This window comes from Sorangium sp. So ce834 (assembly GCF_051521425.1).
In the GTDB taxonomy this organism is placed as follows: Bacteria; Myxococcota_A; Polyangia; order Polyangiales; family Polyangiaceae; genus Sorangium; species Sorangium cellulosum_D.
Genome location: NZ_CP150351.1, coordinates 9954928 through 10070270, shown reverse-complemented (window position 1 = coordinate 10070270; position 115343 = coordinate 9954928). Strand labels below are relative to the sequence as shown.

The following is a 115343-nucleotide window of genomic DNA, read 5'->3' as shown; positions in this document are numbered from 1 at the left end:
TCGGCGCGCTCGAGCGCCGCGAGGCCGCGGCGGATCAGGAGGTGATCCCAGAGGGCGCGGTTCTGATCCAGGAGCAGGATGGGCTCGCCCGACGGGCCGACCCGCGCCCTCGCGCGCGACGCCTGGATCTCCAGGAGCGCGACAAGGCCGTGGACCTCCGGCTCCTTCGGGACGAGCTCGGCCAGGATGCGGCCGAGGCGGAGCGCGTCCTCGCAGAGGGCAGGGCGCATCCAGTCGTCGCCCGCGGTCGCCGCGTAGCCCTCGTTGAAGATGAGGTAGACGACCTGGAGCACCGAGGAGAGCCGGGGGGCGAGCTCGGCCCCGCGGGGGACCTCGAAGGGGACGCGCGCCTCGGCGAGGGTCCGCTTGGCCCGGACGATGCGCTGGGCGACGGTCGGCTCCGGGACCAGGAACGTGCGGGCGATCTCCTCGGTGGTCAGGCCTCCGAGCAGGCGGAGCGTGAGCGCCACCTGCGCCTCGGTGGAGAGGACCGGGTGGCAGGCGGTGAACACGAGGCGCAGGAGGTCGTCGCCCACGTCGTCGTCGAGCGCGGCGTCCGGATCGGGCGCGGCCATCGCGCGCTGGGCCTCGATCTCGTGGCCGAGCTCCTCGTGCTTCCTCTCGAGCAGCTTGCTCCGGCGGAGCTCGTCGATCGCGCGGCGCTTCGCGGTGGCCATGAGCCACGCGCCCGGGTTGTCGGGGACACCCGCCTCCGGCCACCGCTCGAGCGCGGCGACGAGCGCGTCCTGCGCGAGCTCCTCGGCGAGGCCGACGTCGCGCACCATCCGCGTGAGGCCGGCGATGAGCCTGGCCGACTCGATCCGGAAGACCGCGTGGATCGCGCGATGCGCGTCGGGAGCCGTCACGGCGGCCGATCAGAGCACCTTCCTCCGCCGGCGCAAGCCCCCTCGGCCGCCGCGATCCCCCGGGGCGCGCCGTGGCTACTTCTTCGCCTCGACCTGCGCCCGCAGGCGCTCCTCCTGCTCCCGGAGCTCGGGCGTGAGCGCGGGGCCGAAGTCGTCCGCCGTGAACACCTGGCGGATCTCGACCTCGGAGTCCTCGTACATGGGGTTGGGACAGCGCTTCACCCACTCGATGGCCTCTTCCTTCGACTTCACCTCCCAGATCCAGAAGCCCGCGATCAGCTCCTTGGTCTCGGCGAAGGGCCCGTCGATCACGGTCCGCTTGTCGCCCGAGAACCTGACGCGCGCGCCCTTCGAGCTCGGGTGGAGCCCGTCGCCCGCGACCATCACGCCGGCCTTCACCAGCTCCTCGTTGAACTTCCCCATCTCGGTGAAGAGCTGCTCGCTCGGCATGACGCCCGCTTCGCTGTCCTTGGTGGCCTTGATCAGGATCATGAATCGCATGGTCGTTCTCCTTGCTTCCGTGTGGAGCCGGGCTTCCGGGCTCCGGCAGGGGTACGTCCCTGGCTCTACCGACGCGACGAACCGGGCGGGGCAAGATCGACACGCCGGGCGATCTTTTTTGCGGATGATGATAAGTCGGCGAACTTATTGAGGTTTACGTGTTCCGGCCGCCGGCTCCTGACCGGGATCTCGACGGCCGCCTCCGGCGGCCCTTTCTCTGGGGGGCCGTGGCAGGCGCGGCCGGGGGCTCGCTAGAAGCGGCTGTGCAGCAGCGCGCCGCCGCCGCCCGGCAAGATCGCGGGCGTGAGGGCGACCGAGGTGCCGTGCTCCGGCGTCGTCAGGAAGAGCACCAGACCCGCGCCGAGCCCGGCGAGGCCGATGGCGCCGAGCACGGTGCTCGTGGTGGTGAGCGTCTGGCCTCGGGACTTCAGCGACATGCCCTCGTCGCTGCACTGCGAAGGATCCGGGCACTCCTTCTCGAGATCTCCCTTGGCGCCGATCGCGAGCCCGCCCGTGATGAGGCTCCCGCCCAGGGCCGCGACGCCGACGCCGCCGACCACGAAGGCGAGCGTCCGCCGCGCGCTGGAGGCGGCCGGCGGCGGGGCGTCCGGGGGAGACGAGGGGGCCTGCGGCGCGTCGGACACGCGGACCGGGGTCGGCGCGGCGGCGACCGGCGGCGGCTCGAGGCGCACGTCCTTGCGTACCCCCTCGTCGACCGACACGCGCGCCTCGGCCTGCCGGCCGTCCGCCCACCTCGCGATGAGCACGTGGTCGCCGGGATCGACCGGGAGATCGCTGCCGAGGCTGGCCTGCGGCACCGCGGCCCGGTCGAGGACCACCTCCGAGGGCGCCGGCGCGCCGTCCGCGAGCGTGACGACGAGCCTGGGCAGGCGCGGCTCGAGCTCCGTGAGCTGCTGCTGGGTGCTGGACAGGCGGGGGTCGCTGGCCTCGAGCTGCGGCAACAGCTCCTTGAAGTGGCGCCACGCGCTCGCCACCTGCCCGATCTCCCGCTCGCACAGCGCGAGGTTGTACAGCGTGCCGCGCGACGCATACAGCGCCTGGCTCTTGCGGAAGAGCGGGAGCGCGCGCGGGCAGTCGTGCGCCTCGGCCAGCACGAGGCCCTGCTGGAAGAGGCCGTACGCCTCGTCCTTCGGCGCCTTCGGCTGCGCCGACGCGGCGTGGCCGGCGCAGACGATGGCGAGCGACAGCGCGCCGCGGATCGCCGAAAGGCCTCTCGTTCGCCTCAATCGAACCTCCTCCGGTGGTCTTGCAGCGCCTTGGATGTGCTCGCCGCTGGCGGCGGTTTGGTCGCAGCGGCGGGCGGGGCGCTTGCGGGCGACGTCCCCTTCGCCGCCGTCGGCTTCGGCGCCGTCGTCGCCTTCGGATTCGGCGGCGGCGCGGGCGTCGCCGCCGGCGACCCCGTGGTCTCGGTGGAGATGCTCGCCGCCGGCGTCGGGCTGGGCGCCGGCGCCGGGGCCGCGGCCTCCGTGGGATCCGCGGCGGGCGCCACCGTCGCCGCGGCCGCGCCGGGGGACGCCGACGGGGGCTCGGGCGCTGCGAGCGAGGTCACGGGCGCGCCGCTGTCCGCGGGCCCGCTCGGCGAAAGCCGCCACGCGAGGGCGAACCCGGCCAGCAAGCACACGCCGGCGGCGCCAGCGAGCAGCGCCACGCGGCTCCGCGGCGCGCGGGCCCGCGTGGTGTTGCCCCAGGAGGCGTGGGGCAGCGTCGCGTGCGCCGTCCCCGCCGCCTCGCTGCCGGGCGACGACGGGGTGCCCGGAGGAGGCGCCGGCATCGGGGCCGTCGTCGCGGCCTCGGGCGATCCGATCCACGAGGGCGACGACGCGCCGAACGCGCCGGCCGCCACGGTGGGCGCGACCACGGCCGGCGAGGAGCCGGCGCGGGGCGCGGGCTCCGGCAGGAGGCGGTCGATGCTCTCGAACGCGAGCCTCGCGCGCTGCGTCCCGAAAGGCGCGAGCACGCGGGCGATCTCGGTCACGCTCTGGACGCGGGCGTTCGGGTCCTTCACGAGGCACCGGCTCACGAGCGCCGCGACGGCCGGGGGCACGTCCGGCCGCAGCGCCGTGACGGAGACGGGCGCGTCCATCATGATGGCCGCCGTGACCGCGGTGACGCTGTCGCCCTCGAACGGGTGCCGCCCCGTGAGCATGCGATACAGGATCACGCCGAGGGCCCAGAGGTCCGTGCGCACATCCGCGAACTTCAGGCTGCGGATCTGCTCGGGCGACATGTAATGGATGGAGCCCATGATGAGGCCGGTCGCGGTCAGGCTCGCCTCCTTGACGGAATCGCCGGTGGCGATGAACTTCGATAGACCGAAGTCGAGGACCTTGAGGAGGGGAGTCCCGTCGGGGCGGCGGGTGAGGAAGAGGTTCTTCGGCTTGAGGTCGCGGTGGATGATGCCGCGCGCGTGGGCCTCGGCGATGGCCTCGCAGGCCTGAAGGAGGTAGTCGGCGGCCTCGGCGAGCGGGAGGGGGCCGCGGGTCTGGAGCACCTGGCCGAGATCGTCGCCGGTCAGGTACTCCAGCACCATGTAGGCCGCGCCAGAGTCCAGCCGGCCGACGTCGAGGACGCGCGCGATGTGCTGTCCGTCGAGGGCGGCGGCGGCGCGGGCCTCGCGGAGGAAGCGGGCGCCGGCGTCGGGGAGCGCGGCGGCCTCGGGGAGGAGGAACTTGACCGCGACGCGGCGCTCCAGGACGAGGTGCCACGCCGCGAGGACCACGCCCATGCCGCCCGCGCCGAGGACGCGCTCGATGCGGTACTTGCCCGCGAGGACGTCGCCGGGCACGGGGACGCCGGAAGGGACGGCGGGCTGCTGCGGCATGGTAGGTGGAGAGCGTAGCGGGGAGGTGGCGCGCAGTACAAGAGGCGGGCGGCCTTCGGAGCACGAGCGGCGGTGTCGCCGGCCCAGCGCGCATGACGGCGCAGGCTACGGCTCGGTCCCGAGCCGCTCGGCAGCCTTCTTCTGCTGGAGCCGGTGCTTGATGGCCCCGAAGATGACCGGCGCCACCGAGACGAAGATGATCAGGTAGACCACCCGCTCGATCTGCTTCGCGTCGAAGACCTTGCCCAGGAAGTACCCGAGGAAGGTCATCGAGAAGACCCAGAGCACGCCGCCCACCACATTGAACATCACGAAGCGCCGGTACGCCATCTGCCCCACGCCCGCCACCACCGGGGCGAACGTCCGGGCGAACGGCATGAAGCGCGCGAGGATGATCGTCTTGCCGCCGTGCTTCTCGTAGAACTTCTGCGTCGCGATCAGGTGATCTTTGCGGAACAGGAGCGACTGCTCGCGCGTGAAGATCTTCGGCCCGGCGCGCCGCCCGATCGAGAAGCCCACCGCGTCGCCGACGATCGCCATCGTCATCAGCGTGACGTTCATCAGGAGCAGGTTCTGGAAGTTCGTCAGATTGAGAGGGTTGATGAGCCCCGCATTGACGAGCACCCCGGCCGTGACGAGCAGCGAGTCCCCCGGAAGGAAGAACCCGATGAGCAGCCCCGTCTCGGCAAAGACGATCATCATCAGGACGGGGTAGCCGCCCCACTCGAGGAGCGACTCGAGCTCCCGCAGCCTGCTGAAAAATTCACGGAGGAGTTCCACGCCCGCTCGATAGCTCACCTCGGCGGCGGCGTCGAACCCCGCGTGCACCCCCGCCCGCGCCCCCGCCGCCGGCACCCGCCGGCGTCCAGCGCGGCCGTTCCCGCGCGCGCCGCCTCGCCCCGTCCTCCTCCGCGCCCCGGAGGCGGGCGGCGCCCCGGGAGACGAGCTGCCCAGCGGCGCCTTCCGGATGCCCGGGGCGAGCGCGCGGCCGCGCCGGCCGCCCGCGCCGGCGTGGGCGCGCGCGCTACCGCGCGTAGCGCGCCAGGTACTCCTTGAGGTGCAGCTTCCGGGCGGCGCTCTCGGACGACATGTAACGGATCGTGCCGAAGATCTCCCGCTCCGGACCCCAGGCCCGATCGTAGCGGCCGAGCACCCAGAAGATGCCCGACGTGGAGTTCGGGTCACGGCCGTCGAGCGCATATCTGTCGTTGAGCTCGATCATCACCTCGAGCGCCTCGCGCGGCGTCCGCGACCACTCCAGGATCTTCTTGCCCCAGAGCATGCGCAGGTAATTGTGGATTCGACCCTCGCGGAGGAGCTCGACCTGCGAGGCGTTCCAGATCCGATCGGCCGTCGCCGCGGCCGCGAGCGCCTCGATCGGGTAGAGGCGGGGGCGCCGGTCGCGCTCGTGCTTCGCCAGCGTCGCGAGCGCCCAGTCCGGGAGAGACTCGTAATCGGTCGGATCGCGCTTCCACGAGGGGCGAGGCCCGTCTCCCTCGCTCGCCCCGAGCCCGAACGCGTTGAACCCGAGCTCCCGCCACGTGACGAGCTGCTCGAGGAACGCCTCGGCCGAGGCGCTCATCCCCCAGAACCCCTCGCGGCTGCCGCTCGGCCTGGGGACGCCGCCCTCGGGGCGGCCGAGCCGCTCGGCGCGGAAGCCCTCGCGCCGGGCGACGGCGGCGAAGGCCTCGTGCGCCGCGAGGTGGCCGAAGTGCAGGTACGGCGACAGGCCGCTGGCCGCGCCGGCGTCGGGGTGATCGCGCCCCTCCAGGTAGCGCGGGAGCCGCTCCGCGACGAAGCGCGCGAGCTCCTCGCCGGCCGCCTCCGGGCCGCCCCGGCGCGGCGCCGGCGCGACGGTGTGATCGATGGGGAGCGCGGCGAGCGCGGCAGGGTCGCCCCCGAGCAGCGCCGGAGAGGCCGCCGGCCAGCGCCGCGCGATCGCGCGGGGGAGCGGCGCCGCCGGCCGGAGCCTCGCCTTCCTCAGCGGATCGACCGCCGGCTGCGCGCCGAGGTGCTCGCCGATCACCCGCTGCCAGAAGATGCGGAACGAGCGCGCGGTCGTGAACACCCGATCGGCGGCGCGGATCGGCAAGAGTCCGTTCGAGTCCACCTGCTCCAGACGGACGGGCACCTGCCGCGCGGCCGAGGCGACCATCCGGGGGAGGAAGAAGCACGGGTAGTCGTCCGTCACGACCACGCACGCCCGCGCCGCGAGCGCGCCGAGCAGCCCCTTGCCGGCCCCCGCGGCGGGCTCGACGTACGGGTGCGCGAGGACGCCCGCCGCCGCGAGGCGGCGCGCGTTGTCGGCCATGCCGTCGATCACGAAGCGATGGTGCCTGTCGCTCGCCCAGCGGTAGCCGCACCGGAGCGCCTCCAGCACCACGAGCGGCCGATCGAGCGCCTGCGACCAGGCGACCGCGCGCTCCAGACCGAAATTGTACCGGGTCCGGCGACTCGCGATCATCCAGTAAAGCACGTAATCGCCGTCCTCGCGGACGGGCATCGCGTTGCGGGTGCGGAGCCGGAGCTCGGGGACGCTGCTCGAGATCACGAGAGCTCCTAGCACGGCGCGGGCGGGGCGCGCGGATCCGCCGGGCAGGATCGCCCGGAGGGGCCCGGCCCCTCGGGATCCGCCCTTACTTGCGCCGCGGTGGGGGCGGCCTCAGGTACCGCCGCAGCGGTCGCTCATCGGCGCACGAGCGCGACGCGCGAGGAGGGGAAAGATGGCTCTCGACATCCTGAAGGAGCGGGGGACTCCGCTCGACCGCCAGTCGTTCAACTGGCGCGATCTCGTGCAGGTGCCGTTCAGCAAGCTCGACGACGACGCGTTCACCCGGGTGCGCGTCATCCTGATGAACGGCATCGAGCTCGAGAGCGTGCGGTTCCTGCACAGCTTCGCGCGCATGAACCGGGATCTCCGCCGCGTGCTCGCCCAGGTGCGGCGCGTCGACCACCACCAGGTCACGCTGGTGAACTGGCTCAACCCGCCGGACCAGTCGCCGCTCGAGACCACCATCGGTTACGAGCAGGTCGCCATCGAGATCACCGCGCACGCCGCCCTGTCCGAGCCCGACCCGTACCTCGCGCAGGTCTACCGCTTCGGCATGCTCGAGGACTACGACCACCTCTACCGCTACTCGGCGCTCCTCGATCGCCTGGAAGGCAAGGACGCGAACAACCTCCTGCAATCGTACACCGACGTGACCGTGGGTCGCCCCACCGCGGTGGAGCACCGCGCCCCCGAGGACGACGTGCGCGCGCCGTACGACCGCGAGACCGCGAGCCCGATCACGAAGCTCAACGCGCTCACGATCATGGCCGCCGAGCAGCAGACCCACAACTACTACGTCAACGTCGGGCCGTTCTTCGCCGACCCGGTGGCGCGGCTGCTCTACGCCGAGATCGCCTCGATCGAGGAGCAGCACGTCACCCAGTACGAGTCGATGATCAGCCCCGAGGAGACCTGGCTCGAGAAGTGGGTCCTGCACGAGGCCAACGAGGTCTACAACTACTGGAGCTGCCTCCAGCAGGAGCAGAACGCCCACCTCAAGCGGATCTGGGAGCGGTTCCTCGATTACGAGCTCGGGCAGCTCCACGTGGCCATCGACCATCTCAACCGGATCGAGGGGCGCGACGCGGCCGAGATCCTGCCCGCCTCGCTCCCGGACCCGGTCTCCCACAAGAGCCATCGCCAGTTCGTGCGCGACGTGCTCTCCCGGGAGGTTCACCTGCGCGCCGTCGGCGAGCGGATCGTCGACCCGAACGTCATCCCGGAGAGCGCGGCGACGCTCGCTTATCGGCGGCAGATGAACTCCGCCGGCTCGCCCTCCGAGATCGCGGCCGCGGGCTACCAGTTCACGCCGGGCACCGAGCTCTCGCGGCGCGCCGAGAAGATCGACGGACAGAAGGAGGCGACGCCATGAAGCAGATCACGATCGGGACCAACACCACGGGCATCGCGACCTCGCCCATCGACAGCAAGGAGCTCATCGAGTTCGCGCAGGCGGTCCCGCCGAGCTCCTCCGGGAGCGAGGCCGACGCCGCGGCGGTCAGGAGCGAGTACGCGCGGGAGTCGGGCACGGTCGGGAGCGTGCCGCCGCCGGTGAGCCTCAAGGGCGTGGTCAAGGCGGCCGGGGAGCTCATCCAGGGCAGGCCGCCGGCGCTCCTCATCGACAAGCTCGGCGAGCGCCTCCAGTTCGAGCGCTCGGGCACGCGCCTCTACGAGGCGGTCATCGCCAAGTACGACGCCGAGGGGGGCTTCGAGGGAGGCCCCACGCGCGCGGACCTCGAGGCGATCCGCGACGAGGAGCTCCGGCACTTCGCGCTGCTGAAGCGCGCGATCGAGCGGCTCGGGGCCGATCCGACCGCGATGACGCCCAGCGCCGACGTGATCGGCCTGGCGTCGGCCGGCGTGCTCTCGGTCGCCGTCGAGCCGAGGATCAACTTCGGACAGAGCCTGCAGGCGCTGCTCGTCGCCGAGCTCACGGACAACGACAGCTGGCGGATGCTCATCGATCTGGCGACCGCTTACGGCCAGGACGACATGGCCGCCGAGTTCCGCGTGGCCGAGCAGCGCGAGGTGCGCCACCTCGAGCTCGTGCGCGGGTGGCTGTCCTGCAAGCTCGCGCTCGACGCGCGCGGCGCGCCCACCACCTCGACGCCGCAACAAGCCGCCTGACGCGCCCACCACCACGACACCGCAGCGAGCCGCCCGGCGCGCCCCGCGGGCCGGGAGATCGGGCGCCGCGACGAGGCGCGCGGCCCGCGCGGCGGCCGTAGACCTGCCTCGGCGATCTCGGTATGACCCTCGGGGCGCGGGCGCGGCGCATGCGGAATGCCGCCGCTGACTCCGCGCCTCGGGTGAATCCATGGACCTGCCCCAGAAGCTCCGATCGCTGTTCCTGCTGCCCCTCCTCGCGCCGCTCGCGTGCGGCGGCGCTCCCGCGCCCGCGCCCGCGCCGCCCCAGCAGGCCGCCGCGCCGGCCCCGGCAGCCCCGGCCGCCGCGGCGCCCGCCGCGCCGGCGAAGCCCGCGCCGCGCGCCGACGCGACGCTCCTCCCGCGGCGCGTCCTCTTCGGCAACCCCGATCGCGCGTCTCCCAAGATCAGCCCGGATGGCCAGCGGCTCGGGTTCCTCGCCCCCTCCGAGGGCGTGCTCAACCTGTGGGTCGGCCCCGCCTCGGATCCATCGGCGGCCAAGCCGGTCACGAAGGAAAAGACCCGCGGCGTGCGCGCCTTCCTGTTCCCGTACGCGAGCGATTACGTCCTCTACCGCCAGGACAAGGGCGGCGACGAGAACTGGCATGTCTACGCCGTCGAGCTCAAGACCGGGCAGATCAAGGACCTCACGCCGTTCGAGGGCATCTCCGCGACGTTCGAGGGGGTGAGCAAGAAGATCCCGGACGAGATCCTGATCGGCATGAACGATCGGGACAAGAAGCACCACGACCTCTACCGCGTCTCCGTCCGCACCGGCGAGCGCAAGCTCGTGCGACAGAACGACGGGTTCGCGGGGTTCGTCGCCGACGACGACTTCAAGGCGCGGCTCGCGGTGCGGATGACGGGCGATGGAGGCCAGGAGCTCCTCGACATCACCGGCAAGGAGCCGAAGCCCTTCGTCGCGTTCGGGCACGAGGACGCCGCGACGAGCGGGGCGATCGGCTTCGACGCGACCGGCAAGACGCTCTATTTCCGGGACAGCCGCGGCCGCGACACCGCCGCGCTCGTCACCCTCGACCCGAGGACCGCGAAGCCCGCGGTGCTCGCCGAGGACGCGAAGGCCGATGTCAGCGGGGTGATCGTCCACCCGGCGACCGGAAAGGTGCAGGCGGCCGCCTCCGAGCACGAGCGCAAGCGCTGGCACGTGATCGACAAGAGCCTCCAGCCGGACCTCGACGCCCTCCGCGCGGTCGCCGACGGCGACCTCGAGGTGCTGAGCCGCTCGCTCGACGACAAGCGGTGGACCGTCGGTTACACCGTCTCCGACGGCCCGGTCCGGTACTACCTCTACGATCGCCCCTCGAAGAAGGCGACGTTCCTCTTCACGAACCGGACGGCGCTCGAGTCGCAGCCGCTCGTGAAGATGCGGCCCGTCGTCATCAAGGCGCGCGACGGCCTCGAGCTCGTGAGCTACCTGTCGCTGCCGCGCGCCGCCGACCCCGACGGGGACGGCAAGCCGGACAAGCCGCTCTCGACGGTGCTCCTCGTCCACGGCGGCCCCTGGTCGCGCAGCTCGTTCCGCCTCGATCCGATGCACCAGTGGCTCGCGAACCGCGGCTACGCCGTGCTGAGCCCCAACTTCCGCGGCTCGACGGGCTTCGGCAAGAAGTTCATCAACGCGGGCGACCTCGAGTGGGCGGGCAAGATGCACGACGACCTGCTCGACGCGGTGGCCTGGTCGGTCGCGCAGGGCATCGCCGACAAGGATCGCGTGGCGATCATGGGCGGCAGCTACGGCGGCTACGCGACGCTCGTCGGCCTCACCTTCACGCCCGAGACCTTCGCCTGCGGCGTCGACATCGTCGGCCCGTCGAACCTCGTGACCCTGCTCGAGTCGATCCCGCCCTACTGGGCGCCGATGCTCGAGCTCTTCGCCAAGCGGGTCGGCGACCTCCGCACCGAGGCGGGCCGCGAGCTCCTGCGCGTGCGCTCGCCGCTCTACCGCGCCGACCAGATCAAGCGGCCGCTCCTCATCGGCCAGGGCGCCAACGATCCGCGCGTGAAGCAGGCCGAGAGCGATCAGATCGTCAAGGCGATGACCAGCAAGGGGATCCCGGTGACCTACGCGCTGTACCCCGACGAGGGCCACGGCTTCGCCCGCCCGGAGAACTCCATGTCGTTCAACGCGATCGCGGAGACCTTCCTGGCCCAGTGCCTCGGCGGCTCCTACGAGCCGATCGGCGGCGACTTCCAGGGGGCGAGCCTCACCGTCCCCGTCGGCGCCGAGGTCGTCCACGACCTCGCCGCGGCGCTCCCCCAGCCCTGATCCCGCGCCTGCCGAGGCCCGCCGGCGCCGCGCGCCGCGGGCCTCGCCGCCGCGCGTCGCTACGTCTGCTGCGTCGACGAGGCCCGCGCGCGCCGCCGCGACCCGGGCCCGCTCACCGGGGGCGCGCTCGAGAGGTCGTCGAGCGTCTCCAGCAGCTGCTCCAGGTCGAACGGCTTGTTGATGATCCTCGTCGCGTCCGGGTGGTCCGGGTCGATGCAGAAGCCGGGATCGCTGAGCGCGGTCACGAGCACGACCGGCACCGCTCTCCCCTCGGCCGCGAGCGTCTCCAGGAGGCGCGGCCCGTCCAGGAACGGCATCACGCAGTCGAGGATGATGACGTCCGGCGGCGCCTGGGAGCGCAGCCGCTCCAGGGCCTCCAGCGGATCGGTGTACCCCTCGACGTCATAGCCTTCCGCCAGCAGCACCTCTTCCAGCGTCTCGACGATCGCGTCGTCGTCGTCGACGACGACGACGCGCCGCCTCCCCCGTCCTGCGTCTCCCTGCTCGTCGCTCACGCTCACCTCGTGGAGAACTCCGGTGTCACTTCTGGGACCGGCCGCTCTCGCCGTCTACCCTCGGACACCGCATCTGTGCGAATTGTTTACAGGCTCTCCCGGAGCTCGCTCCAGCGGCCCCGGTCTCCGCCCTCGCCGCGGCGCCCCCGCGCGGCCTCAGCTCCCCCGAGGAGCCTGCCCGGGCGCCTGCAAGAGCTCCGGAGAGCTCCCGATCCGCGTGTGCAGCTGGACCGGCTTCTGGCGCAGCCGGAGGCGCATGTTGATGAGCTCGACGCCGAGCGAGAACGCCATGGCGAAGTAGATGTAGCCCTTGCTGATGTGCTGACCCATGCCGTCGGCCACCAGCACGACGCCGATGAGGAGCAGGAAGCTCAGCGCGAGGATCTTCATGCTCGGGTGGCGGTGGATGAACGCGCCGATCTTGCCGGCGAAGACGAGCATCACGCCCACCGCGACGAACATGGCCACCATCATGATCGAGATGTGCTGCGCCATGCCGACGGCGGTGATGACCGAGTCGAGCGAAAAGACGATGTCGAGCAGCACGATCTGCGCGATGACCGAGGGGAACGACGCCCCGCCCCTCGACGGCGCGCCCTTGGGATCTTCGACCTCGAGCTTGTCGAACATCTCGTGGGTCGCCTTGCCGATCAGGAATACACCGCCGCCGAGCAGGATCAGGTCACGACCGCTGAAGCCGTGTCCGAACAGGGTGAACAGGGTCGCCTTGAGCCCCATGACCCATGAGATCGCGAGCAGGAGGAGCAGCCGCATCCCGAGGGCGAGCAAGAGGCCGATGCGGCGCGCGAGCGGCTGCTGCTCAGGCGGCAGCTTCGCCGTCATGATGGAAAGGAAGACGATGTTGTCGATTCCAAGCACGATTTCCAGCGCGCTGAGCGTCGCGAGCGTGAGCCAGCCGTCGGCGTGCAGAAAGGCGCTCATGTCGGGCATCGGGGTGGCCCTTTGTAGCATGACGCGGCGCGGACGCCCGCGACGTCGTCCCGCGATGGCCCGCTCTCCGGCTGGATCCAGGGCGATCTTGCTCCCGCGTTCAGGGCGCGGGGCCGCGGCCAGCGTCGGTGTGGGCGCTCGCGTGAGCGCGCGGGCTTGAAAGGGAAAGGCCCGGCGCTTGACGCAGGATGTCGCGATCCGGTACAGATGATATGGAAGTACGATCAAGTGGATCTGCCTCCTTCCTGGCTTCCAGGTGAGCTCCTGAGGGGTGTTGGCGAGCTCGCCGCGGGGCGCTGTGTCTTTTCGCCACACCGGCGAAGCGGCGTGGTCGTCTGTTCTCCACCTGCAACAGGTAGTCTCATGGAGGGGGGGGAGACCTCGTGACGCTGGTTCCGAAGATCGGATTCGGGCAGGAGGGGAGCTGGGCTGCCCGCGGCGGCGCTGACGGGTTATCGCTCGGGCGAGCGCTCTTGCAGGGCGATCTGCCGGTCGAGGAGCCGGAGGCGTGCTGGCTGGACGGCGACGAGCTCTGGCTGCGCATCGAGGGGCTCGATCCGAGCTACCCGGTCGTCCTGCTCGGCGCGATGGGCGCCTGGATCGAGCCCGATTACCAGACGTCGTTCCCCTTCGGCAGCGTGGTCCTCGTGCGCCTCGGCTTCCGCGGCGACGAGATCGGCCCGATCCCCGCCCTCCTCGTGCTGCAGTCGATGGGCCTCCGGGGCCCGCTCATCGGCCTCTCGTTCCAGGAGGTCTCCGCGCGCGCGAGCGGCCAGATCCGCGAGGCGCTGCGCGCCCTCGTCGACGCCGGCGCGGCCAAGGCCGCGGCCTCGAGCCTCTTCCGGTCCTCGGCCGCCGAGGCCGGGCAGGTGCGCGAGGTGATCGACGACCCGCGGCGGGTGCGCGACATCCTGAGCGTCCTCCTGCGCAAGAAGGGCATCGTCCGCCGCGCCGCCGAGAGCGCGCCATCCCTGTGCGTGATGCTCAGCGAGGTGGGGATCGGGACGGTCCGCTGGTTCGGCATCGAGGGCTGGAGCGAGGCGTCCGCGGTCGAGATCGCCGGGCACAGCTCCGTCTTCCGGTTCAACATCCGGGCGGAGCAGGTGCGCCCGGGCGAGATCGTGTCCGCGCTGCCGGCGCGCGTGGAGCGCCTCCGGCAGAGCCTCCACGAGCGGGGCGTCGAGGTCGAGCTCACCGCGCGCTTCCTGCACCCGGACTGGCTCCACCTGCCGCCGGTGGTGGCCGAGGTGGTCGACGTGTCGTTCTCGAGCCTGCGGCTCGCGGTGCGCGAGGGGCAGCCGCCGCTCGATCCGCGGCTCAAGCTCGCGCTGGAGCTCCCGGACGGCGACGACGGGGTGATCCACCTGAAGGGCGAGGTGCGGTCGGTGTCCGCGGCCGAGGGCGGCGCCGGGCAGCTCTCCAGCGTGCGCGTCGTCGCCGCGAAGCGCGACGACGAGCGGCGCTGGCTGCGGCTCGTGTCCCGCATCCTGCACGCGACCACCTACGGGGGGACGGCCTGGCAGGCGGAGTTCTGGGACCTCTTCGCCTCGTCCGGCTACTTCAACCTCTCCGGGCGGCGGCCGGAGAACTTCGAGGCCATGCGGCCGAGCTTCATGCGGATGGCGCAGCGGGCCGCGGCGGTGCCGCACCTCCTGCACAACGTCACCTGCCTCTCCGAGCACGGCATCGAGGGCAATTTCTCGGTGATGAAGCCTTACCACGGCACGTGGATGTTTCATCAGCTCGCGAAGCGGCCCAAGAGCGCCTCCAACCTGAGCTCCCGCCAGGTGCTCCGCGACATCTTCACGCGCTGCTGCGAGTACGCGCTGGCCGACCCGGAGTGCCGGTGGGTCATCGTCTACGCCGAGGCGCACGTCTCGTGGAACGAGCGGTCGTTCTTCGACTTCGCCCGCAGGCACGAGGCGACGGGGCTCGTGCTCTCACTCCCGTTCCGCCTGATGGGCGTCGACGTCCCGGCGCTGCCCCGAGGGCCCTCCGGGGCGGACGGCGCGCCGCTCGAGATCGGCGAGGCGACCCCGTCGGAGCAGGCGGCGCTGCTCGGCCAGCTGTGCGCGACGTCGCCGCGCCCGTACGCGGAGGCGCTCGATCTCGTGCCGGGCAGGCTCGCGATGGGCCCCTGCGTCGAGCGCTGGCGCAGCGCCGGCCTCGAGCGGGAGCGCGCGATCCTCGTCGCGCGCCAGCGCGGCGAGGCCGTCGCGGCCGCCGTCCTCGAGCTCGGCGAGCTCGGCACGAACCTCTTCCGGCTGCTCGACTCGGTCCGCCTCGTCCCCATGCGCCCCGGCGGGGACGCCGCCTTCGCCCCGCTGGTCGACGCCGCGTGCGCGTGGTTCCGGGGCCACGATCGGCCGTCGTTCATCTACTTCGGCGAGAGCGGCAGGCTCAGCTACGACGGTCCCGCCGGCCTGAACGACCTCGGCGAAGGGCGGCTGTGGATCGTCGCCCGGGAGCTCGTCCCGGCGTTCGTCGAGCATGTCTACCAGCTCACCGAGCCAAAGCCGCCGCAACGCTAGCCGCGGCCGGACTCAGGGCCAGGCTGGCGCGAGGCCAGGGCCAGGCTGGCGCGAGGCTGGCGCGAGGCTCGCGTCGCGCCGGCGAGCTGGCTCCGCCGCGACGGCGCGCTACGGTCTTAGCTCCCCCACGAGGCGGCATGTACCGTATCAAGATCGACAGGATCAACGCCCTCATCGAGGTCACGTTGCAAGGCGTCGTGCGCGCGGAGGAGGCGCACGCGTACGCCGCCGAGTACAGGAGGGCGCTCGGCTCGCTCTGCGGCCGGAGGATCCGCGTCCTCGTGGATTTCCGGGGGTTCTCCATCGCCTCCGAGGAGGCGACGGAGCTCCTCCGCGACATCGGCGCGACCTCGGCCGCGCTGGGGGTGATCCGGACCGCCGAGCTCGTCCAGAGCGACCTCGCCGCCCTGCAGGCGGCCCGCATCGCCCGGGAGGCGGGCACCGCGGGCCTCGTGCGGGTCTTCAAGGACGAGGGCGCCGCGCGCGCCTGGCTCCTCGGCGACCGCGCCGCGCCGTGAGGCGGGCGGCCGCCGGGGCGGCCCGGGTCAGCGCACGACGAGCACGTCCTCGAGGGGGCGGCGGAGCGCGCGCGTCGACGGCGGGCCCGCGAGCGAGAGGCGAAACAGCAGGATCTCCGCCATCGCGTCGGTGACGTCGAACAGCCGGACGTACCGCTCCCGGAGCCCCCGCGCGACCGCGACGGTCTCCGGATCCAGCCCCTCGCCGCCGCCGCGGATGAGGCGCGCGAACAGGTACGGCAGCGTCGCCATCGGGTAGACGGCGATCCCCCGCTGCGCGGCGGTGAGCCACGCCCGCTCGACCGCCCGGCCGCCCTGGAAGTAGTCCGCGAGCCCGGCGCGCGGCATCGTGATCAGCGCGACGGCCATCGCGCCGGCGATCGCCTTGCGCGCCGTCTTCTCCAGCGCCCGGCCGCCGCCCCAGCGCCGCACGAGCTCCATCTTGCGGAAGTCCCGGCACATCGTGAACCCCGCGAGATCGGCCGGCGAAAACTCGAACGAGCCGACGAAGATGCCGTCCCGGCGCGCCGCCGCCTCCGCCTCGGTCCAGCGGATCTCCTTCATCAGGTCGGCGTGCGTGCCCGGCGCGAGCAGCCGGACGCGATCGCCCGCGCCGATGAGCGCGGCGATCTCCTCGAGCGCCGCCGGCGACTCGAGCAGCTGGAGGTCCGCCCCCGGAACGGACCGGACCGCCGCGGCGAGGGCGGCCCGGTGCTCGTCGGCGAGCGCCGCCCGCTCGCCGGGTCGTCGGTTCGTGTGCCGGAGCCCGATGGCGTCCGCGAGGGGATCCATCGCGTGGTCCTCGGCGCCGCTCACCGGCGCGTCGAAGAAGTCGAACGTCGCCGCGAGGTCCTCGCCGCCCAGCGGGAAGGGCGAGAGGCGGACCGAGAGCCCCTCGCGGTGGGCGGCGAGGACGACGTTCTCGGCGGCCGCGCCGAGCGCGACCACGCCGCCCGCCCCCTGGAAGTCGGCGAGCGACTCGGAGCGCGCCCGGTCGTGGAACAGGCCGAGGCGGCGCGCCTCGTAGACCCAGAGCCAGGGCTGACAGTTGCCGCCCGAGGGCGCCGCGATCCCCGCCCCGACGAGCCGCCGGAGCCGCTCCGGGTCGAGCGGGGCGGCGGCGTCGTCCCCGCCGCGCGGGAGCGCGAGCGCCGCGGGGCCCTGCGCCGGGCGGCGCGGCGCGGGCGCGGGCGGCGCGGCCGGGTCGCCCTCGGGGCCGCCGATGATCTGCTCCAGGTCGACGTAGTACCGGCCCGACCGCACCGGCTCCCCCAGGGCGATCCGGCGCGCCGTGTCGGCGGCCGCGGCCCCGCCGTGGACGACCGCCGAGCCGAGCTGCGGCCACGTGCTCACCGTCTGCTGCACCTCGATGAGCGTGGCGCCGAACCGCGCAGAGAGCGTGTCCTGCCCGATGATCTGCATCACATAAGGCACCTTGTCCTCGGTCGACAGGCCGCGGATGCGCTCGGGCCTGAGGTCGCCGACGAGCCCGTGGAGGATCGGCCGGTCCGGCTCCAGGTCGAAGCGCTCGACGTCGATGAGCCCCCGGTCGCTCGTGTCCATCACGACCGGTATGCGGTGGGCGCGCGCCCGGTAGCGGATCTCCAGCTTGATATCGAGGCTGTCGCACTCCTCCACGACGATATCGAGCTTGCCCCCCTCCAGGAGGAAGCGATCGATGTTGTCCGGAGTGACCCCTTCGGAAAGGCACGTTACTTTGAAGAACGGGTCGAGCTCGGCGATGTCGCGCGCGGTGGCGACCGCCTTGGGCACGTCGAGGTTGTGCACGCCGGTCCGGATCCGGTTCATGTTCGAGAGCTCGAGGTGGTCGAAGTCGGCGATGCGCAGCTCGCCGGCGCTCCGCTCGAGCGCGATGGTGAGCGCCACGGACTGGCCGACGGAGAGCCCGACGACGCCGATCCGCCGGCGCGCGAGCGTCTCCTGCTCTTCGGCGCTGATCTTGTACTTGTTGCGGTTGGTCCGGAGCTCGACGAACTCGGCCTCATCGAGCAGGTGCACGAGGCGGTGCGACCACGGGTAGTGGACCCAGACGCCGTACGCCTCCCGCGGGGCGCCGCGGAGGTGCTCCTCGACGAGCCGCGCGATCTCGCGCTCAGCGAGGGTGCGGCTCGGGTGCCGCGTCTTGACCAGATCCGCGAGCTGCCGGTCGATCGCGTCGAAGACCTGGACGCGCGCGTCGTCGCGGAGCAGGCGCCCGAGCGCCTCGGCGTCCGCGTCGCGCGCCGGCCGGAAGAGGCGCGGCCGCCACTCGGTCGATTCCGCGTCTCGTCGCTGAGGGGAGGAGAGGAGCGCTTGCCAGCTGGTCATGACCACCGTGGTACCAGGTCTCTCCCGGCGCGTCGCGGCGCCGGCCGGCGCCGCCGCCGCGGCCCGCGGTGGCCCCCCGATCAGCGCGGCGTGCGGGGCGCCCGGCCCTCGATCTCGAGCCTCATCCTGGCGACCTTGTGGTGCACCGTGGCGGCCTCGGGCCCGCTGACCTCGAGGTAGCGCAGGGCGCCCGCGATGTCGTTGCCCCGGAACGACCTCACCCGCGGGTTGAACCAGCTGAGCGCTATCGTGATCTGCCGAACGAGCAGCGCATCGGTGCAGATCGCCACAGTGAGTGTGTGGTTGCTTACGAAATCGTTGACCGACGCGCGCTGCTTCGCGTTGGGGCCGCCCCCGGCGGTCACCACCAGCGTTTTGGAGCAGGTGGGCGGGAGCGCCAGCACCGTCTGCATGTAGAGCTCCCAGTCCTCGTCGCTCGGCGGTTCCCTGCCGTGGACGGCGATGAGCACGTGCTCCGTCGTGTCGAACAGCATGGTGGGTAGGGTCATCGTCTCACCGAGCGCTCGCAGAGCTTACGTCGTCGCGTCGCCGAGCCGCCAGATCGCGGCGCCGTCTGCTGGGGCCGCCGCGTGGACGGCGACGGGGCAAGGGGTCGCGAGATCCATGGCGTTGCACCTAGGACGGTTCGATCGACGCAGCAACGCTCGGCGGCGACTTTCGACGCGGTGGCGGCGCCATGCGGCGCGCGCGGCCGGGCCGCGCGCCGCGCCCGCGGCGTCGGGCCGGCTCGGCCTCGGAGGCGCGGTCGATGACGCCGCCCGAGCGGGGCGACCGCCCGCGATCGTGCGGCGTGACGCGGCATGACCAGGGCGTACCCGAGTTGTTTCCAAAGGATTTCATGACGTGCTGCTGGGCAGTTGCACCGGGGCCTGTCAGCCACGCTGTGGTCTATACTACGGAATGTGCGTGGACGGTCTTTCTCACCGCGGCTCCGGCGCATGCGGCGTCGCAGCGAGGCTTGACGAATGACCCCCACCGCATGTAGCGCTCGATCGGTGGGTTGTATTGTCCAGCGGACAGGGCCGGCGCCCGGCCTGCTGCGGATGTCAATGTGACCACCTCGCCGGGGGAAAGGTGTTTCGCGATGCGCGTGCTGGAAAACTTCGTCGGCGGCGCCTGGTCTCGCTCTTCGGGGACGACGCACCTCGAGGTGAAGAACCCGGCCACCGGGGAATCTCTTGCAAAGGTCCCGCTCGGGACCGCGGCGGACGTCGACGCGGCGGTGAAGGCGGCGCAGGCGGCGTTCCCCGGCTGGAGCGCGACGCCGCCGGTGCAGCGGGCGCGCTACCTCTTCAAGCTGCGCGAGGTCTTCGACGCCCACCGCGACGAGATCGCGGCGATCTGCACCTCGGAGCACGGCAAGACGCTGGCCGAGGCCAGGAACGATTTCGGCCGCGGCATCGAGAACGTCGAGCACGCGGCCGGCATCCCGTCGCTGATGATGGGGCAGGGCCTCGGGGACGTGGCGTCCGGGATCGACTGCCACACGGTCCGCCAGCCGCTCGGCGTGTTCGCGGCGATCACGCCGTTCAACTTCCCTCCGATGGTCCCGCTCTGGTTTCTGCCCTACGCGATCGCCACGGGGAACACCTTCGTCCTCAAGCCGTCGGAGCAGGTCCCGCTCTCGCAGCAGCGCATCTTCGAGCTCATCCACCAGGTCGGGTTGCCGCCCGGGGTCGTGAACCTGGTCCACGGCGGCCGCGACGTCGTGAACGCCCTCTGCGCGCACAGGGACATCGCGGGCGTGTCGTTCGTCGGCTCGTCGTCGGTCGCGCGCCACGTGTACAAGAGCGCGGCGGAGGCGGGCAAGCGGGCCCAGGCGCTCGGCGGGGCGAAGAACTTCCTCGTGGTGATGCCGGACGCCGAGCGGCCGAAGACGATCAGCAACGTGGCCGAGTCGATCTACGGCTGCTCGGGCCAGCGGTGCCTGGCCGGCAGCGTGGTCGTGTGCGTCGGCGACGCGGTCGAGGCCGTGCGCGAGGGGCTCGTCCGCCACGCGAGGTCGATCGTGCTGGGCGACGGATCGAAGCCGGGCGTGACCATGGGCCCGGTGATCTCGGCGGCGCACCGCGACCGGGTGATCTCGTACATCGACAAGGGGGTGTCGGAGGGGGCGACGCTCCTCGTGGACGGCCGGGACGCCAGGGTCGAGGGGTATCCGAACGGCAACTGGGTCGGGCCCACGGTCTTCGACGACGTGAAGCCGGGGATGGTGATCGCGACCGAGGAGATCTTCGGCCCGGTCGCCTGCCTGATGCGCGCGAGCGACCTCGACGAGGCGATCGCGATCGCGAACCGGAGCGAGTACGGCAATGCGGCGTCGATCTTCACGTCGAGCGGCGGCGCCGCGCGCGAGTTCCAGCACCGCGTCACGGCCGGGATGGTCGGCGTGAACATCGGCGTCGCGGCGCCGATGGCCTTCTTCCCGTTCGGCGGCCAGAAGGGCAGCTTCTTCGGCGACCTGAAGGCGCACGGCCCGACGGCCATCGACTTCTACACGGAGCGCAAGATCGTCATCACGAGGTGGTTCTGATGGCACGAAACGTACTTGGCGGGCTGATCCAGTGCTCGACCCCGGCCCTCGACGAGGGCGCCTCGGTCCTCGCGATCCGGGACGCGATGTTCGAGAAGCACCTCCCGTTCATCGACGAGGCGGGGAAGAAGGGGGTGCAGATCCTCTGTTTGCAGGAGGTCTTCAACACGCCTTATTTCTGCCCCTCGCAGGACGCGAAATGGTGCGACGTGGCCGAGCCCGTCCCGGGCCCGACGGTCGAGCGGCTCACCGCCTACGCCAAGAAGTACAAGATGGTGATGATCATCCCCATCTACGAGCGGGAGATGGCGGGCGTCTACTACAACACCGCGGCCGTGGTCGACGCCGACGGGACGTACCTCGGCAAGTACCGGAAGACGCATATCCCGCACACGAACGGGTTCTGGGAGAAGTTCTTCTTCAAGCCGGGGAACCTCGGCTATCCCACGTTCCAGACGCGGTATGCGCGGATCGGCGTGTACATCTGCTACGATCGCCACTTCCCGGAGGGGGCGCGGCTGCTCGGCCTGAACGGGGCCGAGATCGTGTGGAACCCGTCGGCGACGGTCGCCGGGCTCTCCCAGTACCTCTGGAAGCTGGAGCAGCCCGCGCACGCCGTGGCCAACGGCTACTTCATCGCCGCCTCGAACCGCGTCGGCACCGAGGCGCCGTGGAACATCGGCAAGTTCTACGGCACGAGCTACTTCTGCGACCCGAGGGGCACCTTCCTCGCGACCGGGAGCGAGGACCAGGACGAGCTCGTGGTCACCGAGATGAACCTCGACCTGATCGAGGAGGTCCGGAGGACATGGCAGTTCTACCGGGATCGCCGGCCCGAGAGCTACGGTGAGCTCACGAAGCAGCTGCCTTGAGGGCCACCGGCCGCGGCGAGGCGACGGAGGTCGCTAGCCGGTCCATGCGAAGTCCACCGCGAAGCCAGGAGCAGCGCCGGGGCGCTGGTCGCGGACGGCACGCTCCCCCGGCGTTTCCCTCGCCACGGCGGCGCCGCCCCCCGGAGGGGGCCCGCCGCCCGGCGCGCACCCGCGGAGAAGCAACATGGGCATCCTGATCAAGAACGGCGAGATCATCACAGCGAGCGACCGGTTCGTCGGCGACGTCTACTGCGAGGACGGGAAGATCGCCGCGGTCGGCGCGGGGCTCGCGAAGGAGCGCGCGGGAGATACGGTGATCGACGCCTCGGGGCAGCTCGTCTTCCCGGGCGGGGTCGACGCCCACGTGCACATGGAGCTGCCGTTCATGGGGACGGAGAGCTCGGACGACTTCGAGACCGGCACCGCGGCAGGCGTCGCCGGGGGCACGACGTCGATCATCGATTTCGTGATCCCGAGCCGCGGGCAATCGCTGCTCGACGGGCTCGCGATGTGGCACGAGAAGGCGAAGAAGGCGGTGGCCGATTACGCCTTTCACATGGCCGTCACCTGGTTCGGCGACGAGACGCTCAAGGAGATGGCGGTCTGCGCGCGCGAGCGCGGCATCCCGTCGTTCAAGACCTTCATGGCCTACCGCGGCGCCATCGGCGTCGACGACCCGGAGCTCATCCAGGTGATGGAGGCGGCCAAGGGCCTCGGCGCGCTCGTCACCGTCCACGCCGAGCACGGCGACGCGGTCGTCGCGCTCCAGAAGAAGCTGCTGAAGGAGGGCAAGACCCACCCGCGGTACCACGCGGAGAGCCGCCCCTCGCCGATCGAGGGGGAGGCGACGGGGCGCGCGATCATGCTCGCCCGGGTGCTCGGCGAGCCGATCTACATCGTCCACCTCACCTGCAAGGAGGCGCTCGCCGCGGTCGCCGAGGCGCGCAGCCGGGGCCAGGTGGTCATGGCCGAGACGTGCCCCCAGTACCTTTTGCTCGACGACTCGGTCTACGACAAGCCGAGCTTCGAGGGCGCGGCGTACGTGATGAGCCCGCCGATCCGGCCGAAGGGGCACCAGGACGCGCTCTGGGCCGCGCTCTCGACGGGGCTCATCCAGACCGTGGCGACCGACCACTGCCCCTTCAACCAGGTCGGCCAGAAGGACATGGGCAAGGACGACTTCTCGAAGATCCCGAACGGCGCCGCCGGCATCGAGAACCGGCTCGCCCTCCTCTGGACCTACGGGGTGCTCGAGGGGCGGATCGACGTCCACCGCTTCGTCGATCTCGTCTCCACGCAGCCGGCCAAGATCTTCGGGCTGTACCCGCGCAAGGGCTCGATCGTGCCCGGCGGCGACGCGGATCTCGTGGTCTTCGACCCGAAGGGGACGAGCACGATCTCCGCGAAGACCCACCACCACCGGTGCGACCGGAGCATCTTCGAGGGGTTCGAGGTGAAGGGGAGGCCGACGCATGTCATCGTGAACGGCCGGGTCCAGTTCGCGGACGGCAAGCTCGACGTGGAGCGCGGCGCCGGGCGCTACCTGCCGCGGCGGCTCGGCCCGATCCAGGGCTCACGGGCCGCGTGATCCGAGGCCGCCGGAGCGCGCGAGCACGAGCATGACCCGAGACCCAAGCCGCCCCTCACCCCTCCCGTCCGGCCGGATCGAAGAGCGATTCGAGGACAAGAGCCCGCGCTACACCGAGGCCGAGGCGATCGCCGAGGCGAACCGGTGCCTCTACTGCGTCGACGCGCCCTGCGTAAGGGCGTGCCCGACCTCCATCGACATCCCGAGCTTCATCCGGAAGATCGCGACAGGCCAGGTGAAGGGCGCCGCCCGCACCATCCTCACGGCCAACCTGCTCGGCCAGTCGTGCGGGCAGGCGTGCCCCGTGGAGGTGCTCTGCGCGGGCGACTGCGTCTACAACGCGTGGGGGCGCGCGCCGATCGCGATCGGCCGACTCCAGCGCTACGCGGTCGAGTCGGCGCTCGCGCGCGATCCGCGGCTCTTCCGGGCGAAGCCGCCCACGGGCAAGCGCGTCGCGCTCGTGGGCGCGGGGCCCGCGTCGGTCGCGGCGGCGGGCTACCTCGCCCTCGAGGGGCACCGCGCCGTGATCTTCGAGCGGAAGTCGATCCCCGGCGGCCTGAACACGCTCGGGATCGCGCCCTACAAGATGAAGGGCCACGAGGCGCTCCGTGAGCTCGAGTGGGTGCTGTCGCTCGGGGACGTCGAGCTCCGCACGGGCGTCTCGGTCGTCGAGCGGGCGGCCGCGCCGGGCGAGGTGTCGGCAGGCGACCTGATCGCGGGCTACGACGCGGTCTTCCTGGGGCTCGGCCTCGGCGCCGACGCGCGCCTCGGCATCCCCGGGGAGGACGGCGAGGGCGTGGTGGGCGCGACCGCGTTCATCGAGCGGCTCAAGGCCGATCCGCGCCTCGATCTCGCGGGCGTGCGGCGCGCGGCCGTGGTCGGCGGCGGCAACACGGCGCTCGACGTCGCGCACGAGCTCGCGCTGCTCGGGGTCGACGTGGCGATCGTGTACCGCCGCTCGGAGGCCGAGATGTCGGGCTACGCGCACGAGCTGGAGGGCGCGCGCGTGGCCGGGGCGCGGCTCGTCGAGAACCGGGTGCCGGTCGAGGTGGTGCGCGAGGGCGGGCGGGTCGTCGCGCTGCGGGTCGCGCCCGCGGACGCGCGGCGGGGGGCGCAGGGCCCGGCGCCGGTCGCGGAGGAGCTCGTGCCGGCCGACCTCGTCGCGGTCGCGATCGGGCAGAGCCGGGCGACGCGGGTGGCGCTCGCGTTCGAGGGCGTCTCGCTCGACGCGCGGGGGCGCGTGGTGGTCGACCCGGCGACGCACCGCACGGGCAACCCGAAGGTCTACAGCGGCGGCGACTGCGTGAACGGCGGCAAGGAGGTCGTCAACGCGGTCGCCGAGGCCAAGATCGCCGCGCGCGCGATGCACGAAGCTTTGATGACGCGGGCGGGCGGCGCGGCGCCCGGGCCCGCACCGCAAGGGAGCTGAGCGATGGCCGACCTCTCTATCGACTTCGCCGGGATCAAGAGCCCGAACCCGTTCTGGCTCGCCTCGGCGCCGCCGACGAACACCGGCGATCAGGTCCGGCGCGCCTTCGACGCCGGCTGGGGCGGCGCCGTCTGGAAAACGCTCGGAAACCCGATCGTCAACGTGTCGAGCCGCTTCGGAGGCATCGATTACGGCACGATGCGGCTCATGGGGCTCAACAACGTCGAGCTCATCACCGACCGCCCGCTCGACGTGAACCTCAAGGAGATGCGCGAGGTCAAGCGGCGCTACCCGGGCCATGCGCTCATCGCCTCGCTCATGGTCGAGACGAAGGACGAGTGGCGCGAGATCATCCGCAAGGCCGAGGACACGGGCGCCGACGGGCTCGAGCTCAACTTCGGCTGCCCGCACGGGATGTGCGAGCGCGGCATGGGCTCGGCCGTCGGCAACGAGCCGGCGGTCCTCCAGGAGATCGCGCGGTGGGCCGTCGAGTTCGCGACGACGCCGGTCATCGTGAAGCTCACGCCCAACGTCGGCGACATCCTCGAGCCGGGCGAGGCGGTGCTCCGGTCCGGGGCGCACGGGATCTCGCTGATCAACACGATCAAGTCGCTGATGGGCGTCGATCTGGAGCGGATGGTCCCGCTGCCGCGGGTCGGCGGCGCGTCGACGAACGGCGGCTACTGCGGGCCCGCGGTCAAGCCGATCGCGCTCCACCTCCTGAGCCAGCTCGCGCGCCACCCCCAGATCGGCCGGCTGCCCATCTCGGGCATCGGCGGCATCTCGAGCTCCCGCGACGCCGCGGAGTTCATCGCGCTCGGCGCGACGAGCGTGCAGGTGTGCACCGCGGTGATGCACTACGGCTACCGCATCGTCGAGGAGATGATCGAGGGGCTCGGCGACTGGCTCGACGATCACGGGATGCGCTCGGTGAGCGAGCTCCGGGGCAGGGCGATCCCGCAGGTGCAGGAGTGGGGCGAGCTCGATCTCTCGTACCGGGTGGTCGCGGAGATCAGCGCTGAGAAGTGCATCGGCTGCCAGCTCTGTTACGTCGCCTGCATGGACGGGGCGCACCAGTGCATCCACCTGCCGGGCAGGACGGAGGCGGAGGCGCGCGCGGCGGGCCACACGCACATCCCGAAGGTCATCCCGGATCGCCCGGTGACGGCGGACCCGAGCGGCGCCGCCGTGCCGTCGCGCGTCCCGTTCGTGGACGAGGAGGAGTGCATCGGCTGCAACCTGTGCGCGCTGGTGTGCCCTGTGTCGGGGTGCATCACGATGAGGGAGGTGCCGTCAGGCAGGCCGCCTGAGACGTGGAACGACCGTGTCCAGAAGGGGACGGACTTCGTGCCTGGCGGGCTGGAAGCGACCGCCCGCGCGCGGAGCTCCTGATCCCGGGCTCCTGATCCGCCGGCCCGGAGCCCGCGACGATCGCGAACGCGCACGCGCCGGCGGAGCTCGCAGGGAGGAGCCTCGATGTCGCTGACGAACGAAGATCTCGCGCCCACGCCGGAGGCGGCGCGCACCTGGAAGCTCGGGCATTTCGCGGCGCTGTGGATCGGGATGGCGGTCTGCATCCCGACGTACACGATGGCCTCCGGGCTCATCGATCAGGGGATGAGCTGGCAGCAGGCGCTCGCGTGCGTGGCGCTCGGCAACGTCATCGTGCTCCTGCCGATGATCCTGAACGCCCACGCGGGCACCCGGTACGGCATCCCGTTTCCGGTGTTCGCCCGCGCGTCGTTCGGCGTGACGGGCGCGAACGTGCCCGCGGTGCTGCGCGCGCTGGTCGCCTGCGGGTGGTTCGGCATCCAGACGTGGCTCGGCGGGCAGGCGCTGTGGCAGCTCCTCGTCGCGCTCCTGCCCTCGGCGGAGGCGCCGCTCACCTCGGCGGCGTTCAAGGGGGCGATCGGCATCCACCCCGGCGAGCTCCTCGGGTTCGCCGTCTTCTGGGCGATCAACCTCTATTTCATCCTGAAGGGGACGGAGTCGATCAAGTTCCTCGAGACGTGGGCGGCGCCGTTCCTCATCGTGATGGGGCTCGTGATGCTCGGCTGGGCGTACGTCCGCGCGGGCGGGTTCGGCCCGATGCTGTCGCAGCCGTCGAAGATCCCCGAGGGGCAGCTCCTCAGCGTGTTCGCGCCGGGCCTCACCGCGATGGTCGGGTTCTGGGCCACGCTCTCGCTGAACATCCCGGACTTCACGCGGTACGCGCGCAGCCAGCGCGATCAGGCGATCGGCCAGGCGCTCGGGCTGCCGGCGACCATGGTGCTGTTCTCGTTCATCGGGGTCGCGGTCACCTCGGCCACGCCGGTGATCTTCGGGGAGCTCATCTGGGACCCGGTGAAGCTGCTCGCCCGGATCGGCGGCGCGTTCATCATGGTCCTCGCGATGGTGGGCGTGTCGGTCGCCACGCTCTCGACGAACCTCGCCGCCAACGTCGTCTCGCCGGCCAACGACTTCTCCAACCTCGCGCCCCACCGCATCTCGGCCCGGGCGGGCGGCGTGATCACCGCCGTCCTCGGCGCGGTGATCCTGCCGTGGAAGCTCATCGAGTCGTCGCAGGGGTACATCTTCACGTGGCTCGTCGGCTACTCGGCGCTCCTCGGGCCGATCGGCGGGATCATGATCGCCGATTACTTCCTCCTCCGGAGGACGCAGCTCGAGGTGGGCGACCTGTACCGGCGCGGCGGGGCTTACGAGTACCAGGGCGGGGTGAACTGGCGGGCGATGGCCGCCCTCGCGGTCGGCGTGCTCATCAACCTGCCCGGCTTCCTTGCCGAGGCGATCCCGTCGATGAAGGACGGCGTCCCGGAGGTGATGCGCGCGATCTACACGTACGCGTGGTTCGTGGGGTTCTTCGTCTCGGGAGGGCTGTACATGCTGTTCTCGCTGGCCGGCCGCGCGGAGCCCGCCGCGGCGCGCGGGGCGTCGCCGGCGCGCTGACGCGGGCGGGGGGATTTCGCGGCGCCGCGTCCGATTCCATGACACGCGCGGCGGGGTGACCGGAACAAACAACAGCGAGGGCACGAGCCCTCGCTGGAGGCACACGGTCATGAAACTCGCAGCGACGGAAATCCGGTTGAATCGCGATCTCCCCACGACCGCCCTTGAGAAGAAAGGGCAGGTGGCGCATGTCTTCTGATCACGACGAGCGCGCCGAGCTGCTCGACGATCACCGCCCTGAGCTCGGGCGCCTGCTGCGGAGCATGCCCCCGCGCAGCGCCGTCTCGTCGCTCTCGGGCTATCTCCTCTCCTTGCGCGAGCCGACAGGCTATCTCATCGCGATCGGCCTGCAGGAGCGCGACCCGGATCTCGAGCCCGAGCGTACGCTCCGCTCGGCCCTGGCCTCCGGCGTGCGCGCGCCGGTCCTGGCCGGCGTGATGTCGCGCGCGGCGCTGGCCGAGATCATCGCCCCGCTCTCGCCCGTCACGCAGGCGGTCGCCGCGGACATGAAGAGGGCGGTCCCCTCCGGCACGCTGCGGGTCGTCGTCGCGGCGGCCGGCGGGGCGGAGCTCTTCACCGTGAAGGCGAAGGAGCTGCCGGCCGACTGAGCCGCCCCGGCCGCCCCCGCCCGGCGCGCTGGGGGCAGCGCGCCGGGCGGCGGCCGGCCCCAGCGCGCCGGCCGCCGGCCGGCCCCAGCGCGCCGGCCGCCGCCCGGCGTCCGCGTCCGGCGCTCACTCGTTCGCGTAGACGCGCCGCTCGCTCGAATCGAGCCCCAGGTACACGACCCGGCGGTCCAGGCTCGCGCCCCCGCGCTCCGCGTCCTCCGGCGCCGGCCGCCGGTCGGCGGCCTCGTCGCTCCGGCGCAGCGCCTCGTACTCGGCGATCGAGGCGTGGCGGCACCCGTCGAGCGGGGCGTCGATCGCGAGGTCGGCCACGAGCGCGGCGGCCTCCGGCCGGACCCTGCCTGCGAAGAACTCGGCGCAGCAGCCCGACCCGTAGCTGAACAGCCCGACGCGCCGCCCCTCCAGGACGCGCGCCTCCGCGTTGAGCAGCGACGCGAGCGCGAGGTACAGCGAGCCCGTGTAGATATTGCCGATGCGCGCCGGCAAATCGAGCGACGGCTCCACCTCGACGGCGAAGCTCTCGTCGGCGGCCTGCTCGGTCAGGCCGTCCATCAGCCGCCGGTGGCGGTGGGCCTTGCGGGCCATCTTGCCGTAGGGGACGTGGTAGCAGGTGCGCGCGAGCGGCTCGCCGTCGCCCGCGACGCGGCGCCACTCGGCGTAAGCCCCGGCGAGGGCGTCGAGGTAGCACTGCACCGAGAAGTGGCCGTCGACGAGCGCCTCCTTGTGGTGGAGCGGCCGCCAGAAATCGTAGACGTCGCGCGCGTAGGTGCCGGTCTTGCCGACCTCGATCTCGACGAGGCGCGGGCGCTCGCGCACGAGCAGCGCCACGGCGCCGGCGCCCTGGGTCGGCTCGCCCGCCGAGCCGAGCGCGTAGCGCGCCACGTCCGAGCAGACGACGAGGGCGGCGCGGCCGCGGGCCGAGCCGGACGCGATCCAGTCCACCGCGTTCAGCAGGCCGGCGGTGCCCCCGAAGCAGGCGTGCTTGGCCTCGAAGACCCGGCACGCGCTGGGCAGCCCGAGCAGGCCGTGGAGGAAGGAGGCCGCCGGCTTCGAGTGGTCCACGGCGGTCTCGGTGCCCACGACGCAGAGGCCGATGTCCGCGGGGCTCGCGCCCGAGCGCTGGAACAGGCGGCGGGCCGCGTTGGCCCCGAGGGTGATCGGATCCTCGTCGGGCGCAGCGATCGCCATCCGGCGGGTGCCCAGGCCGGTCAGGTACTTGGACGGCGCGACGCCCCGGGCCTCGGCGAGCTCGCTGAGCTCGACGTAGCGACGAGGGACGGCGAGGGCGATCGCATCGATGCCGATCGGGGGAAAGTCATGACGTAGGCTCATCCCTGCATCCTAGGGGCACATTGTGCAGAGACCATCGAGCCCGCGCGGAAGCTCGGAGGAGCGGCACAGGTGATGATGCGGCGCGTCGTGGCGCCGTCGGGGTGCCGCGGGGGCGCCCCGATCCGGCGCCGCGGCGGATGTGACCTGCTGCGGTCCGTGGACCGATGTGCGCTCGCGCGCCCGGACGTGCGTGCTTTGCGCGAACGCGCATGAAGCGGAGCCTCGACCCGGACCGCAGCACATCGGGTCTGGAAGAGCGCGCGGCGCGCCGCGCACAGCACACAACGACCCTCACACGACCCAGCGAGCGAGCAACCAGCGAGAAAAAATCGCGTTCAGGTCAAATTCACCACCACATCTCGTTGCAATTGTGCAATCTGATATGGCGCGTTCTTGCGCCCTAGCGGTCGAGGTTCATGTGAAGCTCTCCCGGTCTACCATGTTGGTTCCGCTTCTTGGGTTGGGTGTTCTGATGATCACCGGCGCCGCGGGGTGCTCCTGCAGCTCCGGAGCGGAAGGCGAGGGCGGCGCGGCGGCTGGAGCGAACGTCGGTGGCGACGGCGGCGCGGGCGGCGGCGCCGGGGGCGCGGGGGGGACCGCTGGCGGCGGCGGCGACGGCGGCGACGACCAGATCGGCGCGGGCTCCGGCCACAACACGGGAGGCGCGCCGCCGGTCACGCCGGACACGGCGTGTGCCGCCACGGTCGCCGAGGCCACGCTCACGAAGCGGCCGGTCGATATCGTGTTCGTCATCGACAACTCGCCCAGCATGGCGAACGAGATCATCAGCGTGCAGAACAACATCAACGAGAGCTTCGCCGCGATCATCGGCGCGAGCGGCATCGACTACCGCGTCATCATGATCTCCGCGCACGGCACCGCGCAGGTCGACGATTCGATCTGCGTCGGCGCCCCGCTCAGCGCGGTGAGCTGCGACCCGGTCCCGGCGGCGCCCGGGAACAACCCGCCCGTCTTCTACCAATACAGCCACGAGATCAGGAGCAACGACGCGCTCTGCGTCCTGCTCGGCAGCTACAACGGCGGCCTGCCCGATCAGCACGGCGTCGCGCCGTCCGGCTGGTCCGAGTGGGTGCGCGAGGACTCGCTCAAGGTGATCACGGTGATCACCGACGATCACGTGGGTTGCCAGTCGACGCACCTCCCGCGCAACATCTATATCGACGACACGAGGCAGCCCCTGAACAATGTCGCCGACGACTTCGAAAAGCTGCTGTTCGGCCTGGAACCGGCGGTCTTCGGCGACGTCACCGCGCGGAACTACGTCTTCCACAGCATCGTCGGGCTCCGCGAGAACACGCCCGCCACGGACGCTTACGGGCCCGACGGCGACGTGGTCGAGGAGATGTGCGGCACCGCCGTGGCGCCGGGCACGGGCTACCAGACGCTCAGCAAGAGGACCGGCGGCCTCAGGTTCCCGCTCTGCCAGACGAGCTCCTATGACATGGTGTTCCAGGCGATCGCCGAGGGCGTCATCACCGGCGCGGTGGTCGAGTGCGAGTTCGCGGTGCCGGACTCGCCGCCGGGGGAGGTCATCGACCTCAAGACCGTGGTCGTCCAGTACACGCCGGGCGAGGGGGGCGACCCGCGGTCGTTCCGTCAGGTGCCGAACGCAGCGGCGTGCGCCGCGGGCTCGTTCTTCATCGAGGACGACATGATCAAGCTCTGCCCCGACGCGTGCCAGGCGGTCCAGGCCGACGCCGGGGCGGCGATCGACGTCCTTTACGGCTGCGATCCCGAAGCGGCGGATTGAGCATGCGCGAGCGGCGGCGGCGCTCGCCAGCGCCGCCGCCCGGTCGGGCGCGCTGCCCTGTGCGCCGTCAGGCGCGAACCCTCACATACAGCAGCGGAAGCCGATGTCCGGGTTTGTGTCGTCGCGCCGGGGCGCGTACGAGCGCGCATCGCACCTGGCCGCCTTGAGCGAGCCCTTCGCGACATCGTCCGCGTCCGGCTCGGACGCCCTCGAGCCGCCGCGGATGAGGCAGTTGCCCTCCGCGTCGCAGGAGTTCTCCCACTCGGCCACGTTGCCGCTCATATGATAGAGGTCCGTCACGCTGCCCTCGCACATCGTCACCGGCGGAATCGGGGTGGGACCCACGGACTTCAGGGCGAACTCGCCGTCGGGATCGTTGACCTTGCACCTCGGCGCGTACGCGTGGCCATAGGGATATTCGTTCACGCCCTGGCCGGAGCACGCGTTGTACCACTCGTTTTGCGCGGCGTTCGCGAGATCGGCGGGCGAGCTCGCTCCACCGCCGATCTTGCCGCAGAGGTGCTTGCCCCGCCACATGCAGTACGCGTAAGCGTCGCACCAGTCGATATAGTTGACGGGCGCTCTCTCCTCGCTGTAGGGCCACCCGTCCGAGGGCTGGTAGATGTTCCCGGAGCACTCGGCCGGCAGGCCGGCGAGCATCGGGCTCGCCCCCAGGAAGGCGTTGTACTCCTTCTTGGTCACCTCGTACTGATCGATGCAGTAGTTCCCTCCGCCCGCCACCGGCGCGATCAACATCCCGTCGGGGCAGGCGCAGAGATGGGTCGTGGTGTTGCAGACGTCCGTCACGCAGTCTTCGCGGCGCGTGCACTGCTGCCCCGCAGGGCACTTGGTGCCGCACACCGTCCCGCCGCAGTCGACGTCGGTCTCCTTGCCGTTCTTCACCCCGTCGCTGCAGCTCTCCGTCTGGCAGATCTGACTGGCGCAGACGCGCTCGCGGCAGTCGGTCGACAGGCGGCATGCCTCGCCGGCCGCGCAGCCGGCGCAGCGCCCGCCGCAATCGACGGCGGTCTCGTCGCCGTTCTTCACCTTGTCGCTGCAGCTCGCCGTCAGGCACTTGCCGCCAACGCAGCTCAGCGACTCGCAATCCGAGCCCACCGCGCAGTCCAGGAGGTCCGCGCAGGGAGGGCACGCCGGGTTGCCGTCGCGCGGCGCCGCGCCGCCGCCGCAGTCGATGCTGGTCTCGTCGCCGTCCTTCACGCCGTTGTCGCACCGCGCCTCCGCGCACGTGGGCCCGCCGCCGGCCGCGCTCTCCTCGCAACGCCGTGAGATGCAGTCCGTCGGCGCAGCGCACGCCTCGCCCGCGGGGCAGGGATCGCAGTCGCCGCCGCCGCAGTCGATGCTGGTCTCGCCGCCGTCCTTCACGCCGTTGGTACAGCCCGGCGAGGGCTCAGCGCCGCCCGCGCCCTGTCCGCCGGTGCCGCCGCCCTGTCCGCCGGCGCCGCCGCCGTCTCCGCCGGTGCCGCTGCCCTGCCCGGCGGTGCCGCCGGTGCCCGTCGTGACGCTGCCCGTGGGGAGGTTTCCTTGGGTCGGAGGCCGGCCCCCATCATTGCTGCTGCTGCACGAGACGGCCACGGCGAGGGCCGCGAGAGGAATCAGAACGACAGACGACCGGATCATGGAGCTGCCTCCCTGCATTCAATCACGAGGTCAGAGGAAGACGCCCAGCTTACTTGCGATATCGGCTGTCCAGCGCGACAAAACACCGGTCGGCGGGCCGAAGTCACCGCCGGATACGTGCTTCCCCGTGCGCCGCGGACGCCTTTCTCCACGAGACCGCAGGCGCTCCACGGCCGCAGGCGCCTCAGCGAGCGGCCTCGTCCAGCCACTCGTGCGCGAGCGCGAGGATCCGCGCGTGATCCGGCACGTCGCTCAGGAAGCGCTCGCGCCAGACCGGATCGCCGATCCTCCCGGCCCGCACGAGCAGCCCATTGCGGGCCAGCGCGATGGCGCCCTTGGCCTCGGCCGCCTGGCCGGTCGCCGAGAGCGCCTCGGCGTGGACCAGGCGCACCAGGAAGCCCTCCTCCTCGCGGCGGTCCGACTCGAGCAGCGACAGCGCCTCGGTCGTGGCCGCGAGCGCCTCCCCGGCGCGCCCGAGCTCGAGCAGGGCGCGCGCGCGGGTCGCGATCGCCGCAGGGAGCCGCTCGGGCACGTCCCGCGCGAGCGCCTCGGCCGCCCGCGACTCCACCTCGGCGAGCGCGGGCTCGCCCGCGAGGAGCAGCACGCGCGCGAGCTGGAGCCGGCTCTCGCACTCCCGGCGCCGGTCGCCGCGGCGCTCCAGCGCCTCGATCGAGCTCCGCAGGGCCGCCTTGGCGGCGTCGACCTGGCCCGAGTGGGCCAGCGCGAGGCCGAGGTTCTGCAGCGCGTTCGGCACCCGATCGTCGAGCGCCATCCGCTCCGCCTCCTCGAGCCCGGCGCGGAGGACCTCCGCCGCCGCCTCGAAGTACCCGAACTGCACGTAGCACAGGCCCATGTTGAGCCGCGCCCGGCACGCCTCGCGGCGATCGCCGATGCCCTCGAAGGCGGCGAGCGCCGCGCTCATGCTCGCGATGCAGGCGCTCGGATCGCCGTTGTGCTGCCGGAGCAGCCCGTGCAGGTAGAGGAGCTTCGCCTCGATCAGCAGATCCGCGGCCGACGCGTCCTCCGTCGCCTGCTCGACCGCGTCGATCAGCGCGTCGACGCGCGCGTAGCGGCCGCCGAGCAGGAGCACGATCGCCCCCTCGAGCAGGCAGGCGTTCTTCGCGACGCGCGCGCCCTCGAGGGGCTCGGCGTCGAGGACGACCATCATCCAGCGCTCGACGCGCTCGTACTGGCCCTGCTTGTGCCCCGCGCCGGCGAGCTGCGTGAACGCCGAGAACCAGGCCACGGAGCCGGGCGCGAGGTGCTGCGTCGCCTCGAGCCCGCGCTGCTCGGCGAGGGCGGGCTCCCCGCGCCAGAGCTGCGCCTCGGCCTCGACCAGGCGGAGCGCGCCCACCGCGGCCTCCCCGGGCCCGCAGGCGATGCCGCGCTCGGCGCACGCGATCGCCGCGGCGAGGTCGTTGCCCCGCAGCGCCTTGTCGGCCGCGCGCAGGTACCACTCGGCGGCCTTCTCGGGCTCCTCGCCGCGCTCGAAGTGCTCGGCGAGGACCCGCGGATCGCCCTCGCCGGCCGCCTCGAGGAAGCCGCCCGCGAGCGCGTGGCCGATGCGGAGGTCGCGCGCGGTCAGCATGCCGTAGGCGGCCTCGCGCACGAGCGCGTGGCGGAAGCAGTACTCCGCGTCGTCGCGCTGCCGCCCCTCGCCCCGCCGCACGATCACCTCGCGACGGAGCAGCTCCGAGAGGAGCGGCGCGATGTCGACGCTCCCGAGCAGCGCGGCGACCGCGCTCGCCCGGAACGTCTCGCCGAAGATGCTCGCCGCCCTGAGGAGCCGCCGCGCCTCGGCGTCGAGCGTCTCCAGCCGCGCCTGCACCATGGCCACCACCGTCTCCGGCTGGCCCTCGCTCTTGCCCTCCGCGGCGGCGCGGATCTGCTCCTCGAGGAAGAACGCGTTGCCGTCCGCGCGCTCGACGAGGCGCGCCACGAGGTCGTGCCGCGCGTGCGCGCCGAGCGCCTCGCGCACGAGCCGCTCGCTCGCCCGGCGCGGGAGCGGCAAGAGGTGCAGCTCGTGCGCGAGCCGGCCCTCCCAGAGCCCCGGGAAGAGCCGGCGCACGTCGGGCCGCCCGAGCGCCAGCACGAGCAGCGGCGCGTCCTTGAGCTTCCGCAGCGCCCCTTCCACCATCGTGACGGTGGGGAGATCGCCCCACTGCAGGTCCTCGAGCACGAGGAGCACGGGCCCCGCGCGGCACGCCGCCCCGAGGAAGGCCTCCCAGGCGAGGCGGAGCTGGTCGCCCATCAGCACGGCGTCGCGCCGCGCGAGCCTGAGCTGCACGTCGTGCTCGTCGGGGAACGGCGCGCCGACGAGCTCGCCGAGGAACGGCGCGACGCGGGCGGCGTCGAGGCCGTCGTGCTGCTCCGCGCGGCTCCGGATCTTGCGCTGCCGCGCCTCGAGCGGCTCGCCGTCGGCGATGCCGAGGGCGTGGCGGAGGGCGCTCGCGAGCAGGCCGAAGGCCGAGCCCGCGCCCATGGGGTCGCCCTGGCCGATCCAGATCTCGATCCGGTCGCCGCGCTCGCGGAGCTTGCGGATGAGCTCCTGGCGCAGGCGCGACTTGCCCATGCCCGCCTCGGCGGTCACGAGCACGGCGCCGGCGGCGCCCTCGTCGATGCAGCGATCGACCTCCGCGAGGAGCATCGCGAGCTCGCGCTCGCGGCCGACGTACGTGGTCGGCCTGCCGAGCAGCTGCGCGGTGCGCTCGTCGCGCGCGCCGTGGAGGACGCGGCCGGCGGCGTCCTCGGCGACGTCGAAGCGGGCGCCGATGAGGGCCGCGGTCACCTCGTCGATGCGGACGCCCGCGAGGGGGAAGCGGCCGTCGTCGGCCGCGAGCATCTGGAAGGCGCGGTCGATGAGCTCGCCGACGGGCACGCGCGCCGAGAGCTCCGCCCGGCCGGTGGCGAGCGCGACGGGCGCGCCGCCGAGCAGCTCCTTCAGCGCGAGGGCGCACCGGGCGGCGCGCGCCGCGAGGTCGGTCGGCGTGCCCGCGCCCGACAGCACGATGAGCGGCGAGCGGCCCTCGACGAGCTCGAGCTCGCCGCGGTACTGCTCGGCCACGTCGTGCAGCTGCCAGAGCTGCGCGCGGCGCGGCTCCTCGGCGCCGTCGCCCTCGGCGGGGGGCTCGCGGGTGACCACGAGGCACATCACGCGCCGCTCGCCGGCCGTGAGCTCCACGGCCCGCGGCGGGAAGGAGCGCGGCCCCCCGAGGTTGCCCTCGGGCGCGTCGATCCTGGCGAGCTCGGCCGCGACGCCGTCGCCGTCGGCGGGCCGATCCTGCGGCGATTTCGCGAGCATGCGGGCGACGAGGTCGTCGAGCGCGGCCGGGGTGCCGGGCCGGAGCTCGCGCACGCGGGGCGGGTCCTCGAGGAGGACCTTCATCAGCACGGCGAGGCCGGCGTTCCCCTGGAAGGCGGGGCGGCCGGTGAGGCAGCGGTAGAGGATGCACCCGAGCGCGAACACGTCGACGCGGGCGTCGGCGCTGAGCTCGCCGCGGGCCTGCTCGGGGGCCATGTACCCGGGCGTGCCGAGGACGAGGCCGGCGGCCGTGAGCGGCTCGTCGGTGGCGGCGCGCGCGAGGCCGAAGTCGATGAGGCTCGCGCGGTCGAGCGCGCCGTCCTGGAGCAGCAGGTTGCTCGGCTTCAGGTCGCGGTGGACGAGGCCGAGCCTGTGGATCTCGCCGAGGGTCGTCGCGACGCGCAGGCCGAGCTCCAGGGTCTCCTCGAGGGTGAGGCCCTGGCGCGTGAGGCGGTCGGAGAGCGTCTCGCCGTCGAGCCACTCCATGGCGAGGTACGGCTGCCCCCACGCGGTCGTGCCGTGCGCGACGTAGCGCACGACGCCGGGCACGCGCGCCGCCGCGAGCGCCTGCGCCTCGCGCGCGAAGCGGCCGAGGTGCGGGGCGCCCTCGGTGGTCAGGAGCTTGATGGCGACGGCCTCGCCGGTCTCTCGATCGCGGGCGCGGTAGACGGCGCCCATGCCGCCGGAGGCCGCCAGGTGCTCGATGCAGAAGCGGCCGTCGATGATGTCTCCTGCCTGCATCGCTCACCGAGCGCCCCGGGAGGGTGCTCACCGGCGGCCAGACTGCCAGCGAGGCAAGCTCTGCGTCCAGTGCTCATTCCGCGCCGCGCGGGCCCGCGCCCGGGCCGGCGTACGTCTCGGGGGGGAAAGCCGACCGGGGCGGCCGAGCGCGCATGTGCGGGCGCGCGCTGGAAATGTCATCGAAACAGAGCGCAGGGCAGGGGAGCCGCGGGGCAGGTGGGGTGAGCGCGGCAGGCGGGTGAGCGCGGCAGGCGGGGTGAGCGCGGCACGCGCGCACAGGCGGCCTCGCGGCGCTGGTGGAGGGGTTGCCACGCGGCGCCTCGAACGCGAAGAAGGTGGGGTGGCGAGAGGAGCGATCATGGCGACCATGACTCAGTTGCGTGAGCAGACGACCAGGGACGGCAGGCCAGGGCCCGAGGCGCAACCCATCCTGCGCCAGCGCGGGGAGGAGATTCAGCCGTACGGGGCGCTGGCGCGCTATCCGCTCGGGCTCGGCGACGACGTGCGCGCGGCGAGCGTCAAGGCGCTCAATCAGATCCTGAGCGACACGATGGTGCTGCGCGACATGTACAAGAAGCACCACTGGCAGGTATCCGGGGCGACGTTCTATTCGCTGCACCTCCTGCTCGACAAGCACTACGAGGAGCAGGCCAAGCTCGTCGACGACCTGGCCGAGCGGGTGCAGACGCTCGGGGGGATCGCGATCGCGATGGCGCACGACGTCGCGGAGATGTCGAAGATCGAGCGGCCGCCGCGGGGGCGCGAGGAGGTGCCGGTGCAGATCTCGCGGCTGCTCGAGGCGCACGAGCAGATCTTGATCGAGGCGCGCGAGGCGGCGGGCAAGGCGGCGGAGGGCGGCGACGACGGGACGAACGACCTGCTCGTGAGCCAGATTGTCCGCGTCAACGAGATGCAGGTGTGGTTCCTGTCCGAGCACCTCGTGGACACGCCGCTCGTCCGGGCGCGGTAGGCGGCGGGGCGATACCGCCCTGAGCGCGGCCGGGGGTGGCCGGGGTAACCGGGGTGGATGAGGCCGTCGGATCGCCGCCGGGCGCGCGGTCTTGCGCCGTGATCGGCGGTGCGCGATGCTCTCCCGATGCAATTCATCGAGGTGCTCGAGAGCGGCGGTGTCGCCGAGGTCGTGCTCGACCGACCCAAGGTCAACGCGATGAGCCAGGCGGTGCTCCGCGAGATGGCCGACGTCTTCCGGCGGCTCGCGGAGGACGACGCCGTGCGCGGCGTCCTCGTCCGCGGCGCCGGCAAGTGCCTGTCCGCGGGGCTCGATTTGCGCGAGGTCGCGTCGCTCGATCGAGCGCGGCTCGCGGGCTTCCTCGACGATTTCGACGCCGCCTTCGGCGCCGCGTTCCGCTTCCCGAAGCCCTTCGCCGCCGCCGTGCACGGCCACGCGCTCGCGGGCGGCGCGGTGCTCGCGATGTGCGCCGACTACATCGCGCTCGGCGACGGCGATTCCAAGTTCGGGCTCCCCGAGCTCGTCGTGGGGATCCCGTTCCCGCGCGTCGCCTTCGAGATCGTGCGCGCCGCCTGCCCCACCCGCGCGTTTCGGCGGCTCGTCTTCGGGGCGGACAGCCATTCTCCGGCGGAGGTGTTCGAGATGGGCGTCGGCGACTCGCTCTCCAAGGAGCCGCTCGAGGACGCGCGCCGCTGGCTCGCCACGGCGTGCAGCCGCCCCGCGGCGGCGTTCCGGTTCGTCAAGGCGAGCCACCGCAAGGAGGCGTGGGAGCGGATCGCGGCGCCGCTGCCCGAGGAGCGGGAGGCCTTCGTCGAGGCGCTGCTCTCCGCGAAGCAGGCGTTTTCGGCGCCGCTCGCGGGGTGAGGTAGGCAGGGGCCGGGGGCTTCGCCGGCGTGTCCGGTCGCGCGGCCACGGTCGGCAGGTGCGGGGACCAGCAGGATCGACCTTGCGGACGCCACGTTCCTGGGATGCTTAGCCCCATGGGCCGCAATCAGGTAAACCGAGCGGCGTTGGTGGGCGCCGTCGCGACGGCGCTGATGCACCTGCCGTTCTTGCGCGGATATGGCTACTTCCGCGATGAGCTCTATTATTTGGCCTGCGCCCGGGAGCTCGACTTCGGCTACGTCGACCATCCGCCGCTCTCGATCGCGCTGTTGTGGCTCGTGAGCCGCACGCTGGGCGAATCGGTGACAGCCTTGCGATGGGTGCCCGCGCTGGCGCATGCGCTCACCGTGGCGATCGCGGCGTGTACGGCGCGCGCTCTGGGGGGCGGGCGCGCGGCGCAGGCGCTCGCCATGCTGACGACCGCGCTCGCGCCCGTGTACCTGGGGCTCAGCTCATTTTACTCCATGAACGCGCTGGATCTGGCGCTCTGGGGCGCCAGCGCCTGGTTCTTCGTGCGCGTGCTTCAAGAGGGCGACTCCAGATCTTGGGTGGCGCTCGGCGCGACGCTCGGGCTCGCGCTGCTCAACAAGCTCGGCGCGCTCTGGCTGATCGCGGGCATGGGCGGCGGCCTCCTGCTGACGCGCCGAGATCTGCTGCGAACACGCGCGCCTTGGCTGACGCTCCTCGGCGCGCTGGCGTGCGGCGTGCCGTACCTGCTCTGGCAAATGAAGCATGGCTGGCCCACGGCCGCGTTCTTGCGAGGGGCCACCCAGTCAAAAATGGCGGAGGTGTCCTGGGCTGGCTTCTCGTTCGAGCAGATCGAAATGATGCATCCGCTGTATGCGCCGATCTGGCTGGCCGGTCTCGGCTATTTCTGGATTGCTTCGAGGGGTCGGCTGCGTCCGGTGTCCATCGCGTATCTGGCAATCTTTGCGCTGCTCGCCCTGAGCGGAAAGAGCCGTGCGAGCTACCTGGCTCCGTATTACACGGTGCTGCTCGCGGCGGGCTCGGTCGCGGTGGACGGCCTCCGTCAACGCTGGGCGAAGCCGCTGGTCATCGTCGCGGTCGCGCTCGGCGGAATCGCGACGGCGCCCCTGGCGTTGCCGATCCTGTCGGTGCACCGCTACCTCGCGTACGCGAGAGCTCTTGGCGTCGCCCCGGCCACCGAAGAGAAGAAACAAGTGGGAGCGCTCCCGCAGCTGTACGCGGACATGCACGGCTGGGACGCGGTGGTCGCGGCGGTCGCCCGCGCTTACGCCACGCTCGAGCCCGAAGAGCGCTCGCGGGCCGGCATCTTCACGGCCAACTACGGCGAGGCCGGTGCCGTCGATCTTCTGGGGCCGAGCCGAGGTTTGCCGCGGGCCATCAGCGGTCACAACAATTACGGGCTCTGGGGCCCGCGCGGTGCGAGCGGAGATGTGCTTTTGGTCGTCGTCTCTCCGCGTCATCGAGGGCGGCTCGAGGTGCTCTTCGAAGAGGTCACGCCGGTCACTCCATTGGACTGCGGATGGTGCATGCCTTACGAGGCGGAGTCCTGGGTGTACCGCTGCCGGAGACCCCGCGTGTCCTTGGCGGCAGCTTGGCCGCGCCTGATCCATTACGAGTGAGCGGCGCTCGCCGAGCGCTTCGTCCAGGATGCGCCTGGTCGTGCGGCGATCCGGGCGGGCGCGGCTACCCCTCGTCCCTGAGCCCACGGGCGCGCCGTTCGCGGGCACGACCCTCGTCTAGCCAGCACCGGGCGTACACATACAGGGCGAGCGGGAGCCCGATGTGCACCCACGAGTATGTGTGCGGCTCCGACGGCGCGGAGAGGGCGGCGGCGATCAGAGCGCCACCGGAGGCGAAGATTCCCAGGGTTCGCGGGATCGGGTGCATGCCGTCCTCCGGTCAGAAGAAGGCGCACATGAGCGTGAGTGTACCGAAGCCTACATCCGACCAGCGGTTGCAATGCCTCTCGGCGCGCGGGTTCGTTGCCCTGGGGCAGATCTTGCGGGTGGCGATGAGGGTCGAGCCCAGGATGAAGGCTGCACACCCAAGCGAAAACGGACTCCACCGCTGCTGAGTCGCTTCGATCGGCTCGTCGCCCGCAGAGGCTGGCACGGCGTTGCCCGCGGCGGCCTCGGCGCCGCCGAGAGACGCGGCGCAGGGCATGTCCGTGAAGGCGCCCGGATCCAGTGGGTTGTAGATGCGGATCAGCGCCTCGGGACGGTCCGCGCAGGCTGCCGCGAGTTCAGGCCGCCCGGCATCGAGGATTTGCGGAATGACGCTCTCGGTCGTCGTCTCTTCGTCGAGGCTTACCTCGAAGCTTCGCAGCGCTGGGGGAACGTCCTCCGCGCCGCCGCTCTCGGCTCCCACGTCGCTCGGTTCGTCTGGTGCTCCGCAGGCCGACGCCCCCATGAGCGCGGCCAGGGTCAGGCCGAGCCTGGTGTGCATGGTCCACCTCCACGCGACGCATTCCGTCGCGCGCGGGACTTTGTTGCCAGCGGCATGCCAGGGCCGCATAAACCAGCGCGCGCGTGAGCTCAGGGCAGGGTGAAGTCGTCGAGCTCGTCCCGTTGGCCGAGGTCATCGTGACCATCGCCAAGAACGAAGGGCGCGCCCCGAGCGCCGTCCTACGGGAGTCGCCGCCATGGCGAAGGCTGAGGGCGGCGGGCCTGGTCGGAACCGTTCCCGGTTCCCGAGAGGCAGCTGGGAGCCTGGTCGGAACCGTTCCCGGTTCCCGAGGGGCAAGCTGGGAGCCTGGTCGGAACCGTTCCCGGTTCCCGAGGGGCAGCTGGGAGCCTGGTCGGAACCGTTTCCGGTTCCCGAGGGGCAAGCTGGGAGCCTGGCCCGAACCGTTCCCGGTTCCCGAGGGGCAGCTGGGAGCCTGGTCGGAACCGTTTCCGGTTCCCGAGGGGCAAGCTGGGAGTCTGGCCCGAACCGTTCCCGGTTCCCGAGGGGCAGCTGGGAGCCTGGCCCGAACCGTTCCCGGTGCCCAGGGCGAGCTGAGCTGCCCAGTCCTGGCCGCCTGCACGGCCAGCAGAGCAGCCAGGGCTCGCTGTGCGCGCCCGCATCCCAGGCCGCCGGCTCACCCGCAGGGCGCGCAGCCTCCGCCGCAATCCACGCCGGTCTCGCCGGCGTTCATCACCCCGTCGGCGCACGAGGCCTGCTGGCACTCGCCCGCCCAGCAGACGCCGCTCTCGCAGCTCGCGCCCGTCCTGCAGCCTTGACCCGCCGCGCAGGGCTGGCAGGGGAACACCCCGCAGTCGACCCCCGTTTCATCCCCGTTCTGCGCGCCGTCCTCGCACGTCGGCGCAGCACAGCGACCTCCGTCGCACACCTTGTCCTCGCAATCTGCGCTGTTCCCGCAGGCTTCACCGGCAGCGCAGGGGCGGCACGGACCGCCGCAGTCCCTCGCGGTCTCCCCGAGCGCGACATCGACGACGTTGTTCATGCAATGGGAGGGCACACATAGCACGCCGTCGCACGCCAGGTTGTTGCGGCAGTCGTTCATGGTCACGTCGCCGCTGTAGCAAGCCACGCACGTGCCCACATGGCACATCCTCTGTTGCTCGTCCGGACACTCCGCGCCTTCGGTCAGGGGCTTGTTGACCGGCCCGCCCTCGCCGCAGCTATCATACGTACACTGCTCGCCGTCGTCGTAGACGTCGGACGGGTCCTCGAGCTCGATGAGCTCGCCAGTGACCGTGCACTCCACCCGCCGGCAATCTCCCTTTCGCTGCGAGGCGACCGGCCCGGGGCGGATCTCCACGGTGCACGCGCCCTCGACGCACCGCCCGGCCCCGCACGCGCGGCTCGGCGGCCCAGGGCACTCCGCGTCGCTCTTGCAGCCAGCGTCGACGCCGCCGTCGGGCGTGCACCCCTCGGTGCCTGGAGCGCACTCCTGGCAGGGCCTGCACGCGACGGGGCAATCCGGATCGCTCGCCTCGCTGGGAAGGCAACAGATATGCTTGTCCGGATCGACGCACTGGCAACGATCACCGACGCAAGTCGCTCCGGGGATGTCCTGGTACTCTGTGTGACAGTCGGCGTCGTCCTCGCAGTAGCCTCCCAGAGAAGGAGAATCCCCGGCACAAGAGCCCACGAACCACGCGGCGCCAGCGAGCACCGGCGCGGCAAGCACCACGCGGCGAAATAGCATATTCATGCGAACAGAGCCTCCGGGCACGACCCTTCGCTCGCCGGCACAGCGGCCAGCGAGGGTCGCGGACTGCCCTCTACACGGCTCCTCCTATACAGCACCGGAGTCGTAGAAGCGCGTAAGAAATCGACAGAAAGCCCTGCTAAAGGCTGGAAATGTCGAGGGCGTCAACGGAACGTGCTGGAACGCGCGTCGGGCCAGCTTGCCCCGCACTCGTACCAGTCCGCGTTGCACGGCGGCACCGGCTCCTTCGGCTCCGGTGGAGCCGGCACCGGCGCCGCCGCCGTCGCGGGGGCCGTCGGCTCCGGACTCGCCCGGAGCGCGGGCCTCGGGCGGAGGGGGCGTTTCCTCGGGACAGCGTCCTGCTCCCCGGGACCCGGCGCAGCGCGCGCAGCCAGCACGAGGACGCGCGGAAGCCGCGCGACGGTCGGCGGGCGCGCCGCAGGCGGCGAGCCGAGATGGAGCCACACGACGAGCGCTGCCGCCGTCGCCGCGAGGACCAGGCCGCCTGCTCCCACCGTGAGCGCAATCCGAGTCCGCCTCCCGGGAGGCGAAGGTGGGCTGTTCACCTGCGCGCCGGGCGCCGGCGCAGTGTCGGTCGAGGTCGAGATCGAGATCGAGGAGGAAACGTCACCCGGCCGCTCCGTCACCTCCTCGCTCGCCGGCTCGGGCCGCCGGTCGTGCGGCGTCGCGCCCCCAGACCGCGGGCCAGGCTCGCCCGAGGGCCGCGCCAACCCGTCGGACAGCGACGCCGGACGCTGCGATCTCCCGCCGCGCGACGCCATCGACGCGCGGCGCACCCCGGGGCCGGCCCCCTGGTCGACCTCGCCTTGCCAGCGACACCAGCCCTCGAGCGCGCCGTGCAGCGCCGCGATGAGCTCCGCCATGTCGCGGTACCGGGCCTCCGGGGGCCTCTCGGTCGCGCGCCTCACGACAGCCGCGACAAGCGGCGGCAAGGGGACGAAGGTCTCGAGCGGCAGCGGCGTGGTGTTCAGGATGCAGCGGACGAGCTCCTCCGGCGCCCGCTCCGCGAACGGCCGACGCAGCCCGATGAGCTCGTAGAGCACGAGGCCCAGCGCGTGGACGTCGGTCCGCTCGTCCAGGACCGCGGGCTCGGCGAGCTGCTCGGGCGCCCGGTAAGCCGGCGCCTCCGCCGCGTCCGCCGCGCTCAGCCCGAAGAGCTGCGCGAGACCCAGGCCGGTGAGCTTGAAGGAGCCGTCGTCGAGCAGGATCACGCGCTCCGGGCAGAGGTCCCCATGGAAGACCCCCGCGGCGTGCGCAACCTTCAGGACCTCGGCGACCTCGGCGACCTGCGAGAGCGCCCACGGCGGCGTGATGCTCCCGGGGCGCTCCTCGAGGAGGGCGCGCAGCGACCGACCGTCGTACCGCTCCGTCGCCGCCCAGCAGAACGAGTCCCCGAGGCCGCCGTCGAGGACCAGCGGGACCTCCTCGATGCGCCGGCTCACGGCGCGCAGCCGCTCGAGACCGTCGCGGAACCCGCCGGGCACCGCCTCGCTCAGGTAGAGCAGCGCGTCCCTGCCCTCGCGATCGACGGCGGCATGGACGTCCACATGGCCGAGGTCCTCCAGCCGCTCGACGATCCGGTATCCCAGCCCAGACCCATCTACCACGCCGCCTCCAGGTGGAGCCGCGTCCCCACCGCGGTCAACCTCGCGCCGCCGCTCCTCGGGGTACTCCGAGGGTAGAAGGCGTAGAACAGCGTCGCCGTGGCCAGGAGCGCGCCGGCCGTCAGCGCGACCGCGGCGCGCTCCTGGGCGAGCTCCATCGCGCTGTAGGCGCGCTGCGCGCGCTGGAGCTCCAGGCCGGCGATCCGGTAGCCTCCGTGGTTGCGCTCGAGCAGGTCGTCGAACCTGCGCTCGTGCTCGCCCGACTTCGCGAGCAGCACCGCGCCGAGCGTGACGCACCCGGCGGACGCGACGGTGCCCAGCAGGACGAGCCCCGGCGCGGGCCCCGCGCCCTGCTCGGCCCGCGCCGGCGGGCGCGGCGCCGGTGGACGCGGCGCCGCCGCGCCCGGCTCGACCCGCGCCGGCGGGCGCGGCGCTGCCGCTCCGGTGTCCGCCGGCGCGGTGGGATCGAGGACGACCTGGCGCGCGTCCCCCGCGCGCACCTCCACGGCGGCCTCCTGCGCCGCCTCGCCGAGCGCCGCCCGGACGCGGTGCGAGCCGGGCGCGACGAACACCGCGCGGCCGAGCGGCGCCCGCCCCACGGGCCGGCCGTCGACCGACACCTCCGCGCCCCGGGGCACGGCGAAGGTCAACGCGCCGACCGCCTGCTTCGCCCGCGCGAGATCCAGCGCTCGGCTCTGGTACCGCTCACGCGCGCCGGCGTCCGCCGGCGCCGGCGTCCTCTCCAGACACGCCGTGAGAAACTCGGCGGCCCTGGGCATGTCCCCGATCCGGAACGAGAGCTGCCCGACGTTGCACGCCGCCTTCTCCGACGGTTCGAGCTGCCACAGCTGCAACCACAGGTCCCGCGCCTCCGCGAGCTGGCCCTCCGCGACGGCCCGGTCGGCCGAGCGCTGGAGTCGAGCCTTGGGTCCGCCCGGGGGGGCGTCCGCGCGAGCGGCCAAAGGCACGAGGACCAGCGCCAGGGAGAGCAGCGATCGAACGAGCGCTCGCGAGGGCGTGAGGTTCACCAGCAGCTACATACCAAAAACAGATCACGCCGAGGGGAGCTTGCAAGGGATCATCAAAAACATTGGATGAGTGGCAATTGGGGCCGCTTCGACGTAATGCTTGGATTCGTCGCTCTGCCCCCAGCTACCCCAGCAGCCGCTTCCACTGCTCCGACAGCCGCTGCGTCGACACCGGGACAGCCGCCTTCAGCTCGGGCGCGAACTGCGACACCCGGAGCTCCTCGATCAGCCAGCGGAACGACTCCAGCTCTTCCGCGGGAACCCCCTTGTTGAGGAGCGCCTGCTGGTGCTTGAGGTAGTCCTGCCAGAACGGCAGCACCTGCGCGGCCTTGGCCTGGTCCTTCTGCGGCCCGTTCGGCAGCCGCTCGAGCCGGATCTGGGTGGCGCGCAGGTAGCGGGGCAGGTGCGCGAGCCGGTCGAGCGGGGCGCGCGCGAAGAGCCCGACCGGCAGCAGGAAGTCGACCTGCGTGCGCACGTCGTCGAGCGCCTGCCTCGGCGAGCCCGGCTTCCCCGCCATCGACCGGAGCATCGACTGCACGCGATCGAGCTCGACGCCGATCTCGCGCGCCATCCCCGAGAGCTTCCCCAGCACGCCCTGCAGCGACCGCCGGCCCTCGTCCAGGCGCGCCTGGAACGCGGCCCGCGTCCTCGGAAACGCCGCGGGATCGCCGAGCTGAAACGCCTCGTCGAGCGCGCGCAGCGCGATCTGCCGCGCGAGGCCGGGCTCGCCCGGGGCCACCTTGGCGCCGAGCCCGCTCACGGCCACGGCGCTGCGCAGCGGCTGCTCGAGCTGGCTCATCTTGCCCCCGATCTGCAGCAGCACGAGCCGCCGCAGCCCGGCGCGCGTCGCCTCGGCGGCCGCCGCCCCCGACGCGAGCACGCGCACCGAGACCGACGTCTCGTTGTCGATCAGCGCCGGATAGCCGAACACCTTCTGCCCCCCGGCGTCGACCTGCACGCGCTCGGGCAGCGCGTCGACCCCGAACGACGTCAGCCCGTCGCGCTCCAGACCCGCCTTGCCGACCTTCGCCCAGGCCTCGCGCGCCCGGCCCGACAGCCGCTCCTTGAGCTCCCGCAGGTCGCGCCCCTCGCCGATCACCCGGCCATCCTCGCCGATCACGCGGAAATAGAAGCGCAGGTACGGCGGGAGATCGTCGGGCCGGAACGCGTCCGCCGGCACGCGCTCGCCGGTGCGATCCTCGACGGCGGCCGCGAGCGCCGGCCGCATCGGGCCCTGGAACGGCCGGAGATCCGCCGCGATCTCCCGGGCGACCTCCCGGAGCGGGACCAGCGCCTTGCGGAGCGACTTCGGCAGCGTCTCGAGCAGCAGGGCGATCTTCTCGGCGTGCCACCCGGGGATCATCCACTCGAGCTCGTCCGGATCGGCCTGCGGCAGGAGCACCAGCGGCAGCGACAGCGAGATGCCGTCGTCGTCCTCGCCGGGATCGAAGCGGTACGAGAGCGGCACGGTCGCGCCGTAGAGGTCGAGCGCGTCGGGGAAGCGCTCGGGCGTGAGCTCCGCGGCCTCGTCGAGCAGGACGTCGGCGAGCGACAGGTGAAGCACCCGCGGGTCCTTCTCCTCGGCCTCCTTCCGCCACGCCTCGAACGTCTTGCCGCTGTACACCCCCTCGGGCACGCGGCGGTCGAAGAAGAGCTCGAGCGCGTGCTCGTCCGCCAGCATCTCGCTCCTCCGCGCCTTGTCGCGGAGCCGGCTCACCTCCTCGAACAGCCGGCGGTTCGCCTCCATGAACGCCCCGCGCGTCGTGTATTCCTGCCGGACCAGCGCGTGGAGGAGGAAGATGGGGCGCGCGGCCTTCGGGTCGATCGGCCCGTAATCGACCCTGCGGTCCCGCGCGATCGGCAGCCCGTAGAGCGTCACCTGCTCCTTGGCCATCACCGCCGCCGGCTTCGCGGCCCAGTGAGGATCGCCGTAGCTGCGCTTGCAGAGCGGCCCGGCCGCGGCCTCGATCCACGCGGGATCGAGGGCCGCCGCCATCCGGGCGAAGAGCTGCGATGTCTCGACCAGCTCGGCGGCCATGATCCACGCGGGCGGCTTCTTCGCGAGGCCCGAGGACGGGTGGAGCTGAAAGCGCGTCTGCCTTGCGCCGAGATACACCCGGTGCTCCTGGTTCCACATGCCGATACGGCTGAGCAGGCCGGGCAGGAGCGCGCGGTGGATGGCGTCGCCCTTCGCGGGCGCGCCGTTCGGCGAGAAGCCCATCTCCCGCGTGATGCGGCTGAGCTGCCGGTGCACGTCGGCCCACTCGCGCATGCGGAGGTACGACACGAAATGATCGCGGCACGCCTTCCGGAGCTGGTTCTGCGTCAGCCGGCCCTGCGCGTCCTGGTAGAAGCTCCACAGCTTCAGGAGCCCCACGAAGTCCGACGTCTCGTCCTTGAACTTCCGGTGCGCGTCGTCGGCCTGCTTCTGCGCGGAGAGCGGCCGCTCCCGCGGATCCTGCACCCCGAGCGCGGCGGCGATGATCAGCACCTCGGCGAGCGCCCCCTCGCGCTCGCCGCCCAGGACCATCCGGCCGAGCCGCGGATCGAGCGGCAGCCGCGCGAGCTTCCGGCCGATGTCCGTGAGCGCGCCCGACTCGTCGAGCGCGCCGAGCTCCTCGAGGACCCGATAGCCCTCGTCCACGGCGCGCTTCGACGGCGCGTCGAGGAACGGGAAATCCTCGATGGCGCCGAGCCCGAGCGCCTTCATCTGGAGGATCACGCCCGAGAGGCCGACGCGCAGGATCTCCGGATCGGTGTAAGCAGGCCTCGACTGGTAGTCCTGCTCGGCGTAGAGCCGGAAGCAGACGCCGCTCTGCACGCGGCCCGCGCGTCCCTTGCGCTGATCGGCGCTCGCGCGCGAGATCGGCTCGATCTGGAGCTGGGTGACGCCCGTGCGGGGGCTGTACCGGTTCACGCGGGCGAGCCCCGCGTCGACCACATACACGATGCCTGGGATGGTGAGCGAGGTCTCGGCCACGTTCGTCGCGAGCACGATCCGCCGCCCCGGGATCGACTGGAACACGCGCTGCTGGTCGCCCTGCGGGAGCCGCCCGTAGAGCGGCAAGAGCGTCGTGTGCGGCAGGCCGTGGCGCTCGAGCTCGGCCATCGTGTCATGGATCTCCCGCTCTCCGGGGAGGAAGACGAGGATATCCCCGCGCGGGTCGATCTCGGTGATCTCCTCGACCGTGCTCGCGACCGCGTCGGCGATCTCCGGCTCGCCGCTCTCGGGGGGACGGTGGATGACCTCCACGGGATACGTGCGGCCGGAGACCTCGATGACGGGCGCGCCGTCGAAATAGGCCGCGAACCGGTCGGTCTCGAGCGTGGCGGAGCTGATGATGACGCGGAGATCCGGCCGCCTCGGCAAGAGGCGTTTGAGGTACCCGAGCAGGAAATCGATGTTGAGGCTGCGCTCGTGGGCCTCGTCGATGATGAGCGTGTCGTAGTCCGAGAGCCGCGGATCGCCCTGGATCTCGGCGAGGACGATGCCGTCGGTCATGTACTTGACGTACGTCGCCGGGCTCGTCCTGTCCGAGAAGCGGATCTTGTAGCCGACCTCCTTGCCCAGCTCGACGCCGAGCTCCTTGGCGACGCGGGCCGCGACGCTCGTGGCGGCGATGCGGCGCGGCTGCGTCACGCCGATCCGGGCGGTGAGCCCGCGGCCCATGGCCAGGCAGATCTTGGGCAGCTGCGTGGTCTTGCCCGAGCCGGTCTCGCCCGCGACGATCACCACCGGGTGCGCCTCGATGGCCCGGGCGATGTCGAGCACCCGCGCCGAGATGGGCAGTTCCTCGGGAAAGCGGACCGGGCCCGCGGACGCGGGCAGCGGTGACGTCTGGCCGCCGGGGGCGGCCGGCGCAGGGGAGGACTCGTGCGGAACGCGGGAGCTCACGGTGCGCGAGGGGGTAGCATCTCCCGCCGCGGCGCGCCGTCGAAGCCGTGCGCTCGCGGAGCGCGGCGCTGCGCCGCCTCCGGGAGCGCGCCCGGGCGCCGCCCCTCCGCCGTCGGCGCGCGCCCCGTCAATCGTCGTCGCCGCCGTCCTCGCACTTCGGGTCGCGGCAGCGGCCCTGGAGGATGTCGCGGCACAGCTGGTCGCGCTTCTTCTCGTCCAGGTCGTCGTCGAGCGCGGCGAAGATCAGCTGCATGCGGCACTCGAGCGTGCCCTCGGCGCGCAGGCGGGTGCACGCGTTGAACACGTCCGGCGCCGGCCAGAGCGAGCACATGGCCGTGCAGGTCTCGCGATCCGGCACCCGGAGCGGGCACAGGGCCGCGTAGAGGGTGCAGAGCGCCTCGCACCGCCCGACGCACCCGTCGCCGTCGTCCGGGCCGAGCGGCCCGGCGCCGGTGCAGCCGGCGGGATCGCCCGTCTCCGCCGGCCGGCACGCGGCGTAGCCCGCGGGCGACGGCATCGCCTCGCACACCGCGCAGCACGCCTCGACCGACGGATACTGCGGCGCGAGCTCGCATCGATCCACCGAGGCGACGCAGTGCGTCGAACATTCGGCGATCTCGCACGGGCCGATTTGCTGCTGCGGCGGCGGCGACGGCGGCGTGGGCGCCGGCGGCGGCGTGGGCCCGCTGTCCCGGCTCGCGTCGCCGGTGTCGCCGGCGTCGCCGTCGGTCTCCACGCTGCCGCCGTCGGTCGCGAGGGTGCCGCCCTCGCCGCCTTCGCCGGGCAGCGGGGCGAGGACCTGGCAGCCGGCGAGCCATGCGGCGAGCGTGCAGGCCGTCGCCGAGCGCGCCTTCATAACGCTCCCCGCACGCCGATGTAGCCCGGGCCGACCGCCCAGGTGACGTTCGAGGCCGGCGCCCGCGCGCTCTCCAGCCCGAGGGCGACGCCCCCGACGGCCGCCCCGGCGATGGCGAGGCCGAACCCCACGTTCGAGACCCAGCCCAGCGCGTTCGCGCTGCCTCGCGCGCCGTCGGTGCAGCTCGAGGTGCCCCGCCGGCACGCGTCCTCGAGGTCGCTCCGCGCGCCCAGGTAGGCCGCGCCCGCGCCGAGCCCCACGGCGAGCCCGGCGCCCGAGGCGATGAACCCGCCGATGGCCCACGTCGCGGCCTTGCCCGAGGAGGGTTCCGGGGTGAGGGCGACGTCCAGCGTCGTGACCTCCCGCTCCGGGACGTAGACCCGCTGCCGGGCGCCGAGGTAGCCGTCGGCCTCGACCTCGACCCAGTGGTTGCCCGGATCGATCGGCGATCCTTCCGCGGAGACCTTCACCTCCTGCCCGTCGACCTTGAGCCTGGCGCCGGCGGGGTTCGGCGCGAGCCGCACCTTCAGCCGGGGGATGCGCCCGTCGAGCTCGCTGCCCAGGGCGTCGGCGCGGCGCCGCGCCTGCGTGAACGGCCACGGCTCTCCGGGGGTCGCGCGCGACGAGGCGATCGTCGACGCGAGCTCGCGCGCCTCGCTGAGCCGGCCGATCGCGGCGAGCGTCTTCGCCACCTCGATGGAGGTCGTGGGCACGCAGACCAGGCGCTCGGCGCGCTGGTAGGCGCGGAGCGCCTCCGCGTAGCGCTTCTGGGCGAAGAGCTCGTCGCCCGTGTACACGAGCTCCCGGGCCTCGCTCCGCGCCTTGTCGTCGGCCTCGCCGCCGGCGGCGCCTGCGCCCTCGCCGGCGAGCGCGGGTGAGGCCGCGATCAGCAGGCCGGCGATCATCATCAGGGTCGTGGGCCGGGAGTGCATGGATTTCCCCGTCAGAATCCGAGATCGCGCCGCGCGCGGCTGCGCGTCGCGACCTTCTTGGCCGGCGGCTCGCCGGGCGCCACGCGCGCCGCCTGCGCGGCGACCGGCGCCTTATGCGCGGCCGGCGCCGGGGCCTCGGCCGCAGGCTCGACGTCGGGCTGCGGCGCGCTGGCCGCGGGGCGCGGCGCGATGGCCGGGGCCTCGGGCTGCGGCGCGCTCGTCGCGCACTGGGCCGCGGGCTCGGCGGCGGGGGCGGCGTGCGCCGCCGGCCCGACGCCGACCATCGCGAGCGACGCGACGTGCGCCGCCGATGCCGGCGCCGTCCGGGTGACGCCCGCCCACGCCAGGGTGCTCACCCCCATCACGGCGGCCGCCGCCACGGCCCAGGTGCGCGCCCGCGACCGCTGCCGCGGCGAGGCGGCGCCGAGCGTGCCGAACGGCATCAGCGTGGTCACGAGGGACGAGAAGCCTTCGCCCGAGGCGAGGCTGTCGCGCGGGGGCATGATCTCGGTCGGGGCGGGCCGCGAGTCGCGCGGGGCGGCGATGGCGGCGTCCAGCGCCTCGAGGACGGCGCGGGCGCTCTGGACGCGGCGCGCCGGATCCGGCTCGAGCAGCGAGAGGACCCAGGCGTCGATCGCGGGCGGCAGGCCCGGGACGAGGCGGGACGGCGGCGGGGGCGGCCCGCGGTCGATCGCGACCGCCACCGCGGCGATGGTGGCCCCGCCGAACGGGGTCTGTCCGGTCAGGCAGAAGTAGGCCACGACGCCGAGCGCCCAGAGGTCGCTGTGCGGCCCGACCTTCGCGCCGCCCGCCATCTGCTCCGGCGACATGAAGTGCGGCGTCCCCATGATGGCGCCCGTGACCGTGAGCCGCTCCGCCTCCTCGGCGGTGTTCTTGGCGATGCCGAAGTCGAGCACCTTCACGAACGGCTCGCGCTCGCCCGAGACGAGGAAGATGTTCTCGGGCTTGACGTCGCGGTGGACGATGCCGGCCTCGTGCGCCTTGGCCAGCGCGGCGCACGTCTGGCGCAGGATGGTCGCCGTCTCGTCGAGCGAGAGCCGCCCGCGGCGCTCGACCAGGTCGTGGAGCGTCTCGCCTTCGAGGTGCTCCATCACGATGTACGGGACCCCCTGATCGGTGAACCCCAGGTCGAACACCCGCACCACGTGCGGGCTCTGGATCCGGGCGGCGGCCTCCGCCTCGCGGCGGAGCCGGGTGACGGCGAGCGGGTGATCGGCGTAGATGTCACGGAGGAACTTGACCGCGACCTGCGTCTTGAGCCCCACGTGCTCGGCGAGCCAGACGCTCCCCATCCCGCCTTGACCGAGCGCGCGGAGGAGCCGCAGCTGCGCGCCCACCTGCATCCCCGGCAGCGGTGCGCGGTCCGAGCTCGACGGCGCGGTGTGGCACCTTGCCTCAGCTGGGGCGATCAGGCACGGCGATGGCTGTGTGGCCTCACCCATTCCTACCGTCTTGCTCATGCCGGAGGGGGCTTGCATGCGGCGAGCCAGCGTCTCGATTGAACGGTTCCAAGGACATGAGCTGGAGTCGGCGTGGCGCATCGTGGCGCGAGGCCGCGCCGCACAGAGCCCTCGTGACAGTTCGCTACAGGCGAGGTTACCGCGGCGGGCGCGCCTCGCGGCGCTCTGCCTTCAATAACGGTCGCGCGCATCGCGCGTTGCGGGCGGCGCCACATCGCCAGGAGCCGCGACGCCGCTCGGACCGTCACGCCGCCCGGACTCGCGATGTCGCCTGCCGTGCGCTCCGGGCGACCGCGCGCCGTTGCGGCCGGCGCCGGTTGTCGGCGCGCCAGCAGGGGTCCGTCCATGGCCGCGGCGCTGAACGGATGAGAACGGGCGGCATTTCCACGCGAGATCTCCGGAGCGGCGGAGAGGTTTCCACGCGCGCTGCCGGGGCTCCGAGGAGCGGGCGCGGCGCTCTGGCGCGGGCAGGGTCGCCCGAGGTGTGATGTCGAGAGCGGCGCGATCGGGCGCGTGTCCGAGCTCGGCGTTGCCGGATGGATGGATGATGGCGAGCAACGTATTTGTGCCGTTGCCGACACCGAGGACGCTCCGGGGCGCGCACCCCGGAGCCGCGGAGTGCCGAGACAACCGCGCTCGCGCGGCGCTCCCTCGCGCCGGACACGAGGTCACGCGCGGGCGCGGGTGGAGCGGGTCGAGCGGGCAAGCGGACCACCGCCGGCAGAGCTCGCGCGATCTCGCGAGCGCGGCCGTCGATCAGGGCTTGTGTCGTGCGGGCGAAGCAAGCAGTCTACGCGCAGCGATGCAGCCTCTCTTTCTCTGCTTCCTGGCGGGCGTCGGCCTCCTCGCCGCGGCGTGCGATGCCCCTCCCGCGGAGGCGCCCAAGCCGGTCCAACTCCCGCCCGCGCCCCCGGGCGAGCTCCGCAGCCCGGAGGCGTTCGCGTCGATCCGGGACGACGACGCGCGCGCGGCCTCGCTCTTCCTCGAGGCGAGCAAGGTGCTGCTCCACCCGCGCTGCGTGAACTGCCACCCGCACGACGGCGTCCCGCGCCAGGGCGACGCCGGCGAGCGCCACAGCCCGCCCGTCGAGCGCGGCCCGGCCGATCGCGGGCTCGCGGCGCTGGAGTGCACGTCGTGCCACCAGGTGCAGAACCTCGATTTCGCCCGCGTGCCCGGGGCGCCGGGCTGGCACCTCGCGCCGGCGGAGATGGCCTGGCTCGGCCGCTCGCCCGCGGCCATCTGCGCCCAGATCAAGGACCCGGCGCGCAACGGCAAGAAGACGCTCGCGCAGATCGCCGAGCACGCCGCGCACGACGAGCTCGTCGCGTGGGGGTGGGCGCCCGGGCACGGCCGCACGAAGGCGCCCGGCTCGCAGGCGGCCTTCGGCGCGCTCGTCGACGCGTGGGTGAAGGCGGGCGCCGCGTGCCCGCCCGAGGAGTCCCGACCATGATCATCCTGAAGGTGAACGGCGCCGAGCAGAAGCTCGACGTGGATCCGGAGATGCCGCTGCTCTGGGTGCTGCGCGACGTGCTCGGCCTCACGGGGACCAAGTACGGCTGCGGCCAGGCGCTCTGCGGGGCGTGCGTGGTGCACCTCGACGGCGAGACCGTGCGCGCCTGCGTGACGCCGGTGAAGCGCGCCGCCGGCGGCTCGGTGACGACCATCGAGGGGCTCGGCCCGGCCGGCGATCACCCGCTGCAGCGCGCGTGGGTGGAGCTCGGCGTCCCGCAGTGCGGCTTCTGCCAGGCGGGGCAGATCATGAGCGCGGCCGCGCTCTTGCGGAAGAACCCGCGCCCCTCGAACGAGGACATCGACAAGTCGCTCGCCGGCAACATCTGCCGGTGCGGCACGTACACGCGCATCCGCGCCGCGGTCCGCAAGGCCGCCGGCCTGCCCACGGAGTGAAGATGGAACAGCAACGCGTCGTCCTCCTCCGCCGCTCCTTCCTCGCGGGGCTCGGGCTCGCGATGGGCGGGCTCGCGCTCGGGCTCGCCGAGGGCGACGCCGAGGCCGCGCCGCCCCCGCCGGCTCCTTCCACGCTGCCGCAAGAACCGGGGCTCCGGACCGGGGTGTTCCTCCACATCGCGACCGACGGCACGGTGTCGATCGTCTGCCACCGGTCGGAGATGGGGCAGGGGATCCGCAGCTCGCTGCCGGTCCTCGTCGCCGACGAGCTCGGCGCCGACATGGCGCGGGTGAAGATCGTGCAGGGCGACGGCGACAAGGCCTACGGCGATCAGAACACCGACGGCTCGCGCAGCGTGCGCAACGGTTACGAGCCGATGCGCCGCGTGGGCGCGACGGCGCGCGCCATGCTGGTCGCGGCCGCGGCGAAGAGGTGGCGCGTGCCCGCCGCCGAGTGCGTGGCCGAGCAGCACGCCGTCCACCACGCGAAGTCGAAGCGCTCGCTCGACTTCCGCGAGCTCGTGGCCGACGCGGCGAAGCTCCCGGTGCCCGACGCGAAGACCGTCGCGCTCCGCCCCGTCGCCGAGCTGAAGCGCGTCGGCGGCCCGCTCCCGCTGCTCGACGGGCCGGCCATCGTGACGGGCGCCGCGCAGTTCGGCGCGGACGTACGCCTGCCGGGCATGCTCACCGCGGTCATCGCGCGCCCGCCGGTCGTGGGGGGCAAGGTGGCGCGGTACGACGGGGCGCGGGCGCTGGCGGTCGCGGGCGTGAAGAAGCTCGTGGATCTGCCGGGCCCGACGGGCGGCGCGGTCGGGTTTCAGCCGCTCGGCGGGGTCGCGGTCGTGGCGGACACGACGTGGGCCGCGATGCGCGGCCGCGCGGCGCTGCAGATCGAGTGGGATCACGGCGCGAACGCGGCGTACGACTCGGCGAGCTATCGCCAGGCGCTCTCGGCCGCGGTGCGGGCGCCGGGCAAGGTGGTGCGCAAGGTCGGCGACGTGGACGGGGCGTTCGCGAAGGCGGCGCGCACGATCGAGGCCGAGTACTACGTGCCGCACCTGGCGCACGCGGCCATGGAGCCGCCGTCGGCGGTGGCGCGGGTCGACGCGAACGGCTGCGAGGTGTGGGCGCCGACGCAGAACCCGCAGGCGGCGCGGACCGAGGTGGCGCGGGCGCTCGGCGTCGGCGAGGACAAGGTCGCGGTGCACGTGACGTTGCTCGGCGGCGGCTTCGGCCGGAAGTCGAAGCCGGACTACTGCGCCGAGGCGGCGTTGCTCGCGCGCGCCATGGGCGCGCCGGTGCGGGTGCAGTGGACCCGCGAGGACGACGTGCAGAGCGGGTATTTCCACAGCGTGAGCGCGCAGTACCTCAAGGCGGGGCTCGACGCGGACGGCAAGGTGAGCGCCTGGCTGCACCGGACGGCGTTTCCGCCGATCCCGTCGACGTTCGACGGGAAGGTGAAGACCCCGAGCGAGAACGAGCTCGGCCTCGGCGTGCTCGACCTCGCGCTCGCGTCCCCGAACGTCCGCGCCGAGGCGTGCGACGCGCCGGCGCACGTCCGGATCGGGTGGCTCCGGTCGGTCTGCAACATCTTCCACGCCTTCGCGGTGCAGAGCTTCATCGACGAGATCGCCCACGCGCGGCAGGCCGATCCGCGCGACGTGCTGCTCGAGGTGCTCGGCCCGGCCCGGCAGGCGTCGCCGGCCGAGCTGGGGGTCCAGAAGGTCCCGAACTACGGGGCGCCGATCGAGCAGCACCCGGTCGACGTGGGCCGGCTGCGGCACGTCATCGAGCGCGTGACGGAGATCTCGGGGTGGGCCGCCGCGCGCAAGGCGGGTCGCGCCGTGGGCCTCGCCGCGCACCGGAGCTTCCTCACCTACGTGGCGGTGGTCGCCGCGGTGTCGAAGGACGCGCTCGGCAAGGTGCAGGTCGACGAGGTGTGGCTCGTCGCCGACCCCGGCACGGTGGTCAACCTGGATCGCGTGCGCTCGCAGATGGAGGGCGCGGTCGTCTTCGGGATGAGCATCGCGCTCCACGGCGCCATCACGGTGAAGGGCGGGGCGGTCGAGCAGACGAACTTCCGCGACTACCCGGTGGTGCGGAGCACGGAGGTGCCGAAGCGCATCCACGTGGAGATCGTGAAGAGCGACGCGCCGCCCGGCGGCGTCGGGGAGCCCGGGGTGCCGCCGGTGGCGCCCGCGATCGCGAACGCGGTGTTCGCCCTGACGAAGACGCGCGCGCGGGAGCTCCCGCTGCGGCGCCTGGGGCTGTGACGGGGCGGCCGCGGCGGATCTCCTCTCCGACGCGGCCCTATCCCGCGTCCTCTGGACCTCTCGACAGCATGGGCTTGCAGGGAAGCTGGAGGCTCTCTCCAAGATCCGCCCGGATCCGGTGCCTGACGTAGTCGTCCTCGTGCTCGCGAGCGCTCGCGATGGCGGCGTCGGTCAGGTCGGGATGGCGCTCCTTGCCGCGCGTGATGTAATGCACGAGCGATCGGCGCACATCGAGATCGGGGTTCCGGACGAACTCCGCGACGGCCCAGTCTTCGAACCGAGCCAGCAGGTCATCGATGGGCTCGTCCGGCGGCAGCTGCCGGGATGTGTACCGAAGGTGAGGCCAGCGGATGTGCTCGCGAGGTATCGCGCACCAGTACACAACCCCCGCCACGCCGTACTTCTCGCGATTCGAGCCTGATTCGCAGATCTTCAGGAGCTCGTCGAACACGGGCCTACGCCCGTGGACGATGGTGCACGCCCAGGCGAACTGCTGATTGAACGACGGATCGTCCGTGTCCACCGCAGCTCGAACGGCATCGGGGAAGATCGGCGCGGGCACGGTCTCGGTGGCGAACATCAGGAGCTTCACGAACAGCCGGAGGCGCCTATCGCGGAGCAGGAGCGAGAGCTCGGCTGCGTCGGGCTCTGCGCACGCCTGGAAGGCGCGGAGCGCTTCCGGCGATGCGAGCCCCTCCAGCGGCCCGATGCGGGCCTCGATCTCCCCCATCGACCGGATGCCGTGGGTGTCGAGGAACTGCTCTGCGAGCCGCCGCCAGTCGTGGGTGGGAGGCATTTCATTCCTTTCGAGCGATGTCCGCTCGATCTGCATCGAGATCCATCGAGCCGGCGACCCCCGATCGCGCGGCGCGGCTACGACGTCCCCGTCTTGCTCTGCTGATAGACGTCCTTGACGTGGATCTCCATGAACCTCTCCGGCTTCTCGAGCGGCGCGAAGCCGAACTGCCGGTACAGCCCGTGCGCGTCGGCGGTGGCGAGCAACGTCCGCCGCAGCCCGAGCCGGCCGAGGGCCTCGGTGACGTGGGCCATCAGCGCCTTGCCGTACCCCTTTCGTTGCTCCGCCTCGACGATGAACACGTCGGCCAGGTACGCGAACGTCGCCTGGTCGGTGATCACCCGGGCGAAGCCGATCTGCGCGCCGGCCTTGTAGGCGCCGAAGCAGAGCGAGCCCTCGATCGCTCGCTCGACCACGTCCCGGGGGATGCCCTTGCTCCAGTACGCGGAGGCGAGGACGCTGTGGATCAGCGCGCGATCGAGGCGCGATTTGTCCGACGAGATGACGAGCTCTTCGCTTGCCTGGTGGTCCACTCCGTCGCTCCTCCGTTGCGCGTGCAGGCTGTGGGGCCGGTCCCTCGCGGCCCCGTGGCGACCCCTACATCCGTCGCCTAGCGGCAAGCAATCCGAGGCGCCGGCCTGCGTCAAGGGCAGGCGGCCGGGCGCGCCGTGCTGGGCGCGCCCATGGACGATGCCGCCGCCCGCGTGCGACGTTGCCCGCGAACACGGGGGAAGAAGCATGCTCACGCTCCTCGGGGTCGCGGTCGTGGTCGTCGGCTTTGTCGTCCGGATCCATCCGCTCCTGGTCGTCGCCGCGGCCGCCGTCGTGACCAGCCTCTCGGCCGGGATGAGTCTTGTCCAGGGGATCTCCGCCCTGGGCAAGGCCTTCAACGACAACCGCTATGTCAGCCTCGTCTGGCTGGTCTTGCCGGTCATCGGCCTCCTGGAGCGCTCCGGGCTCCAGGAGCGGGCGCGCGCGCTGGTCTCGCGGGTGAAGACCGCCACGACCGGCCGCCTCCTGCTCGCGTATTTCATGATACGGCAGCTCAGCGCGGCCCTCGGCCTGACCTCGCTGGGCGGCCACGCGCAGATGGTCCGGCCGCTGATCGCGCCCATGGCCGAGGCCGCCGCCGAGAACCGACACGGGCCGCTGCCGGACAGCGCGCGCTTTCGGATCCGCGCCGCGGCGGCGGCGGCCGACAACGTGGCGCTGTTCTTCGGCGAGGACATCTTCCTCGCCATCGCGTCGATCCTGCTGATCAAGGGGTTCCTCGAGCAGAACGGGATCTTCGTCGAGCCGCTCCAGCTGTCGGTCTGGGCCATCCCCACGGCGATCCTGGCGCTCCTGGTCCACGGGACGCGGCTCCTCCTGCTCGACCGGCGGCTACGGCGCGAGCTCGCCCGCGCGGACGGCGGCGAGGCGCGCGAATGATCACCCTCGACATCGGCTACCTCGCGGCGGGCCTGTTCTTCGCGGCGGCGTCCGCCCTGAGCGCGGTCGACCGCGAGAACCCGAAGCGCTGGAAGAACGCCCTCTTCTGGGGCCTCCTGGCGACGAGTTTCCTCTTCGGCGCGCGCCTCGGGGATCTCCCGAACGGCGTCCTCGCGATCGCGCTCGTCCTCCTGGCCGGCGTCGGGGGCCTGGGCCAGGGCCGCCCCGCCACGACGACGCCCGCGGAGCGGCGCGCGAGCGCCGACCGGCGCGGGGATCGCCTCTTCGTCCCGGCGCTGATCATCCCGGCGACCGCGCTCCTGGGCGCGCTGGTCCTCCGGCGGGTCGAGATCCACGGAGCTCCCTTGCTCCACCCTGGCCAAGCCACGCTGATCTCGCTGGCGCTCGGCGTGGTGCTGGCGCTCGCGACCTCGGTGGCGTGGCTGCGCCCGCCGCTGCTCGCCCCGCTGCAGGAGGGCCGGCGCCTGCTCGACACCGTGGGCTGGGCGGCGATCTTGCCTCAGATGCTGGCCGCGCTCGGGGTCGTGTTCGCGGCCGCGGGCGTCGGCGACGCGGTCGGGGGGCTGGCCGGGAGCGCGCTCCCGCTCGGCGGCCGCCTCGCCGCGGTGGCGACTTACACGGTGGGCATGGCGGTGTTCACGGTGATCATGGGGAACGCGTTCGCGGCCTTTCCGGTCATGACCGCGGCCGTGGGGCTGCCCCTGATCGTGCGCCGGCTCGGCGGCGATCCGGCGGTGATGAGCGCCATCGGCATGCTGTCCGGCTTCTGCGGGACGCTGATGACCCCCATGGCCGCCAACTTCAACATCGTGCCCGCGGCCCTGCTCGAGCTGCCCGACCGCGACGGCGTGATCAAGGCCCAGCTCCCCACCGCGCTGCTCCTGCTGGTCGGGAACACGCTCCTCATGTACTTGCTCGCCTTCCGGCGCTGAGGTTTTAGCCATGGCACACGTGCTCACACCCGACATCGCCTCGCGTCTCGCCTCCATCGCGCTCGGGCACGTGACGCGGGAGTATCCGAACAAGCTCGATCACGTCATGTCCGGCCCCGAGGACGTGAAGGGCCCGCGCGACCTTCACCCCATCTTCTACGGCAGCTTCGACTGGCACTCGTGCGTGCACGGCCACTGGCTCCTCGCGCGGGTGTACCGCCTCTTCCCCGGCGCGCCCGGCGCGGCGGCGATCCGCGCGCTCCTGGACGCGCAGCTCACGGCCGACAAGGTCGCCGCCGAGCTCGACTATCTACGGCGGCCGGCGAGCCGCGGCTTTGAACGGCCGTATGGATGGGCGTGGCTGCTCCTGCTCGCGGCCGAGCTCGCGCGCTGCGGCACCGGCGAGGGCCAGCGGTGGTCGGCCGCGCTGGCCCCGCTCGGCGACGCGTTCGCCGAGCGGCTCCTCGAGTACCTGCCCCGGGCCACGTACCCGGTCCGCGCCGGCGCGCACACGAACAGCGCCTTCGCCCTCGCGCTCGCGCTGGAGTACGCCGCCGTGAAGGGCGATGAGCGGCTCGCGCGGCGCTGCGCCGAGTCCGCGCGGGCGTGGTACGGCCGCGACGCGGACTGCCAGGCGTGGGAGCCCTCGCAGGACGATTTCCTCTCGCCCGCCCTCATGGAGGCCGAGTGCATGCGCCGGGTCCTGTCCGGACCGGAGTTCCGCGGCTGGTTCGCGCGGTTCCTCCCGCGCGCGGCGGACGGCGAGCCCGCGACCCTGTTCGCGCCGGCGACGGTCAGCGACCGCAGCGACGGCAAGATCGCCCACCTCGACGGGTTGAACCTGAGCCGCGCCTTCTGCTGGCGCTCGCTCGCCGCGGCCCTGCCCGAAGGGGATCCGGTCCGCGCCCGCGCCTTCGACGCGGCCGAGCGGCACCTCGACACCAGCCTGCCGCACGTGGCCGGCGATTACATGGGCGAGCACTGGCTGGCGAGCTTCGCCCTCCTCGCGCTGGGCGCCGGGGCGGAGTGACGGGCACCAGGGGTGCGCTGCGCGGCGCCTGCTTCGCGCCGCAGCGTCTAGATCGTGGAGCGGGAGACGGGATTTGAACCCGCGACGTCAACCTTGGCAAGGTTGCACTCTACCACTGAGTTACTCCCGCAAACGTCGGGTACAGAAACAGAGGGAGCTGGAGAGCACCCTCATCGGAGCCGCTCGGAGTAGATCCTGAGCTGCGCCGAGCCACCGCCGAAGGGCTGCTCCGTCGAGGCGGCGGAGGAGTATCAACCGGCGTCGCCGTAGTCAAGCGCCGAGGTGCACGATCCTGGAGGGATCGTGCGTGCCGGACGGCACGAGCTCGCCCGGCCGGCCCGGGTCCCGGCGAGCCCCCTGCCCGGGAGGCGCGGCGCGCGGGGGCAGCGCCCTGCGTTCCGCCACGACGCCGCGGCCGAGGCGCGCGGTCACGGCCTTCGAGGCGGTGATGGCGCAGGCGCTCGAGCCCGGCGGCACGATCACCCGCGAGCACGGCGTCGGCACGCTCAAGCGCGGCCTCCTCACGCGCCAGCTCGGCGCGGCGTCGCTCGCGCTGCACCACCGCATCAAGGACGCCTTCGACCCGGACGGCATCCTCAACCCTGGGAAGGTGATCGCGCCGCGCCCGGGCGCGAGGCCTCCCGCCGATCGCGGGTGAACGCGGGGCGGCGCCGCGCGCGGGGCCTCACGGAGAGGTGCAACTACGCCTGCGATCCGTCCGGGATGCAGCCGCGGGCCGGAGAGCAAGATCCCGGCTCGCCCGATGCGAATGAAAATACGCGGCTCGCTCGTCGATTGCGGTGAGGCCGATCGCGGAGATCGCCTCCGCGCAGGAGTGAGCGAGGGACCCGATGATATGCCAGCAAGAGAGTCCGCCCGTATCTGCGGAGCAGTCCTGTTCGACCACGACGCGCAGGCTTTGGTCTCGGAAGTCGAGGAAATGTCCTTCCGAGACAGAATGCATATCAACGGGGCCGAGGGGCGCTCCGGTCGGCTCCGTCTGACCGGCGTGCTCTTACGAGCAGCAGCCGAACATGGTGCATGATGGCTGTCCTGCTCGTACCTCCGGCCCCAAACCCGTGCGGTGCCGGCATGAACAAGAAGAGCGATCGGCTGTTGCAGAAGGATCGTGACAATTGCGATGTTTACAAGGGGATTGGCAGCGACGAGCTCCGGCGATTCCGTGGCCTGGGGGCGATCCTCCACGCTGTCGTCCCGTTTGGCTCTACCGCCGTCGTCGCGGTGACGGCGCTCGTCACCCTTGGCGCCCAGGGCGGGCACGATGGCCCGATCGTGTGGCATTCGGCCATGCTCACCGTCGTCGCTTTGGCAGGGATCCTCTTGACCCGCAGGCGGAGCGTCCATGTCCACGCAGGTAAGCAGAGAGGCCATGGCGCGGCCGAGCCTGGATTTCCCCGAGCGAGCCCGAGAAAGGATCGAGCGCGTGCGGGAGCTCAGGGCCTGCCTCGCTGATCCCTCCGGAGCAGGCTGCCGGCGCGCTCGCGGCGGACGTCGTCGACGAGGCGTCGGAAGCTGGTCCCCTCGGCTTCCAGGTGCCGGCGCAAGGTCCGCTCCGTCGTGCCGAGGGCGCGGGCCGCGCGGGGGAGCGACGGGACACCGCCGTCGGCGCTCGACAGCTCGCGGAGAATCGCGTGCCAGCCGCGCGAGCGGCGGTGTCACGCGCGGGGGCTCACGGGGACGGCGGGCTCCACACGTAAGGCCTGGTGGTCGAGACGACGCGCAACCCCATCCGTTCCAGGATCGGACGGCTGTCCGGCGAGGCATCCACCTGCAGATAGCGCAGCCCGCGCTCTCGGGCCTGCGCGGCGCGCCGCGCGACGAGGCTTCGATAGATCCCGCGCCCGCGCCACGCCTGCAGCGTGCTGCCGCCCCACAGGCTCGCGAACTCGGTGCCTCGATGGAAGCGCGCCCAAGCGGCGCAGACGATCTGACCTTGCGCCTCCGCGACGTGGATGGATAGCCCCCTTGGATCGGCTTCTCGCTCCTGCCGCAGCTCGGTGACGAGCCAGTCCCAGTCCCCGCCCCAGACGGCGGACTGCAACGCGGCGATCCCGTCGAGCGGCTCGCCGTTGTCGAGACAGCGCACGGTGATCCCCGGGGGCGGCGCCGCGCCGGCGGTCGTCACGGCGACCTCGTCGACGGCCCCGATGAGCAGCGCCTCATCGTCCCCCGCCTCGAGCCCGGCGGCGCGCAGCCGCGCTCCGAGATCCGCGGGGCGGTCGTGGCCGAAGGTCTTCCACTCGAAGCGGCGCGCCAGCCCGGCGAAGTACGACACCTGCTCGGCGATGGCGCCGTCCGCGGTGTCCTCGTCCAGCTCGCTCCATTGCACGCCGCAGCCCCATGGCAGCTCCGGAGGCGACACCCACCGCACCACGCGGCCGTCGCGCTCGACGCGCCATGCCGGGCTGGGAGGCGGGAGATCCCGGCGCATCTGGGCATCGAAGCGCGCGAGGAGCTCGGTGGTGCTCACGGACGCCATGGTGGTCAGTCCGGCGGCAGCAGGTCGTACGCGATGAGCCATCGACATCGATCCTGCCATGTCGGAAGCCGAGGCGGCCAGCACCCCCGGCCTCGGCCGCAGGCGTGCCTCGGGCATGACCGGACGCCCGGACCAAGGCCTTCCTTGTTGACGCCGGCCCCGCGCCCGGTCATTGACAAACGTCAATGACGAATGTCAGTATGCAGATCGATCAGCTGGGAACGGACGATCTGCGCTGGAGCGGAGTCGGGTTCTCCGATAGATCTCGCGCGAAGGCGGCATCGGTTCATGACTCCTCGTCCGGTGAAGGCTGGCTCCACGGTGCGGGATCGCCAGCGCGAGGATACCCGGCAGCGCATCTACGAGGCGGCCATCGCCGTCTTCCGGCGCGACGGCTTCGCGACCGCCCGCATCGAGGATATCGCCCGGTCGGCGGGCGTCAGCCACGGTTCCTTTTACTTTCATTTCCCGACCAAGGACGACGTGCTCTTCCAGCACCACCGGGAGCTCGATCAGCGCGTCGTCGCCGCGCTCTCGGCGCTCCCCGCGGACGCGCCGCTGCGAGTGTTGCTGGACACGCTGTGCGCCGCGTTCAGCCTGGAGTGGGAGCGCGACAGCTTGCTCGTCCCGGATCTCGCCGCGGCGATGATCCGCAAGGGCATGGTGCGCACGCCCCCCGCGGAGATGAGCCCGGTCGGGCGCCTGCTCACCGAGCGGTTCCGCCTCGCGGCCGATCGCGGCGAGCTCGGCCGCGCGCTCCCGATGGAGTGGCTCTGCAGCATCCTGCTCGGTCAGCTGTTCACGACGACGATCGCGTGGCTCGCCGAGCCGGCGTTGCCGCTCGGCACGGCGCTCCAGCGGACCGCTGCGCTCTTTCTGACCGGCGCCTCGGCGAGCAGGTAGGCCGCCGGCGCGCCGCGAGGGGATTGGCCGCTCCTCTGCTGAGCCGGGGGCGCGCCGCGCGCCGCGCGCCGGCCGCGAGGTTGCGCCCCGCCGCGGGCCCCTGGTCGCGAGAGGTGTTTGCGGAGCGGCAGGGGCGAGAGGCGCCCAGGCAGGCAGCATTCCTTCGTGTCTTCATCACGCGTGGAAGAAGAGGAGATAATGACGATGATCAACAGGCCTTGGAGGTTCGTTCTCGCCTTGCTCGTTCCCATCATGGGCTGCGGCAGCGAGCCTGAGGGCACGAATCCGCTGGTCGAGGGCCCCACGGCGGGGCCGACGTTCCACAAGGACGTGGCGCCCATCCTGCAGAAGCGCTGCCAGGGCTGCCACTCGCCCGGCGAGATCGCGCCCTTCAGCCTGACCGAGTACGCGGACGTGAAGCAGGTCTCGAGCCGGATCGTGGCGGTGACGCAGGACCGGACGATGCCGCCCTGGGGCGCGATCGAGACGGACGAGTGCACGCCGCGGTTCGGCTGGAAGGACGACAGCAGGCTCTCCGACGCGGAGCTCGCGACGCTCGAGGCCTGGCATGCCGCCGGCGCCCCCGAGGGCGACCCCGCGTACGCGCCCCCGGCGCTCGACGCGTCGGGGATCCATGGCCTCGAGGGCGTCAGCGCCACCATCGAGCCCGCGAGGCCGTACGTGACGGGCGGCGACGAGGACCAGTTCCGCTGCTTCGTGATGGATCCGAAGCTCACGGAGGACACGTTCGTGAACGGCATGAACGTGGTCCCGGGGAACTCGAAGGTCGTCCACCACGTGGTGGTCTTCACCGACCCGCACGCGGAGAGCGACGCCATGGCCGACGCCGACGGCGGCTACGAGTGTTTTGGCAGCGCCGGTGTCCAGGACAGCCAGGTCCTCGGCGTGTGGGTGCCCGGCGGGCGTCCGACCGAGTTCCCGTCCAACGCCGGCTTCCTCGTCCGCGCGGGCTCGAGGCTGGTGATGCAGGTCCATTACCACCCGGCGGGCGCCGCTGCCGAGCCGGACGCGACAAAGATCCAGCTGCGGTTCCTCCCGGAGCCCCCGGAGTACAGGGTCGTCTTCGTGGCGTTCGGCAACTTCCGCTCGCAATTCCCGAACGGCGATGGCCTCCAGCCGGGGCCCAACGACAGGGAAGGGGTCGAGTTCTTCGTCCCGGCGGGGACCAAGGATCACACCGAGGTCATGAAGATGACGCTCCCCGAGACGTTCATGGGGGAGTCGCTGGTGGATGGCATCCGGCTCTACAGCGCGATGACCCACATGCACTATGTCGGGACCGACATGAAGGTCGACGTCGAGCGCCCGAGCCCGCAGGGCGGCGATCCGGCCGAGGAGTGCGTGGTCCAGACGCCGAAGTGGGACTTCAACTGGCAGCAGACGTACACCATCGACGCGCCGATCGAGGAGCTCCCCGTCCTGAAGACCGGCGATGTCATGAGCTTGCGTTGCCTCTACGACAACACGATGGACAACCCCTTCGTGCGGAGGGCGCTCAAGGAGGAGAACCTCACCGCGCCGAGGGATATCGTCCTCGGTGAGAGCTCGCTCGACGAGATGTGCATCGGGCTCTTCAACGGGTTCGTCAAGAACTGACGGGCGAATCGGACGACTGACTGAGCAGCAGGAGACGGGCAGCAGCATCGACGGTCCGGCTCTGGAGCTCGCGCCTGCTGGACACGAGATCCACGCTCAGTCGTACCGGAACCTCTGGTACCAGCACACCAGCCAGAAGACGAGCATCGCTCCCAACACCGTCACGCGCACGCCAGTGAGCCAAAACCTGGGGTGCAGCGCGATGGGCAGCGCGCCGGCCGCGAGGATCGCCGCGAGTTGCCCGAGATGGCGGCGTCGGAGATCGGCGAAGCCTCGCGGGTGACGCAATCGCAGGGGAGCCCCACCGAGGCGCACGACGTGCTCGCCGTGCTCGAGGCCCGCAGGCTGGAGGTCCCCGCCGTCGTGCGGGAGCGCATCCTCGTGAGCACCGACCTTGCCGAGCTGGACCGCTGGCTCCGCAAAGCCGCGGTCGTCATCGACGCCCGGGAGCTTCTCGCCACGAACGGCTCCTGACCGAACGCCGCGGTTCGGCCTGCCCGCAGCCTGCTTCGCCTCATCGCCCCGGAGAGCCCTCTCGTGGAACCCCGTGCCCGACCGGGAGCGGGCGACGACGGCCATCGGCTTCATTCACCAGCTCTACACCATCGACAAGGCGACCAAGGAACTGCCTCCGAGCCGTCGAACGGAGCAGCGTCGGAAGGCCGCCGAGCCCGTGCTCGATGCGTTCCGCGGGTGGCTGCAGGCGCAGGACCTGCTCGTGCTGCCGAAGAGCCCCATCGCCATCGCCGTCGGCTACGCGCTGAACCAGTGGACCGCGCTCACCCGCTTCCTCGACGATGGTCGGCTCCGTCCGGACAACAACCGGAGCGAGCTCGAGCTTCGCAGAGAGGCGATGGGGGGGTCATTGTGCGTCACTCCTTCAAGTGGTCGTAATCGTTCGCCTTTTGCTACCGCGCACTTCTCGACACGGGCGCCGGTAGAGCACGCGACGGCGGCTTAACGCTTCCAGAACTGCGGGCGAGCGTAGGTCGTCGAACATGATCTGCCAGGGCGCATCTTTGACAACTTGGTGTGCCGGGAGAGTTCCCTGTCGGATCAGCTTGCGGATGACATGGTCGGTCACCTTGAGCACGCGGGCCGCCTCATGCATCGTAAGGCATCGACCGTCCTTGTGCGCCGATTGGTAGGCGGCGATGCCCGCCGTCCTTCGGTAGGATTGGACGTTACGGGCATTCCAGAAATTGTTCTGGCCCGTCCGCAGGCCCATCCGGTTGAGGGTTGCGGCGATGTGCTCGTCGGACCAGCGGGTGGCCATGGAGCGGATCACTTGATCGGCTTGCTCGGGAGCACGTCGGTTGTGCTCTCCTGGCGCTGGCTTGCGGACGCGCAGTTCCGAGTGCTGCCCACCGCGCCAGTGAATGAGCAGCACGACCTCGCGCGTAGCTTCATCGACATCGGCGACGATCTCCTCGATCAGCGCGTGCACGAGTCGCTGCTTCATGGCCATCGTCGTCGTTGGCGCGTTCCACGCCGCCGTCAGGTCGCCAGCGAGTCGAAGCAGCGTCGCACGATCAGGCACCGCGCCTGGCTCGGTCACGTCCGCGGCCAAGCGGGCATCACAGTCGTGCAGGTGCGCAAGAGCAGTATTCCACCGCGCCTCAAGCTCCGCGGCAACAAGCCGATTGTCCGGATCGACCGCCTCGTAGCGGCGAGCGGCCAAGCGCACCTCATACGCGGCTTGTTGTCGTTCCAGCTCCAACGCACGCCTCCGCTCGCTCATGCCCTGCCTCGCTCGCTGCTCTGCCTGGATGGCAGCATCGATCGCCAGGGGTTCTACCGCGGCCAAGAGCTCGCGACCAACGGCAAGATCAGGCCTCGGAGCACCAAAGGTGATGCATGGTTGGAGGCCATGCATCGTATGACCGACGCGACAGGCGTACCGCGCCACGCCGGGGCTGCGGCCTACATAGGTTACTCCCAGCATGCGGCCGCACCGGCGGCACCGTAAGAGCCCCGAGAGCAAGGCGCGGCCACCGCGGCCTGATTTGGCGCCCCCAGCGGCCTTGCGAAAGGCGTTTCTGGCGAGGCACTGCTGATTTTGCTCGAATCTGGCCCACGTGATGTAGCCGCGATGGTGTTCCCGCAGCAGCACGGTCCATTTGTCCATGGGGCGCTCGTGGCCGTAGGTCGTATGCAGTCTTCCATCGACCAGGCGGGTTCGATGCTCGGACTTGCCATAGACGTAAGCACCGGCGTAGAACGGGCTTTGTAATATGGCGATGATGTTGCGGTATGCCGGCGCCCTCCACTCCACGCGGCCCGGTCGCTTGGGGTCCTCGGGGCGCGGAAAGAGTATATGATCACGGCACATCGCGAGTAGCACCTGCCTCGCACTGCCCAACCGAGAAAAGAAGCGGAATACCGTCCGGACAGCCTCCTGGACGCGGCGGTCCGGATCCAGGTCCAGTCCCGTCTCCTTCGACCAGACGTACCCGACCGGCGCCGCGACGCGGAGCTCGCCTCGACGTGCCTTCGAAACAGCTCCTTCGACCAAGCGCTGGCGCATCACCGTGAGCTCGAACTCGCTCATGGTGCCCTTGAGCCCAAGCAGCAGTCGATCGTCGGGATGGCTCGGATCGTACACGCCCTCGGCGTCGATCACCCGGGACCCCACAAGGCCGCAAAGCTCGAGAAGATGGTGCCAGTCGCGCCCATTGCGAGCCAGGCGGGACGCTTCCAGGCAGAAGATAGCTCCAACGCCTCCTTCGCATACCTGGGCCACCAGTGCCTGAAATCCAGGCCGTTCGGTCGTACCGCTGGCGGAGCGACCGAGGTCCGTATCAATAGTGACTACATCGCGAAACCCGTACGAACGGGCCAGCTCAGCGAGATCGTACTGCCGACGCAGGCTCTCTTGGTTGTCGTGCACCTGCACGCCGGTCGACTGCCGCACGTAGACGACGGCTCGGCGCTCTACCACGCTCTGCGGAAGGTCACTTGGCTTCATCGCTTACCTCCTGCGCCTTGCGGCGCATGCTGCCGGCCGCGCTGAGGAGGATTTCTGCGAGAATTTCGACGCTCTCGGCGGAAGCCTCGGGCGGCAGGCATGGTCGCTGGCTCGGCGGCGGCGTCGTTGTCGATGGCGGCAGCGGCGCTTGGATCGGCTTCATGGTTCCCCTCCTGGTCATCGGTCGAACCATGGTCGGGTGCTGGGGGAGCGCAGCGGAAACGGAGGTCGTCGAGCAGGCCGCGGAGGTCTATCAACGCTTGAACATTGGGCCGAGCGGCGCCGATGCTCATCCGCGCGCATGCGACGCGGTCGAGCATCCAAGCAGGCAGGACTTCCCGCGTACCGTCACCCATCTCGCAGACGGCGACGAGCTCGCCTTGGCGGTGCTCACGGTAGGACACCTGAACCCGCTCGCCATACGCCGGGTGCCAACGGTAGTGCACCACGCAGCGCAGGTCGACATGGGCAGAATGATCGGGTCTTCGCTGTTGCGAGGAAGGCATGGCTGTTCTTCGGCAGCGACGACCACGCCTCCGCCGCCGCCAACCTCTTCTCGCTGGTCGCGAGCTGCAAGCTCCACCACCTCGACCCCGAGGCCTACCTCGCCGACGTCATCCGCGTGATGCCCTACTGGCCGCGTGAGCGCTACCTCGAGCTCGCCCCCCGATACTGGGCGCGCACCCGCGCTCGCCTCGTCGCCGAAGAGATGAAGCTGCCCCTCGGGCCGATCACCGTCCCGCCCCCGTTTCCCGCGGAAGAGCAGCGCGCGACGAGCTGACCGGGCCGGTTCCATCGCGCCCATCCTGCACCAGCTGACCGACGTTGGGGGCTACGGCGCTTCGCGCAGCGCTTACGAAGCCGACCCTCGTGGACGCTGCCACCGGCGGCGTCACCCAGGTCGAGCTGTTCGTCGCCGTGCTGGGCGCCTCCAGCTACACGTATGCCGAGGCGACGCGCAGCCAGAGAGGACCCGACTGGATCGGAAGCCACTGCCGCGCGTTCGCGTTCTTCGGCGGTGTCACGCGCGCCGTCGTGTGCGACCAGCTCAAGAGCGGCGTCACGCGCGCCTGCCGGTACGAGCCGCAGGTACAGCGGACGTACGAGGAGATGGCCGCGCACTACGGCACGACGGTGCTGCCCGCGCGACCGAAGCATCCGCGCGACAAGGCCAAGGTCGAGGTCGCCGTGCAGGTCGTCGAGCGGTGGATTCTTGCCCGTATTCGCAACGAGGTGTTTCACTCGCTCGCAGCGCTTAACGCGCGCATCACCGAGCTGCTGGTCGACATCAACAGCCGTGTGATGAAGCGCTACGGGGAGAGCCGGAGAGAGCTCTTCGAGAAGCTCGAGAGGCCAGCGCTCGCCGCCCTGCCTGCTGAGGCTTTCGAGTACGCCGAGTGGAAGAAGGCGCGTGTCAACATCGACTACCACGTGGTCTTCGATGACCACTTCTACTCGGTGCCGTATGCGCACGTGCACCAGGAGGTCTGGATCAGGGCGACGGTCGCGACGGTCGAGGTCCTGCTGCACAGCCGCCGGATCGCGTCGCACCCCCGCTCGCGAGCGCGCGGCAAGCACTCGACCCTGCGTGAGCACATGCCGAGCGCCCACCGGGCGCACGCAGAGTGGACGCCCTCGCGCCTGCTGGCGTGGGCCGAGAAGATCGGCCCGGCAACCCGGCAGCTCTGCGCGGCGATCCTGGCCGAGCGGCCCCACCCCGAACAGGGCTTCCGCTCCTGCCTGGGCCTGCTGCGCCTCGGCAAGCGCTACGGCCAGGAGCGGCTGGAGGCCGCCTGCGAGCGCGCCGGGCGCGTCCGCGCCCGATCCTACCGGCACATCGAGTCGATCCTGAAGAACGGGCTCGATCGCGTGCCGCTTGCTCATGATGACGGGGCCCCCGTCGCCCCCCAACCCATCGACCACGAGAACATCCGTGGCCGTGACTACTACCTCAACTGATGGAGAACGACGTGTTGACCGAACCCACGCTCGAGAAGCTCAAGAGCCTTCACCTCTACGTCATGGCGAACACCTGGGTGGCGCAGCGGACTGACGCCGCGATGGCCGAGCTCGACTTCGACGGCCGCTTTGCGCTGCTCGTCGACGCCGAGCACATGGCCCGTGACAACAAGCGGATCGGGCGGCTCTTGCGCGAGGCGAAGCTGCGGATCCCGAGCGCGTGCCTCGAGGACATCGACTACGCGCCGAAGCGGGAGCTCGATCGGGCACAGATCCGCCAGCTCTCGTCGGGTCGCTGGATCGTCGACCACGCCAACGTGCTCATCACCGGGATGACGGGCGTGGGCAAGAGCTACCTGGGCTGCGCGCTGGCGCATCAGGCGTGCCGCGCTGGCTTCCGCGCGCTCTACCGTCGCGTGCCGCGCCTGCTGGAGGAACTCGCCCTGGCGCACGCCGACGGGACGTACACGCGCCTGCTGGGGCGGCTGGCGAAGATCGACGTGCTCGTGCTCGACGACTGGGGGCTCGCCCCGCTCAAGGACCAGGAGCGCCGCGACTTGCTCGAGGTCTTCGAGGACCGCCACGGCCTGCGGTCGACGGTCATCACCAGCCAGATCCCTGTCGGAAAGTGGCACGATCATCTCGGAGATCCGACAATCGCCGACGCCGTGCTCGACCGCATCGTCCACAACGCGCACCGCATCACGCTGAAGGGCCCCTCGCGCCGCAAGGGCAAGGAGACCACCGAGACCTGAACCCTAGACCCCGACGGACCAGCGTCGCTTCGCTCCGAGGGCGATCACGATGCGCGATCGCGGTGATCACGATGGCGTGATCTGCGTGATCACGATGGGCGGTCTCCGCAACCGGCGCCGCGCGGACGGTCACGATGCCCTTGGCCGGGCGCTTACGCAGCAGCGACAAGGAGGTCGAGCCGTCCGGCGCGTAAGCGGCCTAACGCCCTGGGCTTCTGCCCCGGGCGGGCGAAGCCTGTCCGTCGGCGAGCAAGCCCTTGTTGGGCGGCATAGGTACACACGCGCCACGACTGCGAGCTTTGGTGCTCGACCACGACCCCATGAGTCAGGCCTTCAGGTTACCCGGGAACGGTTGTGGGGGAGGCTCACGTCGTGAACGCTGCCCACTTGTTGCGAACAGCGAGCCACAGGCCGGCGGCAAGGACCACACTACCCAGACCTCCCAGAGGCTGCACAATGGCCATCTGGTAGAACAGATTCGCGAGGGCCAAGATGATGTAGCCGGTGACGCCAATGGCTTTCCAGCGCCATGCGAGAACGACGCAGAGCAAAGAGGCGACGGCATGCACGGCGTTGAACCAGGGAGTGGGGCCGTCGCCTCGTGTGATCATGTAGCACGCAAACAGCCGGGCCGCTTCGCCGAAGGCCATGAAGATCATCCACGCGGTCAGGAACGGTCCTCGTGTGGGCGAGTCGCTTGGAACGTGGCGTCTATTCATGGGCTTGGTCATGACGTCTCCGAACGTAGGGCACAGGCAGGGCGGCCTGCTAGCAAGAAGTGGGGTCCCGGTCGGCCTGGATGTCGAGGGCCCATGCTGCGAGGCGCCCTTGATCTCCTGGAACAGGTCGATTCGTGCGAACGCCATGGCGAGTGGCAGTGTTGGCGCAGCGATGGCGACGACAGCGGCTCTGTCACTGAGGACGAGTCCAGTAACCAAGCTCGATAGCAGCGCTATTCCAAATGTAATACATGTCAGGGTCGCCAGGCGCGATGGTTTCCGCTGAGGCGTTCTGTGGAGGGTACGGGCGGCGTCGTCATGCTTGGAGTCCAGAACGTTGGCGAAAATTGACAACGAGACGACCCTTCCGTTGGCGTCGCAGCAACTGCCGCCGAGTCTTCTACTCGCGCGGCCGGGCACCGCATTCAGAGCGGTCTCTCTGGTCCTCGCTGCCGCTCGCGCTACCCCCATGGCCACCCCATCCTGCAAGGCCAGCGGAGATACCGTCCCGTGTCAAGACGGGGCATGCGCTCGGCAGGGTGCCGCCGGCAGGGTGGGGGGAGGCAGGCCGGCCGGGCAGGGGACGCACCTGCGCACACATCTCCGCAGCGTCGCGTCCGTTCGCTTGGTTCCGGGCTGCGCCAGCACGGACCCGGGGTTGGTCCCGCGGGCCTGGTGTCAGTTGCTCGCCCGCCGTGGAGCTCCGTGGAGCCTCGTACCCTGGCGTCACCCGCGGCGCCCGCTCCCGGTGGTCACGCTCACGCCGGCCCCGCCCCAAATCCAGCGTCGCCGAAATTTATCAGGTCACACGCAGGTCACACAAAAGCAAGAAGACACGGCTCTCGCCGTGTCTTCTTGGTGGAGGCGCCGGGAATCGAACCCGGGTCCGCAAGGCATCCAGTCTACCTTCGTTCACGTGCGTAGTCGCCATGCGCCGGCGACGGCGTTCGTAGATTCGGCTACGACCTATCCCTCACTGAATCTCGGCCGCGTTATCGAGGGCACCCTCACGCAGCCCAGCCCTGTGGTTGACACCCTTGGAGTACTAGGACGACCTCCTCCTCAGATGGCTTAGCGGTTCTTAGGCCGCGACAGCGTATGCGTTGTCGTTCGCACTTGTAACGTCCCGCTTGATAGGCGGAGCAGGAGCCGCCAGCACGCAGACAGACCTTCAGTCCCCACGTCGAAGCCGATCGCCCCCTCGTGGTTCGTTCAGACGGACCGAATATTGCTAGGAACTGCGCTGCCGTCAACCCCTCCGTGTCAGATCGCTCTGCCGCTGAGCGCGCCGTGCATGGGCCGTCGGTCCGCGGTCTCGGGTTGCCCGGGTCGATCCGCCTCTTCCGGGCATTCTCTCTTCCGCCTGCCCCCGGCGCCGTCCCTCACGCATCGGTCCGCTTCCGCGGCTCCGCCGTGCTTGCGCTGCGCTCGCTCCGCTGCGCCCTGCCGCGTCTGCTCCCGCGCTTGCACCTGCTCGCGCTCGCGCCTGCCCCGGCGCTCGCGCCTGCCCCGGCGCTCGCGCCGCTTCCCTCGCTCGCGCCGCTTCCCTCGCTCGCGCCGCTTCCCCCTCGCGCCGCCCCCGCCGCCTCCCTCCGCCTCCCTCCGCCTCCCCTCGCCCCCGCCGCCCCGCTTCCTGCCGCCTCCGCCCGCTCGCCAGCCGCTCTCGACGGCTCCCCCTGGCTCGGCTAAGAAGCCCGCGAAAAGGAAAAGGAGACGGGCAGCTTATGACGAGGATGGTCCACTGCGTGAAGCTCGGCCGCGAGGCAGAGGGGCTGGAGAAGCCGCCGCTCAAGGGCGAGCTGGGCAAGCGGATTTACGACAACGTCTCGAAGGAGGCGTGGCGGATGTGGCTGGAGCACTCGAAGATGCTGATCAACGAGTACCGCCTCGATCTCATCTCCGAGGCTGGCCAGCGGATCTGGATGACCGAGCTCGACAAGTACTTCTTCAGCGCCGGGAACGAGGCCGCGCAGCTCCCGCCCGACTACGTGGCCCCCAAGGACAAGCCGGAGTAGCCGCTCTCCGTCGGCCCTGCCGCCGGCGGCGCTCCCGTCCACCTGCCGGCTGCGGTCGTGCCGCCCACCTGTCCGGCTTCGCACCTCCCCAACCAGCTGCGCCCGGCCCACCGGCGTCCTCCACCCCTGCGGATGCGCCCGCCACTCATAGGCCCCCCGGGCCTCCCGGCCCCCCCGGCCCCCCCCAGCCCCCCCCAGCCCCCCCCAGCCCCCCCGCCTCACCCCCTCACTTCAGCGCCCCCGGCGCCGGCAGCGCCCCCCCGCCGCGCACGTACTCGATCAGCGCCGCGCTCATCTGCTTGTCGACCTTCTCGCACTTCGCGCTGACCGCCCCCATCGTCGCGCCCTTGCACTCCCTCCGCCGCTCGGCGACGATCTTGCCCACCTTCTCGTCGGCCTGGAACGCCTCGCGCGTCTTGTCATCCAGGCTCTTCCACGGGATCGGCGCGAACTTCGGCTTCGGCGGCACGTGCTGCCGGACCTCCTCCGTCATCAGCGACGCGCACGTCCCGTCCCAGCGCAGCACGTCGTAGCCGCCCCCGGCGCCGCTCACGACCATGCCCCCCGTGTCCGGCACCCGGTGATAGAGGATCAGCACCTCCTCATCGAACAGCAGCTTGTCGTTCGAGGACGACCCGCCGGACGCGTTCCACGCCTCGGTGTCGCGCGTGAGGTACCCGCGCGTGAACGGCGACCCCTTGGCGAACAGGCTGAGCGCCACGTCCGGATAGAACCCGCTGCAGAGCCGCTTCACGAACGCCGCCGGCGGCAAACACACGTCGCCCTTCTGCTCGCACGTCGTCGGGATCTGCCTCGACGCATCCGCCGCCGCGTCCTCCTCCTTCTTCTTCCCGTCCCCGTCCTCCGCCGCCTCGCCGCCCGACGCCGCCGCCGGCGCCTCCTCGGCCTCCGCAGGCTCCGGCGCCGACGGAGGAGGCGCCGCGCCGCCACAAGCGACCAGGGAACCCATCAAAACAAGCACAAAAGAGCTCTGGACAGATCGCATGGCCCACGAACCTACCGGAGCCCGCACGCCCCTCCGCATGGAAAAACAACAACAGCCCGCGACGCAATGCGCCAGCACGACCGCGCAACCCCGTGGCGCAATGCAGGAGATCCACCCCACCGTTCACAACGCAATGCGCTAACCGTCTCGACGGTCCCCCGCGACCGCCGTGATGGTTCAGTTTTCCGACAGCACTTGACATCAGCTGCCCATCAGCAGAGTCTGAGCTGATTCCGGCAGGAGGTGGTCGTGCTGGATCTTTCTTCGTCCGCATTGTCATCATCGCGTGTTGGCGGTTCGCGTAAGTGGAAGTCTCACATGGACGCTCGTTCGAGGGGACGACGGGTGTCCGCTGGTCTCGCCGGGTGTGCGATATTCGCCTCCTGGGCGCTCCTCGCCGGCTGCGGCGCGGCGGAGGAGCAGCTCGAACCGTGGGACACCGGCGAGGTGATCACGGGGGCAGGCGGCGGCTCCGCCTCGGGCGGCTGGGAGGGCGCCGCGGACGGCCCGGCCGGGACGGGGGGCGGCTGGCCGTCGTCCGCGAAGCTCGGGCCGCCGTATCCCATCGTGCTCGCCCACGGCTTCTTCGGATTCGAGGACTTCGCGGGCGCCGGATACGTCAGCTACTTCTACAACGTCAAGCAGACCCTCGCCGAGGGCGGCGAGGCGGTGTTCACGCCCTCCGTCGATCCGTTCAACAGCTCCGAATACCGCGGCGCCCAGCTGACCGCGCGGATCGAGCAGATCCTCGCCGAGACGGGCCACGAGAAGGTGAATATCATCGCCCACTCGCAAGGCGGCCTCGACGCCCGCGTCGTCGCGCACGATCGGCCCGATCTCGTCGCCTCCGTCGTGACCGTCGCCACGCCGCACTTCGGGTCGAAGATCGCCGACATCGCGCTCCAGCTCGTCGCCGACGAGCGCCTCCAGGACGTCCTCGACGACCTGCTCAACGCGATCGGGGCGCCGCTCTACGACCAGATCGGCGAGGAGACGAGCGTGTTCGCGTCGCTCGAGCAGTTCTCGACGCCCGGCATCGAGGAGTTCAACGCGAAATACACCGACTCTCCCGGGGTGTTCTACGCCTCCTTCGGCGGCAGGACCGACCGCGCGCGCGGCGGCCGCGATTGCACGACGCTCGCCCCGGTGCCCTTCGTCGCGCAGTTCGACGAAGGCCTCGATCCGGTGCACCCGCTGCTCTCGCTGACAGAGACCATCCTCGACGGCGGCTTCGGGGAGTCGATCCCGAACGACGGCCTGGTGCGCGCGCGCGACGCGCGCTGGGGCAGCTTCTGGGGCTGTCTCCCCGCCGACCATTTCGACGAGATCGGCCAGCTCTTCGGGCAGAGCCCGGGCGAGGGGAACACCTGGCTCTATATCGACTTCTACCGCGCCGTGATCGAGCGGCTCCGCCAAGAAGGCTTCTGACCGCCGTCGAAAACCGCCCCGAGCGGCGCCCTGTCCAGTACCATGCCCGGCCGATGGTCAAGGCGCTGCTCACCTCGTCGCTCCCGCTGCTCGCCCTGCTCAGCGCGGCCTGCAGCAGCGACGTGCGCCGGTTCCCCCTGCGCGATCCGGTCTGGCGCGACGCCGATCTGAGCCCCGTCTCGCTGCCCTGCCGGCCCGATCCCGAGGCGCCCAAAGACGATCCGCGGCACCGCCTCTGCACGCCGGAGCCGTACGAGTCGTCGTTCGCGTGGGACGCCGCCGACAACCTCGTCTTCCGGCCGGTGACGCGGTTCTTCGCCGTGGATCCGGGCGGGGAGGCGGTCAACGTCAACAGCGTCGACGAGGTGCCGGACTCGAGCTGGTTCACGAACCGGATCGGGAAGCGGCCGCTCTCCGTCGAGGAGCTCGTGAGCGGGCCGTGCGGCGACAAGACGCTCGACCCCGAGGCGCCGGACGGGTCCTGGGTCATCGACATGGGCAAGCCGAACGGCGCCAACCCCGGCTTCCGGATCAAGGTCGAGGGGATCGGCAAGTTCATGCTCAAGGCCGATCCCGCGGAGCAGCCCGAGCGGGCGACCGGCGCCACCGCGATCGCGGCGCGCCTCTACCACGCGGCCGGCTACTGGGCGCCGTGCGACTCCGTGGTCTACCTGAAGCCGTCGGTCCTGAAGCTCTCGCCCGGGCTCACCGTGACCGACAACAGCGGCACCTCCAGGCCGTTCGATCAGGCGGCGCTCGACCGCGTGCTCGCCAAGGCCGCGAAGCGGGGGGACCGGGTCCGCATGGTCGCCTCGCGCTGGCTGCCGGGCCGCGCCCTCGGGCCGTTCAAGTACGACGGGACCCGGGAGGACGACCCGAACGACGTCATCCCGCACGAGGACCGGCGCGACCTGCGCGGCGGGCGCCTGCTCGCGGCGTGGCTCAACCACTTCGACTCGCGCGAGCAGAACTCGATGGATGTCTGGCTCTCCGAGGACGAGGACGACAAGGACGCATCGCCCGGCCACGTGCGGCACTACTACATCGATCTCGGCGACTGCTTCGGCAGCGAGTGGGACTGGGAGGGCATCTCGAAGCGCCTCGGCCACGCCTACTACTTCGACGCCGAGTACGTGCTCCTCGACTTCATCACGCTCGGCATCCCCGAGCGGCCGTGGGACCGGGCGACCCGCGACCCGCAGGGCGACATCTTCGGCTTCTTCAACGCCCGCGACTTCCGGCCGGAGGGCTGGCGGGGCGGCTACCCCAACCCGGCCTTCGGGCGCATGACCGAGCTCGACGGCGCCTGGGCCGCGCGCACGCTCGCGCGCTTCACGCCGGAGCTCGTCGAGGCCGCGGTGCGGGTCGGGGATTTCACCGCCCCGCGGCACACCGCGTGGCTGATCGACAAGCTCCTCCAGCGAAAGCAGGCGATCATGGCGCGGTACCTCACGCGCCTGTCGCCGATCGCCGACGTGGCCGTGGCCTCGCCGGCGGAGCTGTGCGGCGTCGACCTGGCGCGGCGCACCGGCGTCGCGCGGGCGCAAGATCTCCGCTACGGGGCCGCGATGTACGCCGGCGAGGCGCTCGCCCTGCGCGCGCGGCCGGTCGTGCGCCCCTCGCCGGACGGCCGCGTGTGCCTCTCGCTCCCGCACATCGCCGCTCAGGGCGGCGCGCCCGACGACGCGCCCTCGCGCTACGCGATCGTCGACATCCTCAACGGGCAGGCGCCCGGCCCGCTGCGCGCCCACCTCTACGACCTCGGCCCGCGCCGCGGCTACAAGCTCGTCGGCATCGAGCGACCGGACGATCCAACCGCGCCCGACTGAGCCTCTGAGCCCCGCCGCTCGCTTAAAAACCGCGGCTGGCGCCGACCATCAATCGCAGCTCTTGCAGGCCGGCCCCCTGCTCGAAGGTCTCGGTCGCCGAGCCGATCAGGAAATCGAAGGAGTGGTCGCGCGAGCTGCTCGTGCGCAGGCCGAGCACGAACGACATGCGCAGCAGGTCGAGCTCGAAGTCGCGGAGGTGCTCGCTGAACACGTTGCCGGCGGCGACCTGCACCGTGCCGTCGAGGAACGCCCAGATCGGGTATCGGTACTCGAGCGTCGCCGCGGCGGCGCTCCGCCCGCGGAGGCGCCCTTCGCGGAAGCCGTGCATCGGCGCGCCGCCGCCGAGCTCGACGAGCTCGGTGAAGGGGACCTCGGCGGTGCCGAGCGGGTCGGCGAAGGCCGCCGAGAGGACGAGGCTCACGATGCGATCGTGCCCGGTGAGATCGACGAACCCGCCCAGCGTGCCGCCGTAGCGGAGCCACCGGCTCTGCAGCGGCCGCTCCAGGTCGGCGGCGTGCTCGCCGGAGAGCTCCAGCCGGACGCCGTGGCCCCGCTCGGGGCGCGGCCGCCGCGAGTCGAGCGCGGCCCGGGCCCCGATGCGATACGCCGTGTACCCCGTGTCGAACGCGGGAGGCAGCGGATAACGGCCGTTCGCGACCCGCCAGCCGACCGTCGGCTCGCAGCAGATGTCGTCGAAATCGACGGTCTTCGCGCCGGTGTACGCCTCGACGAAGCTGAACGCGTCGAAATCGACGTGGACCGTCGCGCTCCCCTGGATGCTGTGGGCGGCGTAGCGGGCCCAGTCGCGCCCCAGGGACCTCGGGCCGATCCCCGCGAACAGCCAGTCAGGCCGGGTGTCCGCCTCGCCGCGGAGCTTCAGGTACGCGCGCCCGTCGAGCGGGATGCGATCGGCGATCGTGAGCCGCAGCCAGTCGATGCCGCCCGTCGCCGCGTGCACGCGGAGCTCGTTGCCCGGGAAGAACAGGTCGTCGTAGAAGATGTAGACGCCGACGCTCGCGCGAAAGCCGAAGTCGAAGAGCGCCGTCGGGATGATGCCAATCGTGTCGTTGGGCCCGAAGGTGAAGATGTCCTTGAGCTCCTCGATCCACTCGCCCTGCTCCGCCGCGACCGTGAGGTAGCCGAGCGGCCGCCGGACCAGGTACTCGCTGGCGAGGTAGGCGGGGAAGAGCAGGACGCGCGGCACCCAGAGGAGCGCGTCGCCGACGCTCGCCCCCTCGTCCGGGCGACCATCGTAGTCCGGCAGGGGGCGCCTCGCGCTGGGCGCCTGCGGCGCCGCGACGGGAGGCCGCGCCGCCGCAGCCGCCGCGCGGGGCGCTGGCGGAGCCCCCGGGGCCGGCTGTGGCGCCGCCGCCGCGGGCGCCGCGGCCCCCGCCTGCGGTGCGGCCCCCGCCTGCGTCGCGGCCGCCCCAGCCTGCGTCGCGGCCGCCCCACTCTGCTGCGTCGCGGCCCTGGCCTGCGGCGCCGGCTCAGCCGCCCCCGCCTGCGGCGCGGCCAGCGCCTCGGCGCCCAGCGACAGCACTGCGCAGCTCGCGAGCGCGGCCGTGCGCCGCCGGAGGCCCGTGCCGATCGCGCGCGTCCATCCCTTCTCGTCAGTGCCCAATCCGCCTCGTCTCTCGCACGTCGCCGCGCGGGAGCCTAGCCGAGTTCCCGACCGCCGAGACGTTTGTCCGCGCGCCGCGCCCTCTGTCCAACGCCCTGTACGGTGCTTCACACGCGCGGCGCCGCGAGGGAGGTTGCCGGCCGGGACCAGGCTCGATAGCCTCCCGCGCGCGGGCATCGGTCCTGTTCCGGTGCCGCCTGAACGGCGGTTTTCCCGGGATGGAGCGGCGCGTGGCGAGCACTGGCGAGAACGAGACACCGGCCCGAGGGGTCCTTCACCGGCTCCTGTCGATCTTCGCCGAGGTGAAGCCCCGCGAGGTCTTCAGCGTCCTCGTCCTGACGCTGAACGTCTTCCTCCTGCTCACGGGCTACTATCTCCTCAAGGTGGTCCGCGAGCCGCTGATCCTCGCGGGCGGCGGGCTCGAGATCGGCGGGCAGAAGCTCGACCTCGACGGCCCCGAGGTGAAGGCCTACGCGGCGGCGGGCCAGGCGCTGCTCCTCGTCGGCGTCGTCCGCGCCTACGGCGCCATGGCCCGGCGCTTCGGGCGCATGCAGCTCACCACCGCGCTCACGCTCTTCTTCGCCGGGAACCTCGTCCTCTTCTTCTTCCTCGCGCGCCTCGGCGTCCCCCTCGGGGTGCCGTTCTACCTGTGGGTGGGCTGCTTCAACCTCACGGTGATCGCGCAGTTCTGGTCGTTCGCCAACGACGTCTACACCCCCGAGCAGGGCAAGCGGCTCTTCGCGATCGTCGGTATCGGGAGCTCGCTCGGCGCCATGTTCGGCGCGCAGATCGCGAAGCGCGTCTACGTGCCAATCGGCCCCTACAACATGATGCTCGTCGCGGCCGGCGTCCTGCTCGCCTGTCTATGGCTCACCTACCTCGTCCACCGCGACGACCTCGCGGGCCCGGGCGGCGGGCCGCAGAAGGCCGACGCGCCGCCCGGAGGCGCGGCCGGCGGCTTCAAGATCATCGCCGGCGACCGCTATCTCCTCCTCATCGCCGCCCTGACGCTCGTCCTCAACTGGGTGAACTCGACCGGCGAGTACATCCTCGATCGCACCCTGATCGAGTCCGCCACGAGCGCCCTCGGCCAGGAGAGCGCGCCCGGCGCCGCGGCCGAGGCAGCGCCGGCCGCCGCCGAGGGCGCGGACCCGGGCGCGCCGCTCGCCGCGGGCGCCCCGGTCTACCTCGTCGATCCGGACGCGTCGCGCCTGCTCGAGGGGAAGATCGCCGCCGTCAAGGGCGGCGCGTTCGACGTCGAGGCCGGCGGCAAGGTCGTCGAGGGCGCCGAGAAGGGGCTCGTCCACCCGCGCACCGAGAAGGGGAAAAAGGCGGCGCTCGGCGCGATCATCGGCACCTTCAAGGGCGATTTCTTCTACTGGGTGAACACCCTCGGCGTCGTCCTGCAGCTCTTCCTGGTCTCCCGCATCTTCAAGTACCTCGGCGTGCGGTTCGCCCTGTTCATCCTCCCGGCCATCGCCCTCCTCGGCAACGCGTCCCTCGCGGTCCTGCCGGCGCTCGCCGTCGTGCGCGTCGCGAAGATCGCCGAGAACAGCACCGACTACTCGGTCCAGAACACGGCGCGGCAGGCGCTCTTCCTGCCGGTCGGCCGCGACGCGAAATACAGCGCCAAGGCCGCCATCGACACCTTCGTCGTCCGCGCGGGCGACGTGCTCGCCGCCGTCGGGGTGATCGTCGGCCAGGTGCTCGCGCTCTCCGTCCGGCACTTCGCGATGGTCAACGTCGCGCTCGCGCTCGCGTGGCTCGCCGTCGTGGTCGGCATCGCCCGGGAGCACAAGCGACGCGCCGCGGACGAGCAGGACGCCGAGGACCTGAAGGCCGCGTAGCCTCAGGGCCGGCCCGCGGCCGCCTCCGCCTTCCAGGCCTCGTAGGCCTCCATCAGGGCCAGGTACACCCAGCGGCCGATCACCTCGGCCCCCGCGCCCGACGGGTGCGCGAGATCGGCGCCGCCGAGCCCCCGCTGGACCCACACCCCCATCGAGCCGGAGCCGCCCATCGCGCCGAACGTGTCGAAGTAGCCGCAGCCGACCTGCCCGGCCACCCGGCGCTGGATCGCCGCGAGCTTCGGGATCACCGGCCGGCTCCGGTAGACCTCGCCCTTCTTGTCGGCGCGGTCCATCGGGCCCACGAGCAGGCACGACGACTCGGGCAGCGCCGCCCTCACCTGATCGAGCACCGCCTTCATCGTCGACTCGACCTGATCGAGCGGGAACAGCTCGCCGTCCTCGCTCTCGTTCATGCCGTACTGGAACACCGTCAACGACGGGTTCCGCGCGCGCAGCTGCTCGGCGAAGTGGGCGTCGTCGCTCTTGTCGAGGAAGCGGATGCGGCAGCCCTGGATGCCGATCGCGTCGAGCACCACCCCCGGCGTGTCCCGCTCCATCCAGACCCCGAACGCGCGCACCCCCGGCCCGCGCGCCCACACCTCGAGCGCATGCGGCCCGTCGGGCACCTCGTAGGTCGCGATCGCCGAGCTGGCCGCGTCGGCCCGCGTGTCGATCGTCTCGCGGCTCTCGCCGTCGATCTTGATCTCCATCCGCCCGCCCTCGGGGTGCTTCAGGTAATCGACGGCGAACCGCGAGACCGCGCGCCCGTAGCTCCCGCTCTCCGCGGTGGCGAAGCGCGAGAACACCCCCGCGCCCTGCGAGCGGAACGACACGCCCCCGAGCCCGTACAGCCCGTCCTTGGCGAACGGGCCGACGACGCGGCTCACCTGCCAGCCAGGGCCGGCGGAGCGCACCACGTCGTTGTGGAAATATCCAGGCCATGCGTTGGCCATCAGCATGAAGCCGTGGCCCGCGTCGCCGAACCGCTTCTGCAGCTTGCGCCGCAGCGTCGCGGTCACGAAGTCGCTCGCCACGATGGAGTCGCCGAAGTAGGTGATGCGCGCGATCGACCCCGGCGCCTTGCGCTCGACCGCGGCGAGCGCGCGGAAGAACGGCGTCATCGCCTTGCCGCTCGGGTCCTCGATCGGGCGCGGCGGCTTCCCCTCGGAGGCGACCGCGGCCGGCACGAGCTCGGCGGCCGCGGGCGGCAGCGCGACCTCCTCGGGCTGGCGCAGCTCGGCCTGCTCGGTGGTCTCCGTGACGAGCGTCGTCTCCCCGACCGACGCGACGGGCGCCGGCGCCGGGACAACGACGAGCCCCTCGCCCTCGGGCAGCGGCGTGAGCAGCCGCAGCCGCCGCAGGCTCGGGTGCGCGTAGGGCAAGAGCACGAGCAGCGCGAGCGTGGCCAGCGCCCCGGCCGCCGGCGAGACGAGCCCGTTCCGCGGCGCTCCTCCCGCGGGCGGCGCGGCGCGCCCGCCGGACGGGGGCGCGCCGTGCGCGGCCGGCTCGCGATCGGAAGGCCCGTGGACGGCCGGCTCGCGATCGGAAGGCCCGTGGACGGCCGGCTCGTGGGCGCTGGTGCTGCTCGTGGAGGTCATCGATGCGCGGACGGGAGGGAAGAGGGGCGCTCTGCGACGGCGTGCCCGCTCAGAGGCCGGCGTCCGGAGGAGCGTTGCGCTTCTCCAGCTTGTCCAGCGCCGCGGTCGCCCTGTCGCGGCAGCTCATGTCGCCCTGGTGGATGCAGATCGCGCGCAGCAGCTTGATCTCGCTGGCGGACGCGCGCCCGCCCCAGACCTTCGGCTCGAGCGCCCTTCGCTGCGCCGGGTACGAGCTCGAGTCGAGCGGAGCGCTCGCCTGCGGGGCGCCCGTGTCCGCGGCCTTCGGCGTCGAGGAGGCCGGCGGCGCGGGCGCGGGCGTGTGCGCGTGCTGCTGCGGGGACCAGGACATCTGCGGCACGCCCTGCGGCGCGGGCTCCGGCTCGGGCGGCGCCTCGGGGTCGACCTGCCGCCGCATCTCGGCCACCCGCTCGCGGAGCGCCGTCGGTACGCCCGTCGTCTTCGCGATCTCGTTGAGCAGCGAGAGCTTCTCGCTCTTGGTCGCGGCCCGCTCGACCTGCTGGAACATCGCCTCCGCCCAGCGCTCCTCGATCTCCCGGAAGCGCTGCGTCTCGCGGACCGGCGCCGTCTCGGCGATCTCCTGCAGCTTCCGGTGCGCGGCGTCGATGTTCCCCGCGCGGAGGTGCTCGTGCGCCGCGTCGAGGATCTGCGCGTCGTTCCCCCCGAGCTCCGGCGTCGTGGGGCGCGCGTCCGGCTCGGGCACCGCCGGCCCCTGCGAGCGAGCGCGGGTGACCGCGACCACGGCGATGGCGAGGATCACGGCCACCGCAAGGAGGATCCCCATCGCCTTGCTCGCCCCGCCGAGCGAGCGGGACGACTGCACCGCGGGCGCCACGCTCCCGTACGCGCCCGGCGAGCCGGGGCCGCCGTCCGGTCCGGCGCGAAAGATCTTGCCGGCGGCGACGAAGCGGAGCCGCACGTCGCCGAGCTCGAGCGCGTCGCCCGCCTCGAGCAGCCCGCGCTTCAGCTCGACGCCGTTGATGCGCACGCCGTTGGCGCTCTGCTTGTCGACGACCTCGTAGCGGCCGTTGCCCAGGCTGATGAGCTCCGCGTGCAGGCGGCTCACGGAGCTGTGGTTGATCGAGATCGTCGCGTCCTCGGAGCGCCCGATCGTGAAGCGCTCCCCGTCGAGCGGGAACTCCGCGCCGGGCGTCGGGCCGACCACCATGACGAGCCGGTTCGGGCGGGTGTGGAGCGGCAGGTGCGCCGTGCTCCGGCTGCCGGGCGGCGGCGTCGGGCTCGTCACCGCGGACGAGAGCGCCTCATCGACGATCTCGATGCGGTAGTCGCCGAGCTGCACGAGGTCGCCGTGGCGCAGGTGCTGCTCGCCGTTGACGCGCCCGCCGTTGACGTACGTGCCGTTGTAGCTGTCGAGATCGCGGATGACCCAGCCCTGGCCGTTCTTGGCCAGCGTCGCGTGGCGCCGCGAGACGTTGCGGTCGGTCAGCCGGATCGAGTTCGACTCTCCGCGCCCGAGCGCATACTCCTCATGGGCGAGGGGGAGCCCCGTCTGTTTCCCCTCGTCATCCTCGATCGTCAGCTTCCACATAGCGGGTTCGGGGCATTCAGGCGACGCCAGGCTCGCCCCGCGAGCCGCTGTGGATCGGTGGCATCTGCCGTTCGCCGTGCGAGCCTCCTCTGCGAGGCCGGACTACTTTAGCGAGTCCGCCTCCGGGAAGGCAACGACGGCGCGCCGACCGATGGCGGGCGGCCGGGACCGCGGCCTTTCGCCCGCCTCCTTCGGCCAGCGGCGGGCGGCGCCGGGCAAGAACCCGGCGGGCCACCAGCCGGCCGGCGCGCGGAGAGCGGCGCGCTCGCATGCGCCGAGCGCCGCCACGCCCCGCGCGCCGCCGGCTGGACGCGGCGTCGCCGCGCCCGCGCGCAGCCGCGGCGGAACGTCGCGGCCGCGCGGCGTTCCGCCCCGGGTCCGCGCTCGGCGCGGCGCGCAGCGGGCTAATGGCCGCCTCCCACGGGCCGAAACGGGTGGAGGAACGCCGAGAGCGCCCCCGGGTTCCGGGTCTGCAGCCAGAGCCGCCCGTGGCCCTGGAGCTCGCAGACGAGCCCCTCGCCGGACAAAAACAGGCCCTTCAGGCCGGCCAGCTTGCGCACCTGATACCGCAGGCCCTCGGTGAACGCGAGCAGGTGTGTGTTGTCGCAGATATATCCCTGGTGCTGCCGGCCGACGTCGATCGCGTGGATACCGCCGTAGCTCGAGAACCAGATCAGCCCCTCGCCGTAGGCCCGCAGCAACGACAGGCCGCCGGCGAAGAAGCCCTTGGCGCCCTGCCACTTCGTGTCGAGCGCGATGCCGGGCGTGGAGGCGAGATAGGCGCCCGACTGGAGGAAGACCTCCATCCCCGAGCGCAGGACGATGCGCTCGATCGACCCCTCGGGCGCCGGCGCGAGCCGCATCGACTGCATGGGCGCGGTCGCCGTGAACGTGTTCTGGAAGAGGCTCTCTCCGGCCGTCAGCCTGCGTTTGAGCGCGCTGGCGAGCCCGCCTTGCAGGCTCGTCTTCATGTCGATGGCCGCGTCGCGCGCGACCATCGCGCCGCTCTCGGCGATGATCTGCTCGCCGGCGTGCTCGAAGGTCACGTGGAGGACGCCGAACTCGGGGTTGTCTCGGATCTCGTCGCGCACGCCGTCCCCTCGGTCTCTAGGGTTGCCGCGGGGCGAGCCGCGCGCCGACCGCCGCGCCGTACCTGCCGGCGTTGCGAGACTGGACCCACAGGCTGCCGCTGCCCTCGACGTGGCAGACGAGCCCCTCGCCCGAGAGCCACGTGCCGAGCCACGTCGACGTGTTCTTGCCGATCCGGCACGAGAGCGTCGACTCCCACGCTGCGAGGTGGCCCGTGTCGATGACGACGTGGCCTCTCACCGGGAGCTCCTCGAGCGCGCCGAAGCCGCCGATGATCATCTGACCTTGCCCGGCCGTCTCGAGGGCGAAGAGCCCCGCTCCCGAGAAGAAGCCGCGCAGGCCGCCCGAGCGCGTCTTCACCTCGACCTCCGGGCTGGACGCGACATAGGCGCTGCTCTGGACGCACCATTGCCTGTCGCCCACCTCGAGCACCGCCATGTCCCCGGGCAGCGGCGTCGCGAACAGCACCTCTGCGTGGCCGCCCTCCGCGATGAACGAGTTCCGGTAGAACGACTCTCCGGCCAGCATCCGCTTCAGGCCCGACATGATGCCGCCCGACTGCGTCTCCACCCGCACGTTGGTCGACATGCCCACGAGCGCGCCGCTCTCGGCGATCACGTGCTCGCCCGGCGCGAGCCAGCACTGCGCGAGGGCCTGGGAGGGACGGTAGAGGAGATTCACCTGCATCGGACGTCTCCGTCGCTCCTCAGGGCGGGAGCAGCGGCGCGAGCCACCCCACGAGCGCGCCGGCGCTGCGCGACTGGATCAGCACGCGGCCGCGGCCGGTGAACTCGCACACCACGCCTTCGCCGGAGACCATGAGCCCCATGAGCCCACCGCCAGGGCTCCTGATCTTGAGCGCGAGCGACGCGTCGAACCCGACGAGGTGCCCGCCGTCGACGATGAGCGACCCGTCGCAGGGGAGCTCGTCGATCGCGCCGTAGCTCGTGATCCAGAGATCGCCGACGCCGGAGGCCTCGATGAAGAAGACGCCCTCCCGCGCGAGGACGGCGCGCAGCCCACCCCAGCGCACCTTCACGTCGATGTCGCCCGCGCTCGCGAGGTAGGAGCCGGCGCTGAAGAGCATCGTCTCCCCGCGGAGGGGGACGTGCTTGACGCGGCCGCTGAGGGGCGGGGCGAGCCACACCCACCCGCCCTCGGGCGCCTCGATGTGGTTCACGAAGAACGTCTCGCCGCCCGCGAGCTTCCGGAGCAGCGCGACGACTAGCGCCTTGAGCCGCCCGAAGAGCCCGGCGCCGCGGCCCGCGTTGAGCCGGACGACCGTCCGCAGGCTCGGCGAGCGCGCGACCATCGCGCCCGCCTCCGCGAGCAGCGCCTCGCCAGGATCGAGGCTGACCTCCAGCAGCGAGGACGACGGCTCATGCTTGGTGCGATGCTGCATTCGTCCACCCGCGGGGCACGTACATATAACGGACCCACGGCGGGAGCGGAAGCGGGAAGAAGGTGTGTCGAGGTGAGCTCGCGCGACGTATTTCATGTTTTCTGTCCAGCGGCTCGCTCGCGCTGACTTCTACCCTTCGGCGTGGGTAGACTGAGCGCGTGAGCGACAGGCGACTTACGGCCTCCGAGCCGACGCCCCGCACCGAGCCGCGCAGCGAGCACGGCCAGGGGTCCGGCTTCGTCGCCGCGCCCCAGCGCATCGCCGGGCGCTACGAGATCCTCGGCCTGCTCGGCACCGGCGGCATGGGCAGCGTCTATCGCGTCCGCGACGTGGAGCTCGACGAGGTGGTCGCCCTCAAGATGCTGCGGCGCGATCTCGCCGACTCGGCCGGGATGCTCGAGCGCTTCCGGCAGGAGGTGAAGCTCGCGCGCCGCGTGACGCACCGGAACGTCGCGCGGACGTTCGACTTCGGCGACCACGAGGGCGAGAAGTTCCTCACGATGGAGTGCGTCGACGGCGAGTCGCTGCACAGCGTCCTCGCGCGGACGGGCCCGATGCCGGCGCAGCAGGTCATCGGCATCGGCTGCGCCCTCTGCGACGGGCTCGGCGCCGCGCACGCGGCCGGCATCGTGCACCGCGACCTCAAGCCCGAGAACGTGCTCCTCGACCGGGGCGGGCGGGTCGTCATCACCGACTTCGGCATCGCCCGCGCCTCGTCCGGGCCGAGCGCCGGCGAGTCGGCCGGCTTCGTGCTCGGCTCCCCCGCGTACATGTCGCCGGAGCAGCTGACCGGCGAGCCCGACATCGACGCGCGCACCGACATCTACGCGCTCGGCATGATCCTCTTCGAGTGCCTGACCCACCGGCGCGCCTGGCCGGGCTCCGGCGCGATCGCGGCCGCCATGGCGCGGCTGCGGTCCCCGCCGCCGGACCCGCGCTCCGTCCGTCCTGACGTGCCCCTCGCCGTCGCGGACGTCGTCCTGCGGTGCATGGCGACGCGCCGCGAGGATCGCTACGTGAGCGCGGCCGAGGCCCACCGCGCGCTCCTGCTCGCGCGCTCGCGGGTGTCGATCGCCCCGCAGCCGGCGCAGTCGCTCGCCTCGATGATCGCCGCGTCCGCGGCCACGGCCGCGCCGACCGCGCGGCAGCCGATCGAGCAGAACCCGACCCGCGTCGCCGCGTCCGTCGAGGCGGTCACCGCGCCGCAGCCGCGGCTCATGTCGCCCACGCTGTCGGCGCCCGTGCCCACGCCGGCGCCCACGTCCACGCCCTCGTCCGCGTCCTCGCCGGCGCTGAAGACCGTCGCCGTGCTCCCGTTCCGCAACGTCGGCGCCCCGGACGACGAGTACCTCGCCGACGGCTTCACCGAGGATCTCACCGACACCCTCTCGATGACGGCCGGCCTCAAGGTGCGGCCGCGCGCCGCGGTGTCCCGGGTGCGGCTCGACGGCCGCGACCCGCGGGACATCGGCCGCGAGCTCGGCGTGCAGGTCGTGGTCGAGGGCTCGCTGCGCCGCACCGGCGGCGGCTACGGGCACGACCCGCCGCGCTCGCAGCCCTCGGCGCCGTACTCGCGGCCGGGGTCGCGCCTGCCGCCCGCGGGCCCGCCCGCGGGCGTGCGCGTGACCGCGCGCGTCATCAGCGTCGAGGACGGGTTCCAGCTCTGGGCGAAGCGGTTCGACAGCTCGCCCGAGGCGCTGCTCGCGGTGAGCGACGACGCGGCGAGCGCCATCGCCGGGGCGCTCACCGTCGACGCCGCCAGCCGCGAGCGCGAGGCGCCGAGCGACCCGCGCGCGATCGACCTGTACCTGCGCGCCCGCCACCAGCTGCGGCACCTCTGGTACGGCGACGCCGCGCCGGCGGTGTCGCTCTTCGAGGAGGCGCTGTCCTTCTCTCCGAACGACCCGAGCATCCTCTCCGGCTACGCCATCGCCTCGGCGCGGCTGATGGCCGCGCAGGGCGACGGCAGGGCGCAGCTCGCGAAGGCGCAGCAGGCGGCCGAGCGGTCGATCGCGCTCGCCCCCTCGCTCGGCGAGCCGTGGGTGGCGCTCGCGACGGTCCGCTTCAGCGCGTGCGACCCCATAGGCGCCGTGCCGGCGCTGCGCAACGCGCTCCAGCGCGCGCCGAGCCTGGCCAAGGCGCACGAGCTGCTCGGCCGCATCCTCCTCGAGGCGGGGCTCGTCGACGAGGCGGTCTTCCGGCTCGACACGGCGCTGTCGCTGGATCCGGGCGAGCCGTTCCCGCGCTGGGAGCTCGCGCGGGGCCGGGCGCTGCTCGGCGACTGGGCGGGGGCCGGCATGCTCCTCGACACCGCCGCGGAGGACCCGTCGAGCCGCTTCCACAAGGCGATCATGCGCGCCCGGTTCGGGCTGTGGCGCGGCGCCCCGTACCCCATCGACGACCTCTTGCCGCCGTCGGCGGAGAACGTCCCGATCCAGTACGCGCGCATCTACCGCGACGTGCTCGCGACGTCGCGGCTCTCGGACGAGCAGCGGGCGTTCTTGCGCGCGAGGTCGGACGGCGCGGAGCCGGGCAGCCGCCTGCGCCCGCTCTTCCTCCAGATGCACGCCGAGCTCCTGGCCTTCCTCGGCGAGGACGACGCGCTCTTCCGCACGCTCGCGGGCGCGGTGGAGGCGGGGCTCTTCGACGCCCTCTGGATGCAGCGCTGCGCGGTGCTCGATCGCGCGCGGTCAGACGCGCGCTTCGCCCCGCTCCGCGCGCGCGTCGAGGAGCGCGCCGCGGCGGTCGTCGCCGCGTTCAAGGCCTGAGCGCCGCGGCCGCGCGCGATCGTCGCTCGGGTCGCCGCTCAGCCCCTGCGCGCGTTCTTGGCGCCCCGGGAGACGGCGGGCATCAGCACGTCGCCCTCCACGTGCCCGGAGACGTCGAGGACGGTGCGGCCCTCCGCGTCGCGCCCGGGCCGCTCCCGCGTGTAGCGCTCCGCCGGGGCGGCGAGCACGACGCCGAGCTCGCGCGCCGCGGTCGTGAGCTCGGCCGACAGCGCCGCGTCGATGATCCGGGCCCGCTCGCCGCTCGACGAGCCGGCGGGGATGGCGACGGCCACCGAGCCCGTGACGACCCCCTCGCGCGCGAGCAGCCCGTGCGGCGAGCCGGTCGTCCGCGCGAGCGCGAGCGCCACGCGCGCCGCCTCCAAGCGGTCGCGCGCGGCGGCGAGCGACGCCGCGCCGCGGCGGAGGATCTCGCGCGCGCCGTCCCCCGGGTCGCCGCGGTAGGCCTCGGCGAGCTCCGCGTTCGCCTCCCTGATCCGCGTGATTTCGGCCTCGGCGGCCGCGACCTCGGCCTCGTACTGCGACAGATCGATCGAGCTCATTGCGTGTCGTCAACCTCGGTTCGTGAACAGGATGCTCCCCGCGAGCAGCGCGCCGGCCGCCGCGGCGCCGTAGAGGCAATAGCGCGCGAGCGCCGCGTGGCCAGCGAGGTAGAGCTGCAGCCCCGCGAAGCCGGCGGCGATCGCGAGCGCCGCGTAGATGAGCTGGCGCACCCCCGTATAGACGAGCGACGCGGCCTGGGCGAGGCCGCGGATCTTGACCTCGGCCTCGCCGCGGTTGGCGCGCGTCAGGTACTTGCGCAGGTCGTCCGGGATCGTCAGCGCCTTGATCCCCATGTCCTTCGCCGCCTCGAGGGCGATCTGCGCCCAGTCGCGGCTGCCGAGGACGAAGTCCTGCACGTAGGGGCGCACGACATCCATGGGGTTGAGGTCCGGATCGAGCTGCGTGCAGACGCCGGTGAGCAGGAGGAGGGTGCGCTCGAGCAGCACGAAGTCGCGCGGCACGTGGAACGCGCCGGAGAGCTCCTTCAGCCCGATGTTCATGCGCCGGAGGTCGATCAGGCTCTCGATGCCCTTCTGCGGGTCGAGCTTGATGTCCTTCAGGTTGAAGGACTCGAGCTTCACCTCGTCCTGGAAGCGCTGGTGGAAGAACTCGACGACCTTCTCGCTGACGTCGACGGTGTCGCGCCGCGAGAAGAAGCGCATCTTGCGCAGCGCCTTGATGATCCCCTCGGTGTCGCGGCGGATCACGGCCTCGAGGAACTCGGGGATGCCCTCGCGCATCTCCTGGGAGAGCTCGGCGACCGCGCCGAAGTCGAGCAGGATGAGCTCCCCGTTCGGCCCGACCAGCATGTTCCCCGGGTGCGGATCCGCGTGGTAGATGCCGTCGATGAAGATCTGCTGGCAGAAGACCTGCACGATCTGCCGGGCGAGCGCCTTGCGGTCGACGCCGTGCGCCTCGAGGGCCGCGACGTCGCCGACCTTGATCCCCTCGACGAACGTCGTCGTCATCACGCGCCGCGTGCAGTAGGGCTCGATGGGCCGGGGGAACCGGACCTGCGGCTGCTTCGCGAAGTTGTCGGCGATGCGCACGATGTTCCTGGCCTCGCGCACGAAGTCGAGCTCCTCGAGGATCATCGAGCGGATCTGGTGGTAGTAGGCGTCGAGCCCCTGCACGGGGACGAACTGCGCGACGATCGCCATGATGCGGCGGATGGTGAGCAGGTCGAGGCGGACGATCTCGTCGATGTCGCGGTGCTGCACCTTCACGGCGACGTGGGTGCCGTCCATGAGCCACGCCTCGTGGACCTGGCCGAGCGAGGCGCTCGCGAGCGGCTCGCGGTGGAAGCGGGCGAAGACCTGGTCGATGGGGCGCCCGAGCTCCTCGGCGATGCGCGCCTCGATCTCCTCGTAGGGGCGCGGCGGCACCTGGTCCTGCAGCCCCTCGAGCCCCGCGCGCAGCGTCGCGGGGAGGAAGTTCGCCATGATGCTGAGCATCTGGCCGACCTTGATGAAGAGGCCCTGGAGCTCGACGATCGTGCGCTCGATGCGGCGGGCGTTCCTCGCGTGCACCTCGTCCACGCGGCCCTGCGCCCACGCGTCGCCGAAGAGGCGGCGCAGGAAGAAGAACCAGAGGTAGCTCGCGATGACGGTGAACGTCGTCAGGTAGGCGCGGATGAAGCGGCCGCTCTGCGCGGCGTTCTGCCGGAACGAGCGGGGCGCCGCCGCGGGGCGCTGCGACGGCTCGCGGGCCCCGGGCGCGGGGCCGGCGACGTCGGGCGGCCTCGGCGTGGTGGCCGCGCCGTCGGGCGGCATCGACGGGGTGGCCGCGCCGTCGGGCGGCATCGACGGGGTGGTCGCGCCGTCGGGCGGCCTCGATGGGGTGGCCGCGCCGTCGAGCGGCCTCGGCGTGGCGCCGTCGGGCTCGCGCTGGACCGCGCCGGGGCGCAGCTCGCCGGGCGCGCGCGCGGGCTCGGTGGGCGAGCGGAGCAACCCGGGGGACGGGCCCTGCTGTTCAGGTGCGGCGCCGTGTGACACCGCGGCAGCCTAGCATCGCTCGGCTTCAGCCCGCGAACACGCGGGCTCGATGCGGCGCGCCATGCCCTCGTCGCGTCATCGCGCGGCGGCCATGGCCTCCGCGATCGCGTCGTAGACCGCGGGGCGCGCGCGGCGGATCGCGTCGGAGGCGCGCGTCGGGTGGACGCGGTTCGTGAGCAGCACGCCGACGAGCTCGGCGTCCGGGTCGATCCAGAGGCTCGTCCCGGTGAAGCCGAGGTGGCCGAAGGTCCGCGGGCCGAAGCGGGCGCCGGCGCTCGGCCTCTCGCCGCTCTTGCCGTCGAACCCGGCGCGCAGCGACCCGCCCGGCCGCGGCTCGATCAGCCGCTCGACCTCGTCGCGCGAGAGCCACTCCGGCCGGTCGCCCGCGAGCGCCTCGAGCAGCGCCACCCCGAGCCGCGCCACCGACATCGCGTCGCCGAAGAGGCCCGCGTGCCCGGCCATCCCGTCCTGCGCGATCGTCCAGGCGTTGTCGTCGTGCACCGCGCCGCGGATCACGCCCCCGCGGAACGCCACGTCCTCGGTGGGGGCGACGCGCTCGTCGAACCGCGGATCGCGGCGCCTGAGCGCGCGGGCCGAGGCGACCGCGAGCCCGAGGGGGCCGGTCACCTCGCGCGCGACGACCTCGTCGAGCTCCGCCTCGCCGCGCCGCGCGACCGCGGCGCCGAGGAGCAGGTACCCGAGGTCGCTGTACACCGGCGGGAACCCGCCCTCGGGCGGATCGCCCGCGCACCCCTCGCGGCGCGCGTCCGCGCAGGCGAGGAGCGCCTCGAGGGGATCGATCGGCGCGCCGTCGCCGGGCCTATGGAGCGTGCGGTGCGCCTCGAGCCCGGCGCGGTGCGCGGCGAGGAGCTCGAGCGGCACGGCGGCCGATCGCGTGCCGGCGAGCTCGGGCAGCACCTCTCCGAGCGGCTCGTCGTACCTCGCCTTGCCGGCGCGAACGAGCCGGGCGAACGAGAGCGCGGTGAACGGCTTCGTCACCGACGCGAGGTCGAAGATCGCGTCCATCGTCGCCGCGGGCGGCGCGCCGCCCGCGCCCGCCGGCGGGCTGTCCTCGAACCACAGCCGCCCGGCTGCGCCCGATCCGTACCGGACGTTGTTCCGTGTGCGCACGGCGGCGGCGACGCAGGCGCAGGGCGCGGCGCTGTGTTCTTCGACCGCGAGCGCTGCGATCGGCGTGAGGTCGACGAGGGCCATGGCCGAGGATGAGGAGGCGCGTGCGCCCCTGTCAAACGAGCTCTGACGGCGGGCTGGACCGGGCCTGGGGAAACGCGGAACGCTCCCCGAAAGATCGAGCGGCGGGGCCGGTCCTGCTTCAGGATCTCGCGGTGAGCTCTCCCTCGAGCACCGAATCACGCGCCGCGGTCGCGTCGCTCGCCGCGCTCGCGGCGAGGTACGACGATCGCCGGCCCGATCGCTGGGCGTCGGTCCCCGAGGAGCTCGACGCCGCGATCGCGTTCGACGTCGAGCTCGCCGAGGCTGGGCGCGTCGCGCGCGCGCCGCTCGTGGCCGAGCTCGCGCGCCGCTTCGAGTTCCCCGCGCGCTACCTCGACGCGATCCTGCTCGTGCCGCGCGAGCGCTTCGTCCTCCCGGAGGACCTCGCGGCCTCCGCGGACGACACGCCGCTGCCGCTCGATCGGGCCGGTCACGCGACGGTGAGCGCGCCGCACGCGTACCTGCTCACGTTCAGCCTGCTCGGCCTCGCGCCGGGCGATCGTCTGCTCGAGCTGGGCACCGGCACCGGCTACGGGGCGGCGCTCGCGCGGCGCATCGTCGGCCCGGCCGGTCACGTCACCTCGATCGAGATCGACCCTGCCCTGCACGCCCGCGCGGCGCGGCTCCTCGGCGCGCGTCCGGATCGCGATGGCGACGACGCGGCGCTCGCGAGCAGCGGCGCCGGGCCGTCCGACGAGGGCGCGGGTGTCACGTTGCTGTGCGGCGACGGGCGTTCGCTCGCCGAGCGCGTGCTCGCGTCCGGGCGGGCGACGCCGTCGGAGCGTCCCTGGAAGGTCGCGGTGACCTACGCGCTGATCGAGCCGCCCGCCGCGCTCGAGGAGCGGCTGGCCGACGGCGGCGTCCTTGTCGCGCCGGTCGGCGCGTGGGAGGGCCACCAGGAGCTCATGCGCGTCGAGCGCCGGCAGGGCGCGCTCCTCCGCGAGGTGCACGGCGCGGTCCGCTACGTGGCGGAGCGCGGGCGCGGGTAGGCCGCTCGCTGGGCATGCCGGGGGGCGCGACCGCCGGCGGCGGGCCGGCGCGCGGTGCATCGCGCGCGGGTGTGCGTCCCAGGGCTGTCGGAGGCTGGTCCTGCGCGCCGTACGGCCTCCTGGCTCACGGCGACGCGCGGCAGCGGCGCGGCTAGGCTTCTGTACCCGGCCTCGAGCCCGGGTTAACGAGGAAGCGGCGATGCTGACGGAAGCACACTTCAAGAATTTCAAGCTGCTTCGAGACGTGAGGTTGCCTCTCGGTCGGCTCAACGTGCTGGTCGGCCCGAACGCCGTGGGCAAGAGCACCGTGTTGGAGGGGCTGCACGACCTGCTCCAGCTTGCCGCCGCGAAGCCTGGGTGGTCCACGACCATCCATTCGGGGGTGCTCTTCAGGGGCGAGCGTGCGGTGGAAGACCTTGTCGCGAAGCCGGACGCCACCGAGCTCGAGCTGGGAGCCGTCCTGGAGGACGGAAGGCGGTTCCGTCTTCTCGCACGGGCCGCGACAAAGGAGCCGCAACCCGAGTGGGGGGACCTGTGGTTCGGCAAGGAAGGGCAGGAGACGAAGCTCTCTCTGCCCTGCGACGACCAGACGAAAGAACAGAGCTTTTTTAGAGGCCCCCGCGAGGCGGGGCTCGGATCGGTCGTCCGGCTCAAGCTGCACGCCGAGACGCTCGCCGCGGAGCACTACTCTGAAGAGGAGATCCCAGGCGTCGGGCACGATGGTGAGGGTCTGGCTTCCGTGCTGCAATACGTGCAGGGGCTGCGTGACGGAACCCTGGACGCGATCGAACGGGATCTGGCGACCATCGTCCCTGGCGCGCGGCGTATCCGCGCGCTCCCCGCCCGTGTCCGGCGCCGGGAGAAGCAGCGGATATCCGTCGATGGCCAGGACTTCTGGGCCGATCGGTCGCGCGACGTCACCGGCGCCCGCTTCGAGGTCGAGTGGGAAGGGCTGGGGTGGGTGCCGGCCGGTCAGCTCTCCGAGGGGACGCTGCTCGCGCTCGGCCTCATCACGGCCGTGCGCTTCGACGCGCCGCGCCTCGTCCTGCTCGACGATCTGGACAAGGCGCTGCACCCGGTCGCGCAGCGCAAGCTCGTCGCGCACCTCCGTGGCGTGCTCGACGCGACGCCTCACCTGCAGATCGTGGCGACGAGCCACTCGCCGTTCCTCCTCGATGAGCTGCGCGTCCAGGAGGTCATCGTGATGAGCCGCGCTGGAGCGCGCGGCTCGGCGCTGCGCCGGCTCGACGAGCACCCGACATCGCAGAAGCGGGGCGCCTATCTTCGTCCGGGTGAGTTGTGGAGCCTCGTCGGCGAGGGGTGGGTGAGCGAGGGCGGCGGGTGAGCGCTGTCGCCCTGGGGGTCGCCGCCGAGAGCGCCGGCGACGTACGGATCGTTCAGACCCTCGTGGACCGGCTGCTCATCGACGAGATCCGCTGGGTGGCGGAGACCTTCGAGGGGTGTCGGGCGTCGATGGAGGATAGCCTCTCCCCGTGCCGGAGCTGGCGGGGCGTGGAGGGCTCCGGCTGGCTCGACCTCCACCGCGTCTCGGATCTCGCCCGCGAGCGCGGGCTCCGCATCTACGGCAGCTTCGCCGGGGATCCGGGGGAGGCCGATGCGCGGATGCACCGAGCCGCGCTCCTGCTCTTCGCGGAGGAGGCCGAGCCCCCTGCAGCCGTGGTGATCGCGCGGGATCTGGACGGCAGGGCGGAGCGCGCCGAGGGCTTCGCCCAGGCGGTAGCGGCCGGGAGCTGGCCGTTCGATGTTGTCATCGGTGCCCTTCCAGAGCCCGAGATCGAAGCCTGGCTGATTGCAGCATGGATCCCCGAGGACGACCCAGAACGCAAGCGCCACGCGGCCCTCCGCGGCGAGCTCCACTTCGACCCCTGCACGAAGCCGGAGCAGCTCACCTCGAAGAACGAAGCGGACCGTAAGGACGCCAAGCGGGTCCTCGGGGTGCTGGCCTCCACCGGCCGGGATGCCCTCGCGCGCTGGGCCGACGTTCCCCTCGAGCGTCTCGAGGCCCATGGTGGCGCGTGCGGCCTCGCTCGCTTCGTGCGCGAGGTGCGGGAGCGTCTCGTGCCGCTCGTGGAACGCGGCTGAGGTGTCGCTGCCCTCGGCCGCGAGGCGGTCGTTGCGCTTCCGGACCCGATGCTTCGTCGCCTCGACGACGGGAGCCCCTCGCACGGCCTCGCCTCGAGGGCTGTGTCGTCCGGTTCGACCCCCAGCATGTCCGGATGACACACCTCCCTGTCCAGATGACACACTTCCCTGTCCAGATGGCACACTTCTCTGTCCAGAAGACGCCCCTCCGTGTCCAGACGACGCTCCTTCGCGTCCGGATGACACACTTCCGTGTCCGGGTGCGAGCTGTGACGGTCCGTGCCAGTGCCCGCTGCCTTGTGGCTCATCGAAGCCGCCGTCTCCTGGCCTCGCGGTGAGCGCCGGCGGGGGTCTCCGCGCGGCGGGGGCGGGTGGGCGCGGCGAGCACCGAACGAGGTGCCATAAGGTTTCAGGGGGCTCTGCGTCTCAGGCGCGCCTTGTGTGGCGCGCGACGAGACGTCCCAGGAGGCATGGCCCGAAGTGAGACATGCCGGGCGGTGTTCTCAGCGCGAGCGCCTCGGTCCCCGTCTTGGCGGATGGCCGAGCGCCCACCCGCCCCCGCCGCGCGGAGACCCCCGCCGGCGCGTGCGTCTCGGGATCGCGGTCCCTCCGCGTCCACGTCCCACGTCGCACCACCCCCCCGCCCTCTGGATCAGAGAAAGCCCCACCGTCTTTGACCCCCGGCCTCGCCGAACTTTATCCTGGCGTCCCCGGAGGCGGGGCCGCCCCGGCGCGTCGGCTCGGCCCGCCGTGGACCCAGGGAGACCCAGGGAGAAGACCGGAAGCACTATGGCGGAGTTCGTTTGGGAGGCGCGCGGCCGCACCGGAGAGATCCGGAAGGGCACGATGGAAGCCGAGAACGAGGCGGCGGTGCAGAACCGGCTCCGCGCTCAGCAGCTGAGCCCGACCCGCGTCAAGAAGAAGGGCGCCGCGCTCAACATCAGCCTGAGCTTCGGCTCGGGCGTCGAGGCCAAGGACCTCGTCAAGTTCATCCGCCAGTTCGCGACGATGATCGACGCCGGCCTCCCGCTGGTCCAGTGCCTCGAGATCCTGTCCAACCAGGAGCCGAACAAGATCTTCCAGGCCGCGCTGCGCGACATCAAGAACACGGTCGAGCAGGGCGCCACGTTCAGCGACGCGCTCCGGCGCCACCCGAAGATCTTCGACGACCTGTTCGTCAACCTCGTCCAGGCCGGCGAGGTGGGCGGCATCCTCGACAGCATCCTGAACCGGCTCGCGATCTACATCGAGAAGCGCGTGAAGCTCGCGCGCCAGGTGCGCGGCGCGCTCGCGTACCCGATCGCCGTCATCGTGATCATGATCGTCGTCATGGTCGTGCTGATGTCGTTCGTCATCCCGTCCTTCGAGACGATGTTCGCGGAGTTCGGCGCGAAGGACGCGCTCCCGCAGCTCACGAAGATCGTCATCGCGACCTCGAAGGCGTTCGTCACCTACCTGCCGCTCATCGCCGTGCTGACCGTCGCCGCCATCGTCGGCGGGACCTACTTCTACCGCTCGCCGTCCGGCAAGCGGATGGTGCACCGCCTCGTGCTCCGGCTCCCGATCATCGGCCCCGTCATGCAGAAGATCGCCGTGGCGCGGTTCTCGCGCACGCTCGGCACGCTCCTCGGCTCCGGCGTGCCTATCCTCGACGCGCTCGACATCGTCGCGAAGACGGCGGGCAACGTCGTCGTCGAGGAGGGCCTCATGTACTCGCGCCAGAAGATCTCCGAGGGGAAGAACATGGCCGAGCCGCTCGGCGAGATGCAGGTCTTCCCCGGCATGGTCGTGCAGATGGTCGCGGTCGGCGAGCAGACCGGCGCCCTCGACACGATGCTGAACAAGATCGCCGACTTCTACGAGGAGGAGGTCGACGTCGCCGTCTCCGCGCTGACGTCGCTGCTCGAGCCGCTCCTCATGGTCGTCGTCGGCAGCATGGTCGGCGTCGTGCTCATCTCGATGTACCTGCCGATCTTCGATCTCGCCGGCAAGATCAAGGCGGAGTGATGTCGCCCGCGGCCCCCCCGGCGGACCCGGGCGGCGAGGCCGTGGCGCGGCGGGACGAGGTCGAGGCCGGGGCGCCGCCGCCGGCGCCGCCGGTCGCGTCGCCGGTCCCGCCCGGCGCACCCGGCGGCGCCGAGGCGCCGCTCGCGAGCCGGCTCACCTGGCTCATCGCGCTGCGCCTCGCCGTGCTCACGGTCTTCCTCGTCGTGACCGCGGCGGTGTACCTCCGCGGCTTCACCCCCGGGGGCTTCTCCAGCATCGTCGCGCTCGTGACGGTCGCCGTGGCGTACGGCGTCTCCGGCGTCTACGCGGTGTTCCTGCGCATGCGGCGCGCCCTCCGCGCGATCGCACGGGCGCAGCTCGTGACCGACCAGATCACCTGGACCGCGCTCGTGTACATCACCGGCGGGGCCACGAGCGGCGCCACGTCGCTCTACGGCCTCACCTGCCTGACGGGGGCGATCCTCCTCGGCGTCCCCGGCGCGATCGTCGCCGCCGCGTCCGGGGCGTCGGCGTACCTGCTCCTGTGCGCCGCGCTCGGGCTCCACCTGCTCGGCGTGCCGCCCGACCAGCCCGCCGGCGCGTACGCGACGCAGTGGGACGAGCTCCGGTACCCCATGTTCGTCAACCTGCTCGCGATCGTGGTGGTCACGCTGCTCGCGAGCTACCTGGCGGAGCGGCTGCGCGCGACCGGCGGCCGGCTCGTGCAGGCGACGGCGCGGGCGGAGCAGGCCGAGCGGCTCGCGGCGCTGGGCCGCCTCGCCGCGGGGCTGGCCCACGAGATCCGCAACCCGCTCGGCTCGATCGCGGGCTCCATCGAGCTCTTGCGCACGGGCGGGACGCTCTCCGACGAGGACCGGAAGCTCTGCGAGATCATCGAGCGCGAGACGGCGCGCCTGAACGACCTCGTGGGCGACATGCTCGATCTGTCGCGCCCGCGGGTGCCGGCGCTCGAGGGCGTGGACCTCTCGGCGACGGCCCGCGACGTCGTCGTGCTCGCGGGGCGCTCGGGCCGCGGCGGCGACGTCGAGGTCCGCTTCGAGGGGCCGCCGTCCGCGCCCGTGACCGCCGACGCCGCCCAGATGCGCCAGGTCGTCTGGAACCTCGTGCGGAACGCGATCCAGGCGAGCTCGGCGGGCGCCGTCGTGACCGTGCGCCTCTGGCGCGACGCGGGCGCCTGGCTGCTGGAGATCCGCGACCAGGGGCGGGGCATCCCGGCGGGCGCCCGCGATCGCCTCTTCGACGCGTTCTTCACGACCCGCACGCACGGCATGGGCATCGGGTTGGCGGTGGTGAAGCGGATCCTCGACGATCACGGCTTCGCGATCGAGGTCGACAGCCGCGAGGGCGAGGGCACCGCGTTCCGGGTGCGGGTCCCGGCCGGTCCGCTCGCGGCCGGCGAGCCGGAGCCCCGCGCGGACGCCGCGGCCGGCGCGCAGCTCGCCCCGCGATCCCGCTCGGCGGGCTGACGCGGGGACGCCCGCCGCCGCGCTCGCCGCGCGTCACACCGGGCGCGTGGCGCTCCGTTCACGCTCCCCGGCGCGTCGCCGCCCGGGGCCCCGCGGGAGATTGCGGCGGAGCCCGCCCCCGCGCGTGAATAGCCCGCGGAGACCGTCGTCTGCCCCTGGACAGCGGCCCGGCGCCGGCGGATTGCTCTGTGATTTCGCGGCGTTCATGGAAAGCACGGACCAGACGTGGTCGCGCCGCCGCGGCCTCGTCCTACGTGGCAGGCCGCTTGCCTCGTGCGTAGAACGACTAGAACGAGGGCGAGCAGCGCAGGCGACCGAGGCTCGCGCGCGGCTCGCAGGCATAGAAGGAGAACCATACGTGACACGCAGGATGAACCATCTCTTCGCGGCGACGTTCTCGCTGCTCGCGCTCACGCTCGGCCAGGTGGGCCTCGCGAACGCCGGGCCGGCGACGGACGTGGTCAAGGCCAAGCAGACGGTCCTGTTCGACCTCCTGAAGAAGGGAGGGGCCGAGAGCCAGAAGAAGGTCGGCGCGGTCTTCGACGAGATGCTCGACTACTCGGCGCTGGCGGAGAGCTCGCTCGGCAGCGAGTGGGCCGCCCGGACCGACGCCGAGAAGAAGCAGTTCACCGAGCTGCTCAAGCAGCTCGTGCGCAGGGCCTACGAGCGCAACCTGAAGAAGACGCTCGACTTCAACATCGAGTACACGAGCGAGACCCAGAGCGACGGCGTCATGACGGTCAAGACGAGGGCCGTCTCCAAGAAGGACGCGCGCGAGGAGCCGGTCGAGATCGCCTTCAAGCTCTCCGAGAAGGGGGGCACCTGGCTCGTGCGGGACATCGTCACCGAGGGCGTCAGCCTGGTGGGGAGCTACCGCGCGCAGTTCACGAAGATCATCAAGAAGGACGGGTTCCCGGCGCTCGTCCAGAAGATGAAGGACAAGCTCGCCAAGGGCGACGTCTGACGCGCGACCGCTGACCGCCCGGCGCGCGCCGTCCCCCCTCGCCGCGCCGGGCGAGGCGCCCACGCGGCCAGCGCCCGCGCAGCCCGGCCACCTCGGCCGTTCGCGGCCCCTTCCCGGGCGCCCGGCCGCTCCTCCCGCCCGCTCCGCCGCGTCATCCTTCGTCCGGCGTGATCGCCGTGAACTCGCCTCGAATGCCGCGGGGTTGATAGCCTTGGCGGGTATGGCTGCTGGACAGAGGCGCGGCCGGTCGGCGCGCGCGCTGGGCCTCTCGCCGTCGCTCCGCGCGCTCGCGCCCGGCGGCGGCGCGGCCTCGCGCCCGCCCGACGACCGCCCCGTCCTCCGGCTCGCCGTCAGCAAGGGGGCGCTCGCGATCGAGCTCGGCGAGCCGTTCGCGATCGGCCCGCTCCGCGTCACCGAGCTCGTCGTGCGGCTCGCCGGGATCCGGTTTCCCGTCGACCTCTCCGGCGGGGTCGCGCGCTTCCGGCACCGGCGCGGCCAGCTCGCCCGGCTCGTCGTCGAGGCGCAGGGGACCGAGCTCGCCGGCTGGGCCGCGCCGCGGCTCCGCGGCTTCCTCGGCGACGGCGCGCCGCAGCTGATCATCGCGCCCATCGAGGACGGCGCGCTGGTCGCGCTGCGGTCCGGCGAGGCGGCGCTCGCGTTCGACGTCGCCGTCGCGCCCAGCGAGCGCGCGCTCAGGCTCCTGCCGGAGCGCGCCCGCGGCGTCGGCCTCTCGGCCCCGCCGCACGCGCTCGCGCTCCAGGCGCTGTCGATGATGGCGGGCGCGCACGGCCGCCTCGTCGAGGGCGCGATCGTGCTGGACGCCGCGATCGAGCGGGTCGTGCGCCTGCTGCTGCCCGCCGCCGGCGCGAGGGCGCCCGCGGTGGCCGGGGTGCAGTGGGCGTCGGTCGTCGCGGAGGCGGGCCGCTTCCGCGCCGAGGGCGCGCTCGACGCGGCGCCTCCGGCGCTGGGCGACCGCGCGCTCCGGGCGCTCGAGGCGGCCGAGCTCGCGGGCGCCGCCGACGAGCTCGCGCTCGCGGGCGGTCACGACGACGCGCGCCGCGTCTACCTCGCCGCGCTGGAGCGCGCCCCGCGGCACCCCGAGATCTCCGCGCGCCTCGCGTGGATCGATCTCATGGCCGGCGAGCGCGCCGAGGGGGCGCTCTCGACCGTCGTCGACGCCATGCCCGCCGTGGACGCCGGCCTGCTCGGCGGCGCGCTCCTCGAGGCGGTCGGCGACCGCGACGGCGCGTTCTCGGCGCTGGCGCGCGCCGCGCACGCGGAGCCGTACGGCCCGCTCGCCGCGCTCGCCTGGCTGCGCGCGGCGCGGCTCGCGGACGCCATCGACGTGCGCCTCGACGCGCTGAACCTCGGCGTCGCGCGCGCGCCCGGGCTCGACGCGCTGCGCTGGGCGCGGCTCGAGGCGCGGCTCGACGTCGCCGACGTGCGCGGCGCGCTGGCGGACGCCGAGCACCTCGAGGCCGCCGCGCGCGGGGCCGAGGCGCGCCACGCCGCCTCCCGCAGGGCCGCGGAGGCGTTCCTCGCGCGGGGCCACGCGGCCGACGCGCGGGTGTTGTTCGAGCGGGCGCTCCGTTACGCGCCGGAGAGCCCCGACGTCGTCGCGGGCCTCGCGCGCTCGCTGCGGGCGGCGGGGGAGGGGAGGCGCGCGCTCGATCTCCTCGCCCGCGCGCGCGTCCTCGCCGCGCGTGGCGGCGTGCCCGCCGGCGCGCTCGATCTCGAGCTCGGCCGCGGCCTCGCGGAGATCGCCGGCGATCTCCCCGCGGCGGTCGCGCGCGTGCGGGCGATCCCCGCCGGCGCGCCGGAGTCGCTGGAGGCGCGGCTGCTCGAGGGCCGCTGGTGCGCCGAGCTCGGCGATCTCGGGGGAGCGTCGGTCGCGCTCGGGCGGCTGCGCGACGCGGTGGAGCTCGCGCTCCAGGACCGCGCCGCCGACGCAGGCTCCGCCCGCGCGGCGGGCTCGCCGCTCGCCGGCGGCCCGGCCGCCGTCGCGGCCCTGCTCGCCGAGGCCGCCGAGATCGAGGAGCGATCCCGCGGGGATCTCCTCGCGGCGCAGCGCCACCTCGGCCTCGCGCTGCGCCTGCGCCCGCGCGATCCGGAGATCACCGCCGCGTTCCGCCGCGTCTCGGGCGAGCTCGCGCCCCAGGGGGCGCCCCCGCGCGGGGCGCGGCCGAGCCCCGCGCCTCGTCCCCGCGCGACCGAGCAGCGGATCGAGGTCCACGTCCCTGCGCCGCCTCGCCGGCGCACGATCCCGCCCGAGCCCGTGGTGGTCGCCCCGCCGCCGGCCCCCTCGCCGCCGCTCGCGCCGGCCGCGATCGCCCGGACGCCGGCCGTCACCGCGCCGATCGCGCCGGCCCCCGCGCCGCGGATCGCGCCGCCGGCGGCCCCGCCGATCGCGCCGCGCGATCCCGGGCTCCTCGACGAGATGCCCACGTTCGACAGCGGCGACACGTCGACCGACCTGCCCGACATGCCGCCCGTCCCGAACAGCGTCACGCTGGCGGAGGGGCAGGCGCCGTTCGCCCGCGCGTTCGGCGTCGACGACGAGCTCCTGGCCGAGCGGCTCGCGGATCGGCTCCGCGCCGATCCCACCGACCACGGGGTGGCGATGGCGCTCGCCGACGTGCTGGAGCGGCTCGGCCGCGATCTCGATCTCCTCGCCCTGCTCTCGGCGCGCCTCGAGGAGGGGGACGAGGCCGCCCGCCAGGAGGTCGCGCCGCGGCGGCGCGACGTGCTCGTGCGGCTCGCCGCGAGGGCGCGGGCCGAGGGGCGCGCCGCCGAGGCGGAGCTCTACGAGATGCTGCTGCACGCCGAGCTCGGCTGATCGCGACGGCGCGCCGCGCGCCGCGCGTTTGGCCCGATCGCCGCGCCCGTGATAGCCGGATCTCCTGCGCAGCGCGCGCAGCGCTTGGAGGTGCAGCATGGCCGAGCAGCCGACGAACCGCGTCCAGCAGGAGGGCTCGCCGTGCGAGCCGGGCGCCTCGCCCGCGAGGCCGGGCCGTCCGATCATCGTGCAGAAGTACGGCGGGTCGTCGGTCGCCGACGTCGACAAGATCGGCAAGGTCGCCGACCGCGTCGTCGCCGCGAGGCGCGCCGGCAACGACGTCGTCGTCGTGGTCAGCGCGATGGGCAAGACGACCGACGGCCTGCTCGCCCTCGCCCGGCAGGCGGCGAGCGCGGGCGGCGGCGCCGCCGCGGATCCTCCCCGGCGCGAGCTCGACATGCTGCTCTCGACCGGCGAGCGCGTCTCGATGGCGCTCCTGTCGATCGCCATCCAGGCCCGTGGATTCGAGGCGATTTCGTTCACGGGCTCCCAGTCCGGCATCCTCACGAACGATCGCCATTTCGACGCGCGCATCATCGAGGTCCGCCCGTTCCGGATCGAGGACGAGCTCGCGCGCGGCCGCATCGTGATCGTCGCTGGCTACCAGGGGATGAGCTACCGCCGCGAGATCACGACGCTCGGCCGCGGCGGCTCCGACACGACGGCGGTGGCGCTCGCGGCGGCGCTGAGCGCCGAGCGCTGCGAGATCTACAGCGACGTCGACGGCGTGTACTCGGCCGACCCCCGTGTCGTCCCGGACGCGCGTCACCTGCCGGAGCTCGACTGCGCGGTCCTCCAGGAGATGGCCGAGTGCGGCGCGAAGGTCGTCTGCGCGCAGGCGGTCGAGTGGGCGCGGCGCTCCGGCGTGGCGCTCTATGCGCGCTCGACGTTCGACGTCGCCCCCGGCGCGCGCGAGACGGTGGTGCGCCGGTTCGCCCCCGGCTCGGCGTCCTCGACGCACTCGGCGCGCGCGATCGTCGCCGAGGGCAACGTCGTCCTCGCGCGGGCTCCCGGCGGTCTCCGGCTCGACGCGCTCCTCCGCGCGGCCGGCGAGCTCGGGCTGGGCTTCCGCGATCTCTCCTTCGGCCCTGGCGGCGGGTCGTTCGTGATCCCGCTCCTCAACGTGCCCGACTGGCAGGGCGCCAAGCGCCAGCTGGTCGCGTTGCTCCCGCAGATCGAGCTCGACGAGGGCCTGGCCTCCGTCAGCGTCGTCGGCGACGGCCTCACCGCGACGGCGTCGCCGCTGTCCTGCTTCATCGAGGTCCTCGGCGGCGCCGGCATTGCCCCCCGGTTCACGGTCGCGTCCCCCCTGCGCCTCGGCGCCCTCGTCGACGCCGTCGACGCCGCCCCCGCGCAGCGCCTGCTCCACGCCACGTTCGTCGAGCCCTGATCCTCAAGACACATCCCCCAACTCTTCGACTCCGCAGACCGTAGGCCCCCGGGGAGGGTGTTCTCGGCGCGGGGCAGGGGGGTGGGGATGGGCCGATGTTTGAGCCCGAGATGTGAGCCATCCGGCTTGCCGGATGGCTCACATCTCGGGCGAGTTCGGCGGGGCCCCACCCCCCTGCCCCGCGCCGAGAACACCCTCTCCGGGGGCCGGCCAGCTCGGCGAGCTAGTGCTTCCGCTGCCTGGTGAGCGCGATGAGCCCCGCCCAGCACGCGACCCACGCCACCTCGCGCGACGGATCCCACGCGATCGCCGCCGCCCCGATGGAGGCCGCCTCCTCCTCGCCCCCGCCGTGCCCCGTCGCCCCGATCTCGGCGACCAGCGTGGGCGCGCCGCTCGACGGCACATGGACCAGCTGCGCCCGGCGCTCGCCCTCGCGCGCCACGAGCGCGAGCAGCGGCGAGGCCTTGTGGTCGCCCGCGAACGCGAGCGCCACCACCGCGGGCAGCCCCTCGATCACGCGGAAGGTCTCGCCCCCGTCGCGCGACACGCACAGGAGCCCCGCGCCGGACAGCGCGATCGACCGCCCGCCCGCCGCCGCCGCGAGCCGACCGTCGCCGGCCTCCGCCGCGCGCCGCGCCGCCCCGGACAGCGGCACGACCGGCGAGCCCTCATCGTCGCCGCGCAGCCGCTCGAGCTGCGGACCCGCGGCCGCGCTCGTGAGCGCCACGATCACCCCCTCGCTCGCGCTCATCCGGAGCACGCCGTCCCGCAGCGCGGGCCCGGGCGACAGCGACAGCGCGCCCCGCGGCGGCGCGACCGCGGCGTCGCGGCGAGGCGAGCCCGCGGCCACGGCGGAGCCGGCCTCTGGCGGGACGGCGACCGCGCCGGCCGCGGGCGACCACAGCGTCTTGCCGGCCAGCACCCAGAGCCGCCCCGGCGTCGTCGCGAGCGTCACCGGCGCCCCGCCCGAGCCCCACGCCCCGAGCGCGCTCGCCGTCTTCCCCCGGTCGTCGCTCAGCAGCAGGTTGCCGCGGCGCGTGGCGATGAGCAGCGCGCTGTCCGACAGCGCGATCGAGGACGCCGACGTGTCGACGCCCGCGCGGCGCGCCGACAGCGCTCCCGCGTCGACCACGAGCACGGTCCCGCGCTCGCCGCCCGTCCGGTCCGCGCGGCGGGAGCGGCCCGCCGCGCGCACGGTCGGCTCGCTCGCCAGCGCGGGCCCTTCGCCGGCGCCGCCGGCGACGACGCAGCCGCCGGCCACCGCGAGCGTGCTGCACGGGACCGCCGCCCCGGCGCCCTCGACCACCGTCCACGGCTGCGCGTCCCAGCCCGGCGCCTGGTCGTCCGCGAGGTCGGGCAGCTCCGCGAGCAGATCCTCGCCCTCGTACGTGCCTTCCTGATCCGCGTCGAGCGCCGGCAGCTCGCGCTCGTCGACGTCGTTCGACGGATCCTCCCCGGTCCCTTCGGCGCCGCCGTCGTCGTGCCCCTCGCCCTGATCGTCGAGGTCGTCGTGCTCGGCGTCGTCGTGCTCGGCGGCCTCGTCGGACACCCACGAGCCCGCGTCGGCGTCGTCGATCCCCTCGTGGAGCGCCCCGACGTCGATGCCCTCTTCCGCGGGCTCGTCCTCCCCGGCCGCGTCCTCGTCCGCGGCGAGCTCGACGCCGACCTCCAGGTCGCTCGCGTTCGCGTCGTCGAGCCCGTCCTCCGCGTCGTCGAGCGTCTGCAGGAGCTCCTCGAAGGTCTCCTCGCCCGCCTCGTCGTCGTCGTGCCCGAGCGGCGGCAGATCGAGCAGCTTGTTGTCGTGCTCGTCGTGCTCGCGCTCGAGCTCGTCATCATCGACGGCGGTCTTCGGCTGCGGCGCCGGGCACGTCTCGCGTGGGTCCGCCGTTCGTTCGCTGCAAGCTCGTGAGGCTGACATCGGCGGGAGTGTAGCGCCCCTCGCGGCGCTTTCGCCCCGCGCCGCGCCTCGGCCACGCGCTCCGCCGCCCTCCCGAGCCCGCCTGCCTCGGCGCGCCGCGGCGTCGGCCTCCCCGCGGCCCCGGCCATCACCCGCTCCGCCCCGGTGATCCTGCTGGCGGACCGCACCGGAGATCATCTTTGTGCAAAGATTGTCTCATGTATCGGCATGTCGCATGAATTGTATCGAATTTCACTTAAAGTCCAGGCTGAGTACAGAGATTTACGGACAATTTCATGTGATTCCGGAGCGGATGGTTTATACAATGTTTGTTGATAGAATTTGACGGAGGGTGTTCATGATCCTAGAGTCCGCTTCGATATGTTCGACATCGTCGTCACCTCGGCGCCGGCAACGCCCTTCGCCCATCGGGTCGCCTCTGCGCTTCGCGAGGCCCGCATGCGGGTAGTCACGTGCGAGGTCGCGCCCAACCGGCCGCCGCCCGACGCGCTGCGGGTCGACGCGGCCGTGGCCTGCGCGCAGAGCCCGGCGGCGCTCCTCGACATGGCCCGCTCGCTCCGCGCGGTGCTCGACGGCCCGCCGCCCGTGATCGGCGTCAGCTCCTCGCGCACCATCGTCTCGATGGCGGAGCTCGCGGGGGTGCTCGCGGACGACGTCCCGGGATCGGTGCTCGCCGCGCAGGTCCAGCGGCTCGCGGCGCAGGCCGAGCGGCAGCGGAGCCGCGTCATCCTGCGCGGCGAGCTCGACGACGTGGGGCTCGACGGGCTCCTCGCGTCGCTCGCCTCGCGCAGCCGGAGCTGCTTCATCCGCGTGCGCGCCGGCGCGCTCCGCGCCGAGGTGACGGTCGACGCCGGGCGCCCCGTCCACGCCCGCGCCGACGGCGTGCGGCCCTCGGAGCGCTGGACCGACGCGCTCGACTCGCTCGGCGCGTGGCGAGGCGCCACCTTCGAGGTCGTCGCGAGCGACTCGAGCGGGCCGCACCGCGGCGAGCGCGAGAGCCACTACCCTCCGGCGTTCCCCGCCGACGACGCGGCCGACGTGGCGCTGGCCGCCGCCGTGGTCAACGCCTGCACCGCCTACGCGCGCGCCTGGCTCGGGCCGCCGATGACGTCGCGGCTGCTCGCGTCCTCGTGGACGACGGCGCGCGAGCACCACGGCGCGCTCGACGCGTTCGCCATCAGCGGCGACGCGCTCGTCTCGGTCGCCCAGATCGATCGCGCCCGCTCGGCGATCCCGCAGGCGGTCGCCGCCTGGATCGTCGCCTTCTTCGACGCCGCCGCGGAGAGGGTCCCGTCGCGCTTCCAGCGCCACCGCATCCGGGAGGTGCTCGGCGGGCTCACGCGCCTGGTCGAGCAGGTCGGGTGGGCGAGCGTCTTGTTCGAAGGAGCCGAGCGATGACCCAGATGTCGACGATGGATGAGGTGCCCGAGAGCCCGCAGGACGCCCTCCCCCTCAGCGTGGAGCGCCTCGCCGAGATGACCTCGCAGGAGGTCGACGACCTCCCGTACGGCTTCATCGTGCTGGACGACGAGGGCGTCGTGCTCCTCTACAACCGCTACGAGCAGCGCATGAGCCGCCTCCCGTCGGCGCGGGTCGTCGGCAGGAACTTCTTCCAGGAGATCGCCCCCTGCACCCGGGTCGAGGCGTTCCTCGGCCGGTTCCGCGCCCTCGCGCAGCAGGCGCCGGGCGCGACCGATCGGTTCGCGTTCCGCTTCCACTTCCTCCACGGGGCGCAGGACGTCTTCGTCCAGCTCGCGCGCGCGCCGGTCGATCGCGTGTTCATGACCGTGCACCGCGTGCCGGTCCAGCGCGACGAGCACGAGCGCCCGGCGACGATCCGCCACGAGCGCGACCGCGGCCGGCTGAGCGGCCCGCTCGGCGCCATGTTCCCGCTCGCGTGGGATCAGGTCGCCGCGCTGCTCGCGCGGGTCGGGCAGGGCGCCGCGCGGGAGCTCGGCCGGGGCGTCGGCCGCAGGATCGCGGGCGTCGCGGAGAGCACCGTCGTCGAGGCGGGCGCGGCCGCGCTCGACAAGGCGCCGGTGCTGCTCGCGGTGGGCGCGCTCGATCAGGCGCTCGCCGAGCTCGGCATGGGGCGGCTCGCCGCGGATTTCTGCGCCAACCCCCCGCGCGTCGCGTGCTTCGTGCGGCCGCCGGTCGCGTCGGGATCGGTCGAGCTGTCCGCCTTCTACGAGGGCGTGCTCGAGACGACGATCGGCGCCGCGCTCAACGCGGCGCACGTCGCCCGGTGCATCGAGGGGACCGAGCTCGCGGCGACGCCGTGGCGCTTCGTGGTCGTGCCGATCGAGCGCGCCCACGAGCTCCGCGCCTTCGAAGGTGAGCGGCCCGACGATCTCGCGAAGCGTTTCGGTCTCCTCGAGAGCGGCTCGGGGGCCGCGGATCGTGGGCCGGCCGCGGCCTCTTGACGCGGCGAGGGCCCTGGTCATCCCCGCCGGGTGTGCCCGCTGGATCCCTCCGGCGAGCGGTGCTTAGCTCCGCCGTCGATGGGCCGGCGCGACAGCAATTCAAGGCGAATCGCCGCGGCGTCTCCGGCCGATGGGCAGCCTTCGGCGGGGGACGCGGGGCCGCTCGGGCCCGCGCGCGGCCCGCTCTCGGTCGCGGAGGCGAGCGCCGGGATGCTGGTCCAGGACGTCGTCGTTCATCCGGCGGACGTCGTGTTCGTGAAGGGCATCGTCGAGGCGAGCGACGGCGTCGCGCTCCTGCTCGCGGATCGCGGGGGTGAGCTCACGCTCGCGTCGCCGCTCGACCGGGGCGACGAGTTCGCCGAGCTCCTGCTCGATCTGGAGCGGGACGTCGGGGCGCGGCGCCGCGGCGCGCCACGCTGAGGGGGGCATGACGGAGCGCCGCGATCCGAGCTCGGTCGATCTCGTCCAGGATGCCTCGCTGGACGCCGCTGTCCACGAGGGCGCGGCGCAGGGCCTGCCCGGCGCCTCGGGCGCGCTGCTCGATCCGCGCATCCTCGCCGCCTGGCGCGAGTGGCTGGCCGCGCTCGCGACCGACGCCGAGGCCGCCATCGCCGCGGCGCACGTGTACGGCGAGCTCGGCCCCGAGGCGCGCGAGGCGTGGCTCGACGTGCTCGCCGAGGACGCGCCCAAGCTGCAGGTCCCTGCCGTCGCGATCTACGCGCCGCTGCTGTCGGTCGAGAGCGACGCGGCGCGCCGCGAGCGGATCGAGGTCGCGATGGGGGAGGGGGAGCGCGCCCCGCGTCCGGCCGCGGGCTTCGCGCTGCGCGGCATCGCCGCGGGGGGCGATCGCGTGGTGGCGCTGGTGACGCCGCTCTACCTGCGCTTCGTGCGGGTGCTCTGGTGTCGTTATCTCCCGGAGGACGGCATCGCCTGGGCGCGGCACGACCCGATCGTGCGCGCGGAGGAGGCGCCCGGCCCTGGCATGGTGCTCGACGGCGCGCAGCTCGAGGCGACGCCGATCAAGCTGGTCATCGAGGAGCTGTGTCATGCGATCCTCGCGCAGCAGCGCAAGGGCGCGGAGCTCCCGCCGTCGCTGCAGCTCTGCGCCGATCTCTTCGACGCGCACCTGGAGGGGGATCCGCTGCCATGAGGTCGCTCGCGCCGGCCGGCTTGCCGCTCGTGCTCCTCGCGCTCGGCTGCGCTGGCCGCGGCGACGCGGTCCGTGAGCCCGCGGCGGCGGCGCCCGCGGTCGCGGCGGAGGCGGCGCCGCCGCGGGGCCCGGCGCTGAGCTTCTCGTACGAGACGCTCGACGGGCGCGAGCTCTCGACCGCGTCGCTCGCGGGCAGGTTCAGCGTGATCGGCTTCGCGGCGACCTACGACGTGGCGTCGCAGGCGGAGGCGCGGTTCCTCTCCGGGTTGCTCCGCGATCACACGCCGCGCATCAACGCGGCGCTCCTCGTGCTGGAGGCGAGCGAGAACCGGCCGCTCGTCGAGGCCTTCGCCGCCACGCTCAAGCTCCCGTATCCGGTGGCGCTCGCGGACGCCCCGACGATCGCCGGGGAGGGGCCGTTCGCCGGGCTGCACCACGTGCCGAGCGTGGTGATCCTCGACCCCGAGGGGAGGGAGGCGTTCCGGCACGTGGGGCTCATCACCCAGGAAGCGCTCGAGGAGGTCCTTCGCGGCCTGGAGCGCGAGAGGGCGCGGCCCGCGAGGTAGGTTTTGTCCGCCGACGCGCGCCGGTCTGGGCGATGATGGCGCGCATGCTCGACCATATCGGTTTTCCGGTTTCGGACTATGAACGGAGCAAGGCCTTCTATCTGGCGGCCCTGGCGCCCCTCGGTTACGGGCTCGTGATGGAGATCACGCCCGAGGTGACCGGGGGTGCGGACAAGCACGCTGGTCTGGGGGCCGACGGTAACCCGCAGTTCTGGATCGGCACGGGCGCCGCGCTGCAGGGCCGCATGCATATCGCCTTCGTCGCGAAGACGCGCGCCGACGTCGACGCCTTTTACAAGGCCGCGCTGGCGGCTGGAGGCGCCGACAACGGCCCGCCGGGGCTCCGGCCGCAGTACCATCCCGGGTATTACGGGGCGTTCGTGCTCGATCCGGACGGGCACAACGTCGAGGCCGTGTGCCATGGGCCCTGAGCGGTGATGGCTTCAGGGGGCTCGTCCTCACGAGCTACGGGGATCGTGGCTTGATATGAAGAAAGAGTAAACGCAAAGGCGCAAAGGCGCAAAGGCGCAAGGGGATGAAGAGAGAATAAGCACAAAGGCGCAAGAGAGAGTGAGAATGTCTATTCCTCTCTCTTTGCGCCTTTGCGCCTTTGCGCCTTTGCGTTGAAATCTCCTCCCCCGTGTCGACTCGGTCGACGCCGGCGTCTCGCGCGATTTCGCGATCAGAGCCTGCTCAGGAGATCGGTCTTCTTCGCGGCAAACTCCTGCTCGGTGATGATCCCCTTCTGCCGCAGGTCCGCGAGCCGCTCGATGGCAGCAAAGATATCCCCCTCCGCACCCGACGAAGCGCGGGGCAGGGCGGCCGCGGCCTGCGCCGGAGCTGGCGCAGCTCCAGGCCCCGGCTGCGCGGCCGCGTCGCCGGAGACGAGCGGCAAGCTCTGCACGCTCACGACGCCGTACTGGCTCGTGAACGTGGCCGACGACCCCGACCCCTGCTGCTGCGACACACCGCCGATCTGGTGATCGAGCGTGTCATAGACGCTGACGCGCCCGTCGACGTCGACGGCCAACCGCCGCGCGCCGGGGAAAACCGCATAGCGAATGTTGTTCTGCGACCCGCTGGAGCTCGGCGCCCCGAGCTCCCCGGGCCACCAGCTCCCCGAGCCGCCCCCGGACGCCGGAACGAACAGGCTGACCGGCGAGCCCCCCAGGCCTCCGCTGCCGCCTTGTTGCTGCTGCTGCTGCCCGCCCTGCGCCGGATAGCCCGCCGGCGCCGAAGCGAACGGCTGGCTGGCCAGCAGATTCGACAGCTCGGCGCACAGGCCCTCCACCTTGGCCTTCAGCGCGCTGTTGAACATGTCCCCGATCATGGTCATGCCGCCCTGCATCCACTGCCCAGCGCCGCCCAGCTCGGGGTGATAGAACTGCGCCATCGTCCCGTTCCCGTTCACGAGCGCCTGCAAGAGCGTCATCACCGCGTCGGTGCTGACGAAATAGCGCTGTGACAGATCGGCAACTCTCCGCTGACCTTCGAGGGTGAGTGGCTGCATGAGGCGCTCCGGGAGGGAAGCGCCGAGCCTTGCACGGCGGTCCGCCGCTCGCCATGCGGGCGAGCGGCGATGAGGAGGGAGACGACCGCTCAGCCCGCGAGCTTGCGCGCGCTCGCGAGCTGGACACAGACCGCGACGACCTCCATGGCGACGCGAATCTGATCGAGCGGCGGCAGCGACGGCGCGATGCGGATGTTCCGGTCGCGAGGATCGCGGCCGTACGGGTACGTCGCCCCGGCGCCGGTGAGCTTCACGCCCGCCTTGTCGGCCAGGCGCACGACCTCCTTCGCGCAGCCGTCGGGGGTGTCGAGGCTGACGAAGTAGCCGCCGCGCGGCGAGGTCCAGGTGGCGATGCCCTTGCCCCCGAGCTCGCGCTCGAAGATGCTCGTCACCGCCTCGAACTTGGGCCGCATGAGCTCGGCGTGCTTCTGCATGTGGCTCAGCAAGCCCTTGTAATCCTTGAAGAACCGCACGTGGCGCAGCTGGTTCACCTTGTCCGGGCCGATGGTCTGGATGCCGAGGTGCTTCTTCGCGTCCGCCACGTTCGCGGGGCTCGACGCCATGGCCGCGACGCCGCTGCCAGCGAACGAGATCTTCGACGTCGAGGCGAAGACGATCGGCCGGTTGGGGTTGCCCGCCGACTTGCACGCCGACACGATGTCCGCGAGCCGATCGCCCTCGGCATAGAGGTCGTGGACCGCGTAGGCGTTGTCCCAGAAGAGGCGGAAATCCGGGGCCGCCGCCTTCATGCCGGCGAGCCGGCGGACGACCTCGGCGGAGTACGTGGTGCCGGTCGGGTTGCTGTACTTGGGGACGCACCACATCCCCTTGATGGCCTCGTCCTGGGCGACCAGCCGCTCGACCTGATCCATGTCCGGGCCGGCGTCGTTCAGGTCGACCGCGATCATCTCGATGCCGTGGTGCTCGCAGATCGCGAAGTGGCGATCGTAGCCGGGGCTCGGGCACAGGAACTTGACCTTCGGCTGCTTCACCCAGGCGCCGTTGCCGTCGGGCACGCCGTGGACGAGCGCGCGGACCACCGCGTCGTGCATCATGGTCAGGCTGCTGGTGCCGCCGACGATGACCTGCGCCGCGGGCACCTCGAGCAGCTCGGCGAAGATGGCCTTCATCTCGGGAAGCCCGTCGAGGCCCCCGTAGTTGCGCGTATCCGACCCGTCCGAGGCGACGAAGTCGTTCGCGGTGGGCAGGGCGAGCAGGCCGTTCGCGAGGTCGAGCTGCTCGGACGACGGCTTGCCGCGCGTCATGTCGAGCTTGAGGCCGCGGGCTTCAAAGGCAGCATAACGTGCCTCGAGCTCCCGGGTGAGCGAGGCAAGAGCATCGGGGGACAACGAGCGCAGTTCGGTCATGGCGAGCGATGTCTAGCAGAACTTCGCGGCCGCGTCGCGACCCGCGTGGGCCCGCGCCCCCCGCGCCGGAAATGCCGCGGTCGGCAGCGGAAACGCCGCAGCCGGGCCGCCCGTCGCGCCCCTCTACCCCCGCCGGCGCCTCCGCCCTCGCGGCCGGCGCCTCGCCCGCGCCTGGGCCCGCTGTGACAGCCGCCCTCCGCCGTGATGCGTTTTGCCACGAGCCCTGTGCCGCCGCGCCCCG

At 72.4% G+C, this 115343-nt stretch carries 90 protein-coding genes, 1 tRNA gene and 1 other RNA gene (1 of these 92 running past the window's edge); 50 read left to right on the top strand and 42 right to left on the bottom strand.

Going from position 1 to position 115343, the window contains the following annotated elements; translation table 11 throughout:
- The 6 genes from WMF20_RS37045 to WMF20_RS37020 all read right to left on the bottom strand — a co-directional run.
- Positions 1-866 carry the 5' portion of an RNA polymerase sigma factor gene (locus tag WMF20_RS37045; protein ID WP_437606494.1) on the bottom strand. The gene continues 430 nt to the left of window position 1, outside the view, so only the first 866 of its 1296 coding nucleotides appear in the window; its start codon is at positions 864-866; its stop codon lies off the left edge, out of view.
- Between the two features lie 75 nt (positions 867-941).
- Positions 942-1367, bottom strand: coding sequence for a YciI family protein (locus tag WMF20_RS37040; protein WP_437606493.1), 426 nt, complete (start codon positions 1365-1367; stop codon positions 942-944).
- Between the two features lie 251 nt (positions 1368-1618).
- Entirely contained in the window at positions 1619-2614 is a 996-nt protein-coding gene (locus WMF20_RS37035) for a tetratricopeptide repeat protein (protein ID WP_437606492.1), read from the bottom strand.
- Positions 2611-4209 (bottom strand): serine/threonine-protein kinase, encoded by a 1599-nt coding sequence (locus tag WMF20_RS37030; protein ID WP_437606491.1) that lies wholly within the window; start codon positions 4207-4209, stop codon positions 2611-2613. The genes WMF20_RS37035 and WMF20_RS37030 overlap by 4 nt, the downstream gene beginning before the upstream one ends.
- A gap of 105 nt (positions 4210-4314) precedes the next feature.
- On the bottom strand, positions 4315-5037 hold the full coding sequence (locus tag WMF20_RS37025; protein WP_437617202.1) for a VTT domain-containing protein: 723 nt from the start codon (positions 5035-5037) through the stop codon (positions 4315-4317).
- Positions 5038-5233: 196 nt separating this feature from the next.
- Complete coding sequence (locus tag WMF20_RS37020) at positions 5234-6760, bottom strand: deoxyribodipyrimidine photolyase (protein WP_437606490.1); 1527 nt, start codon at positions 6758-6760, stop codon at positions 5234-5236.
- A 172-nt stretch (positions 6761-6932) separates the two neighbouring features.
- Between WMF20_RS37020 and WMF20_RS37015 the strand changes: the two genes are divergently transcribed.
- From WMF20_RS37015 to WMF20_RS37005, 3 genes are all read left to right on the top strand, one after another.
- Entirely contained in the window at positions 6933-8132 is a 1200-nt protein-coding gene (locus WMF20_RS37015) for a hypothetical protein (protein ID WP_437606489.1), read from the top strand.
- Positions 8129-8887 (top strand): ferritin-like domain-containing protein, encoded by a 759-nt coding sequence (locus WMF20_RS37010; RefSeq protein ID WP_129578691.1) that lies wholly within the window; start codon positions 8129-8131, stop codon positions 8885-8887. The genes WMF20_RS37015 and WMF20_RS37010 overlap by 4 nt, the downstream gene beginning before the upstream one ends.
- A 190-nt stretch (positions 8888-9077) precedes the next feature.
- Positions 9078-11192, top strand: coding sequence for an alpha/beta fold hydrolase (locus tag WMF20_RS37005; protein WP_437606488.1), 2115 nt, complete (start codon positions 9078-9080; stop codon positions 11190-11192).
- A gap of 59 nt (positions 11193-11251) precedes the next feature.
- Here WMF20_RS37005 and WMF20_RS37000 read toward each other — a convergent pair whose 3' ends face one another.
- Entirely contained in the window at positions 11252-11707 is a 456-nt protein-coding gene (locus tag WMF20_RS37000) for a response regulator (RefSeq protein ID WP_237244413.1), read from the bottom strand.
- Positions 11708-11863: 156 nt separating this feature from the next.
- Entirely contained in the window at positions 11864-12649 is a 786-nt protein-coding gene (locus WMF20_RS36995) for a TerC family protein (RefSeq protein ID WP_437606487.1), read from the bottom strand.
- Positions 12650-13041: 392 nt separating this feature from the next.
- Between WMF20_RS36995 and WMF20_RS36990 the strand changes: the two genes are divergently transcribed.
- Together WMF20_RS36990 and WMF20_RS36985 are read left to right on the top strand one after the other, a co-directional pair.
- Complete coding sequence (locus WMF20_RS36990; protein WP_437606485.1) at positions 13042-15189, top strand: hypothetical protein; 2148 nt, start codon at positions 13042-13044, stop codon at positions 15187-15189.
- A 137-nt stretch (positions 15190-15326) separates the two neighbouring features.
- Entirely contained in the window at positions 15327-15707 is a 381-nt protein-coding gene (locus WMF20_RS36985) for an STAS/SEC14 domain-containing protein (RefSeq protein WP_129578687.1), read from the top strand.
- Positions 15708-15734: 27 nt separating this feature from the next.
- On the opposite strand, the gene WMF20_RS36980 is transcribed toward WMF20_RS36985, so the two are convergent.
- A complete protein-coding gene (locus tag WMF20_RS36980; protein ID WP_437606484.1) occupies positions 15735-18035 on the bottom strand; it encodes an Rv1355c family protein in 2301 nt (766 codons plus the stop codon).
- 80 nt (positions 18036-18115) lie between these two features.
- Positions 18116-18544 (bottom strand): hypothetical protein, encoded by a 429-nt coding sequence (locus WMF20_RS36975; RefSeq protein ID WP_237244411.1) that lies wholly within the window; start codon positions 18542-18544, stop codon positions 18116-18118.
- 596 nt (positions 18545-19140) lie between these two features.
- Here WMF20_RS36975 and WMF20_RS36970 point away from each other — a divergent pair.
- From WMF20_RS36970 to WMF20_RS36940, 7 genes are all read left to right on the top strand, one after another.
- Positions 19141-20589, top strand: coding sequence for a CoA-acylating methylmalonate-semialdehyde dehydrogenase (locus WMF20_RS36970; RefSeq protein ID WP_437606482.1), 1449 nt, complete (start codon positions 19141-19143; stop codon positions 20587-20589).
- The gene (locus WMF20_RS36965) at positions 20589-21461 is read left to right on the top strand and encodes a nitrilase-related carbon-nitrogen hydrolase (protein ID WP_437606481.1); all 873 of its coding nucleotides are present in this window, start codon (positions 20589-20591) and stop codon (positions 21459-21461) included. The genes WMF20_RS36970 and WMF20_RS36965 overlap by 1 nt, the downstream gene beginning before the upstream one ends.
- Before the next feature lie 184 nt (positions 21462-21645).
- Positions 21646-23049, top strand: a complete 1404-nt coding sequence (gene hydA / locus WMF20_RS36960; RefSeq protein ID WP_437606480.1) for a dihydropyrimidinase — start codon at positions 21646-21648, stop codon at positions 23047-23049.
- 31 nt (positions 23050-23080) lie between these two features.
- Positions 23081-24478, top strand: a complete 1398-nt coding sequence (locus tag WMF20_RS36955) for an FAD-dependent oxidoreductase (RefSeq protein WP_437606478.1) — start codon at positions 23081-23083, stop codon at positions 24476-24478.
- A gap of 3 nt (positions 24479-24481) precedes the next feature.
- Positions 24482-25870, top strand: coding sequence for an NAD-dependent dihydropyrimidine dehydrogenase subunit PreA (preA, locus tag WMF20_RS36950; RefSeq protein WP_437606477.1), 1389 nt, complete (start codon positions 24482-24484; stop codon positions 25868-25870).
- Between the two features lie 84 nt (positions 25871-25954).
- Positions 25955-27424: an NCS1 family nucleobase:cation symporter-1 gene (locus WMF20_RS36945; RefSeq protein WP_437606476.1), complete on the top strand. Its 1470-nt coding sequence runs from the start codon at positions 25955-25957 to the stop codon at positions 27422-27424.
- 188 nt (positions 27425-27612) lie between these two features.
- Entirely contained in the window at positions 27613-28032 is a 420-nt protein-coding gene (locus tag WMF20_RS36940) for a hypothetical protein (RefSeq protein WP_129578679.1), read from the top strand.
- A gap of 123 nt (positions 28033-28155) precedes the next feature.
- On the opposite strand, the gene WMF20_RS36935 is transcribed toward WMF20_RS36940, so the two are convergent.
- Positions 28156-29379, bottom strand: a complete 1224-nt coding sequence (locus WMF20_RS36935; RefSeq protein ID WP_437606475.1) for a hydroxymethylglutaryl-CoA synthase family protein — start codon at positions 29377-29379, stop codon at positions 28156-28158.
- 472 nt (positions 29380-29851) lie between these two features.
- Here WMF20_RS36935 and WMF20_RS36930 point away from each other — a divergent pair, with 472 nt between their 5' ends.
- On the top strand, positions 29852-31150 hold the full coding sequence (locus tag WMF20_RS36930; protein ID WP_437606474.1) for a hypothetical protein: 1299 nt from the start codon (positions 29852-29854) through the stop codon (positions 31148-31150).
- Between the two features lie 81 nt (positions 31151-31231).
- On the opposite strand, the gene WMF20_RS36925 is transcribed toward WMF20_RS36930, so the two are convergent.
- Both WMF20_RS36925 and WMF20_RS36920 read right to left on the bottom strand, forming a co-directional pair.
- The gene (locus tag WMF20_RS36925; RefSeq protein ID WP_437606473.1) at positions 31232-32788 is read right to left on the bottom strand and encodes a formylglycine-generating enzyme family protein; all 1557 of its coding nucleotides are present in this window, start codon (positions 32786-32788) and stop codon (positions 31232-31234) included.
- 184 nt (positions 32789-32972) lie between these two features.
- The gene (locus tag WMF20_RS36920; RefSeq protein ID WP_437606472.1) at positions 32973-36830 is read right to left on the bottom strand and encodes a serine/threonine-protein kinase; all 3858 of its coding nucleotides are present in this window, start codon (positions 36828-36830) and stop codon (positions 32973-32975) included.
- Positions 36831-37188: 358 nt separating this feature from the next.
- Between WMF20_RS36920 and WMF20_RS36915 the strand changes: the two genes are divergently transcribed.
- The 3 genes from WMF20_RS36915 (at position 37189) to WMF20_RS36905 (ending at position 40292) form a co-directional block, all read left to right on the top strand.
- The gene (locus WMF20_RS36915) at positions 37189-37800 is read left to right on the top strand and encodes a Dps family protein (RefSeq protein WP_437606471.1); all 612 of its coding nucleotides are present in this window, start codon (positions 37189-37191) and stop codon (positions 37798-37800) included.
- Between the two features lie 126 nt (positions 37801-37926).
- Complete coding sequence (locus WMF20_RS36910) at positions 37927-38664, top strand: enoyl-CoA hydratase/isomerase family protein (protein WP_437606470.1); 738 nt, start codon at positions 37927-37929, stop codon at positions 38662-38664.
- A gap of 116 nt (positions 38665-38780) precedes the next feature.
- The gene (locus WMF20_RS36905) at positions 38781-40292 is read left to right on the top strand and encodes an ArnT family glycosyltransferase (RefSeq protein ID WP_437606469.1); all 1512 of its coding nucleotides are present in this window, start codon (positions 38781-38783) and stop codon (positions 40290-40292) included.
- 280 nt (positions 40293-40572) lie between these two features.
- Here the strand turns inward: WMF20_RS36905 and WMF20_RS36900 are convergent, their stop codons facing one another.
- The 8 genes from WMF20_RS36900 to WMF20_RS36865 all read right to left on the bottom strand — a co-directional run bounded on the left by WMF20_RS36900 (position 40573) and on the right by WMF20_RS36865 (position 52529).
- On the bottom strand, positions 40573-41118 hold the full coding sequence (locus WMF20_RS36900; protein ID WP_437606467.1) for a hypothetical protein: 546 nt from the start codon (positions 41116-41118) through the stop codon (positions 40573-40575).
- 634 nt (positions 41119-41752) lie between these two features.
- The gene (locus WMF20_RS36895) at positions 41753-42832 is read right to left on the bottom strand and encodes a hypothetical protein (RefSeq protein WP_437606466.1); all 1080 of its coding nucleotides are present in this window, start codon (positions 42830-42832) and stop codon (positions 41753-41755) included.
- Positions 42833-42993: 161 nt separating this feature from the next.
- Positions 42994-44457 (bottom strand): serine/threonine protein kinase, encoded by a 1464-nt coding sequence (locus WMF20_RS36890; protein ID WP_437606465.1) that lies wholly within the window; start codon positions 44455-44457, stop codon positions 42994-42996.
- Positions 44451-45482 (bottom strand): hypothetical protein, encoded by a 1032-nt coding sequence (locus tag WMF20_RS36885; protein ID WP_437606464.1) that lies wholly within the window; start codon positions 45480-45482, stop codon positions 44451-44453. Before WMF20_RS36885 ends, WMF20_RS36890 begins: the two co-directional genes overlap by 7 nt.
- 124 nt (positions 45483-45606) lie before the next feature.
- On the bottom strand, positions 45607-49377 hold the full coding sequence (hrpA, locus tag WMF20_RS36880) for an ATP-dependent RNA helicase HrpA (protein ID WP_437606463.1): 3771 nt from the start codon (positions 49375-49377) through the stop codon (positions 45607-45609).
- 127 nt (positions 49378-49504) lie between these two features.
- Positions 49505-50233: a hypothetical protein gene (locus tag WMF20_RS36875; RefSeq protein WP_437606462.1), complete on the bottom strand. Its 729-nt coding sequence runs from the start codon at positions 50231-50233 to the stop codon at positions 49505-49507.
- Positions 50230-51165, bottom strand: a complete 936-nt coding sequence (locus tag WMF20_RS36870) for a PEGA domain-containing protein (protein ID WP_437606461.1) — start codon at positions 51163-51165, stop codon at positions 50230-50232. Before WMF20_RS36870 ends, WMF20_RS36875 begins: the two co-directional genes overlap by 4 nt.
- Before the next feature lie 11 nt (positions 51166-51176).
- The gene (locus WMF20_RS36865; protein ID WP_437606460.1) at positions 51177-52529 is read right to left on the bottom strand and encodes a serine/threonine-protein kinase; all 1353 of its coding nucleotides are present in this window, start codon (positions 52527-52529) and stop codon (positions 51177-51179) included.
- Between the two features lie 919 nt (positions 52530-53448).
- On the opposite strand from WMF20_RS36865, the gene WMF20_RS36860 reads away from it, so the two are divergent.
- Genes WMF20_RS36860 through WMF20_RS36850 form a run of 3 tightly spaced genes read left to right on the top strand, consistent with a single transcriptional unit; the run spans position 53449 to position 56824 of the window.
- Positions 53449-54096, top strand: a complete 648-nt coding sequence (locus tag WMF20_RS36860; RefSeq protein WP_437606459.1) for an Isoquinoline 1-oxidoreductase subunit — start codon at positions 53449-53451, stop codon at positions 54094-54096.
- Positions 54093-54551 (top strand): (2Fe-2S)-binding protein, encoded by a 459-nt coding sequence (locus WMF20_RS36855; RefSeq protein ID WP_437606457.1) that lies wholly within the window; start codon positions 54093-54095, stop codon positions 54549-54551. The genes WMF20_RS36860 and WMF20_RS36855 overlap by 4 nt, the downstream gene beginning before the upstream one ends.
- A gap of 2 nt (positions 54552-54553) precedes the next feature.
- A complete protein-coding gene (locus WMF20_RS36850; RefSeq protein ID WP_437606456.1) occupies positions 54554-56824 on the top strand; it encodes a molybdopterin cofactor-binding domain-containing protein in 2271 nt (756 codons plus the stop codon).
- A gap of 37 nt (positions 56825-56861) precedes the next feature.
- On the opposite strand, the gene WMF20_RS36845 is transcribed toward WMF20_RS36850, so the two are convergent.
- Both WMF20_RS36845 and WMF20_RS36840 read right to left on the bottom strand, forming a co-directional pair.
- Positions 56862-57620 carry a hypothetical protein gene (locus WMF20_RS36845; RefSeq protein WP_437606455.1) on the bottom strand — a complete coding sequence of 253 codons (759 nt, stop codon included), beginning with the start codon at positions 57618-57620 and terminating at the stop codon, positions 56862-56864.
- A 77-nt stretch (positions 57621-57697) separates the two neighbouring features.
- Positions 57698-58153: a GNAT family N-acetyltransferase gene (locus WMF20_RS36840; RefSeq protein WP_437606454.1), complete on the bottom strand. Its 456-nt coding sequence runs from the start codon at positions 58151-58153 to the stop codon at positions 57698-57700.
- A gap of 205 nt (positions 58154-58358) precedes the next feature.
- Here WMF20_RS36840 and WMF20_RS36835 point away from each other — a divergent pair, with 205 nt between their 5' ends.
- The 3 genes from WMF20_RS36835 to WMF20_RS36825 are packed head-to-tail and all read left to right on the top strand — an operon-like array spanning position 58359 to position 61034.
- Positions 58359-59051, top strand: a complete 693-nt coding sequence (locus WMF20_RS36835) for a DUF969 domain-containing protein (RefSeq protein WP_437606453.1) — start codon at positions 58359-58361, stop codon at positions 59049-59051.
- Complete coding sequence (locus tag WMF20_RS36830) at positions 59048-60004, top strand: DUF979 domain-containing protein (protein ID WP_437606452.1); 957 nt, start codon at positions 59048-59050, stop codon at positions 60002-60004. Before WMF20_RS36835 ends, WMF20_RS36830 begins: the two co-directional genes overlap by 4 nt.
- A gap of 10 nt (positions 60005-60014) precedes the next feature.
- Positions 60015-61034: a DUF2891 domain-containing protein gene (locus WMF20_RS36825; protein WP_437606451.1), complete on the top strand. Its 1020-nt coding sequence runs from the start codon at positions 60015-60017 to the stop codon at positions 61032-61034.
- 55 nt (positions 61035-61089) lie between these two features.
- On the opposite strand, the gene WMF20_RS36820 is transcribed toward WMF20_RS36825, so the two are convergent.
- A tRNA-Gly gene (locus WMF20_RS36820) sits at positions 61090-61164 on the bottom strand.
- 318 nt (positions 61165-61482) lie between these two features.
- On the opposite strand from WMF20_RS36820, the gene WMF20_RS36815 reads away from it, so the two are divergent.
- Both WMF20_RS36815 and WMF20_RS36810 read left to right on the top strand, forming a co-directional pair.
- A complete protein-coding gene (locus WMF20_RS36815; RefSeq protein WP_437606450.1) occupies positions 61483-61692 on the top strand; it encodes an FAD-linked oxidase C-terminal domain-containing protein in 210 nt (69 codons plus the stop codon).
- A 434-nt stretch (positions 61693-62126) separates the two neighbouring features.
- On the top strand, positions 62127-62507 hold the full coding sequence (locus WMF20_RS36810) for a hypothetical protein (protein WP_437606449.1): 381 nt from the start codon (positions 62127-62129) through the stop codon (positions 62505-62507).
- Between the two features lie 217 nt (positions 62508-62724).
- Here the strand turns inward: WMF20_RS36810 and WMF20_RS36805 are convergent, their stop codons facing one another.
- Positions 62725-63525 (bottom strand): GNAT family N-acetyltransferase, encoded by an 801-nt coding sequence (locus WMF20_RS36805; protein WP_437606448.1) that lies wholly within the window; start codon positions 63523-63525, stop codon positions 62725-62727.
- A 297-nt stretch (positions 63526-63822) separates the two neighbouring features.
- Here WMF20_RS36805 and WMF20_RS36800 point away from each other — a divergent pair, with 297 nt between their 5' ends.
- The 4 genes from WMF20_RS36800 to WMF20_RS36785 all read left to right on the top strand — a co-directional run bounded on the left by WMF20_RS36800 (position 63823) and on the right by WMF20_RS36785 (position 67015).
- Positions 63823-64437, top strand: coding sequence for a TetR/AcrR family transcriptional regulator (locus WMF20_RS36800; protein ID WP_165374380.1), 615 nt, complete (start codon positions 63823-63825; stop codon positions 64435-64437).
- A 237-nt stretch (positions 64438-64674) separates the two neighbouring features.
- Positions 64675-66054 (top strand): hypothetical protein, encoded by a 1380-nt coding sequence (locus tag WMF20_RS36795; protein WP_437606447.1) that lies wholly within the window; start codon positions 64675-64677, stop codon positions 66052-66054.
- A 246-nt stretch (positions 66055-66300) separates the two neighbouring features.
- Positions 66301-66528: a hypothetical protein gene (locus WMF20_RS36790; protein WP_437617201.1), complete on the top strand. Its 228-nt coding sequence runs from the start codon at positions 66301-66303 to the stop codon at positions 66526-66528.
- On the top strand, positions 66449-67015 hold the full coding sequence (locus WMF20_RS36785; RefSeq protein ID WP_437606446.1) for an IS66 family transposase: 567 nt from the start codon (positions 66449-66451) through the stop codon (positions 67013-67015). Before WMF20_RS36790 ends, WMF20_RS36785 begins: the two co-directional genes overlap by 80 nt.
- Here the strand turns inward: WMF20_RS36785 and WMF20_RS36780 are convergent.
- Together WMF20_RS36780 and WMF20_RS36775 are read right to left on the bottom strand one after the other, a co-directional pair.
- On the bottom strand, positions 66935-69022 hold the full coding sequence (locus WMF20_RS36780) for a recombinase family protein (protein ID WP_437606445.1): 2088 nt from the start codon (positions 69020-69022) through the stop codon (positions 66935-66937). The two genes, WMF20_RS36785 and WMF20_RS36780, sit on opposite strands and share 81 nt — an antisense overlap.
- A complete protein-coding gene (locus WMF20_RS36775) occupies positions 69009-69185 on the bottom strand; it encodes a hypothetical protein (protein WP_165373952.1) in 177 nt (58 codons plus the stop codon). Before WMF20_RS36775 ends, WMF20_RS36780 begins: the two co-directional genes overlap by 14 nt.
- Before the next feature lie 138 nt (positions 69186-69323).
- Between WMF20_RS36775 and WMF20_RS36770 the strand changes: the two genes are divergently transcribed.
- The 3 genes from WMF20_RS36770 to istB all read left to right on the top strand — a co-directional run bounded on the left by WMF20_RS36770 (position 69324) and on the right by istB (position 71736).
- Positions 69324-69803: a transposase domain-containing protein gene (locus WMF20_RS36770; RefSeq protein ID WP_129578656.1), complete on the top strand. Its 480-nt coding sequence runs from the start codon at positions 69324-69326 to the stop codon at positions 69801-69803.
- Between the two features lie 89 nt (positions 69804-69892).
- Positions 69893-70981, top strand: a complete 1089-nt coding sequence (istA, locus tag WMF20_RS36765) for an IS21 family transposase (RefSeq protein ID WP_165374379.1) — start codon at positions 69893-69895, stop codon at positions 70979-70981.
- Positions 70982-70992: 11 nt separating this feature from the next.
- Complete coding sequence (gene istB, locus WMF20_RS36760; protein WP_437606444.1) at positions 70993-71736, top strand: IS21-like element helper ATPase IstB; 744 nt, start codon at positions 70993-70995, stop codon at positions 71734-71736.
- Positions 71737-72101: 365 nt separating this feature from the next.
- Here the strand turns inward: istB and WMF20_RS36755 are convergent, their stop codons facing one another.
- A complete protein-coding gene (locus tag WMF20_RS36755) occupies positions 72102-72467 on the bottom strand; it encodes a hypothetical protein (RefSeq protein ID WP_437606443.1) in 366 nt (121 codons plus the stop codon).
- An 844-nt stretch (positions 72468-73311) separates the two neighbouring features.
- Positions 73312-73656, bottom strand: a transfer-messenger RNA (tmRNA) gene (gene ssrA, locus WMF20_RS36750).
- 523 nt (positions 73657-74179) lie between these two features.
- Here ssrA and WMF20_RS36745 point away from each other — a divergent pair.
- Positions 74180-74470 carry an oxidative damage protection protein gene (locus tag WMF20_RS36745; protein ID WP_129578653.1) on the top strand — a complete coding sequence of 97 codons (291 nt, stop codon included), beginning with the start codon at positions 74180-74182 and terminating at the stop codon, positions 74468-74470.
- Positions 74471-74696: 226 nt separating this feature from the next.
- Here the strand turns inward: WMF20_RS36745 and WMF20_RS36740 are convergent, their stop codons facing one another.
- Positions 74697-75440 (bottom strand): hypothetical protein, encoded by a 744-nt coding sequence (locus WMF20_RS36740; RefSeq protein WP_437606442.1) that lies wholly within the window; start codon positions 75438-75440, stop codon positions 74697-74699.
- A gap of 381 nt (positions 75441-75821) precedes the next feature.
- On the opposite strand from WMF20_RS36740, the gene WMF20_RS36735 reads away from it, so the two are divergent.
- The gene (locus tag WMF20_RS36735; protein ID WP_129578651.1) at positions 75822-76904 is read left to right on the top strand and encodes an esterase/lipase family protein; all 1083 of its coding nucleotides are present in this window, start codon (positions 75822-75824) and stop codon (positions 76902-76904) included.
- A 53-nt stretch (positions 76905-76957) separates the two neighbouring features.
- The gene (locus tag WMF20_RS36730; RefSeq protein WP_437606440.1) at positions 76958-78733 is read left to right on the top strand and encodes a hypothetical protein; all 1776 of its coding nucleotides are present in this window, start codon (positions 76958-76960) and stop codon (positions 78731-78733) included.
- A gap of 22 nt (positions 78734-78755) precedes the next feature.
- Here WMF20_RS36730 and WMF20_RS36725 read toward each other — a convergent pair whose 3' ends face one another.
- On the bottom strand, positions 78756-80354 hold the full coding sequence (locus WMF20_RS36725; protein ID WP_437606439.1) for a BamA/TamA family outer membrane protein: 1599 nt from the start codon (positions 80352-80354) through the stop codon (positions 78756-78758).
- A 230-nt stretch (positions 80355-80584) separates the two neighbouring features.
- Between WMF20_RS36725 and WMF20_RS36720 the strand changes: the two genes are divergently transcribed.
- Positions 80585-82201 carry an NTP/NDP exchange transporter gene (locus WMF20_RS36720; RefSeq protein WP_437606438.1) on the top strand — a complete coding sequence of 539 codons (1617 nt, stop codon included), beginning with the start codon at positions 80585-80587 and terminating at the stop codon, positions 82199-82201.
- Between the two features lie 2 nt (positions 82202-82203).
- On the opposite strand, the gene WMF20_RS36715 is transcribed toward WMF20_RS36720, so the two are convergent.
- The 5 genes from WMF20_RS36715 to WMF20_RS36695 all read right to left on the bottom strand — a co-directional run bounded on the left by WMF20_RS36715 (position 82204) and on the right by WMF20_RS36695 (position 87857).
- On the bottom strand, positions 82204-83799 hold the full coding sequence (locus WMF20_RS36715) for a GDSL-type esterase/lipase family protein (RefSeq protein ID WP_437606437.1): 1596 nt from the start codon (positions 83797-83799) through the stop codon (positions 82204-82206).
- A gap of 49 nt (positions 83800-83848) precedes the next feature.
- Complete coding sequence (locus tag WMF20_RS36710; RefSeq protein ID WP_437606436.1) at positions 83849-85366, bottom strand: FHA domain-containing protein; 1518 nt, start codon at positions 85364-85366, stop codon at positions 83849-83851.
- Between the two features lie 404 nt (positions 85367-85770).
- Positions 85771-86457: a TIGR00266 family protein gene (locus tag WMF20_RS36705; RefSeq protein WP_129578645.1), complete on the bottom strand. Its 687-nt coding sequence runs from the start codon at positions 86455-86457 to the stop codon at positions 85771-85773.
- A 16-nt stretch (positions 86458-86473) separates the two neighbouring features.
- On the bottom strand, positions 86474-87142 hold the full coding sequence (locus tag WMF20_RS36700) for a TIGR00266 family protein (RefSeq protein WP_129578644.1): 669 nt from the start codon (positions 87140-87142) through the stop codon (positions 86474-86476).
- A 19-nt stretch (positions 87143-87161) separates the two neighbouring features.
- Positions 87162-87857, bottom strand: a complete 696-nt coding sequence (locus tag WMF20_RS36695; RefSeq protein WP_129578643.1) for a TIGR00266 family protein — start codon at positions 87855-87857, stop codon at positions 87162-87164.
- Positions 87858-88015: 158 nt separating this feature from the next.
- Here WMF20_RS36695 and WMF20_RS36690 point away from each other — a divergent pair, with 158 nt between their 5' ends.
- Positions 88016-90625: a protein kinase domain-containing protein gene (locus tag WMF20_RS36690; RefSeq protein WP_437606435.1), complete on the top strand. Its 2610-nt coding sequence runs from the start codon at positions 88016-88018 to the stop codon at positions 90623-90625.
- A gap of 38 nt (positions 90626-90663) precedes the next feature.
- Here the strand turns inward: WMF20_RS36690 and WMF20_RS36685 are convergent, their stop codons facing one another.
- The 3 genes from WMF20_RS36685 to WMF20_RS36675 all read right to left on the bottom strand — a co-directional run bounded on the left by WMF20_RS36685 (position 90664) and on the right by WMF20_RS36675 (position 94395).
- Positions 90664-91185, bottom strand: coding sequence for a hypothetical protein (locus tag WMF20_RS36685; RefSeq protein ID WP_129578641.1), 522 nt, complete (start codon positions 91183-91185; stop codon positions 90664-90666).
- A 9-nt stretch (positions 91186-91194) separates the two neighbouring features.
- Positions 91195-93180 (bottom strand): AarF/UbiB family protein, encoded by a 1986-nt coding sequence (locus WMF20_RS36680; RefSeq protein WP_437606434.1) that lies wholly within the window; start codon positions 93178-93180, stop codon positions 91195-91197.
- A gap of 75 nt (positions 93181-93255) precedes the next feature.
- A complete protein-coding gene (locus WMF20_RS36675) occupies positions 93256-94395 on the bottom strand; it encodes a serine hydrolase domain-containing protein (RefSeq protein ID WP_437606433.1) in 1140 nt (379 codons plus the stop codon).
- A gap of 131 nt (positions 94396-94526) precedes the next feature.
- Here WMF20_RS36675 and WMF20_RS36670 point away from each other — a divergent pair, with 131 nt between their 5' ends.
- The 8 genes from WMF20_RS36670 to WMF20_RS36635 all read left to right on the top strand — a co-directional run bounded on the left by WMF20_RS36670 (position 94527) and on the right by WMF20_RS36635 (position 106168).
- Positions 94527-95402, top strand: coding sequence for a protein-L-isoaspartate O-methyltransferase family protein (locus WMF20_RS36670; protein WP_437606432.1), 876 nt, complete (start codon positions 94527-94529; stop codon positions 95400-95402).
- 199 nt (positions 95403-95601) lie between these two features.
- Positions 95602-96747 carry an AAA family ATPase gene (locus tag WMF20_RS36665; protein WP_437606431.1) on the top strand — a complete coding sequence of 382 codons (1146 nt, stop codon included), beginning with the start codon at positions 95602-95604 and terminating at the stop codon, positions 96745-96747.
- Positions 96744-97505 (top strand): hypothetical protein, encoded by a 762-nt coding sequence (locus tag WMF20_RS36660; protein ID WP_437606430.1) that lies wholly within the window; start codon positions 96744-96746, stop codon positions 97503-97505. The genes WMF20_RS36665 and WMF20_RS36660 overlap by 4 nt, the downstream gene beginning before the upstream one ends.
- A 789-nt stretch (positions 97506-98294) precedes the next feature.
- On the top strand, positions 98295-99512 hold the full coding sequence (locus tag WMF20_RS36655; RefSeq protein ID WP_129578637.1) for a type II secretion system F family protein: 1218 nt from the start codon (positions 98295-98297) through the stop codon (positions 99510-99512).
- On the top strand, positions 99512-100978 hold the full coding sequence (locus WMF20_RS36650) for a sensor histidine kinase (protein WP_437606429.1): 1467 nt from the start codon (positions 99512-99514) through the stop codon (positions 100976-100978). The genes WMF20_RS36655 and WMF20_RS36650 overlap by 1 nt, the downstream gene beginning before the upstream one ends.
- A 370-nt stretch (positions 100979-101348) precedes the next feature.
- Complete coding sequence (locus WMF20_RS36645) at positions 101349-101942, top strand: MlaC/ttg2D family ABC transporter substrate-binding protein (protein ID WP_437606428.1); 594 nt, start codon at positions 101349-101351, stop codon at positions 101940-101942.
- 220 nt (positions 101943-102162) lie between these two features.
- Positions 102163-104778: a tetratricopeptide repeat protein gene (locus WMF20_RS36640; protein ID WP_437606427.1), complete on the top strand. Its 2616-nt coding sequence runs from the start codon at positions 102163-102165 to the stop codon at positions 104776-104778.
- A gap of 97 nt (positions 104779-104875) precedes the next feature.
- A complete protein-coding gene (locus WMF20_RS36635) occupies positions 104876-106168 on the top strand; it encodes an aspartate kinase (RefSeq protein ID WP_437606426.1) in 1293 nt (430 codons plus the stop codon).
- Between the two features lie 223 nt (positions 106169-106391).
- Here the strand turns inward: WMF20_RS36635 and WMF20_RS36630 are convergent, their stop codons facing one another.
- Positions 106392-108086 carry a hypothetical protein gene (locus WMF20_RS36630; protein ID WP_437606425.1) on the bottom strand — a complete coding sequence of 565 codons (1695 nt, stop codon included), beginning with the start codon at positions 108084-108086 and terminating at the stop codon, positions 106392-106394.
- A 438-nt stretch (positions 108087-108524) separates the two neighbouring features.
- Here WMF20_RS36630 and WMF20_RS36625 point away from each other — a divergent pair, with 438 nt between their 5' ends.
- The 6 genes from WMF20_RS36625 (at position 108525) to WMF20_RS36600 (ending at position 112656) form a co-directional block, all read left to right on the top strand.
- The gene (locus WMF20_RS36625; RefSeq protein ID WP_437606424.1) at positions 108525-109484 is read left to right on the top strand and encodes a DUF4388 domain-containing protein; all 960 of its coding nucleotides are present in this window, start codon (positions 108525-108527) and stop codon (positions 109482-109484) included.
- The gene (locus WMF20_RS36620) at positions 109481-110509 is read left to right on the top strand and encodes a PAS domain-containing protein (RefSeq protein ID WP_437606423.1); all 1029 of its coding nucleotides are present in this window, start codon (positions 109481-109483) and stop codon (positions 110507-110509) included. The genes WMF20_RS36625 and WMF20_RS36620 overlap by 4 nt, the downstream gene beginning before the upstream one ends.
- Before the next feature lie 210 nt (positions 110510-110719).
- A complete protein-coding gene (locus tag WMF20_RS36615; RefSeq protein WP_437606421.1) occupies positions 110720-110929 on the top strand; it encodes a hypothetical protein in 210 nt (69 codons plus the stop codon).
- Between the two features lie 7 nt (positions 110930-110936).
- Complete coding sequence (locus WMF20_RS36610) at positions 110937-111659, top strand: hypothetical protein (protein ID WP_129578628.1); 723 nt, start codon at positions 110937-110939, stop codon at positions 111657-111659.
- Positions 111656-112225 (top strand): TlpA family protein disulfide reductase, encoded by a 570-nt coding sequence (locus tag WMF20_RS36605; protein WP_437606420.1) that lies wholly within the window; start codon positions 111656-111658, stop codon positions 112223-112225. Before WMF20_RS36610 ends, WMF20_RS36605 begins: the two co-directional genes overlap by 4 nt.
- 44 nt (positions 112226-112269) lie before the next feature.
- Positions 112270-112656, top strand: coding sequence for a VOC family protein (locus tag WMF20_RS36600; protein WP_437606419.1), 387 nt, complete (start codon positions 112270-112272; stop codon positions 112654-112656).
- 251 nt (positions 112657-112907) lie between these two features.
- On the opposite strand, the gene WMF20_RS36595 is transcribed toward WMF20_RS36600, so the two are convergent.
- Together WMF20_RS36595 and WMF20_RS36590 are read right to left on the bottom strand one after the other, a co-directional pair.
- On the bottom strand, positions 112908-113735 hold the full coding sequence (locus WMF20_RS36595; RefSeq protein ID WP_437606418.1) for an SHOCT domain-containing protein: 828 nt from the start codon (positions 113733-113735) through the stop codon (positions 112908-112910).
- Positions 113736-113824: 89 nt separating this feature from the next.
- Positions 113825-115102, bottom strand: a complete 1278-nt coding sequence (locus tag WMF20_RS36590) for an aminotransferase class I/II-fold pyridoxal phosphate-dependent enzyme (RefSeq protein WP_437606417.1) — start codon at positions 115100-115102, stop codon at positions 113825-113827.
- Positions 115103-115343: the final 241 nt, after the last annotated feature.

Bases quoted from the DNA above. Each gene is read 5' to 3' on its own strand.
- hydA (WP_437606480.1), top strand. From the start codon at position 21,646: ATGGGCATCCTGATCAAGAACGGCGAGATCATCACAGCGAGCGACCGG.
- WMF20_RS36650 (WP_437606429.1), top strand. From the start codon at position 99,512: ATGTCGCCCGCGGCCCCCCCGGCGGACCCGGGCGGCGAGGCCGTGGCG.
- WMF20_RS36800 (WP_165374380.1), top strand. From the start codon at position 63,823: ATGACTCCTCGTCCGGTGAAGGCTGGCTCCACGGTGCGGGATCGCCAG.
- WMF20_RS36625 (WP_437606424.1), top strand. From the start codon at position 108,525: ATGCGGGTAGTCACGTGCGAGGTCGCGCCCAACCGGCCGCCGCCCGAC.
- WMF20_RS36685 (WP_129578641.1), bottom strand. From the start codon at position 91,185: ATGAGCTCGATCGATCTGTCGCAGTACGAGGCCGAGGTCGCGGCCGCC.
- WMF20_RS36595 (WP_437606418.1), bottom strand. From the start codon at position 113,735: ATGCAGCCACTCACCCTCGAAGGTCAGCGGAGAGTTGCCGATCTGTCA.
- WMF20_RS36920 (WP_437606472.1), bottom strand. From the start codon at position 36,830: ATGCAGGCAGGAGACATCATCGACGGCCGCTTCTGCATCGAGCACCTG.
- WMF20_RS36935 (WP_437606475.1), bottom strand. From the start codon at position 29,379: ATGAGCCTACGTCATGACTTTCCCCCGATCGGCATCGATGCGATCGCC.
- WMF20_RS36695 (WP_129578643.1), bottom strand. From the start codon at position 87,857: ATGCAGCATCGCACCAAGCATGAGCCGTCGTCCTCGCTGCTGGAGGTC.
- WMF20_RS36930 (WP_437606474.1), top strand. From the start codon at position 29,852: ATGATCACCGGCGCCGCGGGGTGCTCCTGCAGCTCCGGAGCGGAAGGC.
- WMF20_RS36910 (WP_437606470.1), top strand. From the start codon at position 37,927: ATGCAATTCATCGAGGTGCTCGAGAGCGGCGGTGTCGCCGAGGTCGTG.
- WMF20_RS36845 (WP_437606455.1), bottom strand. From the start codon at position 57,620: ATGCCTCCCACCCACGACTGGCGGCGGCTCGCAGAGCAGTTCCTCGAC.
- WMF20_RS36620 (WP_437606423.1), top strand. From the start codon at position 109,481: ATGACCCAGATGTCGACGATGGATGAGGTGCCCGAGAGCCCGCAGGAC.
- preA (WP_437606477.1), top strand. From the start codon at position 24,482: ATGGCCGACCTCTCTATCGACTTCGCCGGGATCAAGAGCCCGAACCCG.
- WMF20_RS36915 (WP_437606471.1), top strand. From the start codon at position 37,189: ATGGCGACCATGACTCAGTTGCGTGAGCAGACGACCAGGGACGGCAGG.
- WMF20_RS36810 (WP_437606449.1), top strand. From the start codon at position 62,127: ATGAACAAGAAGAGCGATCGGCTGTTGCAGAAGGATCGTGACAATTGC.
- WMF20_RS37005 (WP_437606488.1), top strand. From the start codon at position 9,078: ATGGACCTGCCCCAGAAGCTCCGATCGCTGTTCCTGCTGCCCCTCCTC.
- WMF20_RS36895 (WP_437606466.1), bottom strand. From the start codon at position 42,832: ATGAATATGCTATTTCGCCGCGTGGTGCTTGCCGCGCCGGTGCTCGCT.
- WMF20_RS36715 (WP_437606437.1), bottom strand. From the start codon at position 83,799: ATGACCTCCACGAGCAGCACCAGCGCCCACGAGCCGGCCGTCCACGGG.
- WMF20_RS36770 (WP_129578656.1), top strand. From the start codon at position 69,324: ATGCGACGCGGTCGAGCATCCAAGCAGGCAGGACTTCCCGCGTACCGT.
- WMF20_RS36755 (WP_437606443.1), bottom strand. From the start codon at position 72,467: ATGACCAAGCCCATGAATAGACGCCACGTTCCAAGCGACTCGCCCACA.
- WMF20_RS36615 (WP_437606421.1), top strand. From the start codon at position 110,720: ATGCTGGTCCAGGACGTCGTCGTTCATCCGGCGGACGTCGTGTTCGTG.
- WMF20_RS36850 (WP_437606456.1), top strand. From the start codon at position 54,554: ATGGAACAGCAACGCGTCGTCCTCCTCCGCCGCTCCTTCCTCGCGGGG.
- WMF20_RS36610 (WP_129578628.1), top strand. From the start codon at position 110,937: ATGACGGAGCGCCGCGATCCGAGCTCGGTCGATCTCGTCCAGGATGCC.
- WMF20_RS37010 (WP_129578691.1), top strand. From the start codon at position 8,129: ATGAAGCAGATCACGATCGGGACCAACACCACGGGCATCGCGACCTCG.
- WMF20_RS36675 (WP_437606433.1), bottom strand. From the start codon at position 94,395: ATGGCCCTCGTCGACCTCACGCCGATCGCAGCGCTCGCGGTCGAAGAA.
- WMF20_RS37015 (WP_437606489.1), top strand. From the start codon at position 6,933: ATGGCTCTCGACATCCTGAAGGAGCGGGGGACTCCGCTCGACCGCCAG.
- WMF20_RS36635 (WP_437606426.1), top strand. From the start codon at position 104,876: ATGGCCGAGCAGCCGACGAACCGCGTCCAGCAGGAGGGCTCGCCGTGC.
- WMF20_RS36665 (WP_437606431.1), top strand. From the start codon at position 95,602: ATGCTGACGGAAGCACACTTCAAGAATTTCAAGCTGCTTCGAGACGTG.
- WMF20_RS36955 (WP_437606478.1), top strand. From the start codon at position 23,081: ATGACCCGAGACCCAAGCCGCCCCTCACCCCTCCCGTCCGGCCGGATC.
- WMF20_RS36590 (WP_437606417.1), bottom strand. From the start codon at position 115,102: ATGACCGAACTGCGCTCGTTGTCCCCCGATGCTCTTGCCTCGCTCACC.
- WMF20_RS36835 (WP_437606453.1), top strand. From the start codon at position 58,359: ATGCTCACGCTCCTCGGGGTCGCGGTCGTGGTCGTCGGCTTTGTCGTC.
- WMF20_RS36600 (WP_437606419.1), top strand. From the start codon at position 112,270: ATGCTCGACCATATCGGTTTTCCGGTTTCGGACTATGAACGGAGCAAG.
- WMF20_RS36740 (WP_437606442.1), bottom strand. From the start codon at position 75,440: ATGGGTTCCCTGGTCGCTTGTGGCGGCGCGGCGCCTCCTCCGTCGGCG.
- WMF20_RS36945 (WP_437606476.1), top strand. From the start codon at position 25,955: ATGTCGCTGACGAACGAAGATCTCGCGCCCACGCCGGAGGCGGCGCGC.
- WMF20_RS36995 (WP_437606487.1), bottom strand. From the start codon at position 12,649: ATGAGCGCCTTTCTGCACGCCGACGGCTGGCTCACGCTCGCGACGCTC.
- WMF20_RS36940 (WP_129578679.1), top strand. From the start codon at position 27,613: ATGTCTTCTGATCACGACGAGCGCGCCGAGCTGCTCGACGATCACCGC.
- WMF20_RS36655 (WP_129578637.1), top strand. From the start codon at position 98,295: ATGGCGGAGTTCGTTTGGGAGGCGCGCGGCCGCACCGGAGAGATCCGG.
- WMF20_RS36775 (WP_165373952.1), bottom strand. From the start codon at position 69,185: ATGAAGCCGATCCAAGCGCCGCTGCCGCCATCGACAACGACGCCGCCG.
- WMF20_RS36855 (WP_437606457.1), top strand. From the start codon at position 54,093: ATGATCATCCTGAAGGTGAACGGCGCCGAGCAGAAGCTCGACGTGGAT.
- WMF20_RS36875 (WP_437606462.1), bottom strand. From the start codon at position 50,233: ATGAAGGCGCGCTCGGCGACGGCCTGCACGCTCGCCGCATGGCTCGCC.
- WMF20_RS36700 (WP_129578644.1), bottom strand. From the start codon at position 87,142: ATGCAGGTGAATCTCCTCTACCGTCCCTCCCAGGCCCTCGCGCAGTGC.
- WMF20_RS36645 (WP_437606428.1), top strand. From the start codon at position 101,349: ATGAACCATCTCTTCGCGGCGACGTTCTCGCTGCTCGCGCTCACGCTC.
- WMF20_RS36730 (WP_437606440.1), top strand. From the start codon at position 76,958: ATGGTCAAGGCGCTGCTCACCTCGTCGCTCCCGCTGCTCGCCCTGCTC.
- WMF20_RS36815 (WP_437606450.1), top strand. From the start codon at position 61,483: ATGGCGCAGGCGCTCGAGCCCGGCGGCACGATCACCCGCGAGCACGGC.
- WMF20_RS36860 (WP_437606459.1), top strand. From the start codon at position 53,449: ATGCAGCCTCTCTTTCTCTGCTTCCTGGCGGGCGTCGGCCTCCTCGCC.
- WMF20_RS36710 (WP_437606436.1), bottom strand. From the start codon at position 85,366: ATGTGGAAGCTGACGATCGAGGATGACGAGGGGAAACAGACGGGGCTC.
- WMF20_RS36790 (WP_437617201.1), top strand. From the start codon at position 66,301: ATGGCGGCGTCGGAGATCGGCGAAGCCTCGCGGGTGACGCAATCGCAG.
- WMF20_RS36985 (WP_129578687.1), top strand. From the start codon at position 15,327: ATGTACCGTATCAAGATCGACAGGATCAACGCCCTCATCGAGGTCACG.
- WMF20_RS36970 (WP_437606482.1), top strand. From the start codon at position 19,141: ATGCGCGTGCTGGAAAACTTCGTCGGCGGCGCCTGGTCTCGCTCTTCG.
- WMF20_RS36830 (WP_437606452.1), top strand. From the start codon at position 59,048: ATGATCACCCTCGACATCGGCTACCTCGCGGCGGGCCTGTTCTTCGCG.
- WMF20_RS36925 (WP_437606473.1), bottom strand. From the start codon at position 32,788: ATGATCCGGTCGTCTGTCGTTCTGATTCCTCTCGCGGCCCTCGCCGTG.
- WMF20_RS36630 (WP_437606425.1), bottom strand. From the start codon at position 108,086: ATGTCAGCCTCACGAGCTTGCAGCGAACGAACGGCGGACCCACGCGAG.
- WMF20_RS36745 (WP_129578653.1), top strand. From the start codon at position 74,180: ATGACGAGGATGGTCCACTGCGTGAAGCTCGGCCGCGAGGCAGAGGGG.
- WMF20_RS36780 (WP_437606445.1), bottom strand. From the start codon at position 69,022: ATGAAGCCAAGTGACCTTCCGCAGAGCGTGGTAGAGCGCCGAGCCGTC.
- WMF20_RS37040 (WP_437606493.1), bottom strand. From the start codon at position 1,367: ATGCGATTCATGATCCTGATCAAGGCCACCAAGGACAGCGAAGCGGGC.
- WMF20_RS36870 (WP_437606461.1), bottom strand. From the start codon at position 51,165: ATGCACTCCCGGCCCACGACCCTGATGATGATCGCCGGCCTGCTGATC.
- WMF20_RS36865 (WP_437606460.1), bottom strand. From the start codon at position 52,529: ATGCAGGTGGGCGCGCAGCTGCGGCTCCTCCGCGCGCTCGGTCAAGGC.
- WMF20_RS37030 (WP_437606491.1), bottom strand. From the start codon at position 4,209: ATGCCGCAGCAGCCCGCCGTCCCTTCCGGCGTCCCCGTGCCCGGCGAC.
- WMF20_RS36900 (WP_437606467.1), bottom strand. From the start codon at position 41,118: ATGCACACCAGGCTCGGCCTGACCCTGGCCGCGCTCATGGGGGCGTCG.
- WMF20_RS36965 (WP_437606481.1), top strand. From the start codon at position 20,589: ATGGCACGAAACGTACTTGGCGGGCTGATCCAGTGCTCGACCCCGGCC.
- WMF20_RS36640 (WP_437606427.1), top strand. From the start codon at position 102,163: ATGGCTGCTGGACAGAGGCGCGGCCGGTCGGCGCGCGCGCTGGGCCTC.
- WMF20_RS36605 (WP_437606420.1), top strand. From the start codon at position 111,656: ATGAGGTCGCTCGCGCCGGCCGGCTTGCCGCTCGTGCTCCTCGCGCTC.
- WMF20_RS36975 (WP_237244411.1), bottom strand. From the start codon at position 18,544: ATGACCCTACCCACCATGCTGTTCGACACGACGGAGCACGTGCTCATC.
- WMF20_RS36905 (WP_437606469.1), top strand. From the start codon at position 38,781: ATGGGCCGCAATCAGGTAAACCGAGCGGCGTTGGTGGGCGCCGTCGCG.
- WMF20_RS36825 (WP_437606451.1), top strand. From the start codon at position 60,015: ATGGCACACGTGCTCACACCCGACATCGCCTCGCGTCTCGCCTCCATC.
- WMF20_RS36980 (WP_437606484.1), bottom strand. From the start codon at position 18,035: ATGACCAGCTGGCAAGCGCTCCTCTCCTCCCCTCAGCGACGAGACGCG.